We start from the raw sequence: 115,343 nt of genomic DNA, 5'->3' as shown, positions 1-115,343 counted from the left end.
TGACACCAAAAAATAATTTTTATAATTCCTGATCGCAATGAGACAAATTAAAGATTTACGACTGTTTATTGGAACTAAAGAACAATATCAAATTGCATATAATAGAGGTATGAAAATAGTTTGTGCGCTTAATAGAGCAAATGGATACGTATCACATCAATCTGTAGTTGGTTGGCGCGGAAAAGGTTGTAATCCTGATAGTCTATATTATTTATATAAAAGAGAACCAGATGCTATATATTTAAATATGATTGATGGAGATGACCCTAAGTATGTAAATGATGCTATGATAAATCCTGCATTAGATTTTATACATCAACATCTCAATGACGGAAATGAAGTATTTATATATTGTAGTCTCGGAGAATCTCGGAGTCCCTCAATTGCTTTAATGTATTTATTGGAAAAAAATTTAATTGAAAAAAATTCAGAAACTCTTACTTTTTTCCAAAAAGAATATTATCCTTCCTTTAATCCAAAAAAAGGAAATTTATTTTATATTAAAAATCGTTGGAATATATAAATTATGATATATACAAAAAATCCCGATGCTTAATGACATCGGGATCTTTGTTATAATTTTATCGCTTTAGTTAGAAACACGCAGGATCAAGGTGTTTCTTAAGCGTACCTCCTGTACAGGTAGGTATCTCGTCGAAATCGTAGGAGTCGCCAGTTTCAGGATCTTCTATCTCATTTTTTGTAAAGTGACCATCGCCATCATCATCTGTATCAAGATAGTTTGGCAGGTCGTCCCCATCGGTGTCATAGTCATTCAGGTCGATACCATCAGCAGTCTCAAACTTATTAAGTATACCATCGCCATCCACATCAGTATATTGAAGCTGATACATCTTAAAAGTGAAGATCATTGAATCATACGCCGACACAGCTGATGAAGGTGATGAGTTATAATAGGCCAAACCGGAAGGAAGGAACATGGCGCCAGCCCCATAGCCTTCGAAAGTTGCAGGATTACTTGGGTCAACATCTACATAGATGCCGGTTTTAAACAATGGGATTATTTCCTGCCAGCCTTCAATTGAATTGTATAGAGGCGAAAGCGATTGTGGGTATGGCTGGGAATCAAACTGGACACCGGAAAATAACGTGCCGCTATAAGCAACAAGTACGTTATCGGCCCTGGTTGCCGCCTCGCCAACACCTTCATTAAATACCAGGTAGTACACAGTATAATCAACGCTGTTACTATTCACAATTTTGTTACGCAAAGGGTATTCCGTCTGGTCCCATATCGAAGTCTGGGTGCCGCCTTCAGGTATGGCAAAAAAGACTGCATCAAGAGTGACAGGATCAACAACCATATAATGCGTTTTGAGGTAATTTTCTATGTCAACTTTCTCAGTAGCATATTGTACCGCGTAGTCTCTTGGGGGTACAGTATTAGGACCATCGTCTTTTTTACAGGCAGCAAACAGGGTAATTATTGAAAGAAGGCCGAAAGCCTTTAAAAATCTATTCATTTTAATTTTTTTAATGGCGCAAGATACAATTTTCATTTATTTTTGTATGGCATTATAACAATGATTTTTAAGAATTAGTATGAGGATCGATAAATATTTGTGGTGCACGCGCTACTACAAAACCCGCAGCCTTGCCACACAGGCGATACAAAAAGGCCATGTTACCGTAAACGGACAACAGGCAAAAGCTTCGAGGGATGTTTTCCCTTCGGATAAGATATCTGTGCGGCGCGACCAGATCAATTATATCCTGTCGGTACTGGACATACCCAAAAGCCGCGTAGGCCCTAAACTGGTGGATATCTACCGCAAGGATGAAACCCCTCCGGAATCTTTTGAGCACCTTGAGATGTTGCGCCTTACAAAAGAGCATTACCGCGCTAAAGGTACCGGAAGGCCAACTAAAAAAGACCGACGCGACCTGGACGATTATGGCGATGATATTGATGACCCTGATTTCGAATAAAAACCTGTACAGACAACACTTTTATTTATCCTTAGACAATACACAACAACAACAATGAATATCATACTCACACAACAGGAAATAGCACATAAAACCAGACGAATTGCCTACCAGATCTATGAGACATTTCCTGATGAGACCGAAGTGGTAATTGCCGGAATTGCCAGTAATGGCTACCTTTTCTCCAAAATGATAGCCGCTGAGTTGGGAAAAATAGCGCCCTTACAAGTCATATTGTGTGAAGTAACACTGAACAAAGAGAAGCCGCTGGAAAAAGTACTTACGTCACTTCCCCCGGAAGGATACACCAATAAAGCGCTGGTACTTGTAGATGATGTGCTCAATAGCGGCACAACGCTCATATATGGTGTAAAGCATTTTCTTGAGGTGCCTTTAAAAAAATTCAAGACAGCGGTACTGGTAGACCGCAACCACAAGCAATACCCGGTAAAAGCCGATTTCAAAGGCCTGTCGCTATCAACATCACTCAGGGAGCGCGTACAGGTGGTACTTACAGATGATGAGCAATATGCTTACCTGGATTAAAACAGGCTCATGATCTGGTTAATGACATCTTCAGGCGACCTGCCATCGGTTACAACTACATGTTTTGCCTGATGGTAATAATAGCTCCTGTCGAATAGATGCTTTGCAACATACTCGTGTAATTCATCATCGGGCAGTTTTTCAAGCAACGGCCTTTCCTTTCCCTGTTGGCGTAAACGCTTTACAAGCTCATCAATACCCGTTTTGAGGTAAACCGATATTACATCATCCTGCTGTAAAAAAAGGTGGTTGTTGGCGTAGCACGGCGTACCCCCTCCCAGGGAGAGGATAAAACCATTTTCATTTTCAAGCAGTGCTTTCAGATTGTCATGCTCCAACCTGCGAAATGTTATCTCACCGTCTTCCGCAAAAATCCGGGAAACACTTTTATCTGTCTTTTTTTCGATAACCTCATCAAGATCGAGAACCGGCATGCCGGATGCTTTACCCAATAAACGGGCAATTGTTGTCTTGCCCGAAGCCATATATCCGCACAGTAGTATCTTTTTCATAGTAATAAGCCCTTATAAATTAAGGCATTGAATAATTTAGTAAAAAAAAACTCAAATTTATAATAATTTAGCTTTGAATAATTAATAATACATCCGTATATTTGCACCCGCATTCAGGGAATGAAATAAGGTACAAAATAATGACTCGGTAGCTCAGCCGGTAGAGCACATCACTTTTAATGATGGGGTCCTGGGTTCGAATCCCAGCCGGGTCACAAAAACCTTATATTTCCTAATGCTACGACTCGGTAGCTCAGCCGGTAGAGCACATCACTTTTAATGATGGGGTCCTGGGTTCGAATCCCAGCCGGGTCACAAAAAGTTAAGCCGCCATTATGCAAGCTTAACTTTTTTTATTTAAAGTACTACCGGCCACGTGGAGAAATTGGTAGACTCGCCATCTTGAGGGGGTGGTGCTGCAAGGCGTATGGGTTCGAATCCCATCGTGGTCACTTAGAATCGCAATCATCAGTAATTAAGATGATTGCGATTTATATTTTTATGCCTTTTCATATTCATTAAGCAACTCTAATTATCTTTTATCGCCTTCCTACAAAAAGATGCCCAATTTTCATTTTTTTGTTAGGGTTTTACCTAATATAAATGTTTATATAATAATTAGTTAGTTAAAAAATAATATATTTAGCTCCTAATAATAATTCTTTAAAAAAATGTAGTCCATTTTAGTTAAATAGCAAATAGAAACACTATTTTAGTATGGTTTTTGATTGTATTTCTTTTTAATAATGTCCTCAATAATTGTAGCATGAGGTTTTTTCAAACTTTTCTGCCGTACGGTAGCAGACAGCACAGTCACATTAAAATTATACTTATCATGTGTATGCTGTTTAGCGCTTTTGTGTCAAAGGCCCAGCTTGCAGATTTTGATTTTAATGTCGCTTTTACAAATGAAACCTGCCCCGGTAACGGCACACTATCGTTCTCTACAGGGAATACTGTGCCCGGTGCCACATTTTTATTTACAGTTTACCATAATCCCGACCTTGATGTCCCTATTTCTTCTTCTGCCGATGTATTGGTAGACGGATTGAGTGCAGGGACATACACCATTGTTGCACTACAGACACTTGGTATCGAAACAAGTACAGAACAGGTGGTAGTGACGATTGAGAACCAAATAACGCCACTAACATATACTATCAGCTCTTCTAGCCATCAATGCTCGGTGGGCGGACAGCTTGTAATTACTACACTAACAGGAATTGCAGCGCAGTACGAAATTATATCCGGGCCGGTAACAAGGCCTTTACAAACTTCAAATACATTTGACGGCCTACCCGAAGGGCAATATAATGTAAGGGTTTTTAATAATTGCGGACAGGCCGTAGTCACCACCTATACATTGCTGACCGATCCAGGCGAACCTGAACTCTCCCAGCCAATCCTTGAAGATGTATACAGCGGCGATTGCGATTCGGTCACCATCACAAATACCCTTACCTATCCCGAAGGCACTGTTATCAGCTATCCGATTACTGTGACTTATACCATACACCCACCTGGTGGGGCACCGGCACAGGTTGTGACGATGGATTTTACCGACGGCGCACCTTCATTCCTGGAATTTGTCAATGAATTTCCGGTTGCTGCGGGCGAAACCTATACGTATGACCTTGTTGTGACCAACAGTTGCGGAATTCAGTTTGGCAACAGTGGCATGACGGTAAACCCGGCACCCGAAATAACCTATTCGCTACCTCCCCTGCCTTGTGCGCATTATTACCTTACGCTTGATGTAGCGCATTATATGCCTCCTTTTACGTTCAATTTTTCAGAAATGCCCGCCGGGTTCAATCCTGCCGCTTTCAATGCCGCCTACCCAGGCCCTTTTGTCGAAGGCCCTGTTGCATTTGGCGGTGAGAGTATGCCAGTGCCGGAAGGTGACTATACTGTAACGGTAACGGACGCATGTGGCAGGACCGGCACGGTTTCCTTTACCGTTCAGGAAATAATACCGGAACCGTCAGTAAGCGGAAGGAACAATGGCTGTTTCTCATTATTTGGACGCATCATAGCGAGCGTCCCTGACCGCAAACTTGTTTTTGCCGAAATAACCGCTGCCCCTGTTGCCTATACATTTGCACTTCCGAGTAATGTTTCAGCCTTTATAAATGGCTCGGGTACACTCGTAGTACCCAACCTGCCGTTAGGATCTTACACTTTACATCTTATCGATGAATGCGGTACGGAATATGTTGTTACTGCAGAAGTACCACCGTTTGTAGAACAGGACTTTACCGCTTTGGCAATGGCCGATTGCCGTGAAGGTATTGGCGCGGTAAGGGTTGTAAGCGGTAACGGAAAACTCACCGCCTTATCAATTACCAATGCTCCTGCTGCCTTTGAGGGGACGCTCCCTCTTGACGTGACCACAAGCATAAGCACGGCTGGTATCTTTTTTATGGATGACCTCCCGGCAGGAAATTACACCTTTAGTGGCACCGATATATGTGGGATCCAAAGAACCGTGTCGGTTACTGTAACCGGTTACCTGCCTATGGGCGGTATCCCTTTTTCATTTGATCCGAATTGCAGCTCATTCAATATCGAAATGTTCGACAACGATACATCTTCAGGGACACCGGAGTACTGGCTTCAAATGGAAAACCCTAATGCTCCCGGGCAATGGATCCACCCGGATACCGGGGTAGCCTATACCGAAGGCGCCCTGCCGGAAAGCGCCAACTCAATTGCTCTCGAAAATAATCAAACCACAGTAAACCTGCTTTATTTTGGGAAATTCAGGATATTGAAAGCCTTTGAGACCTTTGGTAACGGTACATCGTTAAAAATTTGCATTGAGGTTTTAGGAGAGTTCAATTACTACGATGGTGTTAATATTGAAAACATATACAATGTTTCGTGCCTTGAAAATACTGATGATATTTTAGTGCAGGCCACAGGTCAAGCCCCTTTGCATTACCGTATTGAAAGTAAGGATGGTATGCCGTTCTTCCTGGATAATGGCACCAACAGTATCTATTCCGGCCTTGCCACCGGCTCCTACCAGTTTGTAGTGGAAGATGCCTGCGGGCATATAGGCCGCAGGACGGAAAACATTAACCTGCTTCCGGAACTCGCACATGCACACGATCCGGGCGGAATGCTGCAATGCATAGAGCCCGGCCAGCCGGAATCTCTCGTGTTTGACCTTTCATTGCAAAATGAAGGTATACTTGAGGATCAAAGCCCGAATGCCTATACCATAACCTATCATATAAGCCAGGAAGATGCCGATGCAGGCGTAAATCCTTTGCCTTTGTTGCATACCAACACGAGCAACCCGCAAATTATCTATGCAAGGCTGGTACATAATTTCATAAACATTTGCCATGATGTGGTATCTTTTGGCCTGCAGGTTTCAGAATATCCGGAACTCACTATGGACGAGGAGGTTTATGTGTGTGTGGACGGAGGTTCTGTAACGCTTTCTGCCGATCCGGGTTATGACAGTTATGAATGGTCTACCGGGGAGAATACAAGTTCTATAGTAGTTGAAACACCCGGGATTTATACGGTAACTGTGGCAAATGTTTATGACGGTACGGTTTGCGCAACCACAAGGGATATCACTGTAAATCCATCGGAAGCTGCAACCGTTCTGGATATTGAAACCGCCGACTGGACCGACAACAATAATTCTATAAAAATCCTGGTAAGTGGCACTGGCAGCTACGAATATTCCATTAACGGTATAACATATCAGGATAGCCCTGTTTTTGATGGATTAGAAACCGGTGTGTACCTGTTATTTATAAGGGACAAGAACGGATGCGGGATTACGCGCTATGAATTTTACCTTCTCAATTACCCGAAATTTTTCACCCCGAACGGCGATGGCATCAATGATACCTGGCGGATACCGTATTCGAAACTTGAGCCAGCAATGGAAATCTTTATCTTTGACAGGTATGGGAAATTCATAGCCCAGATTGATCCGAAAGGCAGAGGATGGGACGGGATGTACAATGGCAGGGCGCTGCCTTCTACCGATTACTGGTTTTTGGTAAAACGCATTGATGGTAAAGAGCACAGGGGGCATTTTTCGATGATACGCTAAAACCGCCAAAAAAGTGTGGAAATTCCACACTCAAGTGTAGAAATTCCACACTTTACGCAAAGCGTCAATATTATAACATATCCTGAAATACAGGATTTTAATTTAAAAACAGGCTCTTTCTCTAAATGGTACGATTATTTCATAATGATTTATAAGCTTGTAAATAGGTATTATGAAAAACATAGCAGCAGCCATAGCATTTCTATCCGTACTAAGTGCAAATGCCTGCCCTGCAGAATGTGTCGCAAATAGTATCGTGATGACGCAGCAAGGGTACAAGAAAATTGATGTAACCGATGTACCTATCGCCATTTTAAAACAAATAACCGATAAATATCACGGCTATTCTGTTTCTGGGGCGTACACGTCTGAAGAGTGTGAAAGCGAATACAAGCTGGTGCTGTTACGGGACAGGCGAATGCTAACTGCCTATTATAAAAATACCGGCGATTTTATTAAAGATGATATGAAATAGAAAAAAGAATATAGTAAGGTGATTGAAGAATTTATTCTTCGGCAAAGGAGATGGAAGCATCTCCTTTTGTTTTTCTTAACACTTTAAAACTTTCAAAACTATTACCTTTGCAGATATTCCCCTTAGCTAATGATTTCTAAAATCCTGGTCATTGACGATGATACCGCTTTTTGCGTAATGCTTAAGACATTCCTTCAAAAAAAAGGATTTGAAGTTGTAAATGCATTCACGGCACAGGAGGCGGAAGAAGCGCTTAAAAAGCAGGTTTTTGATGTGGTCCTTACCGATATTCGCCTCCCTGACAGCGATGGCCTGCATATACTCAGGCTGGTAAAGGAAACAGCGATGGACACCCAGGTAATATTAATGACGGGCTACACTGATATAAAAACCGCCGTAAATGCAATGAAGCTCGGCGCCTTTGATTATGTAGGCAAACCAATTAATCCCGACGAAATACTCCACACCATAGGGCTCGCACTGAATAAAAAATCAGGTAAAAAAATTCCCGGTTCTGAAAAAAAACAGGCAAAGCAATCCTCCGGGCTGCCATTTGTAAAAGGCATCAGCAGCGATGCTGCAAGGCTCCAGGAACATATCTCCCTTGTTGCCCCCACAAACATGTCGGTACTTATCATCGGCGACAGCGGTACAGGCAAGGAGCACATCGCGCACTCCATCCATTCGCAAAGCAAAAGAGCGGCACAGCCCTACATTGCTGTTGATTGTGGCGCCATACCGAAAGAACTTGCATCAAGCGAATTCTTTGGGCATATAAAAGGCTCTTTTACTGGCGCTATAAACGACAAGACCGGACATTTTGAAGCGGCTAATGGCGGCACACTATTCCTTGACGAAGTTGGTAACCTGAGCTATGAAGTACAGGTGCAGTTGCTAAGGGCATTGCAGGAACGCAAGATAAAACCTGTAGGCAGTAACCACGAAGTCCAGGTAGATATACGCGTTGTGGCTGCGACTAATGAAGATCTTGCCGAAGCGGTTAAGCGCGGCGATTTCAGGGAAGACCTGTACCACAGGCTAAATGAATTTTGTATAAAGGTGCCACGGCTTTCAGACCGCAAGCAGGACATTATGATATTTGCCAACCACTTCCTGGCTCAGGCAAATGATGACCTCGAAAAAGATATTGAAGGCTTTGATGAGGAAGTGACAACACTTTTTAAAAATTACAGCTGGCCGGGAAACCTCCGGGAGATGAAAAACATTATCAAGCGTTCGGTACTGCTGGAAAAATCAGGTACTATCCATATCGATGTACTTCCGCCCGAAATGCAGGAGGCCTCAAAGGCTGAAAGCTCACTTTCGGGATATTCGAAAAACAATGAGGAAGAGGCAATACGCCAGGCGCTCGAAAAGGCGAACTATAATAAATCGAAAGCTGCCCTATTGCTTGATATTGACAGAAAAACGCTTTATAATAAGCTGAAGCTGTACAACATCGACCTTTAGGCTACTTCCTTTTCCAGGGCATTGCACAATGCTTCTGCCGCTTCGCAAATTTTCGTTACATAGCTTTCCATTTCCAGCCACCCCAACCCGGTATTTTTATCTTCAAGAGGCATCAGCAATGCTGCCAGTGAATGTACTTCCATCTGCTTTAACATCGGTATCATGCGGTGGGCTGTGGCTGACAACTGTTGCGCGTCTTTCATCTGTACTGCTTTTAATAGCTCGTCACAATTGGTTTTTGCGCTTTCAATAAACGTAAGTACTATAGTCCTGAGAGATTCAGGGTCATTATTGGTAAATTGCGACAGGCTTTTCAGGTCGTATAATTTACCGGAAACCTTTGGCATTTCAACCTTTGAAATTGGGACAGGTACATTGTTTTCAAAAATTACTGACAATAGTTCGAGTAACTGTTCAAACTGTACCGGTTTCGGATGGTGCGCGGTAAAGCCCCTGCTTACAAAATCATCTGCGCTAAGGTCCCTCCTGCCTGACAATGCAATTACCGGCAGCGCTGCAATAGCAGGGTCGGCATGCTGCCTTATCCTGCCCAACACTTCAAAACCATCTATAGAAGGCATTTGTATATCAGTAAGCACCATATCAAAATTTCCATTTTCCAGGGTAGCTTCAAGCGCTGAAGGATTTATTTCTGTTCTTACCGCTGCAACATAATTCCCCAATAGCTCACTCATCAGGGTAAGCTGTGTACTGTCATCATCCACAACCAGTATTCTTTTATGTTTTAATGATGCGGGAGTATCCTGTTTAGTAGCTATGGGTATCGCGTCCGACGGATTGCCCTTTGCCGCAATGCATGGAATCGAAATAGTGAAGATAGAGCCCTGCCCTTCGGCACTTTCGAGAGTTATGGTACCATCGAGCAGTTCCAGTATCTTTTTCGAGATCGTAAGGCCCAGCCCCGTTCCGCCAAACTTCTTTTCGATGCCGGCATGGGCCTGCGTGAATTCCTTAAATACATCGCCATGTTTTTCAGGCGCTATACCGATACCGGTGTCCAGAACGGAGATCAGGATATCAAACCCCTGTATCTTTGCAGTAACCTCTACAGAGCCTTCGCCGGTAAATTTTATGGCATTGCTGATAAGGTTAGTGAGCACCTGCTTAATGCGGTAAGGATCGGAAATGTAATTGCTGTCAAGCTTGTCATCGATATCCCAATTGAGTTCGATATTTTTCTTCTGTGCCATCGGCTCGAGTGCCCTGCAGGTACCTTCGATGACATTCTTCATATTAAATGCCGAATTCTCTATGGCAATCCGGTTATTTTCAAGCTTTGAAAAATCAAGCAGGTCGTTTACCAGCTTCAGTATATAATCTGCAGACTGCCTGATATTACCCAGGTATTGCCCCTGTTTAGCCGTTATCCCTGACTCTTTTATAAGGTCATGAAACCCGATAATACTGCCTAATGGCGTTTGCAGGTCGTGCGTCACAGTAGCCATAAGCATGGATTTGGTGCGCAAAAGCTCTTCATTCTCATGATTGAGGAGTTCCAGCTGCTTCCTGTAGTTTTGGTTGGTAGTAAGGTCGCGAATAATGATCCAGGCAAAAACAATGAGGAGGAAAAGCGTTACAGCCCCTACCCATGTCATTTTTTTTACGGTTCCGGATATGGCCAGCTGCGACTGGTCGATACGGGCATAGGATTTTTCGATAAATTCTTTTTCTACTGAGGCAAGTATCGCCCTCAACTGGTCGGATATAACACGGTTCTCATCAAGCAGCTTTTGCTCTTTCTTGTTAAGAACATTTTTAAGCCTCCTGTCTTTTACAAGCACGTTTGTCAGCACGTTGTCGAAAATAATGGCAAGCGAATCGTTAGAAACCGGGAGCTTGCTCAGGGAATCCAGCATTTTTGGCGGAAGCGCAGAATAGATGAGCCGCTTGGCTTCGTATGATTTAGTAGATTTTACCGGCTTTATTTTATCCCAAACGGAATCCTTGGAATTATAAATGCGTTCGATAGAAAGGCTCAGGGCATCCTTTTGTCCGTATTTTTTACGGTAAAGACTGATATCGGTAATACTCTGCTTTTTCCGGGCCAGGAGCATCTGTATAGAATCAAACTTGGGTATCTGGCTTTTCTCTACATTGGCCTTTATAGCTTCAATATCATTGTTAATACTATCGATCAACAATTTATACCGGTTAAAGTCTTTTTGAGAGCCTGTCAGGATAGAACTCCTCCCTATAGCTTCAGAAGCATAGAGGTCGGCAATCGTATTGCTTATCCTGATGATGTTTTTATTATCTTCGCCGGTTTGCGCAGGTATCGCAATGCGTATGATCTCGCTGTAAAGAAACCATACGGAAAAAACGGCTATAGCAAATAAAAGCACATAGCCGGCAATAACTTTATATTTGACCGCTTTTGGTTTTTGTACCATCTTATAAACCCGGGTTTATCATCTTAATAGAACGGTACAGTAAGGTTTTAAGTATGAGTTCCGGACTAGCTTCTTACCATAACCCTCAAAAAGTTTATTTCATCTTTTAAGTGTTGTATTTCAGAAGTCAGGCTTTCAACCAGTATATCATATACTTCCTTGTTAGAACTGCTGAAAACTGCACTATTCGGATTCATAGGCTCATTAAAGATATAGGCTATATTCACGTCCAATATTCGTACAATTTTCAAAAGCTTCACCACATTAAGCCTTCTGTCATCTTTTTCGAGGCGCCCATAGTTGCTTTGGGTGACATCAAGATGAAGGGCCATAGCTTCCTGTGTGATACCTTTCTCCTCCCTCAGATTTTTGATTCTTTGTCCAATTACATTCATTGTAGTAGTTTTTAGTAGATTTTCAGTTGTGCTTTTATGTAAATTTTAAATATTTTCTAAGTTACCTTACAGGATTCAAAAACAAGCCCCGGCATAAAAATTTTCAATCGGTTATTAAATAGTAAACCGGCTGTATGTATTCTCATTCAAAGCTTTTATTGTTTAGAAAATTCTTATCAAGTAACTGTTTTTAGTAATTTTTTATAAATTTAATAAAAGAATCGGACTTAAAAACGTAAAAGCAATTTTTTCGATATAATGCAGTTTTCTCCGTTGAAAGTCAGGTAAAAAATACATATATAGTTATTTTTTAATAGTTAATTTTTAAATTAGAACTATTAACGGCAAAACAACAAAATGAGTTTTTATTACTAATAAAAAACCCACGCTTTGCGTGGGCTTTTTTATTATTGTGAGAGGATGGCTCTCGAAATGACTATCTTCTGTATTTCCGATGTGCCTTCATATATCTGCGTGATCTTGGCATCGCGCATAAACCTTTCTACGTGGTATTCTTTTACATAGCCGTTACCGCCATGTATCTGTATTGCCTCAACAGATGTATCCATTGCAACCTGAGAAGCATATAGCTTTGCCATGGCACCGCTAAGGTCATAATTTTCTCCGTTATCTTTATCCCATGCCGCTTTCATGCAAAGGTGGCGTGCTGCCTCTATCTGTACCGCCATATCAGCCAGTTTAAAGGCTATAGCCTGGTGGTTGCATATTTCGGTACCAAAAGCTTTGCGTTCTTTAGAATACTTCAGTGCAAGCTCGTAAGCGCCTGAAGCAATTCCTAATGCCTGCGATGCGATACCTATCCTTCCACCGGAAAGTGTTTTCATGGCAAACTTGAACCCGAAGCCGTCTTCGCCTATCCTGTTTTCCTTAGGAACCTTCACATCAGTAAACATCAGCGAATGGGTGTCGCTTCCGCGGATACCCAGCTTTTGCTCTTTTGGCCCTATCTCAAAGCCAGGCATGCCTTTTTCCAGTATAAGTGCATTAATGCCTTTGTGCCTTTTCTCTACATCGGTTTGTGCTATAACAAGGTACACATCGGCCGTGCTGCCATTGGTTATCCAGTTTTTAGTACCGTTTACAATATAATGGTCGCCCATATCTACCGCAGTGGTTTTTTGTGATGTAGCATCGCTGCCTGCTTCCGGTTCACTCAAACAAAAAGCGCCTATTATCTCCCCTGTTGCCAGGCGGGTAAGGTATTTTTGCTTTTGTTCTTCACTTCCAAAAGTCTGAAGGCCCCAGCATACAAGTGAATTATTCACAGACATAACTACTGATGCCGACGCATCTACTTTAGAAATCTCTTCCATAGCCAGCACATAAGAAATCGTATCAAGTCCGCTGCCGCCATATTTAGGATCGACCATCATGCCGAGAAAGCCCAGCTCTCCCATTTTTTTGATCTGCTCCGTAGGGAACATTTGCTTTTCATCTCTTTCTATAACGCCCGGAAGCAATTCGGCCTGTGCAAAGTCACGTGCCGCTTTCTGGATCATCAGGTGCTCTTCAGTAAGTTTAAAATCCATAATTACTAAATTAGTTTTTTATTTTTGTGCGCCCAAATGTAACTATTAAATGTGGATTTTTCAAGACGATTGCCTAATTTTAGCCCCATGAAACAGGAAAACTATAACGTTGTAGCTGTAATGTCGGGAACTTCGCTTGATGGAGTCGATCTTGCCCATGTTTCCTTAACGCATAATGATGCCAAATGGGCCTTTAAAATTGGTGCAGCGGTAACAGTACCATACACCGTTGCGTGGGTAGAACGGCTAAAATTGGCAGTCGACTTTTCACCTGAACAGCTGGAATCACTAAATAAAGAATACACATTACTATTATCAGGCATCATCAGCAGCTTTATTGAGGAGCATAAACTGGCGGGCATCGATGCTGTATGTTCCCACGGGCATACAATACAACACAGGCCGCAGGAAGGCTTTACACTACAGATAGGCAACCTTCCGGAAATAGCCACCCTGACCGGACACAAGACAGTATGCGATTTCAGGGTACAGGATGTGGAGCTCGGCGGGCAGGGCGCACCATTGGTACCAATCGGCGACCGATTGCTATTTAGCGAATACACCTACTGCCTTAACCTCGGCGGATTCTCCAACATTTCTTTCGAGGAAGGAATGAACAGGATTGCCTTTGATATTTGCCCTGTAAACACGGTATTGAATTATTATGCCAACAAGCTTGGAAGGGATTATGATGACGGCGGTACTTTGGCCGCCAGCGGCAAAATAATCACAGAACTTTTAAAAGCGCTTGATGCCCTTGAATTTTATAGCCTGCCTTATCCAAAATCGCTTGGTTTTGAGTTTGTAAAAGAAGTCGTGCTTCCGCTGATGGAAAAATATAATGCCCCGGCAGAAGACAAGCTTCGCTCGTTTACAGAGCATATTGCTATGCGCATCGCTGAGGTGATACGGGAAAAAGGCGAAAATGGCAGATTGCTGGTAACCGGCGGCGGCGCCTACAACAGCTTCCTTATAAACCGAATGAAACAGTTATTACCCACTTCATTTATATATCTGCCGGACGATACGACCATACAATATAAGGAGGCCCTGATCTTTGCATTGCTTGGCGTATTAAAATTAAGAGATGAGGTCAATGTACTGGGTAGTGTTACGGGTGCTGCAACCGACCATAGTTCCGGCAGGATATACCTTCCTTAAAGGATACCCATCTTTTTTATGGCCTCAATAAGTTCCTGCTCATCCCCTCCCCTTCCCTGTAGCAACATATTTTTCATACGGGCTTTTCGCTCCTCTATAGCACTTAAGGAAAGTGGTATATAATTAGGGATGTTCGCGGTTTGTATACCCTCGTTAAGGCGCATGAGTATCTGCCTGTCATAGCTGTCCAGGTTATAATTATCGAATACTTTATCCTTTAGCGATTTTACTATTTTACTGCTCAGGTAAGTATCCCCTGAAAAAATGATCTTAAAGGCATTAAGGAATTCGTCAATGTCAATATCGCTTTTACATAATATGCCCTGCGGGTTTATTTCTTTTATAAGCCTGTCTATCAGCGATGCCTCGCTGTGCATGGTAAGTATTATAATAGTGCAGTTGGGCAAAACGTCCCTGATGAGCCTGCCAAGGTCGAGGCCGGAAAAAATATTTTTGTCAGCATACGGGGGAAGGCTCAGATCCAGATAGGCAATATCAAAGGGGTTACCGGTGCCTTCTGCACTGGTAATCAAATTATAGGCCTGCTCACAATCGAGGGCTTTCGTAAAGATCAAATTATAACCTTCAAAATCTTCATCGGATAAAACATTTATATATCCGTTGACCGTCATTGGATGGTCATCCACAATGAGTATGTTGAGGTTTTTGCGGGCAGGTGTATTCAAAAGAAGAAAAATTAAAAACTGTTTAGTAAAAATAATAATTTAAAATTATTTATCTTGCTTTAATAAATTTTAATAGTAATTGGTACAGTATCCCTATGTTGTTATAGCCCCAGGCGAGGCTAATGTAAATGCGATAATGTTAGAGTTGGGAGGATATAACGAATTTTACTGCGTAGGCAAGGCAGTAACTAACGATGATGCCGTAAACCTTATTATTGGGCTGGAACCACAACTGGTTATATTAGAACTACCATCAAAGGGAAAAAATCACATCTCTCTTGATTTGATAACCGAATTACACCGATACATCAGCCACTTGCCCTATTTCATAGTAATGGCCGAAAGCGATTCCTTCGCTTTTAAAGCATTAAAGCATGGTGTTTCAGATTATCTATTAAATCCTGTCCCCTCTATAGAGATGCGGAAAAGCCTTTTTCGATTCAAAAAATCAGACATTGCACGCCATCTTATAAACATTCAGCAGCATCCTGTTATAGAAGATGATAAAGAAAGTTTGCAGGAGATTTTGTCGCAGGGAGAAGCACAACGCTCTGAAGTAGATATCCAGATATGCATAAAATCATATGGGGATTATCAGTTTATTGCGCTAAAAGACATCTTATATCTGCAGGCCGACAATAATACTACCGACTTTTACCTCGTAAACGGGAAGAAATTTACCGCTTATAAAACATTAAAGCACTACGAAAACAACTTACCTCCATTTTTTTTCAGAATACACAACAGCTATATTGTAAACTGTATTTACATTTCCAGGATAAATACAGGAAAGCAGCTTTGTTACCTTAACAACAATGAAATATCAGTGTCATTCTCTAAGACATTCAAGGATAATATTGACACGATTATCCGGCAGATAGCACCCGAGTATCTATAAAACGCATTTTACCCTTTAGAACCGTCCAGTTACTCGCATAGCTATACCATTCACTAAACGCGCGCCAAATCATTGTGGCTGGTAAATAATACCGCCTAAATTTGCCCATGTATAACACTACCACTATTAAGAGTTATTCAAAAAATAAATTATAAAACATCTATAAAAAACCTTACTACCATGAAAAAGTTCATACTTACTATCGCTCTGGTTGCAACCCTTGGAGCTACTACTGTTTCTTGTTCAACTGACGACAGCGCACTAACTGATACATCGGCAGACAATATGATTACGCAGCCGGGTAATGGTGATGTTGGCCTTCCAAGACCTACAACTCCAAAACCATAATTGGTTTATCAGATAAAAATATATTATTTTTGAGGCAATAGTCGAACACTATTGCCTCAAAAATTTTGAATAAGTACCAACTTTATGCGCTTGCCGCTTTTCTATGCTGTTTAGTATTTGCCTGTAAGAGATCTTCAGGCAATGCATCAGGCAGTTCCCAAATCATAGAAAAACTTTTTGAGAAAGGTGAAGATATCGCTGCCGACCCCAAAGTGAGGGAGGCCAGTATAGACTCTGCCTATAGTATTTTCTCTTCGTACGATAACGACTCCATTACCCGCTTCTTTTACCGCAGGGCAACTGTAGCCTATTACGATCTTTACAAATACGATAAATCATTACGTACCAGCCATAAAGTATACAAGATGGGTGTCGAGGCTAAAGATTCGCTTACGATGGCCAAAGCGGCGTATTTTTCGGGAATAAATTTTTCCGGAAAAAACAATAACGACAGCGCATTTTTCTATTACTCCCAGGCAGAAAAACTTTACATTGACATCAATGATACAAGCCTTACAGGAGAAATTGGGCTGTATAAGGCCTATATCTATTATAATATTGGCGAGTATGTGCAATGTGAAAGCGAGGCTATTAAAGCGCTTCGTTTACTTGAGGCAAAAAACAGCACAATAGATATTTACAAATGTAACAACCTGATAGGTAGTGCACTATTGGGCGAAGGTAATTTCCCCGAAGCTATAAAGTATTACCGTACTGCGTTGGCACAGCTTGATAATCTCAGGAAAGAAGGCTATCCCGACGATATTATTTCCAACTACAAGGCCTACTGTTACAACAATATGGGCCGGGTGTATATAAAGCAAAAAGATTATAAGGATGCTATCCGCATCTACGAAGAGGCTTTCCCGGGAATTGATACAAGAGTGATAGAGCCTTCGCTGTATGCCATGATGCTAAACAACCTGGCCTATGTGAAATTCAAGTCGGGAGACAACAGAGGACTTCCGGACATGTTCTACCGCTCACTGCATCTCAGGGACAGTATTGGAGACCGGTCCGGCGTTGTAGCCAGCAACCTGAGCCTGGGAGAATATTTTGCAGGCCGGAGCGATACGGCACGGGCAATAATGTACCTAAAATTTGCCTATGACGGCGCCCGTAAAATAAAAAGCGCCGACGATATACTGAATGCTACCAAACTATTAGCCGATATTGACCTTAAAGACGGTCCTTTTTATGCAGAGCAGTACATACAGGTAAGCGAGGCATTGCAGGAAACTGCCAAAGCCAACAGGGGAAAGTTTGCCAGGATAGAATATGAAACCGACAAACTACAGGATGAAAAGGAAGCCCTCGACAGGAAAAACAGCTACATAATGGGCGCATCAATTATAGTACTGCTGTTTGTCGCCGCTATATTTATAATCTATTACCTTAATTCCCGGAACAAAGAGCTGTTGCTAATACAGGAACAACAAAAAGCGAGCGAAGAGATCTACCAGCTCATGTTTGAGCAGCAATCCAATATTGAGTCTGCCCGTACCGAAGAAAAGACACGCATAGCCATGGAACTGCACGACGGCATACTCAACAACATCTACGCGGTGCGGCTAAACCTTGAATTCATTAATAAAAAGGCAGACGATGAATCTATCGTAAAGCGAAAGGAATATATCAAGGAGCTGCAAAATGTAGAAAGTGAAATAAGGGCTGTTTCGCACGACCTTAGCCGGAATGATATATTTAACCAGGGACAGGATTTTGGAACCATTCTCAAATTCATGATAACCTCCCAAAAGAACAATTTCAACACCGGCTTTGATGCCGAAATTGATCCGGCAATAGACTGGGATTCCATGAATAACACTTATAAGGTTAATATTTACAGGATCGTACAGGAAGCACTCCAGAATATCAATAAATATTCGCAGGCCGAAACTGCCGGTGTAGCGATCATGCAGCGCGATAACAGCCTTAACATAATTGTTACCGATGACGGTATTGGGTTCGAGCCGGAAAAAGCAAAAGGCGGTATCGGGCTGCGCAACCTGCGCAAGCGTACCGATTCACTTAAAGGCATCCTGAATATCACATCCCAACCGGGTAAAGGCTCATCGATTGAAGTGGTTTTCCCGTTAGGATAAAAATGAAAAATACAGAATTCTCATAAATTTGTTTTATATATTTGTGCCGATTTATAAAAACACAACAAAATGAAAGATTTACTAAGTAAATTCGAAAATAAACAACCCGAAATTATATTTAACTGGAAAGATACCGAAACCGAAGCTGAAGGATGGACCGTTATCAACTCCCTGCGTGGCGGCGCTGCCGGCGGCGGGACAAGGATGCGCAAAGGCCTTGACATGAACGAGGTGCTTTCGCTTGCCAAAACCATGGAAGTGAAATTCTCGGTTTCGGGGCCTGCAATAGGCGGTGCGAAATCAGGGATCAACTTTGATCCTAACGATCCTCGTAAAAAGGGCGTACTGCAAAGGTGGTATAAAGCGGTTTCTCCATTACTGAAAAGCTACTACGGAACCGGCGGTGACCTTAATGTTGATGAGATCCATGAAGTGATCCCGATGACCGAAGAGTGTGGTGTATGGCACCCGCAGGAAGGTGTTTTCAACGGGCACTTCAAGCCGAGTGAAGCCGATAAGATAAACAGGATAGGCCAACTGCGCCAGGGTGTGGTGAAAGTTATAGAGAACCCTGCCTTCTCCCCTGACGTGAACAGGAAATACACCGTTGCCGACATGATAACGGGCTATGGTGTTGCCGAAGCTGTACGTCATTATTACAACATTTACGGAGGCGACGTTAAAGGAAAAAAAGCCATTGTACAGGGATTTGGAAACGTGGGGTCGGCGGCTGCTTTCTACCTTGCCGAGATGGGCGCGAAAGTGGTAGGTATCATCGACCGCGATGGAGGGCTTATCAATAAAGAGGGCTTCACTTTTGAAGAAATAAAACAACTGTTCCTAAACAAGGATGGCAACAAGCTTGTAGCGGATAATATGATACCTTTTGAGCAGATCAATGCTGAAATATGGAATATCGGCGCTGAAATATTTACACCGTGTGCCGCTTCAAGATTGGTAACCAAAGACCAGATAGACAGCATGATCGCATCGGGCCTTGAGGTAATATCGTGTGGTGCCAACGTTCCTTTTGCCGACAAAGAAATATTCTTTGGCCCAATTATGGAAGCTACCGACAGCAAAGTGAGCCTGATACCCGATTTCATTTCTAACTGTGGTATGGCAAGGGTATTCGCCTATTTCATGGAGAAAAAAGTAAGCATGACCGATGATGCGATATTCAGCGATGCATCGACTATAATAGGGAATGCAATACAAAAAGTACACGCACAAAACAGCAGCAAAACTGGCATCAGTGCTACGGCATTTGAAATTGCCCTGAAACAGCTGGTATAAGTATATTAAAAAAAATAGTAATTTTAATGGCAGGCTACCCCTGCCATTTTTTTGATTTATGGACTATAAAGAAACTGTTGAATGGATGTTTGGCCGTCTGCCCATGTACCAAATGCAGGGCGCTTCGGCGTATAAAAAAGACCTTACCAATACCCTGTTGCTCGCCGCACACCTGGGCAACCCGGAAAAGAAAATTACCGCTATACACGTAGCAGGCACTAATGGCAAAGGTTCTACATCGAACATGCTGGCTTCCATATTACAGGAAGCAGGCTACAAGACCGGCCTCTATACTTCACCTCACCTGAAAGATTTCAGGGAGCGGATAAAGATCAACGGGAAAGATATCCCGGAAAGATTTGTGACCGGCTTTATAGAAAAGAACAGGCCTTTTTTTGAAGAGCAGGAACTCAGCTTTTTTGAGATGACCGTTGGCCTGGCCTTTGATTATTTCGTGGCAGAGCAGGTAGACATTGCCATTATCGAAGTGGGTATGGGCGGCAGGCTGGATTCTACCAATATTATTACGCCACTCGTGTCTGTAATTACCAATATCGGGATGGACCACACCCAGTTCCTCGGGGCTACATTGCAGGAAATTGCCGGGGAAAAAGCGGGAATTATAAAGCCGGGTGTGCCGGTAGTCATTGGCGAATATACTCCCGAAACCAGGCCTGTGTTTTTGGCAAAAGCCGAAGCTATGCACTCCCCCCTCTTTTTTGCTTCCGATGAAGTAATGGAAGAATATCCGTCCGACCTCATTGGCGACTATCAAAAGTACAATAAGAAGGCTGTCCTGAAAACAATAAGCATTATACAGCAACAATTTCCCGTAAGTCAAAAGAACATTGAGGATGGGCTGCTCAATGTAGCCCGAAATACAGGATTCGCTGGAAGGTGGCAGCAGGTACACCACAATCCGACAGCTATAGCCGATACTGCCCACAACAGCCATGGCCTGAAGATCGTGATGGCACAGCTTCAAAAGCAAAAATTTGCCACGCTGCACATTGTTTTTGGTGTTGTAAACGACAAAGACCTTGCCGATATCCTGCCGCTTTTCCCGAAAGATGCCCTGTACTATTTTTGTAAGCCAAATGTGCCGCGCGGGCTTGATGCAAAACTTTTAAAGGAAGCAGCAGCAGGCTACGGACTGAACGGCCACCTATATAATTCGGTTGCAGCGGCTTATGAGAGCGCCTTAAACAATGCATCCGCAAATGATTTTATTTATATTGGGGGAAGCACATTTGTGGTAGCAGAAATTTTATGATTTTTTAATTTAATATTTGCAAATACCAAAAAACGCCCTATATTTGCACTCGCAATACGGAACAAGATTGCAAAACATATTGGGGCGATTAGCTCAGTTGGTTCAGAGCATCTCGTTTACACCGAGAGGGTCGGGGGTTCGAATCCCTCATCGCCCACACTTCAAAGATTATTGAGAAATCAATAATCTTTTTTGTTTAAAAATGATTTTTTTGCAATGTAATTATCTCTTATTATTTATTTTAATATTTTTGGGTGTTCGATATATCCCTCATTAATAAAACGACGAGTTACTTCATATAATACAATTATGAAGGGTGCAACTCGGATCCGGAAAATTCTGTTAGACGGCCGATGCCCCAATCAATACTATATAAGAACAAAATACGAAATCAACAAACTCTGGTAGACTATTGCATTTTACGCTGTAAGTTTCTATATAGCGCGGGTGTCATTCCAATCTTTTTTCAAAGTAGTTTCCAAAAAAAGAAGGATTTGGAAAATTTAGTTCATTTGTTATTTGTGGTACCATCATATCGGTGCTTTTATCCATTGCCTTAGAGGTCATAATTACCATTTCATTAGTCCATTATAAAACCGGTTTTCACTTATTTCATGTATCACTTTTGAAAAATATTCGGGATTCAAATATAAGTTGTATCATAAATTGGATATTACTTTGGCTCTTGTAATTTTCGTATAATATTCGTAACCAAATTATTATATTTGAAAGTTTTAGAGAGGACATGATTTGCGAGGGTATCTAAAAAAATTATCCACCTTTCAGGATTGAGTGTAAAAGGAATTCCTGATGTCAGGGAGGCATTTATAAGTGCAACTATTGTAGCTTTTGAGTATAGGTCTTGTGAAACTTTGATTACGCCCGCAGCATTTTAATTGTGTGGTCGGCTAAGTAAATACAGCATTACCATTTAAATTTCTTCATAAGTTTTCACGTGTATTCACAGTCTAATAATTGTTGCCTACCGCACCCTTATTCACAGCATGCTGTTGCCCTTCAATAAAGGATTAGGTCGACTTTGGTTCCCTCCACATGTTCTAACATTAGATTTTTGAGTTATAATTATATCTCAAATAATGATTTTCAGTTATAACTGCTAACTTTGTAACGTGAAGAAAATATTTCTCCTTTCTATTATTGCTACTGTTGCTATTTCTTGTTTTAAAGAAGAGGAGCACCTTCCTTATTTAGGCAATCCAGTAGAAAAAGAAGGTAAACTACAATATCCGAAGATTGCGGATTTCAGTTTTACCGATCAGGATAGTGCGATAATAAATAACGCTACTTTTGAAGGTAAAATTTATGTAGCAGATTTTATATTTCTCTCCTGCCCCACGATCTGTCCAAAAATGACAGTAGAAATGCTCAAAGTCTACGAAAAATATCGAGATAATTCCGAAATAGGATTTCTATCACACACCATTGACCCCTTGCATGATACCATACCGCGCCTAAAAGCTTATGCTGAGAATCTTGGCGTTGACAATAACTGGCACTTTGTCACCGGCAACAAAGACAGCATTTATTCACTGGCTGTTAAAAGCTATTTCACTACCGCGTATCCCGACGACAAGGAACCGGGAGGATACGTCCACAGCGGTGCACTTTTACTGGTGGATAAAAATCGCTATATTCGCGGGGTGTATGACGGCACCAACCCTGTAGAGACACAACGCCTCATATCCGACATAGAAAAACTTTTACAAGAGCCTGAAAGCAAATGAAAAAGCTGGCCTTATATACTATGATGCTGCTGTTTGTGCTGCAAAGCACAAGCTATTCCTATATCGTAGCCTCATTCTATATCAACCGCGATTTTATCGCCGAGAATATCTGCATCAACCGCTTTGATGCGATACCGGTCTGCCGCGGTGCCTGCTACCTTACAGACCAGCTGAAAAAAGAATCTAAAAAAGATCATAAGCTTCCGAACCTTAAAGAAAAGGAAGTGCAGCTTTACCTGCAGGAGATGACTCAGCTTTCTGTCACCGGAATGCCGCGGAACATATACCACAGGACAATCCCCCCTTTTAGAGAACAGCTGGCAACGAGCCGTTTTCTATATTCGATATTCCATCCTCCCGAAATGGCCTGATACTTCAGTTTTATTATTTATTAAACTAATTCAACCCGTATGTATACAGGCAATATCCCCGTATGCGGCATGGAGATGTTTGATGAAGGCCCGGATCATTTCTGGATTGGCGAGCTCAAGGCGGTATCGGCACTTTATCCAATGCTGGAGATCCCTCATAAGAATAGCTTCTATAGCCTGGTATTTGTCATCGCAGGATCAGGAGAGCTTACTGTGGATGCCTCCGGACTTATCCTGGAAAATTCGAAAGCCTACATCATCAAGCCCGGCTGCATAACAACACTTATTTCCGATGATAGAACATCGGGGAAAATGATCTGCTTCGCAGAAGATTTTTTCTCCCTGCGGTACAACAGCAATGTGCTCAGCCAGTTTTCCTTTTTCGAAAGGGAGGCTAAGCGGTCTTTGTCTTTTACAGGGCCGCAGCAGCAGAAAGTGGAAAGCCTGCTCAGCCTCTTGCAGGAGGAATACAAGAACCAGGGTAAGGCTTCGGCCAAAGTGCTGCGCTCTTACCTGAATATCCTGCTGTTTGAGCTGGAACGCTCCTATTCGCCTATGCTCGTGCTGCACAGCGTGACCCATTCGCAGGAGAAGATACAGGAATTCGAAAAGCTGGTCGAGGCCAACTACGTAATGTGGAAACGCCCGTCCATCTATGCTGAGCAACTCAATGTAAGCACCAATTACCTCAATAAGCTCTGCAAAAAGGAAACAGGTCTTACCGCAGGCGACCTGATACGCAGGCATATCCTGCTCGAAGCGCAGCGACTGCTGCACTATACGCGCCTTACGATAGGCGAGATATCCGCAAAGCTCGGTTTTGAGAATGTTTCCTATTTCGTGACCTTATTCAAAAAACACATGCTGCATACACCGGAAGAGTTCCGGAAAAGCCAAAATATTTAAATCCGAATGATATGAAAAATGCGATTATGATCATTATGCTATTGACTGCCGGCCTTGTGAAAGCGCAGTCAAAATTTGACAGCTGGCCAGAGCTGAAAGCGTTCCATCAGGTAATGTCCCAAACCTTCCACCCAAGCGAGGAAGGTAACCTGGAACCCGTAAAGAAGCGTTCCGGCGAACTTCACCAAAAAGCCGCAGACCTTAAAAAAGCCAAAATCCCTGCCGAATTCCGTTCCGATAAAATAGAGGAGGCGATCAACACGCTTGAAAAGGACAGCAAGGCACTTCACAAACTCATTGCGTCCGGGGGCAATGACCAGGAAATCACCAAAAAACTCTCCCTGCTGCATGATACATTCCATGAGATCGTGGGGCTGTGTAACAAGGAAGAACATCGTTAATCAAAACAAAAGTACGTTATGAAAAAAATTATAGTACCCATACTTGCAATGCTATTGGCAGCGGCATGTACACAAAAACCAAAAACAGAGGAAAATGAGATAAATGCACCAGGCAGTACACCCCAGCCTGATGCAGAAGGCAAATATGCTTCAACTGAAGGGCCATATAAAGGAGTTGCGCTGGAGAGTCCCAAAGATTTTTACTGTGGCATGGACATCGTCAAATACGGACCTAGCGACACATTACATTATCATGGCAAGGTGTATGGATTTTGTGCTTCAGTGTGCAAAGAGGAGTTTAAGAAAGAGCCGGAAAAATACCTGGCAAAAAAATAATTCAACAAGCCGTCATTATGAAAGAAACATTGTTGGCATTATTTGCCCTGCTTTTGGTTATAGTAGTTGTTATGCTATTCCGTTTCATGAAATTTTCACAAAAGCTCATCGAAGCGTACAACCTCAAAAATTAACCAGAAAACGACAAGGGAATTGATTAGTGAAAGGAATATCCTTTTTTGTGCTATGGGCAGTCACGTTTTGTTAAACGTCCTGCCCATTTTTTATGCGCCATTGCAGGGGCAAAAGAGGAACTTTGTACCGTTATTAATTATTTACGATATGGATTTCCCAATGTTTCACCTGGACTGGCTCAACAACCGCATGCTTATCGCGGGCATCGCCACACTCCATGTAATCATCAACCACGGCCTTGCCGTAGGCTTTATACCCTTTGTTACTTGGATGGAACAGAAGGGCGTTAAGAATAGCCCATCCGGCGAGGTCACCGGCCAGGAGTGGGACAGGATGGTATACAAGATGATGAAGGTGGCCTTTATCATCACCACTACCATAGGCGCCATGACTGGCGTAGGTATATGGTTTTCTGCATCGCTGATCAGCCCGACTTCCATAGGGAGCCTTATCAGGGTCTTTTACTGGGCATGGTTCACTGAATGGATCGTATTTGTAACCGAGGTGGTACTGATTATGATCTATTTCCTGACCTGGAAGAACAGCAACAGTTCGCTGCGCGCCAAGATAAGGCACATCCGGTTCGGGTGGTTCCTCAGTGTAGCTTCATGGGTCACGATGGCCCTGATCGTTTCCATCCTTGGCTTTATGATGGACCCAGGCAACTGGAATACCGACAAGACGCTGTTTGCCGGATTTACTAACCCTATTTACCTGCCGCAGCTCTTGTTCAGGACCCCGACCGCTATGCTCCTCGGGGGGATCTTCGGGATGATGCTGATCACATTCTTCGCCAGAAAAGGCAGCGCAATGCGGGAGCAGGCCTTGAAGTTCGCCGGCCGATGGATACTGCTGTGGGCTCCTATTACCCTAATTGGCGCTATTGTTTACTACAATGCCATACCCGATGCCATGACCCAGAACATGAGCACCGCTGTAGGGACTATGGATTTTGCCCAGTACTATGACAAGCTGAAATACTTTATTATCCTCGGCATCGGCCTCAGCTTCATCGCTGCTATCGTTGCACTTTTCAGGGCACGGATGATTAGGGGCTATATGGTGGTGGTCCCTGTGCTGGCTGCCTTTGCCTTCCTGGGCTTCTTTGAAAGGGTACGCGAATTTATACGTAAGCCGTATGTGATAGGGAAATATATGTATTCCAACCTGCTCTTGGAGGAGGATTATGTGGTCTACCAGCAGGACGGGCTCCTCAAGCACGCCACCTATACCGCCGTTACAGATATTACCGACGAAAACAGGGCGGAGGCAGGGCGGGACATCTTTATGATGGCCTGCAGCCGATGCCATACCACCCAGGGCGTGAACAGCGTTGTTGATGTGTTTGAGCGGATGTACGGGCCAGGCAAACCGCTTGATGTGAATTCCATGGCAGGGTATATACCCAACATGCACAATGGACGGAACTATATGCCGCCTTTCCCGGGAACGGAAGAAGAAGCCGTTGCCCTTGCCACCTACATCCGCGAATTGCAGCAGACCGGGGAGACACTCCAGGGTGCGCAGGAAGAAGGAGTCACCCTGAACCCCAATACCACTGCACGTGCCCTGCTAAAAGCAAAAGATAAAAAACAAGAAAATGAATAATAGCTTACTGATATTGCTGCAGGCATCACAGACACCTGTACCCAAAGACATACCCCTGCCCTTGCCGCTTCCCGAATGGCTACTGGTTATAATACTCGTCATCTCCTTTTTGGCGCACATCATTTTTGTGAACCTGATGCTCGGCGGCTCCCTGCTTACCCTTTGGGCAGAGGTAAAAGGGCTGAAGGACAAGCGCTATGATCACCTGGCAAAAGAGATAGCGGCCACCATTACGGTAAACAAAAGCATGGCAGTCGTACTCGGTGTGGCACCGCTGCTGAGCATCAATGTGCTGTACACCGTGTATTTCTATTCTGCCAATGCGCTTACCGGGCTGATGTGGATCGCGGTCATACCGCTGGTTACAGCAGCGTTCCTACTAACGTACCTGCATAAGTATACATGGAAGCTAATGGAGAACAACAAGGCACTGCACATTGCCATTATGGCCTTCGCGGTGGCTATATTCCTGTTCATCCCGTTCATATTCCTGACCAATATCAACCTGATGCTCTTCCCTGAAAAATGGGCACTCGTGAAAGGCTTCCTCGATGCGCTTATGCTTCCTAATGTCTTCCCACGTTACCTGCACTTTATCTTTGCCTCGCTATCGGTTACGGGCTTGTTCCTGTTCTGGTACATGAGCCGCAAAAGCTATCCTTTTGACGAGTTGATGCCCGGATTCACCCGTTATGATATTCAGCGCAAAGGCTATTCGCTTGCCCTTACGGCATCTGTAGCTCAATTTATGATCGGACCGATAGTCCTGCTCACGCTGCCATCAAAAGGCATCGGCTGGAACCTGATACTGGTCATTGTTGCCGGGGCTGCTATCGCGCTTCCTGCGATGTGGATGATATGGAAGGCGCTTACGGGGCAAAAAGAGCAGATGGCAAACAGCTTTTACAAGGTGGCATTGCTCTTAGGCATCACCGTTGTGTTCATGGGGTCGGGCAGGCACATATACCGCAGCAACGCTCTTGAAAAGCACAGGGAGCTGGTCGCTGCAAAGACAAAAGATTTTGCCAAAGCACGAAAGCAGGCTTTGGCTAACAGTAATGAAAAGGCAGAAAAAGAGGCCGGAGCCAGCCTTTCAGGCGCAGAGAAAGGAGAAAAAATTTTTAAGCAGAACTGCGCTGCCTGCCACAAGCCACATGAAAAACTCGTTGGCCCGCCCGTAACGGAGATGGCATCTATTTATAAAGGCGATGTCGAGGGGCTTAAAAAATGGATCAGGACGCCCGGAAAGAAAAGGCCGGATTACCCTCAGATGCCCGGGTTCCCACAAATAAATGACGGAGATATGCAAAATCTCACCGAATATATACTAACGATAAAATAAGAAATATGACAACAGCACTCGTAATTATGATCGTGGTTATGGTAGGCATAGCGTTAGTGAATGTGATAAAGATCAATATGCTGGCCCTACAGATCATCAAAGATAAGGAAACCAACAACAGGGAAAACCCACTTGAAAAAAACTACCAGTTCATAAAAGGGCTGTATTAGTCAGTACAGCCCTGCCCACTGCCAAAGTGAATGGCTGGTACAATGCCCTGCAACTACTGCGCAGGGCATTTTTCGTTGCGCATCCTAGTCACTTATCACGTTCATGGGTTAGTCGGAGAGCCGTTCCCGGAAGGGGCGGCTTTTTTTATTTTCCTGCTTACAATAATCAATCCATCTGTTACAGGATTCGGGACTATTGTATGGCAAACGTATAGATTTTGCGAATGATAGCGTATTTTTGCAGCGTGAAAAATATGGCACTGCTCATAGCGCTCCTGTTCCTGTTAAAGCCCGTATTCCCGATTGTGGACTATGCGGCCAACTACAGCTATATCGCAAAGGAACTTTGCGAAAACCGCAGTAAGCCTCAGTTGCATTGCAACGGGAAGTGCCATCTCATGAAAGAGCTCGCCAAAGCCGCTGAGCATGAAAAGCCACTGAGCGAGAAGAAGCAAAGCAAAGTGGAGCATGATTTCATGGCCTATTTTCAGCAATCCACCCCGGTAACGCAACTTTGCCTGGTCACTATTGATGAGAAGAAGCGATTTACACACCGTAAAAGCCTCTACAGCACGATTACGCTTTTTTACCTTTTGCGCCCGCCTGCTTGCAGTTAGATTTCCGGAGAACTTAATATATCCCGGTAGCGCCTGGCGCTGCCGCTAATCTAATTATGCATTATCATGAAATTTAATATAAATAAACTAGCTGCTATGATAGCGTTTGCATCATGCCTTACTGCTTGCAGCAGCGACGATAGCAGCCCGGTAGCCGAAGGTACCTCAGGCGAAGTAGAACTGTATTTTGACAATGGCGTAGCGGGCGATGCTCTGCTGCTAGGATCTTCCTATACCAATGGTAACGGTGAGAGCCTTGCGATCAACAGGCTGAATTATATAGTAAGCAATATGGTGCTTATCAAGGCGGACGGCAGCGAATACGTATATCCTAAAGAAGAAAGCTATTTTGTAATAAGCGCTGAAGGGAATCTTAAATCTGCTATGCTTGAAAATATCCCGGCAGGGGATTATACAAAGATCAGGCTCGGCCTTGGCGTGGATAAGCAGCGTTACCTCCAGGGGGAAACCGCGCAGCAAAGCTTTTGGGACCTGGCTGCAGGCTATGAGATGACCTGGACCTGGTCAACCGGGTACAAATTCATCAATTTTGAGGGTACATTTACTTCCGCTCAATATCCTCAGGAGAAGATTTTTCAGGTACACCAGGGCAGCAACACATCTACTGATAATTACCGTGAGATCACACTTAGCCTTCCTACAACCGCAAGGGTAAGGCAGGGCGAGCTGGCCTCGATCCATTTCAAGGTGGATGCCAATGCAATCCTTGACGGTATCAATAAGATAAAGCTGGGCGAGAACATGAACCAGGCAGGGACAGCTTCCAGTATCATGGGCGGTGAAAACCTTATAAAGATCGCTGAGAATACCCTGCAGATGTTTGCGGTAGACCATGTGCACAACGGCGCAGGCAGCCCCCACTAAAAAACATTATCGATAATGAAGAAGCTTATAATTGCTTTTTCGGTCTGCGGGCTTTTGTGCTCTTGCGGATCGGACGATGCTGCTTATCAGGAAATAAATGGAAGCATGCCTTTTGCCGTGCCTGCTAACTTTCCGGCCCCAGCTCAGGATATAGGTCTTAATCCGCCTACTACGAAAGGTTTTGAGCTGGGAAGAAAGCTGTTTTACGACGGCAGGCTGTCGGCCGACGGAACGATTTCCTGCTCCTTCTGCCACGAGCAGGGGTATGCCTTTACGCATCATGGTCACCAGCTTAGCCATGGCATCAACGACCTTGAAGGGATACGAAACGCCCCACCTGTCCAGAACATGGCCTTCCAGGGGAATTATTTTTGGGACGGCGCTGCCGAAAGCATCGAACTGCTCTCGATAAACCCTATACACAACCCGGTAGAGATGGATGAAACCCTTGAGGGTATTGTCGCAAAACTCCGTCAGGACCCCGAATACGTCAAGCTCTTCGGCCTTGCCTTTGATGACGGGCAGGTATCATCGGGCAACACGCTTAAGGCGCTTGGGCAGTTCATGACCATGATGGTGTCTGCCAATTCAAGGTATGATAGGTATGTCCGCAGCGAAGGCGGCCAGCTTACCGCGCAGGAAGTGCAGGGCATGGGCCTTTTCCAGCAGAACTGTGCCATCTGCCACAAGACCGACCTTTTTACAGACAGCGCTTTCCGCAACAATGGCCTTCCGCCCAATGTGAACCTTAATGACCTGGGCAGGGAAGGCGTGACCGGCTTTGCCTCTGACCGCTATAAATTTAAGGTGCCCAGCCTCAGGAATATTGAAAAAACCGCTCCCTATATGCACGACGGCAGGTTTGGCTCGCTGGAATCAGTTCTGAACTTTTACAGTTCAGGCATCATGCATTCCGCAACGCTGGATCCGGTACTGCAGCAGGGAGGGACATTGGGCATTCCACTTACACCTGTGGAAAAGCAAGCGATCATCGCATTTCTAAAAACCCTCACGGATGAGGAATATCTTTCGAACCCATTATTTTATTACAGAACTTAATTAAATCAAATCTTTTATACACATGAAAATTTCAAACTTATTCAAATCTGTCCTTACTGTAACTGCTATGACGCTGATGGTATCATGCTCTGATGATGATACTGCCGCGGCTTCCGGGTCTAATGCTAATGGCGGCGATCTGAAGATCAATTTTGATGCCGTGGTGGGCAGCCAGGATTTTGCGCTTGATACGCCTTTTTCTGTAAACGGTCACAGCTACACTTTCGAGCGCCTGCGCTACTGGGTTTCCAATGTTGAACTTGTTGCTGAAGATGGTACCGTTTACTCCGTGCCAGAATCATACTACCTTTTGGAAGAGACGGGTGAGGTAAGCGTACAGGATGGTACATTTACCTACCCTGCCAAAAAGAGGGAAGTTGTTGAATTGAAAAATATACCTGCCGGGCATTATTCCAAGATCCGTTTTGCCGTAGGCGTTGACCCTACATACAACGATAATATGAGCCTACAGTCAGGGGAACTTTCACAAATGAACGGGATGACCAATGTTTCATGGATGTGGCACACGAGCTATATCTTCAGCTCTCTTATTGGGAAGGACGATACACAAGCCCCTATCCAGGTGGAAACAGGACTGAATTCCAACTACAGGACAGTTGAGGTAGCATTGCCGTCAGGGGTTCACGTGGGAACTGATGCTGCCAAAGTAAATCTGAACGTTGAGATAGCCAAGATAGTTGAAGGACTCGACCTGCATACTACCCCTACAGTTTCGGCTTCGACACCAGCGGAGATGACACAGGTAGCTGACAATTATAAGACTAAGGTATTTACGCTAAAGAGTGTAGAATAATGCACACATCATTGTTAAGGTCAATAGCCTGCCTTTTGGCAGGCATTGTCTTTTGTTCCTGTTCTACAGATGATGCTGTGGCCTATCAACCAATTGTAGACTTACCACCGCATTTCCCGGCTTTACGGGATTCGCAGGAGAACCCCCTTACCAAAGAGGGTATAGCACTGGGCAGAAAACTATTTTTCGATACCCGGCTCTCCGGCACCAATACCGTTTCTTGTGCCACCTGCCACAAACCAGAACTGGCCTTTAGCGATGGGGCTGCACTTTCAACCTCAGGCGTGTCAGGACATCCGCTCCTACGCAATGCCCCGGCGCTAATCAACTTGGCGTGGGCTGACAATGGGCTGTTTTGGGATGGTGGGTCGACAAACCTGGAATCGCAGGCGTTTGCACCAATGGCTCATGTTGATGAGATGCACCAGGATTTAAATGAGCTTATAGATGAACTTAACGCCGACCCTCTATATCCGTCCATGTTTGCAGCTGCATTTGCAGATGAAGTTACCCAGGCGGGTATAGTCAAAGCTTTGGCACAATACCAGCGTACCCTAATTTCGGGAAATTCAAAATATGACCGCTATCTTTTAGGCCAAGAGCAGCTTAGTCCATTGGAATCACAAGGCCTAGCTATTGCGGAAAACCTATGCTTTTCCTGCCATTCCGGGGTGCTGCTAACCGATAATAGCTACCACAATAACGGGCTCGACTCCGATTTTAGCGATACGTCGCACGAGGGCATGTTCCAGGGTAGGTACAGGGTAACATATAACCCTTCCGATTTAGGCAAATACAAGACTCCAACGCTCAGGAATATTGCACTTACAGGGCCATACATGCACGATGGGCGCTTTGATACCTTAGAAGAGGTAATCACGTTTTACGCCACAGGTGTAAATGAGTCACCCACGCTTGACCCGTTACTTCACCGTAATGGCGGGCAGGGATTTGGCATTTCAACCCAAGAGCGCGAGGCTCTCGCCGCTTTCCTGAGAACCCTTACCGATGAGGATTTTATAAACGTACCGCACTAAATCATAACCTATGTACAAGTTCGTAATTTTTGCCCTTATTTCTCAGTTTGGTTTTGCCGCAGGTGGCGAAAAGCCTTTATCGGGCCAGCCCTTTCCGGGTTATTATGCACGCTATCAATATGATTGTGATGCTTGCGGCTGCTCGGCAAGTGTTGGGAGTATTTCATATAGATAGTCGGGTTTACCATAGTAAGACAATGATAACGCTAATCCAAAAGTAACATAAATTGCCGCTGTTATATGTTAAAAACGTAGTCGTAAAGCTTTGCACATTTAAAAAATTACCTGTAGCTGAAACCATTAATTTTTACCGTACAAGCGCGTCATTATAAATATAATGCCAAATTAAACTTAAATTTGGCTTCAAGTTTACGGCTTTCAATAATTTTTGAGCACAGGTCTTGCGAAATCATAGGGGTTCGATAGCCCCTCACACATAAAATACAACTTATTTCAGCCAATTTTCTAACTCGTAATAGAGAACTCATATAGTTTGCAATTTAAAAACTATTTATTATTAGCACATATTATTATAAGTAAAAATAACATTTATATACTTGATAATAAATGATTTGTACGTTTTTAAAGCTCGTTAAATGATGTAAGAATAGGGACAAGGTGTTCGACTGTGATCCCTGACAGCCCACCAAAAGTAAGCTTTATATCACTATAAAGTAAGTTAAATCACAGAAAATCTGCACTTTACGAAGTCGCAGGTTTTTTTATTTTACCCCTGCACCCATCAAAATTTGCAAAAATGCCCAAAGTTTAGGTGGCAATTCGTGGCACAAAACATTTTTTTAAAAATGCGCCACAAAAAAGAGGTTAAAATATTGAATATCAACATGTAATCCTGCTTAACGACTTGATTTAAAGACGCTATAATTCTAATTTTATTAATTTAAAACAATTGAATTATGCTAACAGCAAGCTTTGGGTTAACCTTCTTTATGAAGACCCCGCGAAAAGAAACAAATGTAAGAGTAATCTATCTTAGAATTACCGTTGATGGGGTGCCAAAGGAAACGTCCACCAGGCAGCAATGGGATGTTACCCGTTGGAGTCAGAGAACTGAACGTGCTACCGGAAACAAGGAAGATGCACGTAGTGTAAATTTTTTCCTTGACACACTCCAGACTAAAATCCAACAGTACAAGGGTGATTTATTATTACATGGTCAAACTATTACAAGCCAAAAGCTGATAGATCATGTATTGGGGAAGACAGTCTCAAAAGCAAAAATCGTCGAAGAGTTCCAGCGTCATAACGATGAATTATTGGCATTAGTTAAAAGAGGTGAATATGCCATTGGTACGCATGTACGCTTCGAAATCGCTAAAAAGCACGTGAAAGAATTCGTACTCTTTAAGTACAACGTGGATGATATGGATTTCCATGAACTCAATTTTGAGTTCGTAAAAGACTATGAATTTTACTTAAAGACGGTTAAGAACATTAGCCATAATACCGCGGTTAAATACATTACAAATTTTAAGAAAATTGTATTGCTTGCCATTGACAAGGATATTATCGCTGCCGACCCTTTTAAGCGTTTTAAGGCAAAGAAAATCAAGATTCATAAAAAGCCACTAAGCAGCCAGGAATTGGCATTGCTGGAACACCATACCTTTTCCACCCCGCGCCTTGCCACGGTACGGGATATTTTTGTTTTCCAGTGCTATACAGGGTTAGCCTACATCGATGCCTTTAACCTTAAGAAAACGGACATAAAGATTGGCATCGATGGTGAAATGTGGATTATCAGTGAAAGACAGAAAACCGGAGGCAGTATCAATATTCTGTTATTGCCCAAAGCCAAGGCTGTTATGGAACACTACAAAGACCACCCTCTTTGCTTACAAAGAAATTCTGTACTTCCCGTAACATCGAACCAGAAAATGAATGCCTATCTGAAAGAAATAGCTGACCTCTGCGGAATCCAAAGCACGCTAAACACCCATAAGGCCAGGCGAACTTTTGGAAGCACTGTGACGCTTAATAATGATGTGCCTATCCATGTAGTAAAAGAGTTGCTGGGGCATCAATCGGTAAAGCAAACTGAAGAGTATGCTATAACTGAACAGCAATCCGTTGGAAGGGAAATGAAACAATTGCAGCAGAGATTGCATCAAAAAGCTGAATTGCCGGATGCCCCACTGCCATCAGATATTTTAAGGATGCAGGAAGAGATTGTTTCTCTGCGGAAACAATTGAAAATAGTAAATGAGGATAAGCCGGAAATTATAAGCGTTCTGCGTATTTGTAAATAATGTTTTTAGTCTCTGTTTTATAATTGTCGCCACAGTGTGGCGACAATTATAAATACCATTAAATCAACAATAAAATTGTCCCATCACTGATGGGACAATTTCCATTTGAAATCTCTAAAATAAAAAAAAATAACAATGTAACCAAATTGGTAACAATTTAATATATTTGCAAAGAGGATAATCGCTGTAAAAACAATAAGGGAATACTGGGAGCAATTTCCGGATTCGGAGCGGCCGCTGCAATACTGTTATAAAGATGTGACCGCTGCTCAGTGGAATAGCCCGAACGACTTAAAAGTTCAGTTTGGGAATGCGTCGATATTAACTAACAAACGGGTCGTTTTTAATATACATGGTAATAGTTACCGCCTAATTGTAGATATTGAATACCGCTTGAAGATAGTATTTATAGTCTGGTTAGGGACATATAAAGAGTACGATAAGTTTAACGCAAAAGAGATTAGCTATGTTAAGACTGATAAAAAATGATTCGCAACACGAAGATATCCTTGCTCGTATCTACGAACTAATGCAACTCGACTTGCAGCCAGACACCGAAGAATCCGACGAACTGGAAATCCTTTCGATGCTGGTTAAGAAATATGAGGTCGAACATTATCCCATTCCTGAGCCTACACCGGTAGAAGCGATAAAGTACAGGATGGAGCAAATGAATTTGACCGATGCTGAACTTTCAGAAATTTTAGGTGCTCGTTCACGTAAATCTGAAATCTTATCCGGTAAAAGAAAACTTAGCCTTTCGATGATACGTGCCTTAAAGGAGAGATTAAATATATCTGCGGATATATTGATTCAGCTTTACTAAACAAGGGTTTGAATATGATTACTTGTAATTCGTAACTAATAGGCGAAGTATCTAACCAGTAAAAGATTGCAGTAAAATGGCAAAAGTTAGAAACTACCCACCCATCTTATCATCATATAATCTGGCATTCTTTGCATTTTCTTTCAGAAGACCTATAAACTCCTGCCAGGTATAACGCATATCTGCTTGAAGGAAATCATTTGTAAACAAAGGAATAAAAATATCATCAACCGAAGAATCGGTATGAAGCCAAACAGCATCTACCTTCAGGGCAGGCAGTCTAACCACGCTTATAGTATAGTTTTCAGATATACTTCGATAACTCTCATTCAGCTCACTGAACACCTTATAATAATGCCTGGCATACTTATCTCCAAAAAGTATTCTGCTGACATCGGTGCCTTTGAAAGTATTTGCAAACTCAAATATGAAATTGTCTTTTTGCTTATCCCGGTCAAATACTCGCGTACCGGAAACTTCAAAGACCACTCCATTACCCCCTTTTAACGAATCTAAGTTGATATTATACAGTTTATGCGCCATCTGCCGAGAAGTATCCCTACCCTTAGGGCTCAAGTCCGCCGATTCCCAAAGTATATCGGGCGGGGCCATCTCTCTGGCACGCTCAATCAGGCTCTCGTTTAATTTTTCAAATTGTAACATGTTGTTCGCTTGTCCTGTGGTTAGATAAGTATCGGTCCAGTCGCCTGCGTTTTGATAATTGGAAGTGAAATTAGCAAGGCTAATATACGAATTGCCGTATATCGGATCAGCAACATAGACAAAATTATTGGCATTAGGGTAATTGTATCCATAAATCGTTACGAAGTGGCCGCCACCGTCGCGCCATCCGATGCGCACTCCTATCAGCCAGCCTCCGTTAATTTCTGTTTCAATGGCTGGCATCAGTATAGGATTTCCTATATATTGCTTAAAGTTACCTGTGGCTTCGAGTGCATCGGTAAGGTAATAGGGAACATTGCAGGCAGAAGGTACATTAGGATTACAGCAATCCCCACGGTCAAGGCATTGGCAGGCAACTTCGCACTGCGTCGCACCGGAATGGGGATTGTAAAACAAGGATATGCTTGCGGCATTAGCTGCCCAGCACCAGTTGCTCTGTGTCTGGCGCTGCATCGAAAAGGGTAAGGCTCTGTTCGGCATAATGTATATATTTTTTGGTTTATATCGCGGATTAATCGGTGATTTCCCCCAACTCTGCATCGTCCCTTTCGGGCAAAATATCAATAAAATTATTGATGAATCCCTTGACATCGAAGCCGAAAGGCACAGGCCTGTCGCCAAGAGGTGCCAACTGTTCGCCAAGATTTTTCTGAACCCTGTACAATCCCAGCCTTTGGTCGGGGGTATTTACTTTTTTTATCCTGTTCATCTTTTCAAGATGTAGGTTGAGTACATCCTTAAAATTGCGGTCTTTGGCTTTTAGATGGGGACGCCATACAACAAGTGTATTAATATCTAATATAGTAAGGCTCTTTACGTTAAAAGGAACTGGCTTGTCACCAAAGCGCTCCGATATTTCTTCTTTAAACCAAGTATTTAGTCTGTAATTGATACCAAGGCTCTGAAATATGCGATCATGGATTAGTAAAATAGGGTAGATTGTGAGGTGCTTTTTGGAATTGACATAATCATCAAAACGAAATTCTCCTTCAGACATCTCCAGTATCGTTGTAACTAGTTGCCCTATTCCCACTGGCCTGTTGCCTTCCTTTTGGAATTTTGCCTTAAATACGGTGTTGATCTGTGTAATATCTGCAGAGGCCTTGACTGCTTTTGCAATCATGACATCTTTATTTTCAAAGATATAGACATCGTTTTGATAACGTACATAATAATCAGGTTCGCGGGGAAGCTCTGCTTCCCTTTCCTCTTTTCTGAAAAAATATTTTTTACCGAATATATCATCCAATAGTTGTTTCATGAGAAAATTTTCGGAGAAATGTTTATTGAAGAAACTGAAGAAGTTTCCATATTTGGCAACTAAGGCCGCATCGGATTCATATAGCTCCTTAATCTTGAATTTGGAGCTCCTGTAAAATTTGTCTACTACGAAGAAATAATTGATTACCGAGAAAAGGTCATCCTCAAGCCGATATAGGGGGCTGTTTTTTATATTTGTGTAATCTTCATCTTCTTGTAGGTTCTCGTTTACCAGTGAATTTAAAAAACGTAGGGTATTTTCGTCCTCAACTTGGAAAAGATAGTCATTTTGAACTTTTATGGTAAATAATTTCGCAAATAGGTATTTCATCTCACGAAAGAAATCCTCTTGGGATCCGACCCCGTACGATTCCATTAAGCCCTGTCGCAGCCCTTCATATTCGGCAGATGAACTAAGGAAGGCAAATAGGTACTCTACCTTTTTAATGGTAGCATAAATGAGTTTTGCAAACTCACGGTCATTGTTTTCGTAAACCGCAAGATCAGCAAGGGGAAAAGAAAAAGTGATACAATAATCAACGAGTTTTTCAAAATTACCTTCTGATGCCTCATCAATGACCTGCCTTCCATTAAGGCCATCGTTAATAAGCAGGAAGGCTTTAAACAGATTAATTTCATCGGCATCCGGTGAAGCGTTAGCGTTATTTTCTATCAAAAGTTCCCTATTAGATAGAATTATCTCCGCTATTCTCAAGGCGCCTTCTGGAGACATTACAACAGGTTCGTCGGCAATCCTGTTCTCATACCGGTAGCGCGAAACCCTTCTTCTGATTTCCGCCGCTACATCGGGATTACTAAAGAAGTTATGGTAATTTGGCAAAGGCAATGTATTACAAAAACCTATGACCTTTAACAGGGATTCGATTGAAACTTGTCCAAGGTATGAAAGAACATCTTCAGGTGCTTCCTCAGGAAAAATATTTTGAAAGGATAGACGGAGTTTTATTTGAACCACACTTTGAATTTTTATATTAAAGTAAACGTAGTTTTTTTTGATTGATGTTGCATAGGTAGTTTTACCTGTTTTCTCTAAACAGGTAGTAATTTATACATCTCTGTGAACTACAGCTCTCCCTGAAACCTGCAAACTATAGTTTTTAAGTGGATATGGTATAAGTGGATAAACTAATTAACTTGAATTTTTAATATCAAATTTAAGTAAAAAGTCAATGTTGGTGTAATTCGAGCGGTGAAAGTTATATTTTTTAGTAATTGTGTCATCAGTGATGACACAATTACTAAAGTTTTTTACAGCGGTTTAAAATTGCTGCCTCACCGAGGCAACATGCTTTTTCTTTAAGTTTCTATCTATTGAACAGCAACTCAACCTCACTTCTATATCCCGGATGATAACAAGGCGTATACCGAATATATCCCATCACCTGAAGTTCTTTAAAGTATTTGTGATAGGTCGGCAACGTTTTTATGTGTGAAAGCGCCATGATTTTGCTTCGGCTGACCTTAATTATTTTCGGTTGTCCCTGGCGGTAGCCGAGATATAGGATAGCACTCAGCAAAGCAAAATGCCAAACATTCAGTGAAGCATCCCGTTCAAATAGCTTCAGGTATTTTAAAAGGTTGTGCAGTTCCATACTACCGTTATTTTTCATTAAACAAATTCATGATGTCAACCCTGTTGTAATAATACGAGCCAAGCACTTTTTTAAAGCGGATCTTGCCTGTGACACGCAGGTTCTGCAATGAACCTGCCGAGATATCCAACAGCTTGCGCACCACACGGCTTTTAAGCCATTCCAATGTCAGCTTATTATTTTGGTCTTTTTTGGAATCCTCTATAATCTTACGGAAGTCGTTCATCATGACAAGGCCAAACTGCCTCAAGTCATCTTTAGTAATATACTCGCTCATTTTTACCGGTATTATAAATTTATCCCCCTAAAATAAGTTTACTTATTGTCTGCTTTATAATACTGCCATTCAATGGCAGCCGATGTCAGTGAAGGGCATGGAAACCAAAAGGCACTCCCTTCCTACGTCGGGAAAGCCTTTAAGTTTTTGAAGTGGTCTTGGCAATTTGCAGCTACACTCCTGCGTCGCTCCTCTGCAAAATGGCAGATTGTTTCGTAAGATAGTCCTACTATCTTTTCCTGCCCCTTGACCTTTTTTTCATTTGCCGTGCAAATTCATCCTCTTCGTAATCTTCACCCGCCGTTTGCGGCAGTAATCCACCGAAAATATCCGACATAGCACTGGCAGCATTTGAAAGTGATGGATTGGTTTGATTTTCAGAAGTTTTGTTCTGAGTAATAGATTGATTGGTATTGGTAGCCAATATTTCTGAGATTGGAGTTTGTAAATCAATTTTTGGTTTACTGCCATTGTTCCACCATTCATTAAACACACCGGCACTGAGATCTTTTGCAAGCTGCGAGCCGTTCCAAACCGAGCGGGATTGGTGGTCAATAAATGTAATGCCGTAAATGCGGTTGTCGGCTGTCCGCCGAACAACGGTATTGATCCCTAAACTCTTTAAATTTTCTTTAAACTCATTTTCATTGTTAGTAGCCAGTATCGCTTTTTCAATAGTTGTTTTGAGTTTTATTCTATTCGGGCTATTTTGTAATTGCATCGTTGATTTATTAAAATGTAATTGCATTTGCTCATAACCTGCACTTTTTCCGAACAAAGAAGCTTTGAACGGATTGCTTGTCTTTTCTCCTTTTTCGTTCAGGGCAAAATATACAATTCCCTGCCGGGCTGTTCCATTGTATTGGCCCTTGACTTCCTCAGCAGTTATATTGAACAGCGATAACAAAGCATTGTATGTTCCCAGGGTTGTATACTGGTAGTATTTTGGCAGGTAGCGGATGACGGCAGCCATCTGGCTTTTGGTATCGCCTGTTTTACAATTGACCTGTTTAAAAATTGGATTGGTTTGGTTTTGCTTTTTTTCAACAGCACTTTGTAAGTTGTAGTGCCGTTCTAGTTCCCGGCAGGCTGCCATAGAACGTCTTTTTTCAAAAGCATCGGAAATTTTCCTTCCCTCTTCGTCTACGCATACCGTTACAATATGGATGTGGCTACGCTCAATATCATTATGTTTAAAAACTACAAAGGGTTGTTGACCATAGCCCATTTTTTCCATATAGTCATTAGCCAATCTTTTGTAGTCGTTGTCGGATACTTTATCATCGAGGTCTGGATTTAACGAGATATGTACAACTGGCTTTTCCGTTTTCCTATTAGCCGCAAGGTGCACCTGGAAAGAGTTAGCAATCTGTTGTGGTGTAAACGAACCGTCCGGCGATTCGATGATTTTCTGGCCTGCCAATACCGTGGCGGTATTGTTTTTTACTTTATCCATATTATAGGATAATGCACCGAACAGGCTTTTGCCCCTGCCAATCTTTGCTACCATAGCCTACTTTTTAAGATGGTTCACCTCAAACTCTTCCGTAAGTTGTGTGATCTTCTTGGCTAATGCTGAAAGTTCCATGGTCTGCTTTTCCAGCCGGTACAAATATGCACCCGCTTTCTTTTCCGTGAAGTTACTGTACAGCATTTTCACAAGCTGGTTGTAGTTCACGCCGATGGCACGGAACTGACCGAATAGGCCGGTCAGCCTAACATAATAATCTACAGCCGTTTTGTCAATTTTTACCGTAGTGATGGTTTTTTGGAAAATACAGGCGGTAATAAAATGCGCCATGACATTCATTCCCGATTGTTCAAACAACGAAAGAAATTTAGCATTTTCAGTAGCTGTCAAACTGATGGAATAACGATAAACGGCTCGGTCATTTTTGGGATGCCTGCCGCCTTTATGCTTTTTATCCGGGCTATCATTTTCCATTTACAGTTTTCCTCATTAATAAGAAACGGTAAATTTAGTATTCGTTTGCATGTAAATCTGTTTCATTCTTCTTATGGCAATTATTGGCCTTAATTGTCCAATTTTTATAATGCAACCAGTCAACGCCCGTTGGCGCTGTTAACTGTCAGCCTTTTAGTGTATTATCCAAATACATTGATAGAAACTTTTCCCAAGATAAACCGCTAAAAGGCAGCTAATGTATTGCGGGTAAAGCCAGTGGTAAAAGCAAAAGACTACGGCATAATGGCTTTGTTCGCACACTCACAAACCCACCCTTCGGGACTTATTCCGTTTCCTTTTGTTTTACCGCTTTACCCACATTGTTTATCTGCTTTCTTTTTCCGGTTTTCTTTTGGGAAAAAGTTATGCGGAGCGCAAGCGAGGCAGGACGGTATCAGATTAGAGGACTGGCAGGAGATACAAACAGATTGTATCATTTTAAATTCAATAATTATGGCACATAATTTAAGTTTCAACACAGAGACAGGGCAGCACGCATTTATGAGCGTAAAGCAGCCCGCATGGCACGGACTTGGGCAAATTGTAGAAGACTATCCTACAAGCCGCGAGGCAATTGCCTTTGCAGGCTTGGACTACGAAGTGGTAAAAGTTCCGATTTTCGCACGTGGTGCAGGACTTTTAGAGAGTTTTCCTATTCCTGACCAATACGCTACAATGCGCACTGATACCAAAGCCGTTTTTGGCGTGGTCGGTAAAGACTATCAAATTGTACAAAACAATGATGCGTTCGCCTTTTTCGATGCCATTGTAGGCGGTAGCGATGGAATACTATATGAAACCGCAGGTGCACTCGGCAACGGGGAACGCATTTTCATTACCGCTAAGCTGCCCGGGTATATCCGTGTGGGCAACGGGGATGATGTAACCAATAAATACATTTTCCTGACCACCTCCCACGATGGCAGCGGCAGCATTACCGCAGCTTTTATGCCCGTGAGAGTTGTTTGCCAAAACACACTAAACGCTGCAATGAAAACCGCTACTAACGTGGTACGCATTCGCCAACCGCAGGGGCTAAAGAACGCCTGGAGCAGGCGCACAAAGTGATGGGCGTTGCCGATACTCTTTCGCTGCAACTGGAGGGCATTTTTAACGAGTGGGCAAATACCCGCATCGAAGATAAACAGGTAAAAGAGTTGATACAGTTAGCCCTTTGCCCGAATAAAGAAACGTACAACCTTTTAAAAAAAGGGGCTAACGATGAACTTTCAACCATGTATAAAAATGCCTGTGAAGCGGCATTCGAGTACGCTATGGCGGATGATACGCAAAGTTTGGAAACCACTAAAGGCACGGTGTTCGGGGCGTACAATGCCGTTACGGGCTACTACCAAAATGTGCGCAACTTCAAAACGGGAGAAGACAAACTGAAATCCATCTTTTTGGGTGGTACAGCGCAGGCACGAGGACAGAAAGCCTTTGACTTGTGCGGGGACTTTGCCAAAAACGGGGCAGCAGCCCTAATACTGAACTAATAGTTAATAGCAGCTCCGTTTTACGGGGCTGTTATATTTATAGGCACATGCGTACATATATAATAGGTTACTAACAACTATCATAATAGAGGCGCAGGCGTATGTATTTACACTTATACCTTTATACGCTGTTGCATAATTACATTTATACAGTAGTAAGATTGTAGAACTGTATGTACGTATTTGCGTAGGTATGTAGCTACGCAAATATATAGTGCTAACAATACGTCTGTATGGAAATACAGGACTACGTTTGTACATAACGATGTTGTTAATCACGTCCAGTTGTATACATATTGTTGATTTAATACCTATAAAAAATATATTTATACTGGATTATTTCCCTGCAAGCTGCCCTAGTTTAAAATGTGGATTGAAAGGATTTTTTTCGCACGGGCAGCCTACGGGGCTGCCCTCAAGTAATTGACCTGCTTACTTTTATTTATACATACTTTTCAGGGTTTTGTTTTTACTGTCAAAGAATGTTGCAAGTTTAACAATTGCCTAAAAGGTTAGTTTCTTTACAGGTACTACTTTTTATAAAAAAGCTTTAAAATTTACTAAGCAGTTGTATACCTGCTTTTATGCTTTTAAGGTTTTATGCTTTTACATAAAAGAAAAAGGGCACGAAGCCCTTTTCAGTTATACATCCATTTCTAAAATTACCATCGCGTGATGGTAGCAAGTTGTGTTTTGAGCTGCTTGAAATGCTTTCCGCTGCTCAAAACAACTTGCCCTTGCGCAGGGGGCTAAAAAATCTCCAGAGTCGATTTTTCCTGTGAGTCTCCAAACTTACTTTATTATTTTTTGATTTTATCCTTATGATAAAGGATGGTTTTTAGGTTCTATATTTTTCATCTTCCTTTTACATTCCGTTACAGATCCTTCAAATATCGCATGTGCTTTAGTTGAGATTTGTACCGACTTAGTGGTAGCTATAGCGATCATTTCCTCGGTGAAATCTTGTTTATTTTTCTTGTTGTGTAGTACAATACGATATGAATTATCAAGCTGTTTTAAAATAGCATACTCATCTTTGTTTTGATTGTCGAAAAAAACGCCAAACTCAGGATAGAATTCAGCCAGGTATAATTGGTGTTCTTCCAGGCCTTGTGAGGCTAAATACTCACCCATAAGTATTAGTTCCGCTTTTTGAAAACTAAATTTCATTGCTTGGTGAACATGGAATGCTGCCAGTAGGTAGTTTCCGGCCTGCCTCAGCCACTTGGAATAGATGGAGCAATTATAGGCATACCCGTCAAGTATGGCATATTCCTTTTTCGCATTTCGAATCCTTCTTCTGGTTTCTTTATTATTTTTCAGGCGGAATGCTTTGTGAGAAAGATCTAAAGAATAGGCAAGTTTATCGCCGGTTGCATGGTTCATTAAAAAAAGGCTTCCCGCATCCCATAGGTCTACTGTCCACCAATGTTCAAAAAGTGTATAGCTGAATTTGGGGTAGTTCCTGAATAGCCTGCTTACAAATGGCTTAACATCCACTGCATCGATCTCCAGTTCTTTTGATAGTCGTAATGTGATTATAAAGTTAGGGCTAAAGCTATTGTCATTTAAAGAAAGATATATAGAATGCAGCGGCAGGAAGTCCAATAATGCTTTGATGACTTTTTTTAATTCCTGCTGCTCAGGGTGGTTTTCCGGGATTGTTATAGTGTATTCCATGATATTTCATTTTGTATTTAAAAGTTCAATTTGTTCGTGTGCAATTTTAAAAGCCCTGTTTTGGAATTCCCTGCAACGGCTTACTAATATATTTATGTTGGAATAATTAATTTCCTCCGGATAACTATATCTCAAGCAACTAGGGCGCACACATAATGCTTCAAAGAGTTCCCTCTCAAAGGGGTATTACGTGGGAAAATTTCTTTTGCTAGCGGAGTTGCGTAATCGCACAATTCAAAAAGATATTTCGTTGAGAATTTTTCCGGATGGTAACCTAACAAAGAATGTATCAGCATAAGGCAGATATGCTCTGCTGCAAGGTGCATTACGACTGCACATGGCATCACATCGCCTTTTTCTGTAATAGCCTCAAGTGCCTGAAGGTAATCCAAAGCAGCCCCGTTGTGGGTATACAGGTATGTCCTGCTATCATCTTCACTTGGCTTTGGATTGACAATAGTTCGTAACATGGATTCAACATCTTTATTTTTAGAAACGACATTTACTTGTTTGAAGAGCCTGTAAAAAAAATTGTGCATTGTTTTCCCTTAATCTCTTGCAGTGCTGCTGTTGTATGTACTAAAAACGTAGCTGTTGTATGGCTGCCTGCCCTTTTCCTGATTTCTTGGTTGAGTTTGGCTAAAGAATTCTTCCGCTTTACCTTTACAAATACAACAAGGTAAAAATGAATATGTTCACTTTGATTCCCTCTAATAAAAATACCAGTATTCATTATTGTTGAGGTATTGCGATATCCAAGGCAATAGACGGCATCTGTCTCTATAGTATTTGCTATGATGGTGCATATTTTATCTAAAGCCACTTTTGCGTTATCTGAAATGCCTTGCATACATCCTGATTTTGAAGGGTTATTCCTGTCCATACTTCTTAAGATTAAGTTAGTTCTGATTCTCAGATTTATCCTTTCCCTGCATATCTTCTAATCCCTTATTTACCAATGTATGGACATGGGCTACAAACTCATTGCAGCGTCCTTCGAGCAGTTCCATTTCATCGGTACTGACGATATCTTTGCCGCTGTAGCGTAAAGTCCATGGCTGGCGGCTAAGCTGTTTCAATATGCGCTTGTCCTGATCGGTTCGGGCTGGAAAAAAATTGGCTATTTCAGGGCTGAAATGCACACATATCTCCAGGAGGTAGCCTATGGTAAAATAATTCGGGCTGTAGCCTAAAAACAGCCGAATCATCGCAAGGCAGGCCTGTTCAACAACATGATGCAGCAAAATACCTGTCAGGTGTGTATAAGATGAATCGTAACCATCAGCAACATGTTCCAAAAGAATGTTCGCTATGGTATTCCTGTAGTGTAGGTACTCTATAGCAGGTGCTAAGTTGCGTTGTTGAGGCGTTACACTATTTAAGATCGTATGTTGTTCAGGATTTAAATAGAGCTGCTGTCCGCTACTAATAACTTTATCGAAGAAATATTTCTGGTCAGCTTGTTCCGTTCCAAGTTCAGTCACATTATGGATAAGCAACGTGACAGTGTACTTACCTTTTGACTTGCTTCGGATTTTTCCTGCAAGATCGTGGGCAGTATTAGGCGTAAGCCCATCTTCAAAAACCAGCAGGTAAAAATTAATGCTGCCCTTTTTTTCATCATCAGCTAAAGTATCCTTTTGCAGCACAGCTTCGTTTTTGCCAAAGCAATAGATAGTCTCCGTTTTAATAGTCTTGGTAATTATCCTGCTGATCTTATCCAGTGCGGTATTCTCATCATTGGTCTCTGACAGCTTAAGCGATTTTTCCCGTACCGGCTCCTGGAAAGTAGTTAACGTTACCTCACATGAAGATAGCTGTTCGTTATACACTTTTCGGGTTTCCTTGAGCATCCATTGCATTTTTTTGTAAGTGGTAACAACAGTCTCCTTTTTAATTTTCAGGTTACCGGTATAGGGGAATGACCTCGTAACAGTATGCAATAGTTCCACCAGTTCCGCTTCAGCCAGGTTGGAACGGTCAAACAGCTTGCTAAATGCGGGTGCAAACTCTTCAGTAATTCCCTGTTGGTCGTTGATGCTTTTGCCGCTGTAGGCTTTGCCGGAAGTCAGTTCGCCAACAATACCAAACAGCAGTATGATGTTTTGGTGAATAGTAAGCAATGCAAGTTGGTGGCTGTTAGTACCCATATAGTGCTGCGCGCCCCGGCCCATAGCATCGGCTTTTCCAAACATCTGCAATACATGTTTTGTTGCCTTAAGAAAGACGCCTTGTGCAGCAGGTAATTTTTCTATCATTTTGGTATAGGCTGCATCGTTTTTAAACAATGGCCTTCCTGTCAGATACCACTTCAGGTAATAAAGGTTACCGTCTTTTAGTTTGTGGATTACGTTTGCACTGTCTACAATTTTATAGGGCATTCGTACCGAATGTTTTTCAAACAATTTTTCAGCCCGGTCGTACATTTCTGAAGCGATCTCTGTGAAGTTCCCTTCCATGATAATTGTTAGTATATCGCCTGTCTTGCCTGCTGTATTGGATTCGTGCAGTGTTACGGCAGTAACATCCATCAAAACCCGAAGGTCATTAATGAGAGCTTCAAATTCTTTTTCCGGTGGGATTACAATTGCATCCATAATTTTGATTTTTACCTGTTGAACATTCCTTTAAATTTGTATTTTTGTAATGAGCAGCAAGTAAAAGAGACTTTGAGGTGTACCGAATCAATTTGTTGTGTATGGTACATTCTACATCATGTATTTTACATCTTGGAGAATCACACACCTAAATATTACCTTTGAATTATGAGTACTACAGCAAAACCAAACCATATAGGACGTAAAATCAGCCGTATCCGTGAACTTCGCGATATGAAGCAGGAGGCTTTGGCGTAGGCTTTAGGAACTAACCAACAGGCAATATCCATTATGGAGAACAGTGAAACGATTGAAGAGGAAAAATTAATTGAAGTAGCTAAAGCACTTGGTGTTAGTGTTGAAGCTATCAAGAATTTCTCTGAAGAGGGTGTAATTAATTACTTTAATACCTTTAATGAGGCTGTTGCAAATAATAATTTTGGGCGCCAAGATACTTGTAACTTTAATCCGTTAGATAAGGTTGTGGAACTATATGAGCGTTTAGTTCAGGCTGAAAAGGATAAAGTAGCTTACTTAGAAAAGCTTATGAAAAATTAGAACTTCGATAGATTTGACTATATGCGTAAGAAGCCTAAAAATTGTCATTGATTTTTAGGCTTTATTTTTGCATACTATTTGGATTCTATATGCCTTTTCAATTATCCCATTTCTGCATTTCTTTTATTTTAACCGTATCCACAATTTTAGCATAAACTTGCGTTGTCCGGATATTTGTATGACCAAGTAATTTACTAACAACTTCTATTGGTATTCCTAGTGAAATTGACACTGTAGCAAAGGTGTGTCGTGCCACATGACACGTAAGCTTTTTATTTATACCTAAGGTTTTTCCAGTTTCTTTAAGAACCTTGTTAGTAACTTTATTACAATAAATTTTAAAAAGACTTTTATCATTAAAGGGATTTTTTGGCATTAATTCTTTTGCTTTCATGCTAAGAGGAATATTGACCAAGTAACCGGTTTTATGCATTCGAAGATGTATTGATCCATCTATTATTGCATCCATCGAGAATGTTTTCAAATCCGAATATCTAAGGCCGGTATAACAGGCAAATAAAAAATACCGAAGAATCTCTTTATCGACTTGTTTTATAAAACTATTATTAGAGTAATAGTCTGCAAGCTTATTTAATTCTTCTGCCGATAAAAAATCTCTCTTTCCGTCAACTTTTTTTATCGATGTGTACTGGAATGGGTTCGTTTTTATATACTTAAAACGAATGGAAATATTCACAAAAGTGCGTAGTACACGAAGACTTTTGCTGGCAGTATTCTCATTGTTCCCTAAAGTATGGAGCATATATTGCCTGTAATCATTTATAAATTTTTCATTAATATCTGAAAAGTATATTTCTTTTTTAAATTTTAGAATTTTAGAAATTTGAGATTTGTAGCCAACCCATGTTTCCGTCTTAAATTGCGTTTTATTTTCCTCTAAATAATTCAAAATATATTCTGTAAAACTTCTTCCTGATAAATTTTGGTTCAAAGAAAGTAACCTTTCTTTAAACTGTAATAATGATAAAGGATGCTCTTCGTTTAAAAAATTGTTTACCAGTAACTTAATTGATTTTTTATCCATCGCATCTAAGATCATATTGTATCTTTCGTGATGATTATTTTGAATTTTAACCCTCTGATTTCTCAGTGACCAGTCTCGCAATGGAATTGTCACAGGCGTTACTGTTTCTATTTTCTTGCCTTTTAAAAAGGCTCTGAGGTAAATAGGAAATAGTCCATCTTTATTTTTTTCTTTTTTAAGTATAAAACGATAGCTTATTTGTATGCTCATAGTTACTGAAGTATTTGTGAAGTGAATTTATTTATAATTTGCAAATTGATAAATCTAAAGCAATAAAAACCAGTAGTTATGCTCAAAAGGTGAAGAGATAGGAAAACCTATGCCTTTGAAAAGTAATTCTGGCAAAAGTTTTATAGGAAGTTATGTTCTGGGAATGGGGTTTGTTTTGTCATCTGACAAAGCTAAAGAACTGATAAAAAATAACCCTCGTAACAAGGATGTACTTTTTCCTTATCTTAATGGTGATGATTTGAACAGTACTCCTGAACAGAAACCATCTAGGTGGGTGATCAACTTCTTTGATTGGGATGAAGAGAAAGCAAAGAGCTATCCTGATTGTTATGAGATTATAGAAAAATTAGTTAAGCCTGAAAGACAGCGATGGAAAATAGACAGTGCAGGTAACGAGATAATCGGTACATATGCTTTAAGAAAGCCATTACCTCAAAAGTGGTGGATATATGGTGAGAAACGACCAGCGCTTTACAAGGCTATATCTGAGTTAGACCAGGTAATAATTATTCCATTAGTTAGTAAATATTCTACATTTGAATTTTCTATCACTAATACTGTTTTTATGCATAAGTTGGGCGTACTAGTGTTAAATGACTATCATAACTTTGCCCTTCTTTCTAGCTCTATTCACAATCTATGGTGTTGGAAATATTCATCCACTTTAGGGGCAGGAACTTTAAATTATTCAACTACAGATTGTTTTGAAAATTATCCCTTTCCTCAAAGCCAGAAGATATCTTTACAAAATATAGGAAAACAATATCATCATCACAGAAAATATTTAACACTTAGAATACAATTAGGCTTAACAAAAATCTATAATCTATTTCATTCCGAAAATATTCAAGAATCCACAGATCCAAATGATAACCGCATTCAGTATTTGAAAAAGCATTTGGAAAAAAAAGGTCTTATATGTGACTATAAATTTGTTATAGAAAACATTATAAAACTGCGTGAGTTACAAATTCAGATAGATCAGGCAGTTCTAGCTGCATACGAGTGGAATGATATCCAGCTTAATCATGGTTTCTATGACTTAGAGTATCTTCCGGAAAATGATCGATTTAGATTTACAATACATCCAACTGCTAGAAAAGAAATTCTAAAGCGATTGTTATTATTAAATTTACAGCGATATGATGAAGAGCGAAAATTTGTAAGCCTTCAGACAAATATTGGAGAAAAAAAGCAGACAGTCGTAACCTCTAAAAATTTAAATCATACCCTATTCCCCGAAGATTAAAATAACTTCGGGGAATTATCTTCTATTTTTTTATTATGCGTTTTTTTAGATTTAGTGCTTATTTCAGCGCTCTTAGTTGCCTCTTGATGGAGCTGATGATTGAGCAAGAGTAAACGTTTTAGCATTTCCCTTCGAGCATCCGGATGGATAGAAAAACGTATTCGGTCATTCTCAGGTAAATATTCAAGGTCATAAAAGTTATGTTTGAGGTGTAAATCTTCCCAAGCGTATGCTTTTAAAACTAGATAATCTATTCGTTGTTGAAGGTTTCTCATTTCTAGTATATCATCAAAATAATCGCTATTAGGTTTCAAATTTTTCTTATGATAAATATTTTGCAAATCTGTAAGTCCTATTTTATATTTAAGCATTAGTTCTTTTCTAAACTTATATAATTTATGACCAAAATCTTTAAGTGAATGAGATATGTCGTTTGGAAAGGGAAAGGTTTCGAACGCTCTACTTACGGAATATCTCAGTGTAGCGGTCCCCATTGTTGAGCTATTTTTCCATGCCCAAACCTCATGAAATACAGACGATAAAACAGCAAACTCTGTAAATGTATTGGTAGCAAATACAACTGTTGCCTCAGAACACACAATATTATTATTGCAAATAGAAATTAGTAAATGCTTAGCATGACGATTTAAAACCATTACCTGGTCTAACTCAGATATAGCCTTGTAAAGCGCTGGTCGTTTCTCACCATATATCCACCACTTTTGAGGTAATGGCTTTCTTAAAGCATATGTACCGATTATCTCGTTACCTGCACTGTCTATTTTCCATCGCTGTCTTTCAGGCTTAACTAATTTTTCTATAATCTCATAACAATCAGGATAGCTCTTTGCTTTCTCTTCATCCCAATCAAAGAAGTTGATCACCCACCTAGATGGTTTCTGTTCAGGAGTACTGTTCAAATCATCACCATTAAGATAAGGAAACAGTACTTCTTTATTACGTGGATCTTTTTTTATGAGTTTTTCGGCTTCTTTAGGACCTAAAACAAAACCCTTTCCTAAGACAATGCTTCCCTGAAAGCTCTTGCCTTTATTCGATAACAAAGGCATAGGTTTTCCTATAACCTCGGAATCATCTAAATATGGAGTAATTCTCGAAACTGTTTTGTTATCCAAAATAAATTTTTTCTTCCATTCACCTTTGTAAATAGTGATTAAAGAAACCTCAACAGCTGCCTGTCCGGGCCATTTCATGGAACGAATAGCGTGATTAATTACCCCATTATCTGAACAGATAACATCTAAGCCTCCTTCACGAGCGGAACCTTGAGCGATGGTATTCGTAGAAATTAAAGACTGGAAGCCACTTGTTCTAATAATATTAAAAATTCTTCTAAAAAAATATGTTACCAAATCTACAGCTCCTATCGGCCTGTAAGTATACTTTAAATATTCAAGGAAATTTGTTCCGTAATTACCGCTTAACTTTTGTCCACCTAAAAAGGGCGGATTTCCCAAAATACAGTCAAAACCACCTCGCTCAAAAACTTCCGGAAACTCTAAAAACCAATGGAAAAATTTTTTCTGCTGAGCAACGGCCATACTGGCACCACGATCTATTATTTGAGCATTGGTTTTTGAGTAATGTAAGTATTGATAATGTGTTGTCAGTTTTTCTTTATTTTCAGCAGTCTTGGATATAAAAAACTGTGCTACTTGTAGATCTGCTAACTGTTTTAACCTGAACCATTTTTTACCGTTCGTTAGTTCGTGATACTGTCTTTCTTTTTGGACAATTTCAATAGATGTATTTTCGGGTAACTTTGTGAATTTTATAAAGTCTTTTTGCAAATTTTTCAAATCATTATCAACATCAACAATATCAAAGACACTTAATTGGCCCTTTCTTTCATTGTCGTTTCGTTTCTTAAAGCCAGTTGCTATAACTTTATCATCACCAAGCATTGCTTTAAAAGCTTCGCTGACAATGCCGTTTTGAAGTTCTTCAAAATGAGCTAATCCTACAATAGCATTTCCGTTTTTGATATGATGATCTAAAAAGTTCAACGGTCCACCAGGGTCATGAGCTTCAAGCCATAAAGCTACTTTACATAGTTCTACGGCAAGTGGATTCAAGTCAACCCCATAAATACAATTTTTAATTACATCACGTATCGCTAAACGTAGAACGGACGGTGTTGGCTGAGATTCATTACTTCTTAGTCGTGCCAATTCAAACCCAATTCTTCTGGCTGCCGAAAGTAAAATATGTCCGCTTCCACAGGCAACATCACACACAGTTATACTCAAAAGTGCTTTTTCAGGATCAGTTTCTTTAAGCATATTGCCAATAATATGATCCAACGAATTTGTAATCAGTGGTTTTACTAACTCCTCAGGTGTATAATGCGACCCAGAAGAAGAGCGATCATCTCCTTGCTTAAACCTGAATATTCCATTTTCTACAACAGGTTCAAATTCCAATAACCCTTCATATACGGAACCAAATTCCTCCACATCCAGATCGGCATAATTTACACGGGTAATCTGTTTATTCTCATTTTCAAAAGTGACTAGATACTTAAAAACATTTAATATATCTTTATTATTTAATAAAGTCGTTTCAATACTAGCAATCGCATTTTGGCTAAAAATACCAGAACCTAGGGCATCAATTCCTAATTGTTTACCATATTCACTGTTTTCAAAAAGTCTGAACGTTGTCATTAAAGACTGCCACAAATCTGTTTTCTTTGGATCGATATAAACAGCTTTATTTACAAGGTATGTCAAACGTTGAATACTGTAATATTGATAGTAGATGTCTTTAAGCCTCTTTTCATCTTCTGTCAAATTTTCTTTGTAAATTAAATTGCGCTCCTCGATCACTAACAGAAATAAGATACGATATACTGATCTTAAAATATGAAGATAATAATCCTTTGCGGTTAAAGTATTATTTTCGAAGGCAGTTCGTAATTCACTATTTTCTTGCTGCAAAAGCAATCCATTCGCTAAAGAAATTATTGAATATTCAACAGCCAAACTTAACCGCTCACGAATACGTGACCCTGATGCCAAAGCTTCATTATGATAATATTCTAGAAGAGAATCTTTTCCATCTTCTTTTTTTGCATTAATGCGAGAAGCATGCAGTAGACGAAAGAAAATTGCAAATTCAGCATAATGTCCTTCTTCCATCATTTGCTCTAGATTGAATTCTAAGTAACTTAATCTTGAAAGTCGGGTTGCATCACGCAATACACGGAAATGATTACCGTTAGTCACTAAGCCATAAATATGCTCGGTTGAATTGATGTATTCCTGTACCAATGAATGAGGTGATAGTCTTGGTCCATTATCTGCCTTTTTATCCATTGACTGCTCAATACCAACAATATGTATTGGGAAATCATCTTTATTGGATGCTCTGTGCGAAATTGCATAAGATTTTCCGTTAATGATTTCTGCATTGGAAAAGGTTAACTCATATCCTAAAAGATTGAGAAGCGGAACAATCCAATATTTTCGGGTTTCTGAAATTCCTTTTTCCATTTCTGAAAATGAACTCCGCTTCTGCTTAAAGATTTGCCAGTGTGTATTCAGAAGGCTCCAAGCATTGTTTATCTCATCCCGAACCTGCTCACTGGGTTTTAAGCCAAAATCTTGTGGTTTTTGGAAACTAATATTGTCCTGACGAATTTTTTCAAGAATTTCACTGGTAAAAATATTTCCCTGTATATTTATTGTCGTTAATTTCATTTTTAAAAAAGAGCTTTAGGTTTAGGCAATAAGATATACACGCCCATAACGTCAGGCGGAAGTACTGGAGTTGATTTCTCATAACTACGTCCTCCAATTAGAGTTTTAAACCTTCCGTGTGCCTCAACCAATTTATCGGCACGTTGTACAGCAATTTTTATAAATGCGTCCTTTTTATTTTCAAAAGAATTTAGTTCTGTTGTTAAAATTTGCCGTTGCTGTTCGAAGGAAATATTACTCAAAGGAATCGCCTCATTTAATAGTTGCTGTGAGTGTTTAAAATCTAATGGCAGTAAATCTTTGGCATTTTCCGTATATCCCCATAAATACATTTCCTCTGCCACTGACTCATTTTTAGAGCGTACTTCTTTTACAACGTTTCTTACACGAAACATTACCAGTGTAGTTTTACTCTGAACACTTTCCGTTTGAATTACGCTGGTTCTTGCTAATCCATAAATATTTCCTTGTTCCTCAAATGCGTTACTCACAATAAAATGGCAAAGTTGTTCTACAAATCGGTGGTTTCTTCCGATATATTGATAGCTTTTTGGTGTAGGTGATGTAAACGCAATTTTAATTTCAGTTTTTCCTTTCAACTGTTCTGTTTTAGATAGTAGAGCAACCTGCAAATGTTTTGGAAGATTCGTTATCTGTACTTTATATCCTTCGAGTTCAGAGGTAACTGATGCTCTTAAGGACTGTAATGCGTATATCGTAAAATTTTCCACATCCTGTGGATTACCAATAGCTTCATCCACTTCTTGCAAATCTTTCTTAATTGCTTCTGAGTCCACTGACTCTTGAGCAAAAATGGAACGTAGATTTTCACCTTTCTTCCTAGCCATTTCTAACTCATTATCAATTCTTATCTTGTCTTCAGCGAATAAAGTTAGTTGTTCTGTTTCTGACACAGTTTTTAAGATCTTTTGAGTAAGTTCAGCCATCAAGGATTTATTGTTTTCGCCAATTGGAATAGTTACCCCTATACTTTTTTGAATTTCACGTACTTTACGAATAAGTACTTCTAAGATAAATTTATCCATCGGATTATTTTCTCCATAAAGCATATATGTTTTAATAGTTTTTGAAGCTTGCCCGAAACGATCAACTCGACCTTCCCGTTGTTCAATTCTATTTGGATTCCAAGGAAGGTCGTAATGCAAAACTGCATTGAAGTGATCTTGTAAATTAATACCTTCACTCAGACAGTCTGTTGCCACAAGAACTCTTTTATCTTGCTCTCCCATTCTTTGGATTTCTTCCTTACGTTGTTCGTCCGCCAGTTCTGAGGTAATGGCTTGTACTAACACATTTTTAGGAAGGACTTCTTTTAATTTTTCTTCTACATATTTTGCTGTAGAAATATAATGACAAAATATTATCGGTTGAAAACCTTCTTTTAACCACTTTCGAATAAGATCAATAGTATGTTTGACTTTAATATCTGTTTCTGTATTTTCGCTTAGATATTCTGCCTGTTTTAATAGTTTGGCGATACTCACTAATTCTGTAGTTTTATAATCAACTGAATTTAACAAATCAGATCTTGAGAAATCTACCCCAAACTCATTTTCTTCAAACAATGTATCTTCCACAGCATCTTTGCCAATTCCTATAATTTCCTCTTCAATAGTAAGTTTTGCCTGGCGTTTTTCCAGCATTTCTTTAGCCATACTAGGACTAGACATTGCCCCTTTGATTAAAGCAATAGCAGCCCATGAGCGTAAAAGTCGTGTGTTTTCATTATCTGTCTCCACATCTGAAATCCCCCTGGCAAAGCCTACTAACTCATTATAAAAAGATTTGGTTTCTTCTGATAGAGTGAAACCTATTTCTTTAGAATCTCTCTCAGGAAATAAGGTATCTTCATTTAACCATCTACGAATGTTCTCGCGCTTGCGCTGAATAAAATATTGCGCAATTTTTCTTCTATCGGCCTGTTCAAGTTTCTCAAAATTTAATTTTTCGAAAGCTGGATTTAATAAACCCAAAAGGGAAAGAAACTCCTCATCCTTACCGCTATGAGGGGTCGCTGTAAGTAAGATTAAATGACGAATCTTATTGATAGCAATATCAGAAATCAGATTATAACGTTGTTGCTGATTTTTTGATGATGATCCTTTGGGAAGTGTACATGTGTGAGCTTCGTCTACGACTACTAGCTCTGGGCAATCATTTAAGAAAATGCCTCTACGTTTATCTGTTTTAATGTAATCGACAGAAATTACCTGGTACGGAATATGATAAAATACGGAATGGTCATCGGGAACCATACGATCTAAGCGAGATGCGGTGCTAGATCGGATAATTTCTGCATCAATATCTAATTTATCTTTTAGTTCTTGTTGCCACTGTTCACACAGATGCGGTGGGCATATTACCGCAAATCTTTTAATCTCCCCTCTTTCAATAAGTTCTTTAATTATAAGTAAAGCTTCAATTGTCTTTCCTATACCTACATCGTCAGCTATTAGTAACCTCGTAACGTCCTGCTTCAGCGCCATCACTAAAGGAACAACCTGATACGATCTAGGCCTAAAGGACAATTTCCCCATGCTTCTGAATGGTCCAGCAGCATTTCTCAAAGAAAGCCTAGATGCATTATAGAGAAGTTTAGCAGTTTCGAAATTGCCAATCTGATTTGGTGAAGGCTCTTTAAAATTTGCTTTTTCTATAGCTTCTAAATCTTTTGCAAGAGGCATAAAAATACCGGTAGTTTCTTCATCCGAACCACCAAGTGGTTTAACTAACATAACAAGATCATTGTTAGAAGGAAGTACCATCCAATCACGATTTCGATACCGTACTAAATTTCCCGGAGTATATTTATTATTCATTATTTATCCTTTCTTATTATTGAACCGTGAATTAATTTTAAGGTTATAATACTCTTCTAAAAATATCTTTTCTTCTATCTATTAATTTTTCCAAAGGTTCCGTATAATGCCAGCGAATCACATCGTACGATCCCTCTCTTAATATTTGATCGATCATTTCGTCACGTTTCTTTACTAGTTCTAGATCATGTACCGAACCGTCACAAAACACCAATGTAAACCCCGAACCGTTTTTATAAACAAAGTCTGCATTTATGTAATAACTATCTAGATTTACTTGCGCTCGATCTGGCAGCGAATAACCGTTTCCATGCAAATATTTAATTAGTTTTAATTCTGTACTACTGTTCTTATCATATTTATTTAATAAATAATGATAATGTGCTTCCCTATCGTTTTCATCTCCCTGTACTAACTCAATATCACAGTCCATTAAATATTCCAAGGTTTCCTTAATGATATGGCGATTAAGTTGCTGATGATAGTTTTGGTTATAATAACTTAACAAATCCTGATATGTAGCATGAGGTAATTCTTTACCCAGATTTGTTTCTTCTCTGGTTTGTAAATCGAAATGAAGAATTTCATAGCTAGTTTTAAACCATTCTTTCATTTTTAAAGGTTCAGAAATTAACTGTGATAGTATACCGAGTGAACCTTCTGACGCTTCGTGAATAAGAATATTTGGTTTTTCTTTATCTCCCATCACGCTTACTGCCATCTCACTTTCTTCCACAAGGAACAACTTCTCAATACCTCTTTTAAGTGCATAACTTAATGAAATAACCTGATTAGGGGTAGTGCCGATATTACCTAAAGGTTGAATGTACAAAACATCGGCAGTATCCTTAGTGTAAAGCATTATCTCTTTGGCATTATGTTTTAATTCATCATTATCTTTTAGACTACGCTCTTGTATCCAAACGCCATTTCTTTGATCAATCTTGAAACCGTCATTTTGTGATCTTCGTGCTTTTTTATTGACTTTTATAAGATTGGCAGTTTTACTAAAATATAATTGCAGTAGTTTTTCACCACCTTTCTTTAACACAACAGATTCTGTATTTTCAATCCCGGAAGGAAAACTAAAATAAGATAGAATTTCATAACCTGAGCGGCTCCTTTCTTCTTCAATACAAGATATTTTTTGTAATGGAATACCTTCACACTCTGAAAACTCAATAACATTGGAATACAAATCTATATTTTCTCCTTTTAACTGACTCTTACTAATCGGGTCAATATTTGCTGTCTTGATTTCATCATTGAAGTAAGCGTACCCCGTTTTGTTAGATACTAGAATTTTTTCACTAGTATTTTCAAGGTCCTGCACCATCATCCGGTTTATTCTGAATTTACTTCCTGAGTGATAGACCGTATTTGCAGGCCCAAATTCGGATAAAGCTAAAGCTCGAGGTCTTGAAAGGACTTCCACATCATCTCGATAACTTTTACCTAAAACAGCCCTAACAGGAAGGCGAGTAAAATTATAACCTGGCAAAAATCCTTCCGCGGCTAGATATCTAAATACATAAAATTCTGAATTACTGGAACTTTGCTGTTCCTCATTTTTTAATAAAGCAATTTGCTTTCGTGCAAACCGTTCCTGTTTTGCTGCTTCTTTCCTTTCTGCACTGTCAGATTTATAAGTATGATTGTCCAAAATTGCTTGAGCTTTATTTCTAAGCGTGCATGCGTTTTGAAACATTCTGATCCAACGGGTAAATGATAATACAAATTGATTGGGGAATTTTTCTATACTGTTTAGTATCCATTGTTTGGTAAACCAATTTGCTTTGTTAAGGTCGGGTATTAATGAGTAGACTATCTTTTCAAATTCTTTTAGCAAATCATTCTTAGATATAGAAATCAAATGTTCTATTCTATTTAATATATCTTTCTTAACATATACTTTTTTTTCATCTGATAAATCTAATATATCTGCTACTGAAGTTCTCAATTCACTGATCTGGAGTTCCATCAAAAGATAAGCATTCATGTGCGTTATTATGAGTTCTTCATTGACAAGATCAATTCTAGGAGGCTGGACAACACCTGCAACCATTTCTGCTGAATTCTTAAAATAATTAACGTCATGCGGTGACATTGTAGAACAATAAGTGAAAACTAAAGCTGTTTGCCCGCTTCTTCCTGCACGCCCACTTCTTTGGGCATAATTAGATGCATTAGGAGGTACATTTCGCATGTGTACAATATTTAGATTAGCTATGTCGATACCTAATTCCATTGTAGGAGAACAATACAGAGTTGAGATTTCACCTTTTCTAAATTGTTCTTCTCTTTCAATTCTTTGTGCAGAGCTAATCTGTCCTGTGTGTTCTTTTGCAATCAATTCTTTCTTGAATTTGCTAAAATCTGTTTTATATAAATTTTGGAAATAAAGATTAGGAATTAATTCGGGTAATTCTGCTTGAAAATTGAAACGTGTATGATCCAGTTTTATAGTTTTTTCATCTGATTTGACCCACAACAATTGATCAGCTCTCAGTTTATAATAATTTAATTCAGGATTTTTTTTATCCTGTTCTAATGTAATAAAGTTCGTATTGACAAGTATTAGAAGCAATTCTTGAATAAATATTTGATACTCTTCTCTATTTAATTTTTCAGAGCGATAATTGTTTTCTACGATACAACGATTGATATATTTGCCCAGATTAGACCGAAGTCCCATAGATACAAAATACTTGCCTTTTGGTCTCGGAGAAGGAATTGTTAAAACCATCTCAGCGGGTTTATCCAAAATCTCATTGTAATCTAGTGACCACAATGAATCTGGATGAAGCCTATCTCTCATTAATTCTTCGGTATTAGCTATATGTTTGAAGAATTTATGGTCAAGAGCAAAATTGGTCCTAAAATAATCTAACACGTTTCTTAAAAAGTCCTTCCGACTTTCATTCGACATATTTTTTAAAAACTCAAGATTTTCAAAACGGTTTTCCAATTCTGAAAGCCTATCCAGGTTTTTGTAATTAATTTCTAAAAGAGCAACCTGTTCCAAATTTGGCAATGTATATCGCCAACCTCTTTTTAAATCTTGAAATATCCTGTACTTCAAATAACCCTTAAGGGCATCAATATTTCTATCATCAGGAAAATCTTCATCCTGCGAAGGATATAGCGCGTAATCTTTTTCTTTTAATCCAAGACTTCTATACAGCGATTCTGCTATTTCGTGTATTTCGAGAGATTTTTCACTTTCTTTCACAGCGATGTAAAGAGCTGATCTTAGGCGAATAGTTGTATAAAAGTCATTAAAGTGCCCTGATTGTAAAGAAGCATCTTGTCTATTATCAGTAAAACTTAATAATTTTTGGTCTTGCAATTTTTCTCCCTGTTCAGCAAGGCTCTTAACTACAGCATAAGAAATTACCGAAGTTGCAGTACTTCTTCCTTCGGATCCTAATCGAGAAAGCTTTGTAAAATCATTTGTTTTACTGTCTTCATAAATAATTTGTGCCGTTGGATCAATTCTCAATCTTGCAGGAATAAAATAACCTTTAATTGGAAATTTTGGCTCGAAAGAAAACTGCCCATCACTATTAAAATATATTTGGTGTGGCATTAACATTTGATAGTAAGGAAGTAGTGCAGTTTCTTGTCTGTTCCACCATTCTGCTGGTACTAAATTGCGGAAATCAGTATTCCAAAAATTTTCACCTTCATCTAACACGATATATCCAAACTTAAAATCTTCAATATTCGGATTTTTCTGATTGATTTCTGATTTTTTCTTATTGACAAATTCCTTATTCGGTATGATTGGTAAAAATTCATTTTCATGGATATTTAATTCAACACAAAGAAATTCATAACCTGAATATCTAGAAAAAAGCAATGGGTAAAGTTTTTTTTCCTTTCCATCAACCTTAACAAATGGTTCGTCAGATGAAGTTATATATCTCGTATTTCTTGGTTCGAGAGTTACTGAAATTGAACCTGTCTGAGAGATAAATTGATGAAATCTAAAAGGAAGAAAAGATCGTCGAGTTCCCTGCAATCTATTATTTTCATTGATTCGTTCTGCCCATTTTAAAAGATTAGAAAGTACGATTCGGATTTCATCTTTTAATAATGAGGTCTCATCATGTATTTTTTCAGCAATTTTATCAATACTTAATGGCTTACCTCTTTCTAACAACTTATGATTAGATTTTAAAGCGATATTCATTTCTAACCAATTAGCAAGATCATTATTTATAAAATCTTCTTCGGATCCCTCAAAATTAACACCACTACGTATAGCAGTAGCCAGTTGAAAAGAGTTTACATGTTTAGCCATTGTACACGGCTCAAGGTACTCGTTTACAACACACTCTGGTAAAACTTCTTTGCCAAAAATCTGCGTCGCAACTTCAGACACTTTTTTCTTTTTTTCCTCTGGAGAACCTTGCGAAGCCATGGTGGCAGAAGTACCAATAAAAATTAAATCGTTTTTAACTAGTGCTTGAATCCTGCGGTTCAATAAACTCACATCAGCTCCCTGTCGCCCTCTGTAAGTGTGTAGTTCATCGTAAACAATATATTTGAGATTGTAGGTCATTGAATCTCTTAACCATTTTTCTGATTGCCGTGTCATTATTAATTCCAGCATCATATAGTTGGTTAAAAGAATATCTGGTTCCTCATTTTTTATTTGTTCCCTAGCATTTCCTGATTCTTGTCCAGTATACTGCGCAAAAGTTATTGGAAAATTTTCTCCATAAGCATTAGCATACTTTTTAATTTCTTCATATTGAGAGTTAATCAATGCATTCATCGGATAAACCAATATTGCTTTCACACCTTTTTTCTTTTCTATTCCTCTTTTAAAAAGCTCATTAAATATAGTAGCTAAAAAGGTTAATGATTTACCAGAACCAGTTCCTGAAGTTACTACAAATGCTTTATCTTCCACTCCGATTTTAATTGCTTCGACCTGATGGCGGTATAATCTATACGAACCGAAAGCATTGGGCAGATTTGAATTTATTTTGTTTTCCTGAATTAACTCATTAAAAGACTGACCCTTTTCAAAAGAAGGATTAAACTGTATAAGCGGCTCTGGTAAAATATTATTTATTAATGTAGAATTATTAACAAAATCTGAAATTCTTTCATCTTTAATATTAATAAATGACTGTAAATATGATTTGTAATCAGAAATTACTTTCTGGTGAGTTTCAAATGCATCCATTTCGGAAAGGTTTGCTGTAAAAATAGCGAATAATAGGTTAAGATGATAGTATGGTGATTGGATTAATAATATTGCTTGAAAATATTACTAATTAATCTTAATATTTATATGTTCACAAGAAATTCGCCAATAACAAAATCTATATCTATCTATTCAATCTTTAGCTTTTCTATATTTATTTATTTTTATTGCTGACTTTCAACTCACTAAAATCAACGGATTATTATGGCTATTATCTCTGTACCGAATAATCAAGATGATTTCATGTACTTAAAATTTAAAGAACTCTATCACTGCTAAAATGGTACATTAAAACCAAGATTTCATGTACTTATTTATAAGGGTAGTATCTTGGTTATATTATATAGGGTTTTACCTATTCATATTAAGGTAAAAAACCTCATAGAAAAGGAAAACAAATCTATTCATAATGAATGCTTTACGGATTTTTTGTTAATTTCGATATAACCAAACAATTGTCATCATGAACAAAAAAAAATCTTTATTTTGCATCTTAAGCATCTTTGCTTTCTTCGGTGTTAACATGAGCGCTCAGGATATCATTACCGATAACAAAGGTAAGCCAATCTTCAACATGCCTACTTCCTTGATTGCTCCCAAATTAACAGCAAACAGTGGGGGCATACGTTTTCCTATAAAACGATATAATGGTACCAACTACTTTTATTACCAGAACAATGATTCTTCAAAGCCAAAAAAATTTACTGTGCGTAAGTCCTGGAGCATTTTTGGAAATATTGAGGTTGTAAGCAATACTGCAAGTATACTGGACCTGTCTAAAAAACCAAATGTCTCGCCCCATTTCGAAATAGGAATAGGAAATACCCTAGACTCAATATATACCAATGTTTCTGACCTCGAAGATTGGTATCAAACATTTTCAGCTGCAGTTTTTATAGATTATCAGCATTTCAAAGTATATGATACACTCACGCAAACTACTGATAAATTCAGACGCTGGAGTCCCGGTATAAAAGTGACATATAATCGCTTTAAAAAAGACCTCTATGGCCTTGCTTTTACAGGGAGTTATCAAAAGAATGTCAATGTTTCTGCCCTTACATCTTATCAAAACATTACAGGAACATTTTATACTGATCCGAACGTAGCAGGTAATGGCACGGTTGACGGCTATTTTGCTCCAGCTAAAGTTGCTAACCAATTCAGATTTTCCATAGCTGCACCTATATTCTGCATACCGCCGATCTTAATCAAAGGCGCCCAATTTATGCCGGCTCCCTATTTTTTTATAACGACACCTGATTTCGGAAAGATTGAGCGCTTTGGCGGCATAACACTAAATATCCTTCCAACCAGAATTTACAAATCAGCCGCAAAAGCGTTTGCCATCACAAGCGCTTTCAGTGCTGGCTACAATATTTGGGATAGTGCCACTAAAGATAGCCAGGGTTACTTCTTCTTCTCAGGTAGTTTTAGCTTTGGAGACCTTAAACCAGCTACTAAGGAAAAGAATATTAAATAATTCTTTTGACGAAATGATCGTTGCAATTATAGATAAGCTTGCATTTGATAAATTCATAGCAATAAAATGTCAGAGGTTGCTGACAGCGCTTCTCATTTTTTAATACATTAGCTCTAACAAGTAAACGTCCCAAACTCACAATCAATACATGGCTGACAAAATAAAAGAAGAATTGCAATGGTCTGGTATCAGAGTCAAACTGAATCAGGCTTACAAATACGACGCAGTTTGGGAAGAGGCCATTCAGGTATTTGACAATCGGCTTAAGGAGAGATTTTTTTATCCTATTCAGATAATAATAGATCAAGGCGAACTAAAAGGTGAAGGTTTTGCAATGCTTACTGTGCAATGTGCATTGATGGAAACCTTTGCAGCTTTCCGGTTGGGAAAAATTTTCAACCATAATAGAAAAGCACCAGCCTCAGTACATGAGTATTATGCAAGTAAAAATATGTTTACGAGCTTTTTGCAGGACGCAGAAATTTTCAGGAATCATTTTTGGACCGAAGTAAACGGTCAAAAGATAATTTTAAACCCACCTTTTGCTACAGATAGCTTTTATAGTGATGTCCGTTGCGGACTGATGCATGAAGCCAGGACTAAAGGCAATTGGCTAATTAGAGCTGCACCAAAGTCGATGTCTGTGAAAAATGAGACACAATTTATAGTCGCGCAGAGTGATATGAATATTATATATCGGACTACACTTCACTACAGGTTATTGCACTATTTTGAAATATATAAAGACGATCTACGTCAAAATGACCAAGCAGGTCAATTGCTAAGAAGAAATTTTGCACGTAAACTCGATCACCTTTTTGATTTCCCCGCAAACACAGCCTATGAATGGTGGACATAAAAGAAAATAAATGAAACATGAATCTAAAGGGGACGTAGGAGAAAACTATGTTAACCAGTTAGCGTATATATCATATTTAAAATACTGGTGTTATCCTAATCCAATGGATATTACCGGTGATAAAAAAGAAATTTGTGATCTTCTAATTGCATTTCGCGATGTACTCATCATTATTTCCGTCAAAAACTACAACTTTAACGGTAATTACGAACGCTATAAAAGAAAAGTCATAGAGAAATCAACCAAGCAGCTTAATGGCGCTGAGCGAAAACTTTTTGGTTCTGGGCGTGACATCTATATACAGCATCCTGACAGGGAACCAGAGCTTTTTGACCCCAAACAATACTCAAAAGTTTATACGATTACCATTAATGCCGGGGAGCAGTTTGAGCATTATGAGCTAAGTGATAACCCCGAAAACAAAGGGTTCATTACAATTCTTAACAAAGAAACCTTTGAGGCGATAATACAGGAACTAGACACCATAAAGGACTTCGTTGAATACCTTGACGAGCGCGAGAAATTACTGCTATCTGATCGCACAGTAACATTGAAATGTACAGAAAGAGATTTACTTGCTGTTTATTTAACCAATGCCCGGGAGTTTCCACAAGATTATACTTCGCGCAGATACAAAGAAATCATTCTCAGCCTGGAAGGAGCCTGGGAAAGCTATGATAAAAGTCAATCAGCTTTGCTCAAACGTAAGGCTAATAAAACCAGCTACTTTATTGATCAGTTAGTCAGAGAGGATATCCTAAACTTACCAGGGGGAGAAACTTTAGCTCGTGAGCTTATGAATCTCTCCAGGACCGAAAGGCGAATGGTAGCGAATACACTATTCAATCTGGTAGGTAAATACCAGGATCTACCCGGGATCTTGGCTCGCAGCTACTCGGAGTATAACGGAATAGGGCATCTTTTCATATACTATCCTCCCGAAGAAAATGAAAAAACCGTCGATTGGGTGCTACAACAAGCATTACCAATATATGCACACAAAACCAATCATAAAGAAAAAGAAATTATTCTTCTGGCCGCAACTAAAGACCTTAAAAATTGGAAGTTCGGAATGTTTAAGACTGATCCTAATGCTTCTGATGAAGCAAAGAAACATATAGAGGCTCTAACCGAACAATTTGGCTGGTTTAAGGACATGAAAGCTATTTATCACGTTGAAAAAGAATATCCAGATGAACAAGATTAGAATTTTTATTAATAGGATTTTGCGGTTTTTAAAACTGAACTTTATGTCCATTTTTTTTGCATTGGCCTTTCTTGGCGCTATACGACTATATACTGTAGCTGTGATTGATTCTACCGCATTTGCAGGAGGGCTGGCTGCAGTTGCAACTATGTACTATGGTAGCTTGAAGATAAGGATGGATAATGATATTTTGTTTAAAGAATTATTCAAAAGCTTTAATGACCGATATGACAGTCGTTTTAATAATCTAATTAACGACCTTAAAGCTGATGAATCAATTTCTCCTAATCCAGAGCAGAGAAATGTAATAATCGACTATTTTAACCTTTGCGCAGAAGAATACCTGTGGAAAACAAAGAACCGCATTCCTGGTGACGTGTGGAAAGCCTGGAAGGCAGGTATACTAGAAAATTTGAAGATATCGCAGGTCAAAAGCATCTATGATGCGGAAACGGCCACAACCGCTGGTCGTAATTCCTATTACGGGCTCTACGAGGAATTAACAGTAAATGATCAACCCTTAAATATCTAAATTAATGAACTTATTCTCAAAAATCTTCGGCAAGAAGAAACAGCAACAGGTTGCGCAGCCGCTAATTCCACATTTGGCAGACCCACAAGATATTGTGACAAACATTTCCTCATTGCGCGGTCAGGGAAGGTATACCGAAGCGGTCAAACTATTCGAAGATTCTTCTGAACTTCTTACAGGAACCGATGCCGAGTTGGTGGCGCTGACAACAATCATTAAAGCTGCTGATGAATCTAGTGACGATGTTAACATTATAAAATATGCAAAGCGACTAAAGCAACTTGAACCGGGACATCCATATGTCGCACAGATATCAAAAAAGCATAAATTCTAGAGTAATGAAATACTTTAAAGTTGTTTCTCCTCTAAGCGGCCCTATTACTATCGACACCTCCGTTTCTAATTATGGCGAGAGCTTAGCAAATCGTCAAAATTATGACAGATTACTTGAAATTATTACCCAGTCATCAGAGAAATACGGATTCCCGCTTGATATATATTTTACACTCAATAATGCGATTGCCTTGAGTGGCAATGATTACCTCAGGAATTTTCCGCCTCACAAAGACGACGTTTACAATCTTTCTTTTCTTTGCACTAGCCAAAACCGAAGAGACATTCTAATGGATAGAGAAGATTTAATACAATTTATCAAGGATATTGATCAGGCGGGAATAAGCCTTTTTGACGAAGGCAATTATCTCTGGGAGTACATTTATGAGAAAGTAAGGGCATTGAAATATCCACACCTTCCTGCTCGGCACCAGTCTATATTTTTATTTGAAACCGTACAAGACTGCAATTATTTTATGAATAAGCACGGCATGTTTGGTGCTATTTGTCAGGTTGATATTATTCAGCAGGATGCTTTATTTCGCGGAGATATGAATATATATGACGAGATTCCGAATCATTTCAGCTACCAGCAAACATTTGATGAAGCATCAAGATACTGGGATGCAAAAGTATCAAATCAACCCGTTTACGAGATTTTGTTTCAGGGAAAATGTACATTCACCCCTTATCCTTAACCGCTTATCATGATAAAAAAACAAGACAGGAACCTGGGCCAAAGAGCCTACGAACCAGTACATATGAATACCGTCGTTTCTGAGATAAAAAAATCCTTCCCATTACATTTCAGCCAATTCAAAAAAGGCAATGAAATCCACAATGCGTTGATGGATAATCCTAATTTTAAAGTTATAGTTAAAAGCAAGCCATCTTCTGCAAAGGATGTACTTTCTAAAGCCTTTCAGAAATCAATTGATGAACTTACAAAGAACCAGCCGGTATACAGTAAGTTTTTTGATATGGAAAGTCTGGATGAGGATCAGGATGACCCAAACGCTTTTAAGAAGGGACTTTCAAAGCAAATATCCATTATAAATCGTTGCCTTAATTCCAAGGCAAAGGAAATGGAGCGCTATAAAAGTGAATTTTTTAGTAAATCTGGCCGAGAAATGCTTGATGTTACTACCGCTATCATTGCCTTTGGAAATGAATATGCCCGCACCTTCGATGAGAGGAGACACGAGGCTGCTATAACGGTAGGAGATCTTGGTCTGTCTGCACTTCTCGAAGAGCAATATGTCTCTTATAACGTAATAGGAGGCGGTATAAAATCTAATTTTTTGCACACCCTATTTCCTAACGCCTTTGCCTATAGAAGCCAAAATGCACTTTGGGCGCTTTGGTACTTAACAGGCAAGAATGACTTTGGTTTTATCGACGGTTCTGAATTTTTGATGCTGGATCCTTCCAAAGGAACTACACAACAAAATTACCACTATCCTTATGACCTCTTTTGTTTTTACGCCTTACAACTTTACATGCTTTTAAAAAATGCCTGTAAGTACGAAGGAGTATTGCTTCAGGATAAGTACCGTTATATATACCTCGATACATTCCTAAACAGTATTGCAGATATCGAACACTTGGAAATTAATGACTTAAAAAAATCCGGAGATTATGCAGGCTAAAATCCAGGATACATTTCAGACCCATTTTTCATCGGTAGGAGAATCCTTAAAACCGGAGCAGGAAAAGGTTGTCCTCAGTTTACTTAATGGACATAACACCCTATGTTTGATGCCTACAGGTGGCGGAAAATCATTGTGTTACTGGGTTGCTGGAAAAGCGCTTGAAACGACCACGCTTGTAATCTTTCCCTTGACAGCATTAATGGACGAACAAGCTGATAAGTTAAGGAAGCATAACTGCACAGTAACTGTATTGCACAGTGGAATTAATTCCAAAGACCAATACCAAGAACTGCTTTCCCTTTACGGTCGCCATAGACCGGAATTCATTTTTGTATCACCTGAACGCCTTGCAACAGATGGTTTTTTAGAATTTATCCTCCTAAGCACACAGGAACATATAAAACTGGTGGTAATCGATGAAATACATTGTATTTCGCAATGGGGATTTGACTTCAGGCCATTTTATAAAGAAATACCATCTTTTCTGAATACGGTTTTTGGAAATAAAAAGCCATTGATCTTAGGCCTTACAGCAACAATTGGTGAGAAGGATACTGAAGAGATATGCCGGGACTTCAATATTGCTAAAAAGCACATTATCCGTAGCCCATATCTCCTGCGCTACAATATCAGTACAAAAATTATCAAAGTGGAGAATGAGGATCAAAAAGATTTCCTCCTATGGGAAACTCTTGAAGAAAGAAAAACCGAAAAAATCCTTGTTTATATTGACAGGAAAGCAGGAACACGTTCGACAGAATATTTTTGTGAACTAGCTAAAGAAAGGGGATTCGCCGCCGATTATTTTCATGCGGATCGTAACTCGAAAGAGAAGGCTGAGATTATAAAGAAATATAAAGAAAACAAAATAACACTGCTTTTTGCGACCTCGGCCTTTGGAATGGGAATTGACATTCCAGATATCAGGGGCGTGATTCATTACCTCCCTGTGGACAGCGTTGAGCAGTATTACCAACAGATCGGCAGGGCGGGGCGAGATAAAAAAATGGCGTGGGCAAAATTATTTTATTCCGATACTAATCTAAAACGCAGGCGAACTAGGTTCATAAACGGTTCGTTTCCTGAAGAGGAAGATATTACAACTACCTTTACCGTGCTTACTGATAATTCCATTGGTAAAAAGACCGTTAATTATTTTCAGGAGGAAAAAGTTCAAGTAGCCTACCAGTACCTTTTAAACTGCGGGCTTATTAAAGTAATTGCAAAAGGAATCCAAAGCCTCGAATCATTTGAAGCAGTTAATGATTTTTCCCAATTCCAGGACTATCTGAATGCAACAAAAAACAGAAAACTCATCACAACAGCAAGGAAGCTGAGAATTGGCGAAAAAGATATATTGCAGACCATATTCAGCTGGCTAGCGGATGGCAAAATTAAGGCCGTTAAAGCTCCAGATAAGTGTCTTGTTATAGAGTCGTTTACGGATGCCATAAATAACTCGGATATGGAATTTATTCTGGCAGACATTGAAACAAAGAGACAATACAAAAATACAAAGTACGATGACTTTATTGCCATTCTTGATAATTTTACAAGCCAGTCTGCCTTTCAATATGAAATAGGGCGCTACCTTGGTATTGGACGTTTCGAACTGGGACGTCAGCACCAAACCTTATCAGGACACTTGGTGCGCTCTAAGTCAGAGGTAATTATTGCTAATATTCTCACTGAACGAAATATTAACTTTGAATATGAACCTATGCTTTTTTCTGTTGACAGAGAACTCTACAGTCCTGATTTTGCCATCGCACACAATGGTAAAGTATATTATTGGGAGCATCTGGGAATGCTTGATAATGAAGAATACCGATCCAACTGGAAAATCAAGAAGCAGTGGTATGATCTTAACTTTCCAGGCCAGCTTATTACAACCGAAGAAAGTCCAATTCTAAGCCATGCGGCACAAGACCTTGTTAATCTTTATTTTTTGTAAATATAATTATAACAGTCCGGCGTAGGCTATTCAATGTCTTTTGGGAATAGCTGGAAAAATTAATTACGTTGACCCCCTCCGCTAAGTTCAGATAGCTATCTAATCGATTATACTTGAATACAAACAGAGTGCAATCCTAAATTGGTGGTAAGGGGGCAATTATGTTAGGTTTATACACCAAGTGTTGATTCATATATAATCTCTGATATTATAGAGATATGACATTTTGCATGAATTTTCAATAAATATGCATGCATTTAAATCTTATTTCCATAACTTTGTATTATGGATAAGTTACAGCAATTAAAGAAGCATTTAAAACGTGGACAGGTTTACCGCCGGGCTGAGTTGGCCAACTGGTCAAACTCCGTTGACCGCCATCTTCATGCATTGGTTAACGAAGGCACCCTGCAAAAGCTATCTCATGGTCTGTATCATTATCCTGAAAAGACCGTTTTCGGTAAAACACCACCTACTGAAGAAGTATTGGTACGAGGCTTCCTGAAAGACGACCGCTTCCTGTTAACTTCACCAAATGCTTATAATGCACTTGGCGTAGGTACGACACAGCTCTACAATAAGAAAACTGTATACAACCACAAGCGCCATGGCGATTTCACACTCGGCGGTATGACTTTTTCTTTCCGCGTAAAGCCGCATTTTCCTCGCAAAGCCACACCTGAGTTTCTTTTGGTTGACCTCTTGAACAATCTCGATAACTTAGCCGAAGATCCAAAGTTAGTTTTGGAAAAAGTGAAGTATAGAGCTAGCAGCATGGATAAAAGGAAATTGTTGTCTTCTGTAAAGGAATATGGCAGCGCCAGGACAAAAAAAATGCTCGAACCGGTAATGTCGTTGCAGTATGCCTAATTACCTCCACAAACATAAAGACTTTCCGTCGCTATTGCGTATCATCGGTGCCGAATTAGGCATTGATCCTGGCTTGGTCGAAAAAGACTACTGGATTATGCATGTGCTTCATGGCCTGCAAAATCAAGGTTTGGATTTTGAGTTAAAAGGAGGTACATCATTATCAAAAGCGTATAAAATAATAGATAGGTTTTCTGAGGACATTGACATCCACATTAAACCTCCTATTGATTTAGAGGTAGACGAGAATCCAAAAAAAATTAAAGATAAAAGTGTTCAGTCCCGAAAAGAGTATTATGATTGGCTTGCAGATAATATAAAAATTGATGGTATTATTTCTATAGATCGGGATTATGATTTTGACGACCAATCTTATTACCGTAGTGGTGGTATCAGACTATATTATGAACCAAAAACCGGTTACTTAAAAGGTTTAAAAGATGGTATTTTACTGGAAGCCGGATTTGATACGGTAACGCCTAATTCAAAAATTTCTATTAGCTCTTGGGCATATGACAAGGCATTAGCCACTTCAAATGTGTCAGTTATTGACAATAGAGCTTTAGATGTAGCCTGTTATCATCCCGGTTATACTTTTGTTGAGAAGCTTCAAACTATAGCGACCAAATATAGGCAGGAACAGAATGATGCCGAAGCCCGTCCTAACCTTATGCGACAGTATTATGATATATATTCATTATTAGCCAATAAAGAAGTCCAGGATTTTATTGGTACACCGGAATATTTTGAACATAAGAGGACGCGTTTCCCCAAGGCTGATTTTGAAATCCCGATTATAGAAAATGATGCTTTCAGTCTTAACAATCCTGGAATTAGGGAAGCTTTTAGAAAGCGTTACATTGCAACAGCTTCATTGTATTATAAAGGTCAACCTCACTTTGATAGTTTATTGGAACGTATAAAAATTAATATAGATAGATTGTAAATTTTTAGTCAATCTCAGTTTTGTAATTTGTTCATTCATTTTGTTGAGAAATATAATATTTGATATCGACCCACAATTGAGGATTCAATTATAGTCGAAAATGGTTATATTTGTCATTAATTATAGCTCTGTAAAAAAAGCAGGTTTTAAGACGATTTAAATATTTGGTAAAAAGTTCGTGGCACAGTCAAATCGAACTTTTACAAACATAGCAATGATGCGGGTTTTAATATAAAAGTTCGAATCCCTCATCGCCCACCAAAATAAACCTTCAGTGAAAACTGGAGGTTTTTTTGTTTATTTCCTCTACTTTTTATTTTGGATCACTTTAATCCCCTCATCATCTTTGATCATTTTTGCAATAGCCCATCCGGACCAATCAAGTTTTGGTCGTGGGTTATGCGATACAAATATAGTTTGAAAGTGAGCTTGCGAGTTTTGGAGATAGTCTAAATATATCTTAATATTAAGGTCATCAAAAGAATAAAGTGGTGGCCAATCTATTAGCAGTAAAACAGATTTGAATTTAGATATTTCTGTCGCAAAACTTATAGCAATATCAAGAATGACATTTGAGTATTCTGTTCCGGAACAAGAACCCAAAGATTGCGGCCACCAATTACCAATATCTACATTTAACTTATCGACAACATATGGTTTTGTCCTTTTTTCAACGATTTCCATTTTGCGTGTCTTTAATCCGTGTTTGATTCCGGTTGTATTAAGCATTGATTTTACAAACGACCTTTCAAGACCAAAACAATCTGCTATGGTTTTTAAATCATCTACATTTTGTCGAATTTCATTTTTGAGATATAAAACAAAATAATCGTAAGGTACAAAAGGCTGTTTAGATTTACCAATATTAAAGAATAGTTGATTGTTTTGAATATGGGCAGTGAATTTCGAAAGTACTGGATTATCAAGTCTAACTTCTGTAGAGAAATTTACATTTGGTTTATTCCATCGAGAGTATATTTTTTGTTTAAAAACAGAATCCATAATTTCGACAATTGTTGACTTACCAGTTGCATTGCTTCCTGTTATCAAAGTAACCTTTCCTAAATTTAATTCAATAGGGTTTTTAAACACGGTTCCTTGAACTTTTATATGGTTTATCCAATTTATAGGATATGTATATTCTCCAAGTTCAGCTGAAATTAAAAACTCATGCCTGTTTTTATATCTTGTCAACAAATCAGATGTGTATTTATTATCTTTTGCTTTACTATCTACAATTTTATGATGGTTACGGCATAAATAAATACCATTTTCAGGCTTTTTCAATTCATCATCATTTAGTCCGCCATCTGTCCTTGGACCCTTTGGAACTGCGGAAAAAATATGTGCACATTCTCCAATGGTAATTGATTCATGACTAAAAACTCCAGGTCCAACTAGAGTTTTATTGCAGCCAGGAAAACTACATTTAAATCCAGCACGTCTCGCAATAATTTCCTTTGTCTTATCACTAAAATCAATTCTTTGTTTTTTAACTATTATTTTGTTCATAACCTGATTTAGCTTATTAGTTCATATTATGTCCACATTCAAATAATCCCAAATATATATAACTATTTTTCAGGCTTTTCATAAATCATTAGATTATGTCTAATTATATGCTTGCTTTACTTCAAAAAAACATCAACAAGCGATTAGGTATTCAACTACAATCCCTGACACTCCACAGATTTAAAACCTTTAGTTTTCACTAAAGGTTTTTTTATGTAGATAACTTTTTGAATTGATCCGTTTTTCAAAACTTATAGCAAAATTTCATGACATGATCGTAGGACTAAGAACAAGTAAGGGGCATGAAAAAATCCTTATTTTTTGAATAAGGATCTTAGTTTATTATTTAATTTATCATCCAGGCCTTTTAAAGAAACTGTAACATAATCAAACCGGTACAGATCAAACTTGCAAAAAAGCTACTATTTTTCCCGACAGTCCTGGAGAATGAAAGCGATGAATTATTAAGTTTTAGAAAAAGAAATATCCTATCGAAACCTGGAATACACCATTCCTAAATTTGTTATGATCACCACTTACATCGTTGATGTTTGATAATCCAAAATTATACCTTGCTCCAAAATTAAGTCCGTTCTCCAGCTTATAACCAATTCCTAAATTGGCAGCAAAGTCTACTTTTTTAAAACCATCTTTCACATTTGTCCCTTCATTATTGGCCGAAAGTAAATATCCAATTTGTGGTCCGGCTTCAAGGCTCAATCCTTTCACTACATAATATTTTGCCATTAACGGAACGTTTAAATAATTTAATGCAACAAGGTTTCCGTCACTTCCTTCAAAACTGTAACCTTGTCCGGAAAACATAATTTCCGGTTGAAAAGAGAATTTTTGCGAGATTGGGATTTCGGTCATTAATCCAAAATTAAAAGCGGCGACCGGTTCAAGTTTGCTGGTGTTGTCGCCATTAATGTTTGCAATGTTAATTCCTGCTTTTACACCAAATTTAATTTTCTGCGCGTTTGCGTTTGCAAATCCTAAAACTGTTACAACAGCTAGTACCAAAATTTTTTTCATAAAAAAAGTGATTTGAATTATTTAAGTGCAAAATTCAAATAATAAGCATCAGCACGGGTTTCAAAAGCTTAAAAATGGATAAAATGGTACTTATTTACTGGTGTTTTTATATTCATTTGGTGTCTGGCCGGTAGTTTTTTTAAAAGCTTTATAAAAAGTAGTTTTTGAAGTAAACCCGGATTCTAATCCCATCGTCAATAAATTATAGTTTTCATATTCCGAATTCGAGATCATTTCCTTTACAGCTTCCACCCGATATTGATTGATATAATTGGCAAAGTTGTCTCCTGTTACTGCGTTTACGATCTGTGAAACATATCCTGCGCTTATGCCTAGTTTTTCAGCAACTTTTTCTCTGTTCAATGTGCTGTCAGTATAAATGTGCTCCTCTTCGCAAAGTAGTTGCAGTTTTTGAAAATAAAGATTATCTGCTGTTATAGTTTCCTTATGTTCTCCCGTTGTGCTATTATCTGTAATTTGCGCACTTGTATACGAAATAGCCAGATCTGTATGTAGAAAATTATAGATGGCATCTCTGTTTTTGGCAAGTTTGTATTTGTAGATACCTATATAAGCTGTCCAATGCATTATTAATGTTGCGGATAAAGCCACAGCGCTCATAGTAGAAGAAATGTCATACTGAAGTAATAAGCCAGCCAAAGCAGTGATCAACCAGGCAAATAATAACGAAGAAACTATTGTTAATAACGCAATGATCCATTTTTTTTCCTTTTTATCTTTTAAATGTTTTATCAAAAAATAAGAGTAGACCAGTAGGAATGGAATAAATGTTACCGCTAAAAAAAGATGTATCAGACCGAGTATATTAATTAAAGTAATTGCCGACTCAGGAATCTTATAAAAACCTGCAACATGATCAAGGTCACATGCAATACTCAGAACAGCGGAATACGCAAATGGAATATAACACAAATAAGGTCTATGCCTGCTTTTAACAGCATCATCGATGCGATTTATTACAAACAGAAATAAAAAAGCAGGTAACAAAAATACCCACTCGACATCGTCAATAAAGCGTAGAAAAGGATAAGGCGTATATGCACCTTCAATTTCAAGAACATGATTCAGTAAAAGAATGGAAAGTGCAAATAGCAGGTATGCCAGATATTTATTTGAATTACTATTAAATAAGGAAGACCTTAAAATAATGGATCCTATGACTATTCCCTGAAAAATCGCAATATTTAAAAGTGTGGTATAAATCAATTTTTAATGTATGTATAATCGTTGAGGTTGGTTTTTGGTTTGTGCAGATAATCAGTTCCTTTTCAAAACACAGCTTGTTTTATGCGCATTGATAAGGATAACTTCTGAGTGCTTCACACAAATATAAAATTTAAAACATTAACGAAATACTTCACTTTATATTTTCAAAAGCACAAGATAGATATTAAGTGTTCGATTGTAATCCCTGATAGCTTGTTTTCGATAATGTCAAAACTGGTATCAAGTGTTCGAGTATGATCCCTCATCGCCACGAATGCCTTTTGCAATTTGTAAATGGCATTTTTTTTGATTTAACGGTAGATATATAATGATTTAAGCACTAATATTTTAGACTTATCAAACAAATAATGGTAAAGATATCAATAATGGTGTTCGATTGAGGGAGGGATGCGAAATCAGTATAATTAATTTCTTAAGCAGGAATATCGCCGAACGACCCTTTATCGTCAGAAAGTAATATTTTTCTAATTCGGTCTATATGTACTTGTGATAGCTGCGCACGTTCCAGCGCTGACTTTGAGACAGCCCCTTTGTTGTCTTTCGAAACCGTCATTAACAAATTTTTTCTTTCTTCAAACATTCTTAAAGCAGTCCACATAGTTTCTTCAATTTTCATCGTTTGGTCCGCCAATAGCGTAGCAGATGTGTACGCATGGCCAGTATGGCAGCGATATCTGGCACCTTCACCACCGTCAATTTTCCAAAGCACTCCCCCGCATCCCGGGCAATTAAATGGTGCTTGTACTCCTAAAGCATTAACAGATTGTAAATCGCTTGTTACACGTTCGGCAATTTTAGTCTCTATTAATATGTTTTTGGGAATTGGAACACTTTTTTTAATTTTCCGTGAGATCAATTGATAAATTAAACCACCCATCTCGTTTATTGGAACAACATAGTCGACAGGAACCTGATTAATTGCATTTTTTGGCATATCCGGATAATCAGCATCTTCAGGATCCTGTACAACACAAATCCCGCCACATTCACGGATCACTTTTAATCCATCCGTCCCGTCGTCAAGATAACCCGTAAGTAAAATCCCTAGCACTCCCGAACCAAAAGCAACCCCGGCAGAACGGAACAAAGGATTAATTGCCGGGCGTGAACGATTCTCGTGTGCACCTTTTGTTATCAATAATTTCTGATTCAAATCAATCATCATATGATGATCGGAAGGTGCGAGATAAACATGTCCAGGTGAAAGACCTGCTCCATTAATTGCATGTATACAATTAAGCGACGTTGCTTTGTTCAGACTGTTGATTAAAGCATTGCCAGCCGCATCAGCTGATATATGCTGGACAACCAAAATAGGTACAGGAAAGTCTGGCTGAAGCTGAGATAATAATTTATTTAGTGCGCTCATACCTCCAGCCGACGTGCCAATCACAATTACCTGATTTGAGGCATACTCTATTTTGGAATTTAACATTGGTTTGTTTTCAGATTACTCATATAAAGATACGGTTATAGTTTCAGCTTTAAAATGTATTGAATAATTTAATATTTATTGATTCAGCATCCTCGATTTTCGATGTTTTTCAGCTCTTTGAGGAGATGCAGGCTTACTGGGAATCTGAATGCATTTACAAGTACTACAGGAGGCGAATACCGTGATTTAGGCAAACTTCCCTTTCACGTAGACTAAGTGCTTATATCATCGGGTCAAGTGTTTGACAGAACCCCGATACATTAAAACATTGACTTTCACATTCGCTATCAATATTATTAATAACTATTTTCTAAAGTATAAATAACACGTGTGCAATTTCACAACATAGTAATTTGCCTATAAAATACTTTAAATCAAAATGTTATATTTTTAAAACTAATTAAATAGATTCAGGATAGGCACAAGGTGTTCGAACGTGTTCCCTGACATCCCACAAGAAACTCTTCAGGAAACTGAGGAGTTTTTTTATGTCGTAAAAATTTTGGCTTTCAGGCAGCAAAATGTTTTTATAATTGTCCCTTTTAAATCACTTACTAAATCCTGATATTAGCTAAAACTTTACACTGCTGCAAATGACTTTAAATACTGTGATCATAGTAGGGGTAATACTATTAGCTGTTATAAGGTATATAGTGATACGTGGCCTCCGAGTTAGGGCAACACGCAAATCAGGATATCAGGACATTATCAGCAACGTCCAATCCCGGATTGCCAAATCAAATGGCGCTGCCATTGAACAATTTTCACTGGAGAACCTTTCCCGTGAAAGTAGCCAGTCCGATAGTTACAACAATGCCGACTTCGTAAATAAAAACTGCACATCGCGTGAGGATTTTATTGTCAATGATACTATCAACGAATTTGACCTGAAAAAGCTTGCCGACCTCAACGGCATACAATTGCAGATACAGAAAGGCTGGTACCCGATACTTATTGAACTTATCGTGGAATTGGATAAAAAAGGCTGGAACCGGGAGGTTTCCTGCATTAAGGAAAAATTTGCCTCACTCAGGTTTTATTCCAATACCGAACATCAGGACATCATAGACAAATTTGAGCGGCGATCAGAACACGTTTGCGAAACATGCGGCAAGCGGGGTGAGATTCGCTACCATTCGGGGTGGGATTATGTAGCTTGTAGGAAACATTATCTGGAAAATCGTGGAAAAATCACACCCGGAATTGACAGCTTTATCCATAACGGCAAAACCTACAGCCTGGATGATATAAAAGACATGCACTTTGAAGATAAGGATCACAGGGACAACTACAAATTTTTAATTGCCGAATTCTATAAAAATAAAGTGGAACACCCGGGATGGAAGGATAACAAGCTTTATATTTCAAATAACATTATTGGGTTCGGAAATTTTTTAAGCCACCTGCCCGGCAACTTACCAGGAATCGACTATGAGTATGTAAAAAAATTCATCGATGCCGGTTTTTGCGAAGTATGCGGCTATGAAGCAGTTTATAATGAGGAGTGCGAATGCTGCGAGAACAGCACTTGGGAAAGTTATCAACGAAAATGGAAAAACTCACGTGAGGAAAAGCGGGAACATATAGTTTATAATCAGATTAGATGGACGCTTGACGAAGGTGAAAAATATGAAGCCCTGCAAAAAAATTATCCGAAAGACCCGGATTACCGTATACTTTTTACGGATGAAGAATTCCACGAATATAACCGCGATGATGAATAGGTAACATCCTGATTTGACTACTGCCAAAGAAAAACGCCACTGTTATCCAATGGCGTTTTATTATTATCCGGCTTTATCAGCTTATTCTTTTACAAATTTTGCATTACTGCTGCCCATCTTCAAAATATAGATACCGGCAGGCAATGCGCTGACATTTAGGGTAGCATTGTTTAGTTTCTCATGCATTATAACCCTGCCCGTCAGGTCATAAATTTCGGCATTGGTGTCTTCTATTGTGCCTCGTATAGCAACATTCAATTCATTTTTTACAGGATTCGGGTAAATTGTCCATGAATTCTCAATATACTCTCCATGATCAGGATCGTCCAATACTGAAAACTGGAACCTTGCACTCACAGGAAGGTGGTCGGATGTAGTATTGTAATAATTGGAAATCGCCTGAGGCACACTTACTTCCTGTGCAGCGCTGTTTGCTACATAATTGCCCGCCAATTCGTTAGAAATTATGATATTCTCAATAATACGGTGCGTTCCCCAGTTGGTGTTTGTATCTATGATATCCTTGGTTATCCCATTGTAATTAGTTGTGTCATCAGTGAAATTTTTAAATGGCGAAATGCTGCAACTACAGCTGTTGCTCGACGTCCCTATCAGGTAATCATTAAAATCGCCTATCACTATTACGTTCTTCGTATTGTAAGCGCTTCCGTCAAGTATTCCCTTCAAGCCTTCGGCTCCTCCCTTTCTGCGGATGTAGCTCTCACCGCCATCGTTATTATCTTCGGCCTTGGCATGGATGTTTACAAGGGAAACGGGGATCAGTGTGCTGCCCGCAACCAGTTTTACATTATATAGTGTCGGGAAGCGGCCGTTTGTCCAGTTGTATGAATAAGTATTCCCCTGCGAGCCGTTTCCGTTACTCAGCTCAGAAGAATTAACAAGCTGCACCTTTGATTTTTTGTAAATGATACCCTGTCTCTGGTTACAATCGCCGGTATTAGAAGGCGCAATGGCCCCGCCCCACTCGTTTCCTAAGATGGACACCAATGTTGCAATAGAAGGCTGTGAAGATGTATTGATAACTTCCTGGATGCAATAAATATCAGAGTCCATTGCAATCATTGCCGCAGCAACGTTATTTATCTGCTGGGTTTCGTCGGCAGGGCCGAACAGTGTACAGCCAAGCCATTCGGTATTCCAGTTCGTTATCTTGAAAACAGCAGTATTAGGATCTTCGCCGGTAACTGTCACATTTTTTATTTCCCATGTCGCGCTTTGGGCCGAACTGCTTTTATAACGGAAAGCGATACGTGAGTTTGCAGACTTTGCCGCAGCAGGGATAACCAGCCCACCTGAAGAAATATAATCCCATGCGTTTGCGATACTTTGGTTCAATCCGAGGTTGACCCATTGTGTTGTGGCAGGATTGCCGGTATAATTGGCGGTGGCAAATGCTTCATACCACTCCTGGTTTAGCCCGGCATTAACTAACGCTCCCGGTCCGCGGGTGTGGCTGAAAGTGAGCTGCGCGTTATTTGCCTGCAACAGGTTCATTGGCGAGCTGATAAGCCAGTCTTCATTTTCAAAGCTCTGGCCTCCAGAGTACCCGCTGCATACTGCGCCATACTGTGCACTGAAATTCCATGTTTGTGCGCCTGTTACGCTCACTGCCGTAAAGGTATTGAAGCTTTGCTGTGTCAGCAATGTCTGGTCGAGAATTGTAGTTTGCGCATGCACCCTGGTTAGGCCAAAGCACACAATGGCAAGCACAACAATAAGTTTGTTTAATTTTTGCATTTGTAATAAAGGGTATAGTTCGTTCAAAAATGGTTGTGATTTTCGTTTTTAACTGGTAATTTCCGGCAAATATATATGAAATTAGGTAAATGCTTTATCTATGTTGGGGTACAGCATAGAAACTGATTGTACGTAAAGTAAAACGTACAGCCTTGAGGGCAAAACTTCCAGCATTGAAATACTTTTATTTTTTTTGATGGAATGCCCTAAATCCGTAAGGATTCACAATGTTTTCATCCACATTTTAATCAAAACAAAAGTACCCCCGGTGCCATTATTCGCCTCTTAAAACCTATATTATGAAAAGGTTAATTTATTTTTTAGGGATTTACGCAATGTTATAGCTAAGCCTCGCAAATACCCTAAAACCCCTCCCCCACTTCAAACTTCATAACTTCGTTAGTTACCGGATGGGTAAACTCAAGGTACGCAGCATGCAGGTGCAGCCTGTCCGCAGCCGTCCCGTAGAGGTCGTCGCCAATGATAGGCGCGTTCAGCCCGTCCTCGTGGGCAGCGTGCATCCGGAGCTGGTGTGTACGTCCTGTAAGCGGCCAAAAGTGCACTTTAGTTGTCGCCTCATTCCGTTCGATGACTTTCCATTTCGTGATGGCCTTTTTCCCGAATTCAAAACAAACCAGCTGCCGTGGCCTGTTATCAAGGTCGCCACGCAGAGGAAGGTGTATCTCGCCCTCTTCCTCCATTATCACTTTCGAAAGCAAAGCCGTGTAGCGCTTGGTTACCGTTCGTTTCAGGAACTGCTTCTGGATATTTTTATGGGCTTCCTTTGTTTTGGCTACAACCAAAAGCCCCGATGTCGCCATGTCCAGCCTGTGGATGATAAGCGGTTCGATGGTGCCAAATGCAGCTTTCAATCGTGAATAAACAGAATCCTGTATGTTGATGCCCGGCACAGAAAGTAGTTCCGCAGGCTTATCTACTATTACAAAACTATCATCTTCATAGATGATATTGAGTTCCTTGCCTTCGCCCGGGTTGTTTAACAGCGGGTCTTCGTCTACCTCCATCCCTTCAAGCATGTGGGCAAGAATAGGCTTGCATTTTCCGGTACAGGCAGGATAAAACTGCTTGTGTTTCCTTATCTCCGATTTTGGCGGCGCACCCCACCAGAATTCAGCCATGGCAATGGGCTTGTAGCCATTCAGGAACGCATGCTGCAAAAGTTTAGGGGTCGCGCACTCCCCTGCGGCGGCAGGCGGTTTGCCAAAAACCGTATCGCTGAATATAGCGTGGAGGCTTTTCTTTTTGTTGTTTATGTTTAGGAATTCATATTGCCCGAAAAGCTGTTGCTGTAAAGCGGCCGATTTTTCTTTTCGCTCCTTTTTCAGGAATTCAATCCGGTCGTCAAATTGCGCCAGGGCAGCTTGTGCTGCTTCCAAACGCTGTTTCCAGTATGCCGAAAGCAACCTTGACTGGTGCCTGTCGTTCAGGCTATGCCGAACCAGGTAGGCTTCCAGGCGGGCGAAATGCCGCTCGTTCAAAAGGCTTCGCTGCTCTTCCCTGAGTTTTTTCCGCTCCTCTTTATTGTTTTTTAACGTATGCTTAAGCGCCACTGCTTCCCGGACGGATTCGGCAGATAGCCGCTCAAACTCCTGTTTGAGGTTCCTGTAATTTTCATCCGATTCGATTTCCTTAACCTGATCGTTGATGGTGTTAAGGATATTTTGTTCCTTCAGGAAAAAGCTGTTTTCAATAAGCATATCAAATACGGGCGGGACGAAACCCGAATGCTCATTGGTACCGGCCAGCTTTCCTGAAAAGGCCGATAAATAGCCAAGCTTTCCTTCCTTATCCCGAATAACCAGCACGCCAAACATTTTCCCTATAACAAGCCCCTGCCCATTCTCTGTAAGGCCGAAATTATGATCCAGGCCGGCTTCGGTTTCCAAATAGTGCTGGAGTTCAGTGGCAGCGATCTTCGTCAAGGGGTGCGGTTCATAAAAAAAAGGAAAGGTAAAGCGGTCCGGCAGCGCTATTCCTTTTACAGAGCTGTCAGAAAAATAGGAAACATAATTTTGGCTGTTATGCGGCAAGGTTTTTTTTGCGAAAATAATAGATATTCCGGCAGGTAAACCGATATGAAACAATTTTATTCTGATTATTTTTATACTCCTCAATTTATCCTCCGCAGCAAAAAAGCCGTATAAGGATTAAAACCGACTTATGGATTATGACAAATTTATCTTCTGCCTCGAGGCGGTTCCCGATATCGAGACAGAAGCAACTACCGAAACCGTCCGGAATTTAGAGCAACTTGCTTTTGACCAGGGCATTGACAGCATTTACAAAACCTGCGATACCATTGAAGGCCTGGAAGACAGCCTGAATGCCTTGCTTTACGAAGATCATAATTTTAAGAATTATGAGATCATCTACCTGGTCATGCAGGGCGAGGGAAATACCATTTGCCTCAACGATTATTATTACAGCCTTGAAGAGGTCGCTGAAATTTTTGAAGGCAGGATGAAAGGAAAAATCGTGCATTTTGCCAATGCAAAAGTATTGGACCTTACCAGTGAAGAAGCACAGTATTTTTTAGACATTACCGGTGCGCGGGCTATATCGGGATACGGGACGATATTTGATACGGTAACCAGCAGCAATCTCGATAAAGCTTTCTTTAGCCTGTTTGAAGATGAGGACGATATGGTTGAAATTGTAAAAGAACTGCATGAAAAGCATTACCTGTTATGCAAAATGCTTGATTTCAGGCTGTATTATTAAAGAAATCATTTTACCGGGTTTGTAATTTTTTAAGATGGTTTTGGTAATTCCCTCCTGTTATTTAGATTATATTTGAAAGAATCTACCAGAGACCTTATCAATGAGACAAACTGTACAATTTCCTTATTACGCAAAATTAGCGCTCACACTTTTTATAGTAATAGCCATCACGGCCATCCTTTATATAGGACAGTCGGTTATTATTCCGCTGCTTATGGCGTTGTTATTTGCAATTTTGCTCCGCCCTGTGGCAAATTTTATGCAGACCAAAATGCGTATGCCCCACGTGCTAGCCTGTCTTTTAACGGTTATATTGTTCGTATTCTTCTTTGCTGTAATTTTCTATTTCATATCGGTACAGATTATAGACATGGCAAACGACTGGAATACCATGAAGGCTAACCTTATGCAGCATTACCATAACCTGCAGGAGTATGTAAGGGACAACTTTGACCTCAACAAAGCCGACCAGGCGAAACTGATAGAGAAAGCTACAGACGGCTCATTAGATTCCGGCAAGCAGATCGTAGGGACTACACTGATGTCCTTTTCCGATACCATGATGAACATGATCCTCGTGCAGGTTTATATATTCCTGATACTGCTTTACCGGACGCATTTTATTAAGTTCCTCTGTAAACTATTTGATTCAAAACATCATGAAAAGCTACAGGAAATCCTGGGCACCATAAAGGTTTCGGTACAAAGCTACATCATCGGGCTGCTTATAGAGTTTGTTATCGTATCGGTGCTCACTGCTGTCGGGCTTATGATAATAGGCGTGAAATATGCTATCCTTTTAGGGGTTATCACCGGGCTCCTCAACCTGATACCGTATATTGGCATACTGATCGCCGGAGTGCTGACTATAGTAGCCTCGCTTACAGGGACTGCTGATACATCTATCATCGTCGGCATCATTGTAGTAAATGTTGTTGTGCAATTAATAGATAACAACCTCCTGGTACCTATGATCGTGAGCTCAAAAGTAGAGATAAACGCGCTCGCCTCTATTGTGGGTATTATCATCGGGGGAATGCTGGGTGGAATTTCGGGAATGTTCCTCGCGATACCTATCATGGCAATTATTAAGGTAATTTTCGACAGGATCGATGCTGTTGAGCCCTGGGGCTACCTGCTGGGAGACGACCTGCCCCGGTCTTTTCAATGGCGGAAAAAGAGAAAGCCGAAACCAGTTGATAACCCGGAAGTGTAAATGTGAAAATTACCCTAATAGTTATAGCGTTAACCCAACTGTACCATTTTATCGTTGTAAATTAGTAGTATTAAGTAGTTACTCATGGAAATGACATCCCAGCTTTTCTGGTTATTCGTACTTGCAATCCCGATATCCTGCGTGGCCTGGACAGTCACACACGAAGAGATATTCAGGGAGCCCAGGGAATATTGCGTAGGGCGCAGCAGGAAAGGCCGCACAATGCTCGAACGGAAATTCTTTTATCTCTTTACCTGCGAATATTGCTTTAGCCATTATATCACCATCATTTTTATAGCCATGAGCGGTTTTCATTTGCTGCTTGATGACTGGCGGGGCTACATTATTGCCGGTTTTGCGTTGGTTTTTGTAGCCAATGCCTATATGAGCGCTTTTGCATTGCTGCGCCAGGCTATTAAAAAGGAAAAGACCGAAATTGAGAAAGAAAAAACGGTGATAGAAGTGATGAAAAAAAGCGTTGACCCGAGCCAAAGCACCACAGAGCTATATAAAGGAGACAATGAGATACTTTAAACTTTTATTTTTGTAAAATTGCAGTTATAATAAGGTCTACCACCTTCTCCCCATCCCGGCCCGGATATTCTTTTCGCTGAAGGTCAATAATCTTAAAGTTACTTTTTTCAAGTGCTGCTGTAAGATAACCTTCTTCATGATTGTACATATACACTTTATCGCCAGTTGAGGAGGTCCGCCAACCCGATGTAGCATAGTCATCTTCCATAGTGCTAATGTAGAGCACACCACTCGGGATAAGCAATGAAGAGGCATCCCCTATTACTATGACCACTTCTTCCCTGGAGAGGTATGGGAAGCAAAATCCGGCAATTACGCCATTGTATTTTTTCTCCAGATTACCAATGTCCCTGCAGTCCATTACCTCAAATACGGCCTCCGGGCAGTTTTGCCTTGCCAGCGCAATCATATTCTCAGAAAGGTCGACCCCTAATATGGTAAGGTTCGGGCGCTTGTTTAATAAATACCTGGTGATGTTGCCGGGACCGCAGGCGAGCTCAAGGATCGCGGCATCCTGCTTTTGTAAGGCATTGCAAAAGATGTCCAGCGAATCGTGGTAGAGGCTTACATCCATAAACCTGTCCTGATAGGCTGCAGCATGCTTATCGAATATATATTTTACAAGTTTGGTTTTATCCATCGCCAGATATTTGTCCAAAAATAATGATTTCAGATAAAACAAAAAATCCTTCAGCAGTCAGAAGGATTTAAAATATATTTTCGATAAAAATCAATGCGATTAGTACACAAGCACTCCAATCTTCATGAAGATGAAACTAAACCGCTTTTCGCTACTTTACTGTATATTAACCAAAACAAAAACTCCCCACTATCGCGGGGAGCCTGTATTATATAACATGCAGGACCTGATTAAAGAGCCGATACGTGCCTTGTAAGTTTTGATTTAAGGTTTGAAGCCTTGTTAGCGTGAATGATGTTCTTTTTCGCTAATTTGTCAATCATAGAGATTACAGAAGATAATTTTTCTGAAGCCTCACTCTTATCAGTAGCCATACGTATAGCTTTTATAGCGTTACGTGTAGTTTTATGCTGATACCTGTTCAACACCCTTTTCTTCTCGTTGGTCCTTATTCTCTTTAATGCTGACTTATGATTTGCCATTTTTTTCTTAACTTAATGTCGTTATTTACTTTTTATTGTAGTCCGTAGGGGAATCGAACCCCTGTTACCAGGATGAAAACCTGGCGTCCTAACCCCTAGACGAACGGACCATTATGAAATTTGTAGCCCGTGGGGGAATCGAACCCCCCTTACCAGGATGAAAACCTGGCGTCCTAACCGATAGACGAACGGGCCATTTTGTTTCTCTAATGCGGATGCAAAAATACAACTATTTTTTATTTGCACAATAGTCGAAACAAAAAAATACTAAAAATTTTAATATGCCCTTGCAAACAGCACCCTGCCTTTAGACGGAACCCCTGTAAACACACAGCTTCCCGCCTCTTCTTTCCTGCCTAAAGGAATACAGCGGATTGTGGCTTTTGTAAGGTCTTTTATCTTTTCTTCCGTTTCGGGCGTTCCATCCCAATGGGCAGAAACGAATCCGGCCTTGTTTTCAAGCACCTCTTTAAACTCTTCGAACGAGTTCACCTCTGTAATATGCTCTTCCCTGTAAGCCAAAGCTTTGGCAAACATATTTTTCTGCATCTCTTCAAGAAGGCTGCTAATATGGCTAACGATATCTGCGCTGAGTATGGTCTCTTTTTTAGAAAGGTCGTCCCTCCTTGCTACCTCAAATGTACCGTTAGCAAGGTCGTTTGGCCCTATTGCAACGCGCACCGGAACGCCTTTAAGCTCGTATTCATTGAACTTCCATCCCGGCTTGTGTGTGTCCCTGTCGTCATATTTTACCGATATGCCCAGCTTCCTAAGTCGCGCCATAAGTTGTTTCGCCTCTTCCGATATTGCAGCAAACTGCTCATCGCCTTTGTAGATAGGCACGATAACCACCTGTATAGGAGCCAGGTTTGGAGGCAGCACCAACCCTTTATCGTCAGAGTGCGTCATTACAAGCGCACCCATCAGGCGGGTAGAAACACCCCATGACGTAGCCCATACGTATTCCTGCTTACCTTCTTTGGTAGTAAACTTTACATCGAAAGCCTTTGCAAAATTCTGCCCCAAAAAGTGCGATGTACCTGCCTGTAATGCTTTTCCGTCCTGCATAAGGGCCTCTATACAATACGTCTCAATAGCCCCTGCAAAACGCTCATTGGCGCTCTTAACACCTTTAATCACCGGTATGGCCATGAAATTTTCGGCAAACTCAGCATATACGTTCATCATTTGTTCTGCTTCGGCAATGGCCTCCTGCTGTGTAGCATGTGCGGTATGCCCTTCCTGCCAAAGGAATTCGGCAGTCCTTAGGAAAAGCCTTGTCCTCATTTCCCAACGCACCACATTGGCCCACTGGTTAATAAGCAGCGGCAGGTCGCGGTAGGATTGTATCCAGCCCCTGTAGGTATCCCATATAATAGTTTCAGATGTCGGCCTTACGATAAGCTCTTCTTCAAGCTTAGCATCCGGGTCCACCTCGATCTTCCCGTCCTCGCCCGTTCTTAGCCTGTAATGAGTAACAACAGCGCACTCTTTTGCAAACCCATCCACATGGCTTGCCTCTTTGCTGAAGTACGACTTGGGTATGAACAGCGGGAAATAAGCATTCTGGTGGCCTGTTTCTTTAAACATCCTGTCCAGCTCTGCCTGCATTTTTTCCCAGATCGCATAGCCGTACGGCTTGATCACCATGCATCCCCTTACGCCCGAATTTTCGGCAAGGTCTGCTTTTACCACCAGTTCATTATACCATTTGGAATAATCTTCTGCGCGTGTCGTTAAATTCTTGCTCATTTTTAATAATTTGGCACAAATATTGTTTTACTTTTATAGAAAGAAATCGTCTGGCAAAACTAACTATTTTTGTACAGTCCAACAATAAAAAAAATGCAGAGATATGAAAACTGATTACATCACCTTAAGGTCCATCTCCCTCTACTCCATATTGGGAATCCTCGGTATGGCGGCAACGTCATGCAGCTCCTATAATAGCGTTTCTTCTACCGATAACGACGGTATATATGGCAATGTGCCGCGCAACGACAAGAACGAACCGGTTTATACCTACAACGACGGCAACGTGAGCCAATATAAAGATGGCGCTGTTACCGGACAGAACAGTAATGGCTACTCTACCTACTTTAATTCCCTCCAGGACGAATACCCGGTTGTTACCGATGTCGAGGGCTACAGCTCTTATGACAATGATACGGTTGCCGTTGCACAATCCTATAACGCTAATGCCGGCTGGGGCGAAGACCCAAATAACGTTACCGTAAATGTATACGGCGGCAATGGTTATGGCTACGGCGGCTATGGTTGGGGCGGTTACGGTGGCTGGGGCTATCCTTATTATGGAGGATACTACGGCGGTTGGGGCCTTGGCTGGGGCTGGGGCGGCGGCTGGTATGGTTCAGGCTGGGGACTTGGCTATGGCTGGGGCGGCTGGGGACTCGGTTACGGTGGCTGGGGTGGTTACTATGGTGGCTGGGGCTATGGAGGCTACGGCTACGGAAATGGCTACTACCACCATTACAACAACAATAACTATGGCTATAACAGGTCTACAGGATACTATCTCGGAGGGCGTAATGCCGGAGTAAACGGAAGGTATGCACAAGGCAGGAGAAGCACTACCAGCATCAACAACGGCAGGTCGGCTTACTCTTCTTCAAGAGGCAGTGCGACAGCAGGGAGGAGCCCAAGGTTTACCAACAGCAACAGCTCCCGTGGCAATAATGGCGTCGTAAGGTCAAGAGGCGACGTACAGTCTAACGGCGGACGAAGCAGCTCTTACAGCAATTCTTCAAGAAACAACGGCAATACCTACACTCCATCAAGGAGTACTTACTCCCCTTCAAGAAGCACTTCTGCACCAACAAGGAGCAGCGGAAACTTCAGCACTCCGTCCAGAAGCAGCGGAGGGGGCAGCTTTGGCGGCGGAAGATCCGGCGGTGGCGGCGGTGGCGGTGGCTCACGCGGCGGCGGCGGCGGACGCAGAGGCTAATACAAAATAAACCCCATGTTTATTTACGTTACAGTAAATCAACATGGGGTATCTTAATACAATGAAAAATCATGAAAAGAATCATATTTTCTGCTGCAGCACTTTTTGCAGTAGTGGCAACGTATGCCCAACAGGATCTTAATACTGCTGCCGACGCAGTGCGCTATTCCTCAGATAATTTAACCGGCACGGCACGTTTCAGAGCGATGAGCGGGGCCTTTGGTGCTGTGGGTGGCGATATATCGGCGATAGGGGTTAATCCGGCGGGCTCGGCTGTTTTCAATTATAATACCGGTACGGCTTCGGCTTCAAGCTATAACACAAGTAACAGCGCTGATTACTTTGGCACCAAAACCACCAAAAACAACAATGCTTTTGACCTGAACCAGGTGGGTGCGGTATTTGTTTTCAGCAATACTGCCGAAGGAGCTTTTATGAATAAGTTTACATTGGGTTTCAATTACGAGAATACCAATAGCTATTACAACAAGATCGATGCACAGGGCAATAATCCTACCAACTCTATTGATTCGTATTTTTTGCGCTATGCAAATGGCATCGGCAATGAAGGCGGAATCACCCTCAACACGCTGAAAAATGCTTATTATGACGAACTGAGCTTCATTGACCAGCAGGCTTACCTGGGCTACAATGCCTATATTTTCGACCCTGTAACGCAGGACGGAAGCAACACGCAATATACCAGCAACATTCCTGCCAACGGAAATTATTTCCAAAAAAACTCCTTATCCACAAGGGGTTATAACGGAAAGATGGCGCTTAACTTTGCCACACAGCTCAAACAAAGGTTTTACCTGGGTGGTAATATTAATTTCCATTTTACCGACTACGTAAAAACCACAAGCTTTTATGAAGATACAGGCAATCCGTCGACAACGGGCTTACAGGCGGTACGCTTCAATAACGAGCGGTATACGTATGGCGGGGGAATCTCTTTCAATGTGGGAGGAATCGTAAAGATTACCGAAGAGCTAAGAGCAGGTATAGCTTATGAATCGCCTACATGGTACAGGCTGCAGGACGAAATAACACAAAGCATTTCCTCCTTTTGCCCTGAATGTGATGCTAATAGCAACGAAGATACGTTTACTACGAATCCGGGAATAACCTTTGTTTTTGACAATTATACTATCAAAACGCCATCGAAATGGACAGGGAGCCTTGCTTATGTATTTGGCAAAAACGGCCTCCTGAGCGTCGATTATTCCCTGAAGGATTACAGTAAAACTGAATATAGGAATGCCCGCTACCAGGCTATCAATACAGAGCTTACCAACACGCTTACGATGGCCGGCGAGCTTCGCATAGGTGCAGAGTACCGCATTAAAAAGTTCAGCCTGAGGGGCGGTTACCGTTATATGGAAAGCCCTTATAAAAACGGAAGTACGATTGGCGCCCTTACCGGATATACCGGAGGCCTTGGCTATTCTTTCCCTGGATCGAGGCTCGACCTTGCTTATTCCTGGTACCAGCGTAAAATGGATTCACCGTTGCTTACCGCAGGGTTTACCGATGCGGCAAGGGTAACCTCAACTAACAACAATATCACACTATCGTATACAATAGACTTATAGTTTTCATCTTGTGAATCGTCCTAAAATAGGTTGACAGATTAATATTAATTTCCCGATTGCACTATGTAGTCGGGATTTTCATTTTTATATACCTGTTCAGGTGTTCTCATTTTTAAAGATAAATGAGGCCTTTTAGTGTTATACAAATATATACTTTCCTTAACTAATTGTATGGCCTGATCCTTAGTTTTAAGTTTCCTGTTAATGCCAAATTCCTCTTTAATAGTCCTATTCATTCTCTCTGCCAAAGCATTTTCATAAGGGTCTGAATTCTCAGTCATACTAAGCTTTATATTGTTTTTGGCTGTCAGGTTTACGTACTCCCTGCTACAATACTGTAAACCTCTGTCCGAGTGGTGTATAGTTTCAGCTTTTGCATTTACTTTTTGCCTTGTGGCCATTTTTAAAGCATTGATCATACTTGTAGTTTCCATAGTTGCATCAATAGCATATCCTACTATTTTTCTGCTGTAAGCATCTGTTACCATATTAAGATAACAGTTCCCTTCTTCTGTTTTGATGTATGTAATATCACTTACCCAAAGCTGGTCAGGTTCTTTAACCTCGAGGCCCTTAGCTATATTAGGCCATTTCCTAAGGTAGTGCCTGCTCATTGTTGTTTGTGTATAACGCCGCTTAGGCTTTATTAGCAGGTCATATTCATTAAGTAGGGCAAATAATTTATCCCTGCCAAATTTTATACATAGCTGCCCTAATTCTTCAGCTATTAAATAATATAGCTTCCGTGTTCCTAATCTTGGTAGTAGCTTCCTTTGCTTTTCGACAAGCAATTTAACCTGGGCTTTAATATTATCCTTTACAGCCATGTCCTTTTGCTGTTTATAGAAGTACTGACGACTATAGCCAAGGGTCTCTGCTACTAATTTGATGGAGTGCCCGGATCTTCCCTCTGCGCCTTGGAAGCTTCTTGCACAGAGGTAAATGCTTTTTTCTGATCTCCGCATTCATAGTGCTGTCTGCTATATCAATTACACGGTTAAGGATTTCTTTCTCAGCTTCAAGCCTTTTGATCTTTGCTTCCAATTGAGAGATTACTGTTTTAGGCGGTTGTTTTGATTTCATAGGAGATTTAGATTTCCAATCTAAGATACCATGTTTTCGTAACCAAACCAAAACGGTGCTCCTGCCTTGAATCCCATATTTCTTTTGGGATTCTTTATAAGTAAGGTGGCCTTTTTCTATCTCATCTACAACCTGTAATTTAAATGCTAAGCTGTAATCTTTTTGAGTCCGCTTTAAATGACTCTTACCATCACTGTTTTTCATATAAGTCGACTTTTGTGTCAACTCATTTCAGGACTATACATTGCTATATTTTGAAAAGCCATCTTTTTTGTAAAGATGGCTTTTTTATGGGCCTCACCCCCCGCCCTCTCCCAAGGAGAGGGAGCCAGAACGGTATTCATCAAATTTTCGGTTTACAGAGTATGCGGCATGAGTGTGGTTGGCGTGAGGGACAGAAGCGGCATCCCCCGCTTTTTCTGCGGGGATACAGCGACCCAAGGCTGAAAGCCGAACTGGCGAAGCAATGGCCCGACGGCGGAGGCACGGATCCGGCACGCTATAAAAAAGACAGTTAGATTTTTAGACTGCAAGACATATCTTAGTAAGGCACGTTTTTAGCAAACTGTAACCGTAAACTTTACCATTTAAAACGGTATACTATGAATAAAATGCTTAATTTTGCACTCCAATTTTCAACTACATGAGGACCAAATCGTTAAAGAAGAATAAGATCAATGTAATCACGCTTGGATGCTCCAAGAATGTGTACGACAGCGAAGTGCTGATGGGTCAGCTGCGCGCCAGCGGAAAAGACGTGACCCACGAAGCACCCGCGCATGAGGAAGGGAACATCATCGTGATAAATACCTGCGGGTTCATTGACAATGCAAAAGAAGAGTCGGTTAACATGATACTGAACTATGTTGACAAAAAAGAACAGGGCATTGTAGATAAGGTTTTCGTTACCGGATGTTTGTCCGAGCGTTACAAGCCGGACCTTATTAAAGAGATACCGAATGTGGACCAGTATTTCGGGACTACCGAATTGCCGGGACTACTGAAAGCACTTGGAGCCGACTATAAGCATGAATTGCTTGGCGAACGCCTTACCACTACCCCGAAAAACTATGCATACCTGAAAATTGCTGAAGGATGCGACCGACCGTGCAGCTTTTGTGCCATCCCTTTAATGAGGGGCAAACACGTATCGCAGCCGATTGAGAAATTGGTTAAAGAAGCCGAAGGCCTTGCGCGAAATGGCGTTAAAGAATTAATACTTATTGCGCAGGACCTTACTTATTACGGACTTGACCTGTATAAAAAACGTAACCTTGCCGAACTGCTTGAAAACCTTGTGAAGGTAGAAGGCATTGAATGGATAAGGCTGCACTATGCATTCCCTTCCGGTTTTCCGATGGATGTGCTGGAACTGATGAACCGAGAGCCGAAAATTTGTAACTACCTGGATATTCCGTTACAGCACATCAGCGACAAAATACTGAAGTCGATGCGCCGTGGTACTACCCAGGAAAAAACAACCAAACTGCTTAAGGAATTCAGGCAGGCCGTTCCCGGAATGGCGATACGCACGACGCTTATTGTAGGATATCCCGGTGAAACGGAAGAAGATTTCCAAATATTGAAGAACTGGGTTGAGGAAATGCGTTTTGAGCGTTTGGGCTGTTTTGCCTATTCGCACGAAGAGAATACTCATGCTTACCTTTTGGAAGACGATGTACCTGCCGATGTAAAGCAGAACCGTGCCAATGAGATCATGGAACTGCAATCGCAGATATCATGGGAACTGAACCAGGAGAAGATAGGCCAGACCTTCCGTTGTATCATTGACAGGAAAGAAGGCAGCCACTTTATAGGCAGGACAGAATTTGACAGCCCGGATGTGGACAATGAGGTGCTGATCGATGCATCCCTTGCTTACCTTAAAACAGGAGAGTTCGTAAACATAACAATTACCGATGCCACAGAGTTCGATCTCTACGGTATTCCGGCCGATATAAAAATTGAGGCATAATATTTGAAAGCTAAAGGTATACTTTAGCTTTTTTTATTAAGTTTGATAAATACTTTTTTACAATGAAATTCAAGGCATCGTACATCGTCCTGCTGTTTATATTTTTCATGTCTTTTTCGGCCTCAGCACAGGTTGACCGCAGCATAGGCCGCGAACAGTATAAGCCGGCTAAAGTTAAAAAAGATAAAAAGAAAATGGATTTCGTAGAACGGTCTGTAGATTACCTGACCCAAACACTTAAGCTGGATGCATTTCAGGCCGCAGCAATAAGGGATATCCTTGAGCAGGAACGTGACCATATTACAGAGCTTAATACAATAACCGGTATCACGGCAGATCAAAGAAGGGATATGGCAGTAGATATATCGAACAGGATCTACAAGCAGGTACTGCCTTTATTATCAAAGGACCAGGCAGAAATTTATACCAAAATGGAGGAGTCCAAGAAATTCTGATGTTATAAAACTAATAGCCCAAATCCCCGTAGGGTATTCACGGGTTTGCTGTACCAAAACAATTCAAAATCTTCCATATCGGCTTCATAACTTTGCTTTGCCTGGGCGAAAGTCATCACAGCATTATTTTGCGACGCTGCTTTTTCAAGGAACTCCTTTAACCATTCTGCGTTTTCTTTTGAGACCTGTATGGAAAAGCTTTCTTTTTTATCGTGGAATGTCAAACCTGCCATTTCAAACGACTGCCCTTTTTTGTTTTTGGTAAAATAAGCAACGGATGGCTTCCCCCCTGTCCAAACTAATTTGGCGGTCGGCTTTATATTCAAACTATCTTCTTCCTGTAATACATTATAGATGTAATCATCAGGGACTTTTGTACGCGGCACTTTAAATTCAAACCAGTGCTGCAACGGATAGTCAAAGCAAATGCCATGCATATAATTGAACAGTGACTTTTTTAGTCCAAAGCTGAACTTATCGTGGTTGGCACCGCTGTTATCAATATGCACGATGTCGTTATTGGCAAAACTCCCTACAATGTCGCTTTCTTTCACCACACTGAATTTTTCGGGGTACATACCCACGGGGCTGTGGGCGGTCATAGCGAATTGGTGCCAAAACCCGGACTGCAATATCCCTGTTTCGAACATCTGGCGCACCATTTCGAGCGAGTCGATAGTTTCCTGTGCACTTTGGGTTGGAAAGCCATACATCAGGTAGGCATGCACCATAATGCCTGCTTCGGTAAAATTACGGGTAACACGGGCCACCTGTGCTACGGTTACGCCTTTTTGTATCAGTTCCAAAAGCCTGTCGGATGCTACTTCCAACCCACCGGACACAGCGATACATCCCGAAGTTTTCAATAGACGGCACAGGTCGGCTGTAAAGCTTTTTTCAAAACGGATATTCGTCCACCAGGTCACGGCGAGGTTGCGCCGCACGATCTCCAACGCCACTTCCCGCATCAATGCCGGTGGCGCGGCCTCATCGACAAAGTGGAATCCGTTCTGGCCCGTTTGAGCGATCAGCTCTTCCATCCTGTCCACAAGCAATTTTGCCGCAACAGGCTCGTATATTTTTATATAGTCAAGTGATATATCGCAGAATGTACACTTGCCCCAATAGCAGCCGTGGGCCATGGTAAGCTTGTTCCAACGCCCATCGCTCCACATACGGTGCATAGGGTTCACGATCTCGATGACCGAAATATAATTATCTAAAAGCAAGTCCGAATAATCCGGCGTACCCACATCCGACTGCTTATAATCCCTGTATCCCGAGTTGTCGATGTATTTAACCTGGCCCCCAACCAAAGCAAAAGTGCGCTTCAACTGGCTGATATCCCTTTTGCCATCGATATGTTCTATAAGGCATTCTATGGGCGATTCGCCATCGTCAAGCGTAATGAAGTCGAAGAACTCCATAACACGTATATCCGAAAGTGAACGTAGTTCCGTATTCGGGAAACCACCGCCCATTGCGACCTTTGCACCCTGAAAATGCTGCTTTATGAATTGTGCGCTCCTGAACGCCGCATAGAGATTACCCGGAAACGGCACCGAAAAACACACCAGCTGTGGGTTGAGGTCCAGCATCCTTTCATGCAGCAGTCCGATCAATATTCGGTCAATGTAAGTATAAGGCTGCTGCAGGCTTTCGTATAATTCGTCGAAGGAGTTAGCAGAACGCCCGAGCCTTTCGGCATAGCGGCTAAAGCCAAAATGCGGGTCGATGCACTCTACGATCAGGTCGGAAATATCTTCAAGGTACAGAGTGGCAAAATGCTTGGCCTTATCCTGTGTCCCCATCGAGCCAAATGCCCAGTCCAGTTCCTCCAGCTGTGCAAAGCGTGAAGCTTCCGGCAGGAAATCCTCGCTGCAAATGAGGTGTGCCAGCGTGGGGTTCTTCCCTTGCAGGAACAGCATCACGGGGTCTATGGTTTTGAGGTAGTCGTTTTTTAAAGCAAGGATGCGTTCGGAGTTGGTTGTCAGTTGTTGGTTGCCGGTTGTCAGCTCTCCGATTTGTTCGAATAAATCAGTTAGGCCCTGCTTCGAGAACAGCTTTAAAATAACTTCAATACCCAGGTCGGCCTGAAAGGACGGGATACCTTTGGTATTGAGGAAACCCTTCAGGTAGGCGGTCGCCGGGTAGGGCGTATTGAGCTGTGTGAAAGGCGGCGTTATTAAAAAGGCTTTGGTGTTCAAATTTTAATTTTCAGGAATGTAAAAGTAAAGCATATTTATGAACTATAATAATTTGTATGTTTGTTCACAAAATTTTAAGAAATGAATTTCCTCAGGATCTTGTTACTATTAATGATCTGCAATATTTCATTTGCTCAGCAATTGGAATGGGCTCAGCACTTTGGACAAAGCGAACTGCAACGGATAAAAGGAATTGCTATTGATAACGAAGGTAACAGTTATGTAATAGGCGAAACTTATGCCGGGACAACCGACCTTGATCCGGGACCAGGAGTGTTTAACCTGGTCCACCCAGGAGTACAATGGACCGGATATAGTGATATTTTCATAGTCAAACTCGACCCCAGTGGAAATTTTTTATGGGGAAAAGGACTCACCACTACCTTAAATAGTTCCAATTCTGCAGAAGGTATAACTATAGATCCAAATGGGGATATTTACACGCTTATGATGACGTGGAACTCAACAACATCTACCAATACAATCAAAAAATTTGACAGTAATGGCAATGAACTAATGAGCCGTAATATTAAAAACCTTAATAATGCCCCTAATAGCAATATATTGTCGCATTCATTTGATGTTGATGCTGATGCAAACATTTATGTGACAGGATATTTTTATAATACCGTAACACTTGATAATAGCAACCCAGAATTTACACTGCAAACTACCGGCTTCGGAAATTATGCTTTAAAATTAAACGCTGCCGGGGAAATAGTATGGGCGAAGGAATTTTTAGACAATCCCAGTTTTGACGGCGCACATAAGATAAAAGTGCGACCGGACGGAGATCTTAACTTACTTGTAGCTACGCAACAAATGAATGCTGAAGAAACGGGCTACGATTATGGCCAGATATTATACAAGATTAATCAGGCAGATTGTGGTATCATTTGGTCAAAGAGCCTTTCGAAGCAAATGCCATTAACTTTTACTATTGCTCCGGATGGCCAGATCATAATAGGATCGACATTTCAAAATGAAGTTATAGATGTAGACCCATCTGATGCCCAACATTTGATCACTCCTGATAATGTGTCTGTCAATATGTATTTTTTATGGCTTTCGGCAGAAGGGGAATATATTGATGTAAAACCTTACTACTCTGTATGGCAGCAACCCTATGTAACGGATATTGAAGTTGACGTGGATAATAATTACTATTTCACAGGTTACTTTGCAGGTGATCTTGACATGGATCCGGGAGAAGGGGAGTTTATACTTTCTTCAACTACTGAACAGGATGCCATGGTCATACAATTAAATCCTGACCGGTCCTTCGAAAATGCCTATAAATTTGGTGACGGCACATCTATACTGATAACTGACATTGAGACCAGCAACGGGTATGTTTATCTGGGAGGAGGCTATGTAGAGGGAGTTGATTTTGACCCTGGTCCCGAAGAATTGTGGCTTCTTTCTGAATATAACGGTATAATAGCAAGTGATGGCTATATCTTAAAACTTGGACAGTGTAACACGAATGCCCCGGATGGACAGGCTAACCAATATTTTTGCGGCACATCCGGAGCGACAATATCTGCCTTGTTGCCAAATTCAGACACAATTGCCTGGTACAATAGTGAAACATCTACCGCGCCGTTAAATGCAAATGAAACATTGCTTGACGGAAATACTTATTATGCCGCGCGTATCCAAAATTGCGCCAGTATTGCACAAAGGCTTGCAGTGACGGCACACCTTACTACCACTCCCACTGCACCATCTGCATTGAACCAGCAGTTTTGCTCATCCCAAAATTCTATTATAAGTAACCTGACAGCTACCGGAGCTGATATAAAATGGTATGACAGTGCCGTCGCAGGAAATTTACTTGCCCCTACAACGGCATTAGTTAATGGACAGGCGTATTATGCTTCGCAAACTGTTAACGGCTGTGAAAGCCCGAGGACACCTGTTATTGTAAGCCTTGTTTCAACACCTTCTGTAACAGCTACATCACCGCAAACATTCTGCAGCCAGCAGAATGCGACAGTAGCAAATCTGGCTATTACAGGAACAGACATAAAAGTATACGATCAATTAACGGGCGGCAACCTGTTTTCGGCCCCAACACTATTAAACAACAATCAGGTTTATTATTGTACACAAACATTAAATGGCTGCGAAAGTGACGTACGTATCCCAATAACGGTTAACCTTACAAACACACCAGCTCCTACAGCAACTGCAACCCAAAACTTTTGCTCAAGTATTACACCAAATATTTCCGATCTAACCGTATCAGGGCAAAATATACAATGGTATGATGCACCTACAGGTGGCAATTTGCTGCCTGTGGGAACATTGCTGGGCAATATGCCTTATTATGCATCACAAACTGTTGACGGATGTGAAAGTGCAGTAAGGACCATGGTAAACGTAGTAATGAACAATTCCGGATTTACTGCATCAGATTATGTTGCTTTTCTTTGCGATGATGCTGACGAAGGCTCAATGATTATCGATTTGTCTATATACGATGAAAATTTAGTGACTAATCCTTCGGATTATGACATTTCCTATTATACATCCCTTACAGGTGCACAAAACGAGATCAATACAGATGAGATCTCAGATTTCAAAAACTTCACTGTTGCTACAGGACAAACCACAATTTATGTAAGGATAATGTTGCCGGGCGGATGTTATAAGGTTGCCGAATTAAAGATCAACCTAAACCCTCATCTGGATTTGGTGACTGACGAGGAATATTTCCTTTGCGGATCCGGAGGTGTTACCGTGACAGCAAGTGGTTCTTTCGACAGCTATGAATGGTCGGCAGGGGGTATTTCCGGGTCAATAACTGTAACGCAGCCAGGAAATTATTGGGTAAAAGGAATTAAGCATTATGGAGATGCTTTGTGCGTAACCACCAAAAATTTCATTGTCAACCAATTACCTTCTCCTGAGATAATATCTATTGATATTAAAGACTGGAGTGCTGCCAATAATCAGGTGGCAGTATATGCGACAGGCGATGGAATTGAATTTTCTATAGACGGGATAAATTTTCAGTCGGGCAATATCTTTACAGGTCTTGAGCCCGGAATTTATATTGTATATGTGCGCAACAACTGCGGCCTGGACAAACAGCAGATCGTTTTGCTTGATTATCCCAGATATTTTTCCCCTAACGGAGACGGGAAAAATGATCTTTGGAACCTTGACTATGCGTTTTTTGGAAGCAGGGTAGATATTGTGATTTTTGACCGGTTCGGTAAAACTCTTACAAAGTTAAATTACCATAGTATTGGATGGGATGGAACATATAATAACCAACCTTTACCTGCCGATGACTATTGGTTTGTTGCTACCCGCAGTGATGGCAAAGAATACAGGGGCCACTTCTCTCTGATGCGCTAATTTATACAGCAAACGACCCAATTCCCTTTTGAGAATCGGCATTAAAGTAGAACATGTTTTTCAGGAGTGAGGAGTGAAGGGATTTTGGGTATATTTACACATATTCAAAATTAAACATGAAAAAGCTTTTCATCTTAATAACAATTATCATTACTGCTTTTGGTTATTCCCAAAATTGCGAATGTACTGAATATCAAAAGGAAGTATTTAAAGATCCTGCTATGGACACTTTTAATTTTAGCAATGGGGAAAAATTAAGAATTTGCCCGGCAATCAGGTATTCTCCTTATAAGCCATATAAAAATTATTATTTCAAAGACTTTGCCCTTGAAAATTGCCAAAATGAAAACAGGATTAGAGTTTGGGGAAATCTCTATTGTAAGGCGATATTCAATCAGGATACACTGTCAATCATTGAAACTGTAAAATTACCTGTCGGTCAAAAGAGAAAATTTGAAGTAGTGAATAAAAGTATTACTACAATCTACATTGACAACGGGAAAGTTGTTAGTAATTACAAAAAACTATCCATTAGAAAATATAATCAAGCTGAAATTGAGGTAGTTTTAAAGGAACATGAGGCTGCATTAAAAAGCAAAAAGAAGAAGAATTTTGAACATTTATATAGCTCGCTACTAGTAGCAGGATTATCCGGAAATGAAAAAGCATTGGAATATTTTATAAATTTCCAATCAGATTTTGAAGATATTATTACTGATCCTGAAATTGAAGATTATAACAATTTAAAGTCAGCATTTATTGAAACTGACGAATAGCAATGCCTATCCCTTTTTTCCGTAATTTTACACAAAACAAATTACAATGCCATCAGACTGTATCAGCTTCCAGGACTCAGGATATTTTACCCCGCTTATCGTTGATTACCTTAACCAAAAAGAAACCCTGAAGCCGCTGTACAAACGCTTCCCTACCCTTGAGAATTTTAAATTACAGCTGGAGGAAAAGCAGGCAAATTACAGCCATGGTTCCCGTAGCGTACTCGTAAATTCTTTACTGAAGCAATATGAAGAAGTTGATGCATCGAAAGATACATTGCAAAACATACAGCTGTTAAATAAAGAAAACACCTTTACCATAACCACCGGCCACCAGCTTAACTTGTTTACCGGCCCATTATATTTTCTCTATAAAATAGTTTCGACCATCAACTTATCAAAGGAGTTGAAAGCCGCTTACCCGCAGTATAACTTCGTGCCAGTGTACTGGATGGCTACTGAAGACCATGACTTTGAGGAGATCAACTACTTTAATTTCCGAAATAAAAAAATAAAATGGCCGCGTGAAAGCGCAGGGCCTGTAGGAAGGCTTTCCACCGAAGGGCTTGATGCTGTGCTTGAGGTTTTCAGTAAGGAATTAGGTCCGGGCAATAATGCGGAATGGCTGAAGTCGCTATTCAAAAAAGCGTATTTAGAGCATGATAATCTTGCAGATGCCACACGATATTTGGCAAATGCCATTTTCGGACAGGAAGGATTGGTAATAATCGATGCGGACAGGCCGGAACTGAAAAGCCTTTTTATTCCGCATGTAAAAGAAGAATTGACCAGCCAGGTTTCCCATCATAAGGTAGCGGAAACGGCTGAACATCTAAGCGATTATAATATCCAGGTCAACCCACGGGAGATCAACCTCTTCTATATAGAGGACAATCTTCGTGAGCGCATCATTTTAAAAGATGGTGTTTATTACATCAACAACACCGAACTGCAATTCACCGAAACAGAATTCCTCAACGTATTGGAAAGCAACCCTGAAAAATTCAGCCCGAATGTTATTATGCGGCCGCTCTACCAGGAAGTGATACTGCCCAACCTGTGCTACATTGGCGGCGGCGGCGAGATCGCTTATTGGCTGGAACTGAAGTCTTTCTTTGAGGTATCAAACGTAACGTTCCCTATACTGCTGTTACGTAACTCTGTATTGTTGGCTACCCAAAAGCAGGCTGATAAACTTGATAAGCTTGGCCTTACCTGGGCTGATATGTTCTCTAAACAACAGGATTTGCTAAACCGCAAGGTGCAGGGCTTCTCTGAATTCCAACTGGATTTTTCAAGTCAAAAAGAATTCCTGAAAAAGCAATTCGAAAAACTTTCAGAAATAGCAGCTAAAACCGACGCATCGTTTACCGGCGCCGTAAAGGCACAGGAGCTGAAACAAGTGAAAGGCCTTGAAAACCTTGAAAAACGTTTACTGAAAGCTGAAAAACGCAGGCATACTGACGAACTGGAGCGAATAACGCTTTTGCAGAATGAGCTTTTTCCGGGCAGGAGCCTTCAGGAGCGGAAAGCCAACTTTTCAGAATTCTACCTTGAGTTTGACGGCAGGCTGCTTCCTGATTTATTCAGTCACTTAAAGCCTCTGGAGCAGGAGTTTAATGTGGTCGTACTTTAAAAATATTTGTATATTTATACTATAAACTATACGCCATGAATATTACAAAAGAAAAAGAGCGCCTGAAAATTGCCATTGATAAGGTCGAGGATCCGGAAATACTGGACAGGATAAGCCAGATTCTTTCAGGCAGTGAGAGAATTTCACTAACCGATGAACAGTTAGCGATCGTTAGAGAAAGTAAGGAAGAATACCTTAGGGATCCATCAACGGGAATGTCACTTGAGGATTTCGAAGCTCACATGAAAAAGAAATATGGGTTTTAAAGAGATAATTTCCAGGGCTGCCCAAATACATATTGACGAAGCTTTTTACTACTACGAATTACAACAACCCGGCCTTGGCTCACGATTCTTTATTGAATTTAAGAATGCAACTAAATACATTCTCTTAGACCCTTACTTATTCCGTTTAAAATCGAATAATTTGAGAGAATTAAAATTATCGGTATTTCCGTATATAATAATTTACGAAATTATAGAGGAGACTGTATTGATAGCAGCAGTTTTCCACACTTCGCAAAATCCCCGAAAGAAACCCTAGAAATAATATGGATTTGATGTAAAAACTACTATTTTTGCACCAAATTTAAAAAAGACTATGGCTACTAACAGGACATTTACAATGATTAAGCCGGATGGTGTTGAGAACGGACACATCGGTGGTATTTTATCAATGATTACTGAAGCAGGCTTCAGGATCGTATCTTTAAAGCTTACACAACTTACAACTGCTGATGCACAGGCATTTTACGCTGTTCACAGTGCAAGGCCTTTTTATGGTGAGTTGGTAGAATTCATGACAAGGGGGCCTATTGTTGCGGCTATCCTTGAAAAAGAAAATGCTGTTGAAGATTTCAGGACGTTAATTGGTTCTACAAATCCTGCTGATGCTGCCGAAGGCACTATCCGTAAAAAATATGCAAAATCTGTGGGCGAGAATGCGGTTCACGGTTCTGACAGCGATGAGAATGCAGCTATCGAAAGCGCTTTCCATTTTGCAGGCAGGGAGCAGTTCTAATACAGGACAAACAAACACACTATACTAAAAATGCCGCTGTAAAAAGCGGCATTTTTTTATCGTAATACAACGGTTTTCACTACTTCGCGCTTGAGCTCCTCATTGATCATCCTGACGATCTTTTCCTTTCCGTAGCTTAATTCCTCGCGCAGCACAGCGGAAGTCAGCTCTACATACAGCGTCGTCCCCTTTAGCATTATTTCACGGGTATAATTATTCACGCCAGTACCCATAAGGTTCTTCCAGGCCTCACGCACGTCTATTTTATCCATGCCCGGCTGTAGCCTGTTCACATTCATAAATTCCTTCAGCACATCACCTATAGAATTCTCCCCATTGAGTCGCTTTGCCATTATTTTACAGTAAAAGGTTCCGGTTTTTTATAATGGTATTCCATTTTGTGGTCATTCTTCAACACCAGCTCGTCATCGTCCAGTGTTACTATCTCCTCCTGCCATTTAGCAAATTCGGTTGCGTAAACTATAAATGTCTTACCCTCTTTTTCGGTGATACTTATTTTTTCAGAAACATCATTTGTAAGGTAGGTACCGTCAAATTGCGGCATCACTTTTTTACGGATCCCCTCTTTCCCTTTCAATTCAAAATAATCGATCGTTGGGTTTACACCATAATCTTTTGTACTGCCATCGGGCATAATGACTTTCTCAATTTCCCAATAGCCGGTCAGTTTTTTTAAGCTGTCATCAGTTACCTTTCCACACGAAATGGCCGAAAGGAAAACCAGCAGTAATACGATTTGTTTCATCATTATAAATTGAAGCGTAAAATTACTCAATATTTGGCTCATCATTTAGAAACATATTAAACTATTTCATACTTTTAAAGTCTTACAGAAAAAACTGACATGAAAAAGATCTGGTCACTAGTAATCCCGGTATGCTTTTTTGCAGCATGCAGCTCCTCTGACAGCGAGACACCACAGGAAAATCCTGACAATGAAGCTATGTACTTTCCTGATAACAATTCTGACGTTTGGGAAACTAAAGATATTTCCACAATGGAATGGAATGAAGCTGCGGTACAGCCCTTGCTGGATTTCCTCGAAGAAAAGCACAGCCGCTCTTTTATGATATTGGTCAATGGGCGCATTGTAATGGAGGAATATTTCAACGGACATACTGCTACAACGCCATGGTACTGGGCAAGTGCAGGGAAAACATTAACGGCAACCATGACCGGCATTGCAGAGCAGGAGGGGTTTCTTAACATCAATGATAAAGTTTCTGACTATCTCGGTATAGGCTGGACAAGCGAACCGTTAGCCAAAGAAAACCTGATAACCAACCGCCACCTGCTTACCATGACCTCCGGGCTGGATGATGCCAATGGCGATGATGTTTCGCCTGCCAACCTTCAATACAAGGCCGATGCAGGCACCAGGTGGGCTTATCATAATGTGTATGTGAAACTTCAGGATGTTATTGCTGAGGCTACAGGGCAGACGTGGGAAAATTATTTTAATGCCAAATTAAAAACACCGATAGGAATGAACGGCACATGGCTGGAAAGCGGTGACGACCTTAGCGTATATTGGAGTACTACCCGCAGCATGGCCCGTTTTGGTTTGCTCGCACTGAACAATGGTAAATGGAAAAGCCAGCAGGTCATCAATACCGCATATTTCAATGCGATGACAACTCCTTCGCAGGGCATCAATAAATCCTATGGTTACCTGTGGTGGCTCAATGGTAAGGAAAGCTATCACATGCCGCAAACGCAGTTTCAATTCGATGGAGAGCTCATACCTACCGGCCCTTCGGACATGTTTATGGCCTTAGGTAAAAACGACCAGAAAATTTATGTGATCCCTTCCAAAAAGATGGTCATTATCCGAATGGGCGATGCCGCCGACGAAGCGAACTGGGCGCTGTCAGGATTTGATGAGGATTTATGGGAGAAGATAAGTGCAGTTATTAATTAACCGCATTCGATATAAAATAATCGTGAATATCAAAGTTGAAATATGCCGCGCTGCACAAAATCAGCATTGAAAGAATAACTACAGGCCAAAACAGTTTTCTAGTAAGCAGGTAAAAAACATTCAAAAAAACCACAAAAGCATAGATTACGACCATTGCAATACTAAAATTCCGGATCCCTGTTAAAAGGGATTCCGGAATTAAAGGATTACTTAAATTGGCTGCGGATTGAAAATAGCGTACTGCAACTATAGTCATCTGCAAAAAGCTTATAGCAAGGATTACAATTGCTATTATCTTCCTGTCCTTCATTAAAACGAATATCTAAGATTAAGCATAACCCTGCTTATTTGTGTTATATCAGCTGTTGGACTATTCGTGAACATATTCCTATTAGTCTCATACCTCACGCAAATGCCATATTTATCATTAAATACATATCCGACACCAAAATTCGCAAAAAATGAGGTTTTGATCTCAATATCAGACGTGCTATTTGGAGGATCGCCAAAAAGGAATGTTGAATTTTCAATATTTCCGAAAGGAAAGTTCATCCCGAAAGCGCCGTCTATGAATATTTTATTGGCAGCATTAATAATTAAGTTATAGCGTGGCCCTAAGTAAAAATTAATGTTTGACGAATCAAGTTTGTATCTTGTCCTTAACCTGCTGGTGGTATTGTTGAATTTATATGTTATATCAGACGACATTTTTTCATATTCGCCACGAAAGAAAAACTCCCATTTGTCTGAAGGCATCCTGAAGGCAATCTCCGCCCCGGCACTATAATTCAGGTCGTTGGTTTTCCCTGACTCAAGTGTACTGCCTTTTATACCAAAACTCATATTGCCCAGACCTGCATACACTGTATAAACCGTTTTAATTTTTTTTGCTGTATCATTAGTATATTCAACACTTTCAGAACCTGCACATGTATTATTGCTTTTAAACAATTTTACAAATGTATCTTCAGAATAATTTATATTGGTAAATTCTTCAATACCTTTATTTTCGCAGTTTATATTATTGAATAGCTGTTGCCTGAACTGTTTATTTTCTGCAATTGTCGATTCCGTTTGCTTATATTTTTTGTAAACAAGCTGTTCTGGATAATCTTTCTTATTATTTACCGAATAAAAATATTTAATCCCATCACTTTGTCTATAGGAATATAAAGTGGAAGCGCCTTCAACCAAAATGTTTAAAAAAACGGTTTTAAGCACCCAATGCGGCTCTTTATCACCGCTAAGCCTCTTGACATTGGAAGGTGACATGTCTATTTTCACTTCATATTTCCTGAATTTAAATTGACCTGAAATCCCATACTCGTTGATTTTCGAAGGATCAAGCTTTGTATACGCCCTCCTGGTGAATTGGTAAATTCCAACGAGTTTTCATTATAAAAATCGGTTGTCTTATAGTACCCCTCGGTTTTCTTGCCGCCATTATCTATATAATAGCCCTGCTGATCCTGCGCAAAAGCATTCAGCCCTATAAATAAGGCTGTAAGTAAGGTAAAAAATTTCATCAGTATGATTTGGTTTATTGGTTACGGGAAGATTGGTATTATTTAAAGAAAGAATCCACAAATTCATATTTATTGAAAACCTGTAGGTCTTCTATACCTTCTCCAACACCTATGTATTTTACAGGTATCTGGAACTGGTCGGATATACCTATGACCACTCCTCCTTTTGCAGTGCCATCAAGTTTGGTTACCGCAAGCGAGGTCACTTCTGTCGCTGCTGTAAATTGTTTGGCCTGTTCGAAAGCATTCTGCCCGGTAGAGCCGTCAAGCACCAGCAATACATCATGCGGGGCATCTTCCACAACCTTCTGCATTACACGCTTTACTTTGGTAAGCTCATTCATCAGGTTTACTTTGTTGTGCAAACGTCCGGCCGTATCTATGATAACCACATCGGCATTCTGGCTTACGGCGCTTTGCAAAGTATCAAAGGCCACAGATGCCGGGTCGCTGCCCATTTGCTGCCTCACAATAGGCACACCTACCCTGTCGGCCCAAATCTGGAGCTGGTCTATTGCCGCTGCCCTAAAGGTGTCTGCTGCGCCTAATACTACGCTGTATCCTGATTTTTTTAGCTGGTAGGCCAACTTTCCTATGGTAGTTGTTTTACCAACGCCGTTCACGCCAACCACCATCAATACGTATGGTTTTTTATTGGCAGGGATGTCAAATTCGGTTGCTTCGCCGGAATTGGTTTCCGAAAGCAGGGCTGCAATCTCCTCCCGCAATATCCGGTTTAGTTCTTCTGTACCCATGTATTTATCGCGCGAAACACGTTCCTCAATGCGTCCTATGATCTTAAGGGTAGTATTTACGCCCACGTCCGATGAAACGAGTATTTCCTCAAGGTTATCGAGCACTTCGTCATCAACCCTTGATTTTCCTGCAATAGCTTTAGAAAGCTTGGAAAAGAAAGTAGTTTTCGTTTTTTCGAGGCCTTTATCTAATGTTTCCTTCTTTTCGGAGGAAAATATTTTTTTAAAAAAATTCATAATTGCAAATAGTCAGTTTTTTTCCGCGGTAAATATAGAAAATAAAAAAGCTACTTTCTTTAACTGAAAGTAGCTTTTCTATATATTGTAAGGGATATTATTTCTTCTTAAGAAATGTATCCACTTCTTCAGGAGCCATAACGCTTTCAACGAAAGTATAAGCGCCTGTTTTAGGAGATCTTACCATTTTGATTGCTTTAGTTAACCTCTTTGAAGATGTCTGTAACGATGCTACGGTTTTCTTTGCCATGACTCTTTATTATTTAATTTCTTTATGTACAGTCACACGTTTAAGGATAGGGTTGAATTTTTTGATCTCAAGCCTGTCCGGAGTGTTCTTTTTGTTTTTGGTAGTAATATACCTTGAAGTACCCGGAACACCAGAAGTCTTGTGTTCAGTACATTCTAAAATTACCTGGATTCTGTTGCCTTTCTTTGCCATCTTGCTATATATTTATAAGGTAAGGATTATTTAATAAATCCGTTAGCTTTAGCTTCTTTCAAAACTGCAGCAATACCATTTTTATTAATTGTTTTGATAGTAGAAGCAGCTACCCTAAGAGTTATCCACCTGTCTTCTTCAGGAAGATAAAAACGCTTCTTCACTAAGTTTACACTAAATTTCCTTTTAGTTTTATTCATAGCGTGGGAAACATTATTTCCTACCATCGCTTTTTTACCTGTAAGGGCACAAACTCTTGACATTATTTCTCGCTTTTATATCGTTATTCAAAATCAGGGTGCAAAGAAACAAAAAATAAAAGTATTAACCAAACACAATCAATCAGTTTTTTAAAATTTCCTGATAAATCTTTTCAAGCCCTTTATTTGCAGCTCTTTCGATAACTTTTTCGCGAGGCTGCCCCAAATCATATTTTTCGCTGTAAATCCCTTGCGGCGTAGCAAAAGCGATATAAACAGTCCCTACTTCGGCATCTGCATCCCCTTTTGAAGGACCTGCATTTCCGGTTGTGGCAATGGCAAAATCAGTACCAAATATTTTTTGTGCACCAGTGGCCATAGCTTCGGCAACCTCGGCACTCACCACAGAATATTTATCAATAAGCTCCTGCGGGACTCCCAGTACCGTAACTTTTGAAGAAGCCGAATAGGTTACCGCGCTTCCTTTAAAATACGCTGAGGCGCCTGCTACAGACGTTAGCAGCTGTGCTATCCTGCCGCCCGTACAACTTTCGGCTGTAGCTATAGTTTTACCCTTTTCGGCAAGGAGCCTTCCCAGAACGACTTCTATGGTATCGCCCTCGTCATAGCCCACTATTATATCACCTATCAGTCCACGCAGCTTTTCGGTCTCCAAAGCAATACGATCCCTCAGCATCGCTTCATCTACGCCGCGGGCGCTCAGCCTGAGCCTTACGCGGCCCGGGTGCGGAAGGTAGGCCAGCTTAATAAATTCGGGAAGGTTGTTTTCCCAGTCTTCAATACGCTCAGCAATATGGCTCTCGCCCTGCCCGTATGTCAGCAGTGTTTTATGGATTATATACGGCCGCTCAAATTGTGTTACAAGGCGCGGTACAACTTCATTCTCAACAAGGTATTTCATTTCATAAGGCACACCGGGCAGCGAGACGAATACAGTGTTGCCTTTTTCCATCCACATGCCGGGAGCGGTCCCTACAGCATTATGAAGCACAGTACTTTTTGAAGGCACAAGTGCCTGGTCTTTATTTACCTGCGATGCCTCCCTCCCTATCACCTTTTCAAACAAATCCACCACATGGGCTTCTACCATCCCGTTTCGCACCAGGTGGTCGTCAAAGTATTCGCATAGGGTAGTTTTCGTGATATCGTCCTTTGTAGGGCCAAGTCCGCCGGTAATGATAACCACATCCACACGGTTCTGTAAAAAAGCAAGTGTACTGAGTATGTGCAGCCTGTCATCACTTATAGACAACATTTCATATACGCCAATACCGATTTTATCGAGCGCTTTTGCTATAAATCCGGAATTGGTATCGGTAATCTGCCCTATAAGTATCTCATCGCCAACAGTAACTATTGCTGCTTTCATAATAGTTCGTAGTCTTTTTTTATTTCTTTTAAGGTAAGGCCCACAAGCTCTTTCAGGCTCTCCACAACTTCTTTGATCTCCCTCCTTTTGCCTTGCGCCCTGCTCCAGTTTTCAATAGCTGTCACATCTTCATACGCCAGGTCCATGCCTAACAGGTCAAGCGTTGGCTTTATCTTATGGGCGGCATGGTACACCCTTTCATAATCCTTGCTCTCAAAGCCTTTTTTTATATTTTTTATTTCAACCGGGACTTCTTCGGTAAACAGCACAACGATTTGCCTGGCAAATTCCAGGTCGTTGTCAGAAATCGCATAAACCTTTGATAAATTGTAGTTCAGTGCCATTATTTTACCTGTACTTTAAATAATTTCCTGCCTTCCAAAAAGCCCTCCAAAACATCTTCACGGCTTACTTTCGCAACCCCTTCCGGTGTTCCGGTAAAGATGACATCACCCGTGCGCAGCGTGAAGTATTGCGAAATATAAGCAATTAACTCATCTATCTTCCAAAGCATGTGCTGCGTATTTCCCTGTTGCACTACAGCACCATTATTGGTCAGCTCAAAATTGATGTTATCCAATGTGCCCAGTTCCGATTTCGATACGAAATCCCCTATCACGGCCGACCCGTCGAATGCTTTTGCCTTTTCCCACGGCAGACCTTTCTCCTTCAGTTTTGCCTGTACGTCACGGGCTGTAAAGTCAATACCAAGGCCTATTTCGTCATAATATTTATGGGCAAATTTTGCATCGATATATTTGCCTACTTTATTGATCTTTACCAAAACCTCAACCTCGTGGTGTACGTCGTTGCTAAATTCCGGGATTACAAAAGGAAACTGCTTTTGTACAACAGCCGTATCAGGCTTAAGGAAAATAACCGGTTCTTCCGGCCTTTCATTTTCGAGTTCCTCAATGTGTTTGGCATAATTCCTGCCAATACAGATGATCTTCATATCCTGCTGAATTTAAGCCAATTTATTATTTAATTTCCGGAGTTTGATCGCCGTTAAGACTTTTTTAGTATAGAGTGGAAAATCGGCATTCTGGATCCAGCCATAATAGCCCGGTTCCTGCTCCAGCACCTTCTCAACCTTGGCGCCTTTGTGCTTACCGAAGGTAAAAATTTCCTCGCCATCTTTATCCTTCGCGATAAAGCCTGCAAAATCGACATTTATTTTACGGGTGGTATATTCCGACAGTAATTTTACATCATTTTCAAGATCCGGATAGCGGTCCAGCTGCGATTTTAGTATTTCGTATGTAGCATTGGTGTCCGCTTCTGCACTGTGCGCATTTTCAAGTATTTGGCCACAATAAAATTTGTAAGCAGCGCTTAGCGTACGCTCTTCCTTTTTATGGAATATCGTCTGCACGTCTACCGAAACCCTGTTCTTCATATCGAAGTCAAGCCCGGCCCTGAGCAGCTCTTCTGCCAATAACGGAATATCAAACCTGTCAGAGTTGTACCCTCCAAGGTCGGAATCTTTAATTAGAGCATGTATCTGGTGTGCCAGTTCTTTAAAGGTAGGCTCATTAGCCACTTTCTCATCGGTTATGCCATGAAAAGCGATGGTTTGCGGCGGTATAGGCCTTTCCGGGTTTACCAGCCACGTGCGGCTTTCCTTGTTTCCGTTGGGATATACCTTCAGTATTGATATTTCTACGATGCGGTCCTTGCAAATGTCGGTACCGGTGGTTTCCAGGTCAAAAAAGCAAATCGGCCTGTGCAGTTTAAGTTCCATATACAAAATTTATGAAAACAAAGATACGGGACAAAATTATAATCAGGGATTATCCTGCTTTTTTTCTTCGTTAAAATAAAGGTTACGGACAATCCCATTTAAAACCGGCGTTGGCATAGCGTTTCTTGCGGTAGTCAAAGTGCCACCACTCACTCGAAAGCGGTGTAAAACCTGCTTTCATCATTATGTTGCGGAGTTGCTTCCTGTTCTTTTTCCCGATCTTTGAAACACCCTCATTGTCATAATGCGATATTTTGGAAAAATCGTCAAACATCCCGCCCATATCCAGCAGGTTGCCATCTTCATCAGCCAGGGTAATGTCAATTGCAGCGCCACGATTGTGGTTGGACCCTTTGCCGGGCGGCGCCACATATTGCGGGTCATTTACAATGTCATACATTGTTTTCTGGAAACTATACGGACGATAACAGTCGTACACTACCAACCTGAGGTTTTTATCCTTAGCAATTTCGTTCGCTTTGTCGAGTGCTTCAGCTACTTCGGGACGGAGAAAGCAACGGGCACAGGGATATATTTTAGTATGCATGAAATTGGCCGTATCGGCATAAGCCATGCGGTTAATCATACCGGATGCCTCAAAATCGACCTCAGCCCAAACCGGATTCACTGAATCGAGGCCTGTTGAAGCGATATTGTTTTGTCCATAGAATTTTATGCTCCGGGGCTTGATAGAAACTGCCGAGCATAATACTACTGTAAGCGCTAAAAACAATATGCCTTTAATGATTTTCATGTAGCTAATTTTTGGCGAAACACAAAGATAGGGAATTGGGATGATTCTTAATCTTCATAGCCACATACGGTCTTCCCTTGTTTTTCGGCTTCGGATAAAGTTACTTTCCCTATCTCCGCTTTGCAATTCGAGAGGCCTTTGCAGTCTTTAGTAAAATGATAGCGTTTTGCATTCTTGCTTTGGCAGATGTACACATCCTTATCACTGGTAAAAGATGTGAAGAGCATAATTATTATAAGCAGGAGTAGCTTTTCAATCATATTAAATACTTATCGCTTTACAAATATAAAGTAATATTACCGTAGTTTATTGATTAACAACAAAAAGGCCGGAGATTTGAATCCCCGGCCTCACGTACCTGAAAACTTTGCAAAAAACTATTTTACCGGACGGAATACCGCCATTTGTATATCAAATTTTTTCGAAGGGACATTATTGCCTTCTCCCAGTTCGCTGAAGTTGGCATTCATGATCCACGTTTCGTTACCTGCTATGGCAGCTGTTGAAGGGTATTTGAACCTGTCTCCTGCAAGTGTTGCTTCGGCAGGCTTTGCTGTCACCCAGTTATCAGTCGATTTTATCCTGAATATTTTATCGACACCACCATTCTGTACCAGAGTCAGTGTATTTGCATCGTTCAGCAGCATACCGTCTGCTCCCGGAAAGAACTGGTCGATCTTCACTTTGGTAACGTTGCCGGGATTATTGATGTCCACTTTAAAAAGGCAGCCCTGCCCATTACCGGTGGCCAGCAGGAATCCTCCCGGATGCCACACAATGCCATTAAGCCCCACCCCTGCTGTTTTAAATAGATCGCTTTTGCTAAACACAGAAGCCTTGCCCGAAGCATCTACCTTATATATCGCATGGGCGAAACTGTCAGTGATATATGCATTGCCCTTATCGTCAAATGTTAAATCATTAGGGAAGTGTTCACCGGGCACCAGTTTAGATAGGTCGGTATCCGCCAGCTTTTTACCTGTTTTAAGGTCGATACTTATCAAACGCGCCATTTTCTTCTTAGTGTCCGGCGTGCTGTATATGCTGTAATTGGCATCCCCCACACAGGCAAATAACCTCTTCCCGTCGGGATGAACCTTCAGCCCGTAGGTCGACTTGAGTGCGGCATCAGTATACAATGCCGTATATTTTCCGGAACGGTCTACTTTACCAATTGTTCCAAGCCTTGCAGACGATACATAAAATACATTCGATGCCTTATCATAGGCTATGCCCTCCGGATAGGCACCCGGGGCTTCAAATTCTATCCTTGCCGTAGGTTTATCCTGCGCCACTGCAATTGCAGAATATGCCAGTATTATCCCTGCTATATAATTTTTCATACTCTTATTTTTGTTTGATACAATAAATTACCCCGTTAGCATCATCAGAAACGTATACGGTGTTGCCCGATATAATAATTCCTGCAGGCCGTCCGAAGCGTTCGTTGCCTTTCAGGAACCCACTCAGGAAATCCTCGGTGCCTGTAGGCTTGCCATCCTTATATTTAATGCGCTGCACCTTGAAACCTGATGGCACCTGCCTGTTCCATGATCCGTGCCAGCACACCAATGCGTCACCTTTATTGGCACCATTGTCAAAAAAAGCAAATGCTATCGGGGCGCTGTGGGCCGGAAACTCCAATATGGCAGTCATAGTTGCTGCGGCCCATCCTTCTTTGGTGTTGCCAACAGGGTCTTCGCGGGTTTCATCTACAACCCTGTTGCCATAAGCAAACGGGAATCCGTAATTGCCATCCTTTACAATGTGGTTGAGTTCTTCGGGAGGCCACTCGTCGCTTTTGTAGTCCCCGCCATTATCAACACCCCACATTTCCCCTGTAGCAGGGTGAAAGTCGAAGCCGATAGTATTGCGCAGGCCGGATGCATATAATTTCCTTTTCCAGGTAACCGAGTCCACCTGGAGCATCGCCGCAGTTTCCTTGTCGCTTTCCTTGCAGTCATTGCAAACGCTCCCTACAGATATGTACAGTTTGCCGTCAGGGCCCCAGTCCATAGTCCGGTTGGCATGCTGGCCCCCGCTGGGCAGGTCTTTTATCAGTGTATCCGCGACAGCGCCAAGAGTACCGTCGGTATTCATCTTGTAGCGCAGCACCTTATTATTATTGCAGAGGTACATGTAACCATCTTTGGCTGTAATACCGTGTACACCCGGAAAATCGGCCACACGGGTCATGTCTTCAAATTTATTGTCTTTATTGGTATCCTTCAGCATCAGCACATCCCCAGCATCGCGACGTGTGATGTACAGTTCGCCATTAGGCCCGTTATAAAGCATCCGTGGCTTACCCAGCCCTGTTGCTGCTACGGTTGCCTGCCACCCATTGGGAACCTTCAGTTCGTTTACCATTGCAGGGCTGAATTCAATTTGCGTGGGGTAGTTGGTTGTTACCGTTGTTTTAGTATCCTCTTTAGGAGGGATACCCTTCTGGGCATGCATCCCGGCAGGTGCGAAAACCAAAAACAAGGCTATTTTCAAAGTAATTTTCATGACATAGAGTATTATAATTAAAAAAAGGCCTGCAAACATAGTATGCAGGCCAATAAGATTATACCGTAATGTCGGTATCTGTGTCTGGCTCGGCATAGCGACTCAAAGGATGATTGTCCTGAGCATCATGGCCTTCAAGCTTCACCAGTTTGTTGTACACACCAAGCAATAAGAATGGTGCCGCCCATTGCCCCACAAATAGTGCTGTGTGGCTTTTGCCGATAACTTTCAGGGTTGCAGAAGCACCCATCGCGCCTAATGCGGCCCAAAGGAAAATGTCGGAAGGAAGTTTTGATGTCTGGTTTTCGATAGCCTTTGCTACCTTACCTTCAGAGTGGTCGTTTTTCAAAATTGCCATAATAATAGATTTAGAATTAATACTTTATAATCGGATGAAGTGTAAAGGTACCGGCCTTGCTGTTAAGCAATATACAGCGTAATGTTAATTAGTTATAAGGTTACGTTAAACTAAAAAAGCCTT

Annotated in this window: 104 protein-coding genes, 6 tRNA genes and 2 pseudogenes; 61 read left to right on the top strand and 51 right to left on the bottom strand. The window is 40.6% G+C overall.

All coding sequences use genetic code 11. The annotated features are described in order from the left end of the window. The first annotated feature begins 37 nt into the window (after positions 1–37). Positions 38–523 (top strand): dual specificity protein phosphatase family protein, encoded by a 486-nt coding sequence (locus AAEO56_RS07240; protein ID WP_341696358.1) that lies wholly within the window; start codon positions 38–40, stop codon positions 521–523. A gap of 70 nt (positions 524–593) precedes the next feature. Here the strand turns inward: AAEO56_RS07240 and AAEO56_RS07235 are convergent, their stop codons facing one another. Beyond that, positions 594–1,484 carry an FKBP-type peptidyl-prolyl cis-trans isomerase gene (locus AAEO56_RS07235; RefSeq protein ID WP_341696357.1) on the bottom strand — a complete coding sequence of 297 codons (891 nt, stop codon included), beginning with the start codon at positions 1,482–1,484 and terminating at the stop codon, positions 594–596. Positions 1,485–1,563: 79 nt separating this feature from the next. Here AAEO56_RS07235 and AAEO56_RS07230 point away from each other — a divergent pair, with 79 nt between their 5' ends. Together AAEO56_RS07230 and AAEO56_RS07225 are read left to right on the top strand one after the other, a co-directional pair. Beyond that, positions 1,564–1,950 carry an RNA-binding S4 domain-containing protein gene (locus tag AAEO56_RS07230; protein ID WP_341696356.1) on the top strand — a complete coding sequence of 129 codons (387 nt, stop codon included), beginning with the start codon at positions 1,564–1,566 and terminating at the stop codon, positions 1,948–1,950. Positions 1,951–2,004: 54 nt separating this feature from the next. Further along, positions 2,005–2,496, top strand: coding sequence for a phosphoribosyltransferase family protein (locus tag AAEO56_RS07225; protein ID WP_341696355.1), 492 nt, complete (start codon positions 2,005–2,007; stop codon positions 2,494–2,496). On the opposite strand, the gene AAEO56_RS07220 is transcribed toward AAEO56_RS07225, so the two are convergent. Next, the gene (locus AAEO56_RS07220; RefSeq protein ID WP_341696354.1) at positions 2,493–3,008 is read right to left on the bottom strand and encodes a shikimate kinase; all 516 of its coding nucleotides are present in this window, start codon (positions 3,006–3,008) and stop codon (positions 2,493–2,495) included. The genes AAEO56_RS07225 and AAEO56_RS07220 overlap by 4 nt on opposite strands. Before the next feature lie 142 nt (positions 3,009–3,150). Between AAEO56_RS07220 and AAEO56_RS07215 the strand changes: the two genes are divergently transcribed. From AAEO56_RS07215 to AAEO56_RS07190, 6 genes are all read left to right on the top strand, one after another. Continuing rightward, positions 3,151–3,223 (top strand) — tRNA-Lys (locus AAEO56_RS07215). A 27-nt stretch (positions 3,224–3,250) separates the two neighbouring features. After that, positions 3,251–3,323: transfer RNA gene (locus AAEO56_RS07210), tRNA-Lys, on the top strand. Between the two features lie 55 nt (positions 3,324–3,378). After that, positions 3,379–3,460 (top strand) — tRNA-Leu (locus tag AAEO56_RS07205). 383 nt (positions 3,461–3,843) lie between these two features. Continuing rightward, positions 3,844–7,089 (top strand): T9SS type B sorting domain-containing protein, encoded by a 3,246-nt coding sequence (locus AAEO56_RS07200; protein WP_341696353.1) that lies wholly within the window; start codon positions 3,844–3,846, stop codon positions 7,087–7,089. A gap of 172 nt (positions 7,090–7,261) precedes the next feature. Continuing rightward, the gene (locus AAEO56_RS07195; protein ID WP_341696352.1) at positions 7,262–7,564 is read left to right on the top strand and encodes a hypothetical protein; all 303 of its coding nucleotides are present in this window, start codon (positions 7,262–7,264) and stop codon (positions 7,562–7,564) included. 129 nt (positions 7,565–7,693) lie between these two features. Continuing rightward, the gene (locus AAEO56_RS07190; RefSeq protein ID WP_341696351.1) at positions 7,694–9,034 is read left to right on the top strand and encodes a sigma-54-dependent transcriptional regulator; all 1,341 of its coding nucleotides are present in this window, start codon (positions 7,694–7,696) and stop codon (positions 9,032–9,034) included. Here AAEO56_RS07190 and AAEO56_RS07185 read toward each other — a convergent pair. The 3 genes from AAEO56_RS07185 to AAEO56_RS07175 form a co-directional block, all read right to left on the bottom strand. Then, positions 9,031–11,445 carry an ATP-binding response regulator gene (locus AAEO56_RS07185; protein ID WP_341696350.1) on the bottom strand — a complete coding sequence of 805 codons (2,415 nt, stop codon included), beginning with the start codon at positions 11,443–11,445 and terminating at the stop codon, positions 9,031–9,033. The two genes, AAEO56_RS07190 and AAEO56_RS07185, sit on opposite strands and share 4 nt — an antisense overlap. Positions 11,446–11,510: 65 nt before the next feature. Further along, on the bottom strand, positions 11,511–11,840 hold the full coding sequence (locus tag AAEO56_RS07180; protein WP_341696349.1) for a helix-turn-helix domain-containing protein: 330 nt from the start codon (positions 11,838–11,840) through the stop codon (positions 11,511–11,513). 407 nt (positions 11,841–12,247) lie between these two features. Then, positions 12,248–13,390, bottom strand: coding sequence for an acyl-CoA dehydrogenase (locus AAEO56_RS07175; protein WP_341696348.1), 1,143 nt, complete (start codon positions 13,388–13,390; stop codon positions 12,248–12,250). An 87-nt stretch (positions 13,391–13,477) separates the two neighbouring features. On the opposite strand from AAEO56_RS07175, the gene AAEO56_RS07170 reads away from it, so the two are divergent. Continuing rightward, entirely contained in the window at positions 13,478–14,551 is a 1,074-nt protein-coding gene (locus AAEO56_RS07170; protein WP_341696347.1) for an anhydro-N-acetylmuramic acid kinase, read from the top strand. Here AAEO56_RS07170 and AAEO56_RS07165 read toward each other — a convergent pair. Next, a complete protein-coding gene (locus AAEO56_RS07165) occupies positions 14,548–15,237 on the bottom strand; it encodes a response regulator (RefSeq protein ID WP_341696346.1) in 690 nt (229 codons plus the stop codon). The genes AAEO56_RS07170 and AAEO56_RS07165 overlap by 4 nt on opposite strands. A 79-nt stretch (positions 15,238–15,316) precedes the next feature. Between AAEO56_RS07165 and AAEO56_RS07160 the strand changes: the two genes are divergently transcribed. From AAEO56_RS07160 to AAEO56_RS07050, 23 genes are all read left to right on the top strand, one after another. Next, positions 15,317–16,135, top strand: a complete 819-nt coding sequence (locus AAEO56_RS07160; protein WP_341696345.1) for a LytR/AlgR family response regulator transcription factor — start codon at positions 15,317–15,319, stop codon at positions 16,133–16,135. Positions 16,136–16,315: 180 nt separating this feature from the next. After that, complete coding sequence (locus AAEO56_RS07155; RefSeq protein ID WP_341696344.1) at positions 16,316–16,483, top strand: hypothetical protein; 168 nt, start codon at positions 16,316–16,318, stop codon at positions 16,481–16,483. A 65-nt stretch (positions 16,484–16,548) separates the two neighbouring features. Beyond that, entirely contained in the window at positions 16,549–18,588 is a 2,040-nt protein-coding gene (locus tag AAEO56_RS07150; protein ID WP_341696343.1) for a tetratricopeptide repeat-containing sensor histidine kinase, read from the top strand. A 69-nt stretch (positions 18,589–18,657) separates the two neighbouring features. Beyond that, on the top strand, positions 18,658–19,884 hold the full coding sequence (locus tag AAEO56_RS07145) for a Glu/Leu/Phe/Val dehydrogenase dimerization domain-containing protein (RefSeq protein WP_341696342.1): 1,227 nt from the start codon (positions 18,658–18,660) through the stop codon (positions 19,882–19,884). A 58-nt stretch (positions 19,885–19,942) separates the two neighbouring features. Beyond that, a complete protein-coding gene (locus AAEO56_RS07140) occupies positions 19,943–21,157 on the top strand; it encodes a bifunctional folylpolyglutamate synthase/dihydrofolate synthase (protein WP_341696341.1) in 1,215 nt (404 codons plus the stop codon). 82 nt (positions 21,158–21,239) lie between these two features. After that, positions 21,240–21,314, top strand: a tRNA-Val gene (locus AAEO56_RS07135). Between the two features lie 973 nt (positions 21,315–22,287). Beyond that, complete coding sequence (locus AAEO56_RS07130) at positions 22,288–22,902, top strand: SCO family protein (protein ID WP_341696340.1); 615 nt, start codon at positions 22,288–22,290, stop codon at positions 22,900–22,902. Then, a complete protein-coding gene (locus AAEO56_RS07125; RefSeq protein ID WP_341696339.1) occupies positions 22,899–23,273 on the top strand; it encodes a hypothetical protein in 375 nt (124 codons plus the stop codon). Before AAEO56_RS07130 ends, AAEO56_RS07125 begins: the two co-directional genes overlap by 4 nt. Positions 23,274–23,312: 39 nt before the next feature. After that, positions 23,313–24,179, top strand: a complete 867-nt coding sequence (locus AAEO56_RS07120) for a helix-turn-helix domain-containing protein (RefSeq protein ID WP_341696338.1) — start codon at positions 23,313–23,315, stop codon at positions 24,177–24,179. Positions 24,180–24,190: 11 nt separating this feature from the next. Beyond that, positions 24,191–24,580 carry a lipocalin/fatty acid-binding family protein gene (locus AAEO56_RS07115; RefSeq protein ID WP_341696337.1) on the top strand — a complete coding sequence of 130 codons (390 nt, stop codon included), beginning with the start codon at positions 24,191–24,193 and terminating at the stop codon, positions 24,578–24,580. Positions 24,581–24,598: 18 nt separating this feature from the next. Next, complete coding sequence (locus tag AAEO56_RS07110) at positions 24,599–24,916, top strand: YHS domain-containing protein (protein ID WP_341696336.1); 318 nt, start codon at positions 24,599–24,601, stop codon at positions 24,914–24,916. 282 nt (positions 24,917–25,198) lie between these two features. Then, entirely contained in the window at positions 25,199–26,659 is a 1,461-nt protein-coding gene (locus AAEO56_RS07105; RefSeq protein WP_341696335.1) for a c-type cytochrome, read from the top strand. After that, entirely contained in the window at positions 26,652–28,001 is a 1,350-nt protein-coding gene (locus AAEO56_RS07100; protein WP_341696334.1) for a c-type cytochrome, read from the top strand. The genes AAEO56_RS07105 and AAEO56_RS07100 overlap by 8 nt, the downstream gene beginning before the upstream one ends. 5 nt (positions 28,002–28,006) lie before the next feature. Then, complete coding sequence (locus AAEO56_RS07095) at positions 28,007–28,171, top strand: hypothetical protein (RefSeq protein ID WP_341696333.1); 165 nt, start codon at positions 28,007–28,009, stop codon at positions 28,169–28,171. A gap of 254 nt (positions 28,172–28,425) precedes the next feature. Further along, on the top strand, positions 28,426–28,788 hold the full coding sequence (locus tag AAEO56_RS07090) for a hypothetical protein (RefSeq protein ID WP_341696332.1): 363 nt from the start codon (positions 28,426–28,428) through the stop codon (positions 28,786–28,788). 96 nt (positions 28,789–28,884) lie between these two features. Further along, the gene (locus AAEO56_RS07085; protein WP_341696331.1) at positions 28,885–29,673 is read left to right on the top strand and encodes an MbnP family protein; all 789 of its coding nucleotides are present in this window, start codon (positions 28,885–28,887) and stop codon (positions 29,671–29,673) included. Between the two features lie 15 nt (positions 29,674–29,688). Beyond that, entirely contained in the window at positions 29,689–30,732 is a 1,044-nt protein-coding gene (locus AAEO56_RS07080) for a cytochrome-c peroxidase (RefSeq protein WP_341696330.1), read from the top strand. A 22-nt stretch (positions 30,733–30,754) separates the two neighbouring features. Then, on the top strand, positions 30,755–31,546 hold the full coding sequence (locus AAEO56_RS07075) for an MbnP family protein (RefSeq protein WP_341696329.1): 792 nt from the start codon (positions 30,755–30,757) through the stop codon (positions 31,544–31,546). Beyond that, the gene (locus AAEO56_RS07070; RefSeq protein ID WP_341696328.1) at positions 31,546–32,583 is read left to right on the top strand and encodes a cytochrome-c peroxidase; all 1,038 of its coding nucleotides are present in this window, start codon (positions 31,546–31,548) and stop codon (positions 32,581–32,583) included. Before AAEO56_RS07075 ends, AAEO56_RS07070 begins: the two co-directional genes overlap by 1 nt. Before the next feature lie 10 nt (positions 32,584–32,593). Beyond that, positions 32,594–32,758 carry a hypothetical protein gene (locus AAEO56_RS07065; protein WP_341696327.1) on the top strand — a complete coding sequence of 55 codons (165 nt, stop codon included), beginning with the start codon at positions 32,594–32,596 and terminating at the stop codon, positions 32,756–32,758. A gap of 742 nt (positions 32,759–33,500) precedes the next feature. Next, positions 33,501–34,853 carry a site-specific integrase gene (locus AAEO56_RS07060; protein WP_341696326.1) on the top strand — a complete coding sequence of 451 codons (1,353 nt, stop codon included), beginning with the start codon at positions 33,501–33,503 and terminating at the stop codon, positions 34,851–34,853. 162 nt (positions 34,854–35,015) lie between these two features. Continuing rightward, the gene (locus AAEO56_RS07055) at positions 35,016–35,342 is read left to right on the top strand and encodes a type II toxin-antitoxin system HigB family toxin (protein WP_341696530.1); all 327 of its coding nucleotides are present in this window, start codon (positions 35,016–35,018) and stop codon (positions 35,340–35,342) included. Further along, positions 35,320–35,679, top strand: a complete 360-nt coding sequence (locus tag AAEO56_RS07050) for a helix-turn-helix domain-containing protein (RefSeq protein WP_341696325.1) — start codon at positions 35,320–35,322, stop codon at positions 35,677–35,679. The genes AAEO56_RS07055 and AAEO56_RS07050 overlap by 23 nt, the downstream gene beginning before the upstream one ends. A gap of 93 nt (positions 35,680–35,772) precedes the next feature. Here the strand turns inward: AAEO56_RS07050 and AAEO56_RS07045 are convergent, their stop codons facing one another. From AAEO56_RS07045 to mobA, 6 genes are all read right to left on the bottom strand, one after another. After that, positions 35,773–36,843 (bottom strand): papain-like cysteine protease family protein, encoded by a 1,071-nt coding sequence (locus AAEO56_RS07045; RefSeq protein ID WP_341696324.1) that lies wholly within the window; start codon positions 36,841–36,843, stop codon positions 35,773–35,775. 31 nt (positions 36,844–36,874) lie between these two features. Then, positions 36,875–38,599: a hypothetical protein gene (locus tag AAEO56_RS07040; protein WP_341696323.1), complete on the bottom strand. Its 1,725-nt coding sequence runs from the start codon at positions 38,597–38,599 to the stop codon at positions 36,875–36,877. Positions 38,600–38,948: 349 nt separating this feature from the next. Further along, a complete protein-coding gene (locus tag AAEO56_RS07035; RefSeq protein WP_341696322.1) occupies positions 38,949–39,236 on the bottom strand; it encodes a hypothetical protein in 288 nt (95 codons plus the stop codon). Positions 39,237–39,243: 7 nt separating this feature from the next. Then, positions 39,244–39,513 (bottom strand): DNA-binding protein, encoded by a 270-nt coding sequence (locus AAEO56_RS07030; protein ID WP_341696321.1) that lies wholly within the window; start codon positions 39,511–39,513, stop codon positions 39,244–39,246. Positions 39,514–39,742: 229 nt separating this feature from the next. After that, positions 39,743–41,023 (bottom strand): conjugal transfer protein MobB, encoded by a 1,281-nt coding sequence (gene mobB, locus AAEO56_RS07025; RefSeq protein WP_341696320.1) that lies wholly within the window; start codon positions 41,021–41,023, stop codon positions 39,743–39,745. Between the two features lie 3 nt (positions 41,024–41,026). Beyond that, positions 41,027–41,458: a conjugal transfer protein MobA gene (gene mobA / locus AAEO56_RS07020; RefSeq protein ID WP_341696319.1), complete on the bottom strand. Its 432-nt coding sequence runs from the start codon at positions 41,456–41,458 to the stop codon at positions 41,027–41,029. 474 nt (positions 41,459–41,932) lie between these two features. On the opposite strand from mobA, the pseudogene AAEO56_RS07015 reads away from it, so the two are divergent. After that, positions 41,933–42,975 (top strand): annotated as a pseudogene (locus AAEO56_RS07015) (DUF932 domain-containing protein). Between the two features lie 819 nt (positions 42,976–43,794). Here AAEO56_RS07015 and AAEO56_RS07010 read toward each other — a convergent pair. From AAEO56_RS07010 to AAEO56_RS06995, 4 genes are all read right to left on the bottom strand, one after another. Then, a complete protein-coding gene (locus AAEO56_RS07010; protein ID WP_341696318.1) occupies positions 43,795–44,655 on the bottom strand; it encodes a hypothetical protein in 861 nt (286 codons plus the stop codon). A gap of 131 nt (positions 44,656–44,786) precedes the next feature. Beyond that, entirely contained in the window at positions 44,787–45,125 is a 339-nt protein-coding gene (locus AAEO56_RS07005) for a hypothetical protein (protein WP_341696317.1), read from the bottom strand. Positions 45,126–45,157: 32 nt separating this feature from the next. Beyond that, positions 45,158–45,538 (bottom strand): hypothetical protein, encoded by a 381-nt coding sequence (locus AAEO56_RS07000; protein ID WP_341696316.1) that lies wholly within the window; start codon positions 45,536–45,538, stop codon positions 45,158–45,160. Positions 45,539–45,554: 16 nt separating this feature from the next. Further along, on the bottom strand, positions 45,555–47,252 hold the full coding sequence (locus AAEO56_RS06995) for a hypothetical protein (RefSeq protein WP_341696315.1): 1,698 nt from the start codon (positions 47,250–47,252) through the stop codon (positions 45,555–45,557). 168 nt (positions 47,253–47,420) lie between these two features. On the opposite strand from AAEO56_RS06995, the pseudogene AAEO56_RS06990 reads away from it, so the two are divergent. Then, positions 47,421–47,810: pseudogene (locus AAEO56_RS06990) on the top strand (helix-turn-helix domain-containing protein). 97 nt (positions 47,811–47,907) lie between these two features. Here AAEO56_RS06990 and AAEO56_RS06985 read toward each other — a convergent pair. After that, positions 47,908–49,065, bottom strand: coding sequence for a site-specific integrase (locus tag AAEO56_RS06985; RefSeq protein WP_341696314.1), 1,158 nt, complete (start codon positions 49,063–49,065; stop codon positions 47,908–47,910). Positions 49,066–49,180: 115 nt separating this feature from the next. On the opposite strand from AAEO56_RS06985, the gene AAEO56_RS06980 reads away from it, so the two are divergent. After that, positions 49,181–50,335 (top strand): type IIL restriction-modification enzyme MmeI, encoded by a 1,155-nt coding sequence (locus AAEO56_RS06980; protein ID WP_341696313.1) that lies wholly within the window; start codon positions 49,181–49,183, stop codon positions 50,333–50,335. On the opposite strand, the gene AAEO56_RS06975 is transcribed toward AAEO56_RS06980, so the two are convergent. The 3 genes from AAEO56_RS06975 to AAEO56_RS06965 are packed head-to-tail and all read right to left on the bottom strand — an operon-like array spanning position 50,332 to position 62,097. Next, positions 50,332–54,057, bottom strand: a complete 3,726-nt coding sequence (locus AAEO56_RS06975) for an Eco57I restriction-modification methylase domain-containing protein (RefSeq protein ID WP_341696312.1) — start codon at positions 54,055–54,057, stop codon at positions 50,332–50,334. The genes AAEO56_RS06980 and AAEO56_RS06975 overlap by 4 nt on opposite strands. Positions 54,058–54,059: 2 nt before the next feature. Beyond that, a complete protein-coding gene (locus tag AAEO56_RS06970; RefSeq protein ID WP_341696311.1) occupies positions 54,060–56,897 on the bottom strand; it encodes a helicase-related protein in 2,838 nt (945 codons plus the stop codon). A 43-nt stretch (positions 56,898–56,940) separates the two neighbouring features. Beyond that, positions 56,941–62,097 carry a DEAD/DEAH box helicase gene (locus AAEO56_RS06965; protein ID WP_341696310.1) on the bottom strand — a complete coding sequence of 1,719 codons (5,157 nt, stop codon included), beginning with the start codon at positions 62,095–62,097 and terminating at the stop codon, positions 56,941–56,943. A 484-nt stretch (positions 62,098–62,581) separates the two neighbouring features. Here AAEO56_RS06965 and AAEO56_RS06960 point away from each other — a divergent pair, with 484 nt between their 5' ends. From AAEO56_RS06960 to AAEO56_RS06915, 10 genes are all read left to right on the top strand, one after another. Continuing rightward, entirely contained in the window at positions 62,582–63,601 is a 1,020-nt protein-coding gene (locus AAEO56_RS06960) for a hypothetical protein (RefSeq protein ID WP_341696309.1), read from the top strand. A gap of 148 nt (positions 63,602–63,749) precedes the next feature. Then, positions 63,750–64,460: a hypothetical protein gene (locus AAEO56_RS06955; protein ID WP_341696308.1), complete on the top strand. Its 711-nt coding sequence runs from the start codon at positions 63,750–63,752 to the stop codon at positions 64,458–64,460. A gap of 10 nt (positions 64,461–64,470) precedes the next feature. After that, on the top strand, positions 64,471–65,667 hold the full coding sequence (locus AAEO56_RS06950; protein ID WP_341696307.1) for a hypothetical protein: 1,197 nt from the start codon (positions 64,471–64,473) through the stop codon (positions 65,665–65,667). 43 nt (positions 65,668–65,710) lie between these two features. Beyond that, positions 65,711–66,199: a hypothetical protein gene (locus tag AAEO56_RS06945; RefSeq protein WP_341696306.1), complete on the top strand. Its 489-nt coding sequence runs from the start codon at positions 65,711–65,713 to the stop codon at positions 66,197–66,199. 4 nt (positions 66,200–66,203) lie between these two features. After that, a complete protein-coding gene (locus tag AAEO56_RS06940; protein WP_341696305.1) occupies positions 66,204–66,533 on the top strand; it encodes a hypothetical protein in 330 nt (109 codons plus the stop codon). A 4-nt stretch (positions 66,534–66,537) separates the two neighbouring features. Beyond that, entirely contained in the window at positions 66,538–67,230 is a 693-nt protein-coding gene (locus AAEO56_RS06935) for a hypothetical protein (protein ID WP_341696304.1), read from the top strand. Between the two features lie 9 nt (positions 67,231–67,239). Further along, a complete protein-coding gene (locus AAEO56_RS06930; RefSeq protein WP_341696303.1) occupies positions 67,240–68,181 on the top strand; it encodes a hypothetical protein in 942 nt (313 codons plus the stop codon). Beyond that, positions 68,171–70,138: a RecQ family ATP-dependent DNA helicase gene (locus AAEO56_RS06925; RefSeq protein WP_341696302.1), complete on the top strand. Its 1,968-nt coding sequence runs from the start codon at positions 68,171–68,173 to the stop codon at positions 70,136–70,138. The genes AAEO56_RS06930 and AAEO56_RS06925 overlap by 11 nt, the downstream gene beginning before the upstream one ends. A gap of 285 nt (positions 70,139–70,423) precedes the next feature. After that, the gene (locus AAEO56_RS06920; protein WP_341696301.1) at positions 70,424–71,008 is read left to right on the top strand and encodes a DUF6088 family protein; all 585 of its coding nucleotides are present in this window, start codon (positions 70,424–70,426) and stop codon (positions 71,006–71,008) included. Continuing rightward, positions 71,001–71,954 carry a nucleotidyl transferase AbiEii/AbiGii toxin family protein gene (locus AAEO56_RS06915; protein ID WP_341696300.1) on the top strand — a complete coding sequence of 318 codons (954 nt, stop codon included), beginning with the start codon at positions 71,001–71,003 and terminating at the stop codon, positions 71,952–71,954. The genes AAEO56_RS06920 and AAEO56_RS06915 overlap by 8 nt, the downstream gene beginning before the upstream one ends. A 306-nt stretch (positions 71,955–72,260) precedes the next feature. Here AAEO56_RS06915 and AAEO56_RS06910 read toward each other — a convergent pair whose 3' ends face one another. The 4 genes from AAEO56_RS06910 to AAEO56_RS06895 form a co-directional block, all read right to left on the bottom strand. Next, on the bottom strand, positions 72,261–73,466 hold the full coding sequence (locus AAEO56_RS06910) for an HNH endonuclease (protein WP_341696299.1): 1,206 nt from the start codon (positions 73,464–73,466) through the stop codon (positions 72,261–72,263). A 471-nt stretch (positions 73,467–73,937) separates the two neighbouring features. Beyond that, positions 73,938–74,501 carry a porin family protein gene (locus tag AAEO56_RS06905; protein ID WP_341696298.1) on the bottom strand — a complete coding sequence of 188 codons (564 nt, stop codon included), beginning with the start codon at positions 74,499–74,501 and terminating at the stop codon, positions 73,938–73,940. Positions 74,502–74,591: 90 nt separating this feature from the next. Then, a complete protein-coding gene (locus AAEO56_RS06900) occupies positions 74,592–75,728 on the bottom strand; it encodes a helix-turn-helix domain-containing protein (protein ID WP_341696297.1) in 1,137 nt (378 codons plus the stop codon). A gap of 433 nt (positions 75,729–76,161) precedes the next feature. Next, positions 76,162–77,184: a chemotaxis protein CheB gene (locus tag AAEO56_RS06895; protein ID WP_341696296.1), complete on the bottom strand. Its 1,023-nt coding sequence runs from the start codon at positions 77,182–77,184 to the stop codon at positions 76,162–76,164. 593 nt (positions 77,185–77,777) lie between these two features. On the opposite strand from AAEO56_RS06895, the gene AAEO56_RS06890 reads away from it, so the two are divergent. Then, positions 77,778–78,908: a hypothetical protein gene (locus tag AAEO56_RS06890; protein WP_341696295.1), complete on the top strand. Its 1,131-nt coding sequence runs from the start codon at positions 77,778–77,780 to the stop codon at positions 78,906–78,908. An 81-nt stretch (positions 78,909–78,989) separates the two neighbouring features. Here AAEO56_RS06890 and AAEO56_RS06885 read toward each other — a convergent pair whose 3' ends face one another. Both AAEO56_RS06885 and AAEO56_RS06880 read right to left on the bottom strand, forming a co-directional pair. Continuing rightward, complete coding sequence (locus AAEO56_RS06885) at positions 78,990–80,666, bottom strand: T9SS-dependent choice-of-anchor J family protein (protein WP_341696294.1); 1,677 nt, start codon at positions 80,664–80,666, stop codon at positions 78,990–78,992. 362 nt (positions 80,667–81,028) lie between these two features. Further along, complete coding sequence (locus AAEO56_RS06880) at positions 81,029–82,717, bottom strand: RluA family pseudouridine synthase (protein WP_341696293.1); 1,689 nt, start codon at positions 82,715–82,717, stop codon at positions 81,029–81,031. Between the two features lie 130 nt (positions 82,718–82,847). On the opposite strand from AAEO56_RS06880, the gene AAEO56_RS06875 reads away from it, so the two are divergent. From AAEO56_RS06875 to AAEO56_RS06865, 3 genes are all read left to right on the top strand, one after another. After that, entirely contained in the window at positions 82,848–83,408 is a 561-nt protein-coding gene (locus AAEO56_RS06875; protein WP_341696292.1) for a DUF6642 family protein, read from the top strand. Positions 83,409–83,508: 100 nt separating this feature from the next. Further along, positions 83,509–84,624, top strand: coding sequence for an AI-2E family transporter (locus tag AAEO56_RS06870; RefSeq protein ID WP_341696291.1), 1,116 nt, complete (start codon positions 83,509–83,511; stop codon positions 84,622–84,624). 84 nt (positions 84,625–84,708) lie between these two features. Further along, entirely contained in the window at positions 84,709–85,158 is a 450-nt protein-coding gene (locus AAEO56_RS06865; protein ID WP_341696290.1) for a hypothetical protein, read from the top strand. A gap of 4 nt (positions 85,159–85,162) precedes the next feature. Here AAEO56_RS06865 and AAEO56_RS06860 read toward each other — a convergent pair whose 3' ends face one another. The 5 genes from AAEO56_RS06860 to proS form a co-directional block, all read right to left on the bottom strand. Further along, entirely contained in the window at positions 85,163–85,798 is a 636-nt protein-coding gene (locus AAEO56_RS06860; protein WP_341696289.1) for a class I SAM-dependent DNA methyltransferase, read from the bottom strand. A gap of 230 nt (positions 85,799–86,028) precedes the next feature. After that, on the bottom strand, positions 86,029–86,280 hold the full coding sequence (gene rpsT / locus AAEO56_RS06855; RefSeq protein WP_341696288.1) for a 30S ribosomal protein S20: 252 nt from the start codon (positions 86,278–86,280) through the stop codon (positions 86,029–86,031). Positions 86,281–86,318: 38 nt separating this feature from the next. Further along, positions 86,319–86,390, bottom strand: a tRNA-Glu gene (locus AAEO56_RS06850). A 13-nt stretch (positions 86,391–86,403) separates the two neighbouring features. Then, positions 86,404–86,475 (bottom strand) — tRNA-Glu (locus AAEO56_RS06845). Between the two features lie 81 nt (positions 86,476–86,556). Continuing rightward, a complete protein-coding gene (proS, locus tag AAEO56_RS06840) occupies positions 86,557–88,032 on the bottom strand; it encodes a proline--tRNA ligase (RefSeq protein ID WP_341696287.1) in 1,476 nt (491 codons plus the stop codon). 103 nt (positions 88,033–88,135) lie between these two features. On the opposite strand from proS, the gene AAEO56_RS06835 reads away from it, so the two are divergent. After that, positions 88,136–89,245: a hypothetical protein gene (locus AAEO56_RS06835; protein WP_341696286.1), complete on the top strand. Its 1,110-nt coding sequence runs from the start codon at positions 88,136–88,138 to the stop codon at positions 89,243–89,245. A 71-nt stretch (positions 89,246–89,316) separates the two neighbouring features. Continuing rightward, positions 89,317–90,840 (top strand): OmpP1/FadL family transporter, encoded by a 1,524-nt coding sequence (locus AAEO56_RS06830; protein WP_341696285.1) that lies wholly within the window; start codon positions 89,317–89,319, stop codon positions 90,838–90,840. Positions 90,841–90,884: 44 nt separating this feature from the next. On the opposite strand, the gene AAEO56_RS06825 is transcribed toward AAEO56_RS06830, so the two are convergent. Both AAEO56_RS06825 and AAEO56_RS19290 read right to left on the bottom strand, forming a co-directional pair. Further along, positions 90,885–91,805 (bottom strand): IS3 family transposase, encoded by a 921-nt coding sequence (locus AAEO56_RS06825; RefSeq protein ID WP_341696284.1) that lies wholly within the window; start codon positions 91,803–91,805, stop codon positions 90,885–90,887. Beyond that, positions 91,699–92,127: a transposase gene (locus AAEO56_RS19290; protein ID WP_407934957.1), complete on the bottom strand. Its 429-nt coding sequence runs from the start codon at positions 92,125–92,127 to the stop codon at positions 91,699–91,701. The genes AAEO56_RS06825 and AAEO56_RS19290 overlap by 107 nt, the downstream gene beginning before the upstream one ends. Before the next feature lie 439 nt (positions 92,128–92,566). Between AAEO56_RS19290 and rimO the strand changes: the two genes are divergently transcribed. Then, a complete protein-coding gene (rimO, locus tag AAEO56_RS06815) occupies positions 92,567–93,898 on the top strand; it encodes a 30S ribosomal protein S12 methylthiotransferase RimO (protein ID WP_341696283.1) in 1,332 nt (443 codons plus the stop codon). Positions 93,899–93,960: 62 nt separating this feature from the next. Beyond that, positions 93,961–94,353, top strand: a complete 393-nt coding sequence (locus AAEO56_RS06810) for a hypothetical protein (RefSeq protein WP_341696282.1) — start codon at positions 93,961–93,963, stop codon at positions 94,351–94,353. Positions 94,354–94,355: 2 nt separating this feature from the next. Here the strand turns inward: AAEO56_RS06810 and AAEO56_RS06805 are convergent, their stop codons facing one another. Next, positions 94,356–96,560 (bottom strand): B12-binding domain-containing radical SAM protein, encoded by a 2,205-nt coding sequence (locus AAEO56_RS06805; RefSeq protein ID WP_341696281.1) that lies wholly within the window; start codon positions 96,558–96,560, stop codon positions 94,356–94,358. Between the two features lie 81 nt (positions 96,561–96,641). On the opposite strand from AAEO56_RS06805, the gene AAEO56_RS06800 reads away from it, so the two are divergent. The 6 genes from AAEO56_RS06800 (at position 96,642) to AAEO56_RS06780 (ending at position 103,361) form a co-directional block, all read left to right on the top strand. Beyond that, a complete protein-coding gene (locus AAEO56_RS06800; RefSeq protein WP_341696280.1) occupies positions 96,642–99,929 on the top strand; it encodes a T9SS type B sorting domain-containing protein in 3,288 nt (1,095 codons plus the stop codon). Positions 99,930–100,045: 116 nt separating this feature from the next. Beyond that, entirely contained in the window at positions 100,046–100,705 is a 660-nt protein-coding gene (locus AAEO56_RS06795) for a hypothetical protein (protein ID WP_341696279.1), read from the top strand. A 46-nt stretch (positions 100,706–100,751) separates the two neighbouring features. After that, entirely contained in the window at positions 100,752–102,341 is a 1,590-nt protein-coding gene (gene bshC / locus AAEO56_RS06790) for a bacillithiol biosynthesis cysteine-adding enzyme BshC (protein WP_341696278.1), read from the top strand. A gap of 35 nt (positions 102,342–102,376) precedes the next feature. After that, positions 102,377–102,607 carry a hypothetical protein gene (locus tag AAEO56_RS06785; RefSeq protein ID WP_341696277.1) on the top strand — a complete coding sequence of 77 codons (231 nt, stop codon included), beginning with the start codon at positions 102,377–102,379 and terminating at the stop codon, positions 102,605–102,607. Beyond that, entirely contained in the window at positions 102,597–102,884 is a 288-nt protein-coding gene (locus AAEO56_RS19285; protein WP_407934956.1) for a type II toxin-antitoxin system RelE/ParE family toxin, read from the top strand. The genes AAEO56_RS06785 and AAEO56_RS19285 overlap by 11 nt, the downstream gene beginning before the upstream one ends. 57 nt (positions 102,885–102,941) lie before the next feature. Next, complete coding sequence (locus tag AAEO56_RS06780; protein WP_341696276.1) at positions 102,942–103,361, top strand: nucleoside-diphosphate kinase; 420 nt, start codon at positions 102,942–102,944, stop codon at positions 103,359–103,361. A 56-nt stretch (positions 103,362–103,417) separates the two neighbouring features. On the opposite strand, the gene AAEO56_RS06775 is transcribed toward AAEO56_RS06780, so the two are convergent. Beyond that, a complete protein-coding gene (locus tag AAEO56_RS06775; RefSeq protein WP_341696275.1) occupies positions 103,418–103,714 on the bottom strand; it encodes a DUF721 domain-containing protein in 297 nt (98 codons plus the stop codon). After that, positions 103,714–104,130: a lipocalin family protein gene (locus AAEO56_RS06770; RefSeq protein ID WP_341696274.1), complete on the bottom strand. Its 417-nt coding sequence runs from the start codon at positions 104,128–104,130 to the stop codon at positions 103,714–103,716. Before AAEO56_RS06770 ends, AAEO56_RS06775 begins: the two co-directional genes overlap by 1 nt. A 96-nt stretch (positions 104,131–104,226) precedes the next feature. On the opposite strand from AAEO56_RS06770, the gene AAEO56_RS06765 reads away from it, so the two are divergent. After that, positions 104,227–105,303, top strand: coding sequence for a serine hydrolase domain-containing protein (locus tag AAEO56_RS06765; protein WP_341696273.1), 1,077 nt, complete (start codon positions 104,227–104,229; stop codon positions 105,301–105,303). Between the two features lie 309 nt (positions 105,304–105,612). Here AAEO56_RS06765 and AAEO56_RS06760 read toward each other — a convergent pair whose 3' ends face one another. From AAEO56_RS06760 to AAEO56_RS06690, 15 genes are all read right to left on the bottom strand, one after another. Further along, positions 105,613–106,587: a hypothetical protein gene (locus tag AAEO56_RS06760; protein WP_341696272.1), complete on the bottom strand. Its 975-nt coding sequence runs from the start codon at positions 106,585–106,587 to the stop codon at positions 105,613–105,615. Further along, entirely contained in the window at positions 106,584–106,829 is a 246-nt protein-coding gene (locus AAEO56_RS06755) for a hypothetical protein (RefSeq protein ID WP_341696271.1), read from the bottom strand. Before AAEO56_RS06755 ends, AAEO56_RS06760 begins: the two co-directional genes overlap by 4 nt. A 38-nt stretch (positions 106,830–106,867) precedes the next feature. Continuing rightward, entirely contained in the window at positions 106,868–107,821 is a 954-nt protein-coding gene (gene ftsY / locus AAEO56_RS06750; protein ID WP_341696270.1) for a signal recognition particle-docking protein FtsY, read from the bottom strand. Between the two features lie 97 nt (positions 107,822–107,918). Beyond that, the gene (locus AAEO56_RS06745) at positions 107,919–108,071 is read right to left on the bottom strand and encodes a DUF4295 domain-containing protein (RefSeq protein ID WP_341696269.1); all 153 of its coding nucleotides are present in this window, start codon (positions 108,069–108,071) and stop codon (positions 107,919–107,921) included. Between the two features lie 9 nt (positions 108,072–108,080). Continuing rightward, a complete protein-coding gene (gene rpmG / locus AAEO56_RS06740) occupies positions 108,081–108,263 on the bottom strand; it encodes a 50S ribosomal protein L33 (protein WP_008253902.1) in 183 nt (60 codons plus the stop codon). A gap of 26 nt (positions 108,264–108,289) precedes the next feature. Continuing rightward, entirely contained in the window at positions 108,290–108,526 is a 237-nt protein-coding gene (rpmB, locus tag AAEO56_RS06735) for a 50S ribosomal protein L28 (protein ID WP_054409746.1), read from the bottom strand. Positions 108,527–108,605: 79 nt separating this feature from the next. Continuing rightward, positions 108,606–109,853 carry a competence/damage-inducible protein A gene (locus AAEO56_RS06730; RefSeq protein WP_341696268.1) on the bottom strand — a complete coding sequence of 416 codons (1,248 nt, stop codon included), beginning with the start codon at positions 109,851–109,853 and terminating at the stop codon, positions 108,606–108,608. Next, positions 109,850–110,197 carry an Hpt domain-containing protein gene (locus AAEO56_RS06725; RefSeq protein WP_341696267.1) on the bottom strand — a complete coding sequence of 116 codons (348 nt, stop codon included), beginning with the start codon at positions 110,195–110,197 and terminating at the stop codon, positions 109,850–109,852. The genes AAEO56_RS06730 and AAEO56_RS06725 overlap by 4 nt, the downstream gene beginning before the upstream one ends. Continuing rightward, positions 110,197–110,808, bottom strand: coding sequence for a fumarylacetoacetate hydrolase family protein (locus AAEO56_RS06720; protein ID WP_341696266.1), 612 nt, complete (start codon positions 110,806–110,808; stop codon positions 110,197–110,199). The genes AAEO56_RS06725 and AAEO56_RS06720 overlap by 1 nt, the downstream gene beginning before the upstream one ends. Positions 110,809–110,820: 12 nt before the next feature. Further along, on the bottom strand, positions 110,821–111,597 hold the full coding sequence (locus tag AAEO56_RS06715; RefSeq protein ID WP_341696265.1) for a 3'-5' exonuclease: 777 nt from the start codon (positions 111,595–111,597) through the stop codon (positions 110,821–110,823). A gap of 82 nt (positions 111,598–111,679) precedes the next feature. Beyond that, complete coding sequence (locus AAEO56_RS06710) at positions 111,680–112,351, bottom strand: M15 family metallopeptidase (protein ID WP_341696264.1); 672 nt, start codon at positions 112,349–112,351, stop codon at positions 111,680–111,682. A gap of 47 nt (positions 112,352–112,398) precedes the next feature. Then, positions 112,399–112,611 (bottom strand): hypothetical protein, encoded by a 213-nt coding sequence (locus tag AAEO56_RS06705; protein WP_341696263.1) that lies wholly within the window; start codon positions 112,609–112,611, stop codon positions 112,399–112,401. A gap of 117 nt (positions 112,612–112,728) precedes the next feature. Continuing rightward, positions 112,729–113,694, bottom strand: a complete 966-nt coding sequence (locus tag AAEO56_RS06700) for a beta-propeller domain-containing protein (RefSeq protein WP_341696262.1) — start codon at positions 113,692–113,694, stop codon at positions 112,729–112,731. A gap of 4 nt (positions 113,695–113,698) precedes the next feature. Then, positions 113,699–114,862 carry a PQQ-dependent sugar dehydrogenase gene (locus tag AAEO56_RS06695; RefSeq protein ID WP_341696261.1) on the bottom strand — a complete coding sequence of 388 codons (1,164 nt, stop codon included), beginning with the start codon at positions 114,860–114,862 and terminating at the stop codon, positions 113,699–113,701. A 58-nt stretch (positions 114,863–114,920) separates the two neighbouring features. Then, positions 114,921–115,220: a hypothetical protein gene (locus AAEO56_RS06690; protein WP_341696260.1), complete on the bottom strand. Its 300-nt coding sequence runs from the start codon at positions 115,218–115,220 to the stop codon at positions 114,921–114,923. Positions 115,221–115,343 lie beyond the last annotated feature (123 nt).

This window comes from Flavobacterium arundinis, from assembly GCF_038289855.1.
GTDB lineage: Bacteria > Bacteroidota > Bacteroidia > Flavobacteriales > Flavobacteriaceae > Flavobacterium > Flavobacterium arundinis.
Note: the sequence above shows the minus strand (reverse complement) of the source record. Positions and strands in the feature narration are given on the sequence as shown.

Bases quoted from the DNA above. Each gene is read 5' to 3' on its own strand.
- AAEO56_RS07240 (WP_341696358.1), top strand. From the start codon at position 38: ATGAGACAAATTAAAGATTTACGACTGTTTATTGGAACTAAAGAACAA.
- AAEO56_RS07235 (WP_341696357.1), bottom strand. From the start codon at position 1,484: ATGAATAGATTTTTAAAGGCTTTCGGCCTTCTTTCAATAATTACCCTG.
- AAEO56_RS07230 (WP_341696356.1), top strand. From the start codon at position 1,564: ATGAGGATCGATAAATATTTGTGGTGCACGCGCTACTACAAAACCCGC.
- AAEO56_RS07225 (WP_341696355.1), top strand. From the start codon at position 2,005: ATGAATATCATACTCACACAACAGGAAATAGCACATAAAACCAGACGA.
- AAEO56_RS07220 (WP_341696354.1), bottom strand. From the start codon at position 3,008: ATGAAAAAGATACTACTGTGCGGATATATGGCTTCGGGCAAGACAACA.
- AAEO56_RS07200 (WP_341696353.1), top strand. From the start codon at position 3,844: ATGTGTATGCTGTTTAGCGCTTTTGTGTCAAAGGCCCAGCTTGCAGAT.
- AAEO56_RS07195 (WP_341696352.1), top strand. From the start codon at position 7,262: ATGAAAAACATAGCAGCAGCCATAGCATTTCTATCCGTACTAAGTGCA.
- AAEO56_RS07190 (WP_341696351.1), top strand. From the start codon at position 7,694: ATGATTTCTAAAATCCTGGTCATTGACGATGATACCGCTTTTTGCGTA.
- AAEO56_RS07185 (WP_341696350.1), bottom strand. From the start codon at position 11,445: ATGGTACAAAAACCAAAAGCGGTCAAATATAAAGTTATTGCCGGCTAT.
- AAEO56_RS07180 (WP_341696349.1), bottom strand. From the start codon at position 11,840: ATGAATGTAATTGGACAAAGAATCAAAAATCTGAGGGAGGAGAAAGGT.
- AAEO56_RS07175 (WP_341696348.1), bottom strand. From the start codon at position 13,390: ATGGATTTTAAACTTACTGAAGAGCACCTGATGATCCAGAAAGCGGCA.
- AAEO56_RS07170 (WP_341696347.1), top strand. From the start codon at position 13,478: ATGAAACAGGAAAACTATAACGTTGTAGCTGTAATGTCGGGAACTTCG.
- AAEO56_RS07155 (WP_341696344.1), top strand. From the start codon at position 16,316: ATGAAAAAGTTCATACTTACTATCGCTCTGGTTGCAACCCTTGGAGCT.
- AAEO56_RS07145 (WP_341696342.1), top strand. From the start codon at position 18,658: ATGAAAGATTTACTAAGTAAATTCGAAAATAAACAACCCGAAATTATA.
- AAEO56_RS07140 (WP_341696341.1), top strand. From the start codon at position 19,943: ATGGACTATAAAGAAACTGTTGAATGGATGTTTGGCCGTCTGCCCATG.
- AAEO56_RS07125 (WP_341696339.1), top strand. From the start codon at position 22,899: ATGAAAAAGCTGGCCTTATATACTATGATGCTGCTGTTTGTGCTGCAA.
- AAEO56_RS07120 (WP_341696338.1), top strand. From the start codon at position 23,313: ATGTATACAGGCAATATCCCCGTATGCGGCATGGAGATGTTTGATGAA.
- AAEO56_RS07115 (WP_341696337.1), top strand. From the start codon at position 24,191: ATGAAAAATGCGATTATGATCATTATGCTATTGACTGCCGGCCTTGTG.
- AAEO56_RS07110 (WP_341696336.1), top strand. From the start codon at position 24,599: ATGAAAAAAATTATAGTACCCATACTTGCAATGCTATTGGCAGCGGCA.
- AAEO56_RS07105 (WP_341696335.1), top strand. From the start codon at position 25,199: ATGGATTTCCCAATGTTTCACCTGGACTGGCTCAACAACCGCATGCTT.
- AAEO56_RS07100 (WP_341696334.1), top strand. From the start codon at position 26,652: ATGAATAATAGCTTACTGATATTGCTGCAGGCATCACAGACACCTGTA.
- AAEO56_RS07095 (WP_341696333.1), top strand. From the start codon at position 28,007: ATGACAACAGCACTCGTAATTATGATCGTGGTTATGGTAGGCATAGCG.
- AAEO56_RS07090 (WP_341696332.1), top strand. From the start codon at position 28,426: ATGGCACTGCTCATAGCGCTCCTGTTCCTGTTAAAGCCCGTATTCCCG.
- AAEO56_RS07085 (WP_341696331.1), top strand. From the start codon at position 28,885: ATGATAGCGTTTGCATCATGCCTTACTGCTTGCAGCAGCGACGATAGC.
- AAEO56_RS07080 (WP_341696330.1), top strand. From the start codon at position 29,689: ATGAAGAAGCTTATAATTGCTTTTTCGGTCTGCGGGCTTTTGTGCTCT.
- AAEO56_RS07075 (WP_341696329.1), top strand. From the start codon at position 30,755: ATGAAAATTTCAAACTTATTCAAATCTGTCCTTACTGTAACTGCTATG.
- AAEO56_RS07070 (WP_341696328.1), top strand. From the start codon at position 31,546: ATGCACACATCATTGTTAAGGTCAATAGCCTGCCTTTTGGCAGGCATT.
- AAEO56_RS07065 (WP_341696327.1), top strand. From the start codon at position 32,594: ATGTACAAGTTCGTAATTTTTGCCCTTATTTCTCAGTTTGGTTTTGCC.
- AAEO56_RS07060 (WP_341696326.1), top strand. From the start codon at position 33,501: ATGCTAACAGCAAGCTTTGGGTTAACCTTCTTTATGAAGACCCCGCGA.
- AAEO56_RS07050 (WP_341696325.1), top strand. From the start codon at position 35,320: ATGTTAAGACTGATAAAAAATGATTCGCAACACGAAGATATCCTTGCT.
- AAEO56_RS07045 (WP_341696324.1), bottom strand. From the start codon at position 36,843: ATGCCGAACAGAGCCTTACCCTTTTCGATGCAGCGCCAGACACAGAGC.
- AAEO56_RS07035 (WP_341696322.1), bottom strand. From the start codon at position 39,236: ATGGAACTGCACAACCTTTTAAAATACCTGAAGCTATTTGAACGGGAT.
- AAEO56_RS07030 (WP_341696321.1), bottom strand. From the start codon at position 39,513: ATGAGCGAGTATATTACTAAAGATGACTTGAGGCAGTTTGGCCTTGTC.
- mobB (WP_341696320.1), bottom strand. From the start codon at position 41,023: ATGGTAGCAAAGATTGGCAGGGGCAAAAGCCTGTTCGGTGCATTATCC.
- mobA (WP_341696319.1), bottom strand. From the start codon at position 41,458: ATGGAAAATGATAGCCCGGATAAAAAGCATAAAGGCGGCAGGCATCCC.
- AAEO56_RS07010 (WP_341696318.1), bottom strand. From the start codon at position 44,655: ATGGAATACACTATAACAATCCCGGAAAACCACCCTGAGCAGCAGGAA.
- AAEO56_RS07005 (WP_341696317.1), bottom strand. From the start codon at position 45,125: ATGTTACGAACTATTGTCAATCCAAAGCCAAGTGAAGATGATAGCAGG.
- AAEO56_RS07000 (WP_341696316.1), bottom strand. From the start codon at position 45,538: ATGGACAGGAATAACCCTTCAAAATCAGGATGTATGCAAGGCATTTCA.
- AAEO56_RS06995 (WP_341696315.1), bottom strand. From the start codon at position 47,252: ATGGATGCAATTGTAATCCCACCGGAAAAAGAATTTGAAGCTCTCATT.
- AAEO56_RS06985 (WP_341696314.1), bottom strand. From the start codon at position 49,065: ATGAGCATACAAATAAGCTATCGTTTTATACTTAAAAAAGAAAAAAAT.
- AAEO56_RS06975 (WP_341696312.1), bottom strand. From the start codon at position 54,057: ATGAAATTAACGACAATAAATATACAGGGAAATATTTTTACCAGTGAA.
- AAEO56_RS06970 (WP_341696311.1), bottom strand. From the start codon at position 56,897: ATGAATAATAAATATACTCCGGGAAATTTAGTACGGTATCGAAATCGT.
- AAEO56_RS06965 (WP_341696310.1), bottom strand. From the start codon at position 62,097: ATGGATGCATTTGAAACTCACCAGAAAGTAATTTCTGATTACAAATCA.
- AAEO56_RS06960 (WP_341696309.1), top strand. From the start codon at position 62,582: ATGAACAAAAAAAAATCTTTATTTTGCATCTTAAGCATCTTTGCTTTC.
- AAEO56_RS06955 (WP_341696308.1), top strand. From the start codon at position 63,750: ATGGCTGACAAAATAAAAGAAGAATTGCAATGGTCTGGTATCAGAGTC.
- AAEO56_RS06950 (WP_341696307.1), top strand. From the start codon at position 64,471: ATGAAACATGAATCTAAAGGGGACGTAGGAGAAAACTATGTTAACCAG.
- AAEO56_RS06945 (WP_341696306.1), top strand. From the start codon at position 65,711: ATGTCCATTTTTTTTGCATTGGCCTTTCTTGGCGCTATACGACTATAT.
- AAEO56_RS06940 (WP_341696305.1), top strand. From the start codon at position 66,204: ATGAACTTATTCTCAAAAATCTTCGGCAAGAAGAAACAGCAACAGGTT.
- AAEO56_RS06935 (WP_341696304.1), top strand. From the start codon at position 66,538: ATGAAATACTTTAAAGTTGTTTCTCCTCTAAGCGGCCCTATTACTATC.
- AAEO56_RS06930 (WP_341696303.1), top strand. From the start codon at position 67,240: ATGATAAAAAAACAAGACAGGAACCTGGGCCAAAGAGCCTACGAACCA.
- AAEO56_RS06925 (WP_341696302.1), top strand. From the start codon at position 68,171: ATGCAGGCTAAAATCCAGGATACATTTCAGACCCATTTTTCATCGGTA.
- AAEO56_RS06920 (WP_341696301.1), top strand. From the start codon at position 70,424: ATGGATAAGTTACAGCAATTAAAGAAGCATTTAAAACGTGGACAGGTT.
- AAEO56_RS06915 (WP_341696300.1), top strand. From the start codon at position 71,001: ATGCCTAATTACCTCCACAAACATAAAGACTTTCCGTCGCTATTGCGT.
- AAEO56_RS06910 (WP_341696299.1), bottom strand. From the start codon at position 73,466: ATGAACAAAATAATAGTTAAAAAACAAAGAATTGATTTTAGTGATAAG.
- AAEO56_RS06905 (WP_341696298.1), bottom strand. From the start codon at position 74,501: ATGAAAAAAATTTTGGTACTAGCTGTTGTAACAGTTTTAGGATTTGCA.
- AAEO56_RS06895 (WP_341696296.1), bottom strand. From the start codon at position 77,184: ATGTTAAATTCCAAAATAGAGTATGCCTCAAATCAGGTAATTGTGATT.
- AAEO56_RS06890 (WP_341696295.1), top strand. From the start codon at position 77,778: ATGACTTTAAATACTGTGATCATAGTAGGGGTAATACTATTAGCTGTT.
- AAEO56_RS06885 (WP_341696294.1), bottom strand. From the start codon at position 80,666: ATGCAAAAATTAAACAAACTTATTGTTGTGCTTGCCATTGTGTGCTTT.
- AAEO56_RS06875 (WP_341696292.1), top strand. From the start codon at position 82,848: ATGGATTATGACAAATTTATCTTCTGCCTCGAGGCGGTTCCCGATATC.
- AAEO56_RS06870 (WP_341696291.1), top strand. From the start codon at position 83,509: ATGAGACAAACTGTACAATTTCCTTATTACGCAAAATTAGCGCTCACA.
- AAEO56_RS06865 (WP_341696290.1), top strand. From the start codon at position 84,709: ATGGAAATGACATCCCAGCTTTTCTGGTTATTCGTACTTGCAATCCCG.
- AAEO56_RS06860 (WP_341696289.1), bottom strand. From the start codon at position 85,798: ATGGATAAAACCAAACTTGTAAAATATATATTCGATAAGCATGCTGCA.
- rpsT (WP_341696288.1), bottom strand. From the start codon at position 86,280: ATGGCAAATCATAAGTCAGCATTAAAGAGAATAAGGACCAACGAGAAG.
- proS (WP_341696287.1), bottom strand. From the start codon at position 88,032: ATGAGCAAGAATTTAACGACACGCGCAGAAGATTATTCCAAATGGTAT.
- AAEO56_RS06835 (WP_341696286.1), top strand. From the start codon at position 88,136: ATGAAAACTGATTACATCACCTTAAGGTCCATCTCCCTCTACTCCATA.
- AAEO56_RS06830 (WP_341696285.1), top strand. From the start codon at position 89,317: ATGAAAAGAATCATATTTTCTGCTGCAGCACTTTTTGCAGTAGTGGCA.
- AAEO56_RS06825 (WP_341696284.1), bottom strand. From the start codon at position 91,805: ATGCGGAGATCAGAAAAAAGCATTTACCTCTGTGCAAGAAGCTTCCAA.
- AAEO56_RS19290 (WP_407934957.1), bottom strand. From the start codon at position 92,127: ATGAAAAACAGTGATGGTAAGAGTCATTTAAAGCGGACTCAAAAAGAT.
- rimO (WP_341696283.1), top strand. From the start codon at position 92,567: ATGAGGACCAAATCGTTAAAGAAGAATAAGATCAATGTAATCACGCTT.
- AAEO56_RS06810 (WP_341696282.1), top strand. From the start codon at position 93,961: ATGAAATTCAAGGCATCGTACATCGTCCTGCTGTTTATATTTTTCATG.
- AAEO56_RS06800 (WP_341696280.1), top strand. From the start codon at position 96,642: ATGAATTTCCTCAGGATCTTGTTACTATTAATGATCTGCAATATTTCA.
- AAEO56_RS06795 (WP_341696279.1), top strand. From the start codon at position 100,046: ATGAAAAAGCTTTTCATCTTAATAACAATTATCATTACTGCTTTTGGT.
- bshC (WP_341696278.1), top strand. From the start codon at position 100,752: ATGCCATCAGACTGTATCAGCTTCCAGGACTCAGGATATTTTACCCCG.
- AAEO56_RS06785 (WP_341696277.1), top strand. From the start codon at position 102,377: ATGAATATTACAAAAGAAAAAGAGCGCCTGAAAATTGCCATTGATAAG.
- AAEO56_RS19285 (WP_407934956.1), top strand. From the start codon at position 102,597: ATGGGTTTTAAAGAGATAATTTCCAGGGCTGCCCAAATACATATTGAC.
- AAEO56_RS06780 (WP_341696276.1), top strand. From the start codon at position 102,942: ATGGCTACTAACAGGACATTTACAATGATTAAGCCGGATGGTGTTGAG.
- AAEO56_RS06775 (WP_341696275.1), bottom strand. From the start codon at position 103,714: ATGGCAAAGCGACTCAATGGGGAGAATTCTATAGGTGATGTGCTGAAG.
- AAEO56_RS06770 (WP_341696274.1), bottom strand. From the start codon at position 104,130: ATGATGAAACAAATCGTATTACTGCTGGTTTTCCTTTCGGCCATTTCG.
- AAEO56_RS06765 (WP_341696273.1), top strand. From the start codon at position 104,227: ATGAAAAAGATCTGGTCACTAGTAATCCCGGTATGCTTTTTTGCAGCA.
- AAEO56_RS06755 (WP_341696271.1), bottom strand. From the start codon at position 106,829: ATGAAATTTTTTACCTTACTTACAGCCTTATTTATAGGGCTGAATGCT.
- ftsY (WP_341696270.1), bottom strand. From the start codon at position 107,821: ATGAATTTTTTTAAAAAAATATTTTCCTCCGAAAAGAAGGAAACATTA.
- AAEO56_RS06745 (WP_341696269.1), bottom strand. From the start codon at position 108,071: ATGGCAAAGAAAACCGTAGCATCGTTACAGACATCTTCAAAGAGGTTA.
- rpmG (WP_008253902.1), bottom strand. From the start codon at position 108,263: ATGGCAAAGAAAGGCAACAGAATCCAGGTAATTTTAGAATGTACTGAA.
- rpmB (WP_054409746.1), bottom strand. From the start codon at position 108,526: ATGTCAAGAGTTTGTGCCCTTACAGGTAAAAAAGCGATGGTAGGAAAT.
- AAEO56_RS06730 (WP_341696268.1), bottom strand. From the start codon at position 109,853: ATGAAAGCAGCAATAGTTACTGTTGGCGATGAGATACTTATAGGGCAG.
- AAEO56_RS06725 (WP_341696267.1), bottom strand. From the start codon at position 110,197: ATGGCACTGAACTACAATTTATCAAAGGTTTATGCGATTTCTGACAAC.
- AAEO56_RS06720 (WP_341696266.1), bottom strand. From the start codon at position 110,808: ATGAAGATCATCTGTATTGGCAGGAATTATGCCAAACACATTGAGGAA.
- AAEO56_RS06715 (WP_341696265.1), bottom strand. From the start codon at position 111,597: ATGGAACTTAAACTGCACAGGCCGATTTGCTTTTTTGACCTGGAAACC.
- AAEO56_RS06710 (WP_341696264.1), bottom strand. From the start codon at position 112,351: ATGAAAATCATTAAAGGCATATTGTTTTTAGCGCTTACAGTAGTATTA.
- AAEO56_RS06705 (WP_341696263.1), bottom strand. From the start codon at position 112,611: ATGATTGAAAAGCTACTCCTGCTTATAATAATTATGCTCTTCACATCT.
- AAEO56_RS06700 (WP_341696262.1), bottom strand. From the start codon at position 113,694: ATGAAAAATTATATAGCAGGGATAATACTGGCATATTCTGCAATTGCA.
- AAEO56_RS06695 (WP_341696261.1), bottom strand. From the start codon at position 114,862: ATGAAAATTACTTTGAAAATAGCCTTGTTTTTGGTTTTCGCACCTGCC.
- AAEO56_RS06690 (WP_341696260.1), bottom strand. From the start codon at position 115,220: ATGGCAATTTTGAAAAACGACCACTCTGAAGGTAAGGTAGCAAAGGCT.